This window comes from Arthrobacter sp. Leaf141, from assembly GCF_001424565.1.
GTDB lineage: Bacteria > Actinomycetota > Actinomycetes > Actinomycetales > Micrococcaceae > Arthrobacter.
Genome location: NZ_LMOL01000005.1, coordinates 331,819 through 444,882, shown reverse-complemented (window position 1 = coordinate 444,882; position 113,064 = coordinate 331,819). Strand labels below are relative to the sequence as shown.

At 66.9% G+C, this 113,064-nt stretch carries 108 protein-coding genes and 4 tRNA genes (1 of these 112 only partly in view); 48 read left to right on the top strand and 64 right to left on the bottom strand.

Annotated features, from left to right (window positions below; translation table 11 throughout):
- The 5 genes in view from rplB to rpsJ are tightly spaced (at most 29 nt apart) and all read right to left on the bottom strand, a layout consistent with a single transcriptional unit that may run on beyond the window.
- Nucleotides 1-764, bottom strand: partial view of a 50S ribosomal protein L2 gene (rplB, locus tag ASF72_RS04585; RefSeq protein WP_050684394.1) — the 5' portion only. The gene continues 76 nt to the left of window position 1, outside the view; only the first 764 of its 840 coding nucleotides appear in the window; it begins with the start codon at nt 762-764; its stop codon lies beyond the left edge, outside the window.
- Nucleotides 765-793: 29 nt separating this feature from the next.
- On the bottom strand, nt 794-1,099 hold the full coding sequence (gene rplW, locus ASF72_RS04580; protein WP_018773664.1) for a 50S ribosomal protein L23: 306 nt from the start codon (nt 1,097-1,099) through the stop codon (nt 794-796).
- A complete protein-coding gene (gene rplD, locus ASF72_RS04575) occupies nt 1,096-1,719 on the bottom strand; it encodes a 50S ribosomal protein L4 (RefSeq protein ID WP_050684395.1) in 624 nt (207 codons plus the stop codon). Before rplD ends, rplW begins: the two co-directional genes overlap by 4 nt.
- A gap of 4 nt (nt 1,720-1,723) precedes the next feature.
- Nucleotides 1,724-2,374, bottom strand: a complete 651-nt coding sequence (gene rplC, locus ASF72_RS04570; RefSeq protein ID WP_050684396.1) for a 50S ribosomal protein L3 — start codon at nt 2,372-2,374, stop codon at nt 1,724-1,726.
- Between the two features lie 17 nt (nt 2,375-2,391).
- The gene (gene rpsJ, locus ASF72_RS04565) at nt 2,392-2,700 is read right to left on the bottom strand and encodes a 30S ribosomal protein S10 (protein ID WP_003803825.1); all 309 of its coding nucleotides are present in this window, start codon (nt 2,698-2,700) and stop codon (nt 2,392-2,394) included.
- A gap of 397 nt (nt 2,701-3,097) precedes the next feature.
- On the opposite strand from rpsJ, the gene ASF72_RS04560 reads away from it, so the two are divergent.
- Nucleotides 3,098-4,522, top strand: a complete 1,425-nt coding sequence (locus ASF72_RS04560) for a GH1 family beta-glucosidase (RefSeq protein WP_056596985.1) — start codon at nt 3,098-3,100, stop codon at nt 4,520-4,522.
- Between the two features lie 21 nt (nt 4,523-4,543).
- Here ASF72_RS04560 and ASF72_RS21200 read toward each other — a convergent pair whose 3' ends face one another.
- The 9 genes from ASF72_RS21200 to ASF72_RS04520 form a co-directional block, all read right to left on the bottom strand.
- On the bottom strand, nt 4,544-4,669 hold the full coding sequence (locus ASF72_RS21200; RefSeq protein WP_268760258.1) for a hypothetical protein: 126 nt from the start codon (nt 4,667-4,669) through the stop codon (nt 4,544-4,546).
- A 29-nt stretch (nt 4,670-4,698) separates the two neighbouring features.
- On the bottom strand, nt 4,699-8,814 hold the full coding sequence (locus tag ASF72_RS04555; RefSeq protein WP_056597444.1) for a hypothetical protein: 4,116 nt from the start codon (nt 8,812-8,814) through the stop codon (nt 4,699-4,701).
- A 148-nt stretch (nt 8,815-8,962) separates the two neighbouring features.
- On the bottom strand, nt 8,963-10,153 hold the full coding sequence (gene tuf / locus ASF72_RS04550) for an elongation factor Tu (RefSeq protein ID WP_050684398.1): 1,191 nt from the start codon (nt 10,151-10,153) through the stop codon (nt 8,963-8,965).
- 247 nt (nt 10,154-10,400) lie between these two features.
- Nucleotides 10,401-12,515 carry an elongation factor G gene (gene fusA, locus ASF72_RS04545; RefSeq protein WP_050684399.1) on the bottom strand — a complete coding sequence of 705 codons (2,115 nt, stop codon included), beginning with the start codon at nt 12,513-12,515 and terminating at the stop codon, nt 10,401-10,403.
- 69 nt (nt 12,516-12,584) lie between these two features.
- Nucleotides 12,585-13,055, bottom strand: a complete 471-nt coding sequence (gene rpsG / locus ASF72_RS04540) for a 30S ribosomal protein S7 (RefSeq protein ID WP_026531948.1) — start codon at nt 13,053-13,055, stop codon at nt 12,585-12,587.
- Between the two features lies 1 nt (nt 13,056).
- Complete coding sequence (rpsL, locus tag ASF72_RS04535; RefSeq protein ID WP_011692814.1) at nt 13,057-13,431, bottom strand: 30S ribosomal protein S12; 375 nt, start codon at nt 13,429-13,431, stop codon at nt 13,057-13,059.
- Nucleotides 13,432-13,770: 339 nt separating this feature from the next.
- A complete protein-coding gene (locus tag ASF72_RS04530) occupies nt 13,771-17,670 on the bottom strand; it encodes a DNA-directed RNA polymerase subunit beta' (RefSeq protein ID WP_050684400.1) in 3,900 nt (1,299 codons plus the stop codon).
- A gap of 105 nt (nt 17,671-17,775) precedes the next feature.
- The gene (rpoB, locus tag ASF72_RS04525; RefSeq protein ID WP_050684401.1) at nt 17,776-21,285 is read right to left on the bottom strand and encodes a DNA-directed RNA polymerase subunit beta; all 3,510 of its coding nucleotides are present in this window, start codon (nt 21,283-21,285) and stop codon (nt 17,776-17,778) included.
- Between the two features lie 301 nt (nt 21,286-21,586).
- Nucleotides 21,587-22,066, bottom strand: a complete 480-nt coding sequence (locus tag ASF72_RS04520) for a hypothetical protein (RefSeq protein ID WP_056597442.1) — start codon at nt 22,064-22,066, stop codon at nt 21,587-21,589.
- Nucleotides 22,067-22,285: 219 nt separating this feature from the next.
- On the opposite strand from ASF72_RS04520, the gene ASF72_RS04515 reads away from it, so the two are divergent.
- Together ASF72_RS04515 and ASF72_RS04510 are read left to right on the top strand one after the other, a co-directional pair.
- Nucleotides 22,286-23,485 carry an acetyl-CoA C-acetyltransferase gene (locus ASF72_RS04515; RefSeq protein WP_056596983.1) on the top strand — a complete coding sequence of 400 codons (1,200 nt, stop codon included), beginning with the start codon at nt 22,286-22,288 and terminating at the stop codon, nt 23,483-23,485.
- A complete protein-coding gene (locus ASF72_RS04510) occupies nt 23,485-23,967 on the top strand; it encodes an aminoacyl-tRNA deacylase (protein ID WP_056596981.1) in 483 nt (160 codons plus the stop codon). The genes ASF72_RS04515 and ASF72_RS04510 overlap by 1 nt, the downstream gene beginning before the upstream one ends.
- A gap of 113 nt (nt 23,968-24,080) precedes the next feature.
- On the opposite strand, the gene rplL is transcribed toward ASF72_RS04510, so the two are convergent.
- From rplL to ASF72_RS04465, 9 genes are all read right to left on the bottom strand, one after another.
- Entirely contained in the window at nt 24,081-24,452 is a 372-nt protein-coding gene (gene rplL, locus ASF72_RS04505; RefSeq protein ID WP_050684404.1) for a 50S ribosomal protein L7/L12, read from the bottom strand.
- 75 nt (nt 24,453-24,527) lie between these two features.
- On the bottom strand, nt 24,528-25,109 hold the full coding sequence (gene rplJ / locus ASF72_RS04500) for a 50S ribosomal protein L10 (RefSeq protein ID WP_050684405.1): 582 nt from the start codon (nt 25,107-25,109) through the stop codon (nt 24,528-24,530).
- A gap of 298 nt (nt 25,110-25,407) precedes the next feature.
- Nucleotides 25,408-26,526 carry a GNAT family N-acetyltransferase gene (locus ASF72_RS04495; protein WP_056596979.1) on the bottom strand — a complete coding sequence of 373 codons (1,119 nt, stop codon included), beginning with the start codon at nt 26,524-26,526 and terminating at the stop codon, nt 25,408-25,410.
- 7 nt (nt 26,527-26,533) lie between these two features.
- Nucleotides 26,534-27,685: a GNAT family N-acetyltransferase gene (locus ASF72_RS04490; protein WP_056596977.1), complete on the bottom strand. Its 1,152-nt coding sequence runs from the start codon at nt 27,683-27,685 to the stop codon at nt 26,534-26,536.
- A 103-nt stretch (nt 27,686-27,788) separates the two neighbouring features.
- Nucleotides 27,789-28,496 (bottom strand): 50S ribosomal protein L1, encoded by a 708-nt coding sequence (rplA, locus tag ASF72_RS04485; protein WP_050684408.1) that lies wholly within the window; start codon nt 28,494-28,496, stop codon nt 27,789-27,791.
- Between the two features lie 129 nt (nt 28,497-28,625).
- Nucleotides 28,626-29,057 (bottom strand): 50S ribosomal protein L11, encoded by a 432-nt coding sequence (gene rplK / locus ASF72_RS04480; protein ID WP_018773647.1) that lies wholly within the window; start codon nt 29,055-29,057, stop codon nt 28,626-28,628.
- Nucleotides 29,058-29,186: 129 nt separating this feature from the next.
- Nucleotides 29,187-30,038, bottom strand: coding sequence for a transcription termination/antitermination protein NusG (nusG, locus tag ASF72_RS04475; RefSeq protein WP_050684409.1), 852 nt, complete (start codon nt 30,036-30,038; stop codon nt 29,187-29,189).
- Between the two features lie 115 nt (nt 30,039-30,153).
- Nucleotides 30,154-30,438, bottom strand: a complete 285-nt coding sequence (gene secE / locus ASF72_RS04470; RefSeq protein WP_050684410.1) for a preprotein translocase subunit SecE — start codon at nt 30,436-30,438, stop codon at nt 30,154-30,156.
- 82 nt (nt 30,439-30,520) lie between these two features.
- Nucleotides 30,521-30,593 (bottom strand) — tRNA-Trp (locus tag ASF72_RS04465).
- A gap of 275 nt (nt 30,594-30,868) precedes the next feature.
- Here ASF72_RS04465 and ASF72_RS04460 point away from each other — a divergent pair.
- Nucleotides 30,869-32,086 (top strand): pyridoxal phosphate-dependent aminotransferase, encoded by a 1,218-nt coding sequence (locus ASF72_RS04460; protein ID WP_056596972.1) that lies wholly within the window; start codon nt 30,869-30,871, stop codon nt 32,084-32,086.
- A gap of 89 nt (nt 32,087-32,175) precedes the next feature.
- Here ASF72_RS04460 and ASF72_RS04455 read toward each other — a convergent pair whose 3' ends face one another.
- Both ASF72_RS04455 and ASF72_RS04450 read right to left on the bottom strand, forming a co-directional pair.
- Complete coding sequence (locus ASF72_RS04455) at nt 32,176-32,856, bottom strand: LuxR C-terminal-related transcriptional regulator (protein WP_056596970.1); 681 nt, start codon at nt 32,854-32,856, stop codon at nt 32,176-32,178.
- On the bottom strand, nt 32,853-34,289 hold the full coding sequence (locus tag ASF72_RS04450; protein WP_056596968.1) for an ATP-binding protein: 1,437 nt from the start codon (nt 34,287-34,289) through the stop codon (nt 32,853-32,855). Before ASF72_RS04450 ends, ASF72_RS04455 begins: the two co-directional genes overlap by 4 nt.
- A gap of 124 nt (nt 34,290-34,413) precedes the next feature.
- On the opposite strand from ASF72_RS04450, the gene ASF72_RS04445 reads away from it, so the two are divergent.
- The 9 genes from ASF72_RS04445 (at nt 34,414) to ASF72_RS04405 (ending at nt 42,170) form a co-directional block, all read left to right on the top strand.
- On the top strand, nt 34,414-35,946 hold the full coding sequence (locus ASF72_RS04445) for a PspC domain-containing protein (RefSeq protein WP_056596965.1): 1,533 nt from the start codon (nt 34,414-34,416) through the stop codon (nt 35,944-35,946).
- A 1-nt stretch (nt 35,947) separates the two neighbouring features.
- Complete coding sequence (locus ASF72_RS04440) at nt 35,948-36,247, top strand: hypothetical protein (protein ID WP_056596962.1); 300 nt, start codon at nt 35,948-35,950, stop codon at nt 36,245-36,247.
- Between the two features lie 3 nt (nt 36,248-36,250).
- Nucleotides 36,251-36,508: a PspC domain-containing protein gene (locus ASF72_RS04435; protein WP_050684416.1), complete on the top strand. Its 258-nt coding sequence runs from the start codon at nt 36,251-36,253 to the stop codon at nt 36,506-36,508.
- Nucleotides 36,509-36,635: 127 nt separating this feature from the next.
- A complete protein-coding gene (locus tag ASF72_RS04430; RefSeq protein WP_056596961.1) occupies nt 36,636-37,547 on the top strand; it encodes an ABC transporter ATP-binding protein in 912 nt (303 codons plus the stop codon).
- Nucleotides 37,544-38,389 (top strand): ABC transporter permease, encoded by an 846-nt coding sequence (locus ASF72_RS04425; RefSeq protein WP_050685302.1) that lies wholly within the window; start codon nt 37,544-37,546, stop codon nt 38,387-38,389. The genes ASF72_RS04430 and ASF72_RS04425 overlap by 4 nt, the downstream gene beginning before the upstream one ends.
- Nucleotides 38,390-38,405: 16 nt before the next feature.
- A complete protein-coding gene (locus tag ASF72_RS04420; RefSeq protein ID WP_056596960.1) occupies nt 38,406-39,674 on the top strand; it encodes a sensor histidine kinase in 1,269 nt (422 codons plus the stop codon).
- Nucleotides 39,671-40,303, top strand: a complete 633-nt coding sequence (locus tag ASF72_RS04415) for a response regulator (RefSeq protein ID WP_050685304.1) — start codon at nt 39,671-39,673, stop codon at nt 40,301-40,303. The genes ASF72_RS04420 and ASF72_RS04415 overlap by 4 nt, the downstream gene beginning before the upstream one ends.
- 97 nt (nt 40,304-40,400) lie before the next feature.
- Nucleotides 40,401-41,426 (top strand): ATP-dependent 6-phosphofructokinase, encoded by a 1,026-nt coding sequence (locus tag ASF72_RS04410; protein WP_050685305.1) that lies wholly within the window; start codon nt 40,401-40,403, stop codon nt 41,424-41,426.
- A 27-nt stretch (nt 41,427-41,453) separates the two neighbouring features.
- A complete protein-coding gene (locus tag ASF72_RS04405; RefSeq protein WP_056596958.1) occupies nt 41,454-42,170 on the top strand; it encodes a GNAT family N-acetyltransferase in 717 nt (238 codons plus the stop codon).
- Here the strand turns inward: ASF72_RS04405 and ASF72_RS04400 are convergent.
- The 6 genes from ASF72_RS04400 to ASF72_RS04375 all read right to left on the bottom strand — a co-directional run bounded on the left by ASF72_RS04400 (nt 42,132) and on the right by ASF72_RS04375 (nt 47,519).
- Nucleotides 42,132-43,655, bottom strand: coding sequence for a DHA2 family efflux MFS transporter permease subunit (locus tag ASF72_RS04400; RefSeq protein WP_056596957.1), 1,524 nt, complete (start codon nt 43,653-43,655; stop codon nt 42,132-42,134). The genes ASF72_RS04405 and ASF72_RS04400 overlap by 39 nt on opposite strands.
- A 47-nt stretch (nt 43,656-43,702) precedes the next feature.
- Nucleotides 43,703-44,131, bottom strand: coding sequence for an ankyrin repeat domain-containing protein (locus tag ASF72_RS04395; protein WP_050685308.1), 429 nt, complete (start codon nt 44,129-44,131; stop codon nt 43,703-43,705).
- The gene (gene ygfZ / locus ASF72_RS04390; protein ID WP_050685309.1) at nt 44,128-45,213 is read right to left on the bottom strand and encodes a CAF17-like 4Fe-4S cluster assembly/insertion protein YgfZ; all 1,086 of its coding nucleotides are present in this window, start codon (nt 45,211-45,213) and stop codon (nt 44,128-44,130) included. Before ygfZ ends, ASF72_RS04395 begins: the two co-directional genes overlap by 4 nt.
- A 22-nt stretch (nt 45,214-45,235) precedes the next feature.
- Nucleotides 45,236-45,958 (bottom strand): flavodoxin family protein, encoded by a 723-nt coding sequence (locus ASF72_RS04385; RefSeq protein WP_050685310.1) that lies wholly within the window; start codon nt 45,956-45,958, stop codon nt 45,236-45,238.
- 16 nt (nt 45,959-45,974) lie between these two features.
- Nucleotides 45,975-46,583 (bottom strand): FABP family protein, encoded by a 609-nt coding sequence (locus tag ASF72_RS04380; RefSeq protein ID WP_056596955.1) that lies wholly within the window; start codon nt 46,581-46,583, stop codon nt 45,975-45,977.
- 168 nt (nt 46,584-46,751) lie between these two features.
- The gene (locus ASF72_RS04375) at nt 46,752-47,519 is read right to left on the bottom strand and encodes a hypothetical protein (RefSeq protein ID WP_050685312.1); all 768 of its coding nucleotides are present in this window, start codon (nt 47,517-47,519) and stop codon (nt 46,752-46,754) included.
- Nucleotides 47,520-47,862: 343 nt separating this feature from the next.
- Here ASF72_RS04375 and ASF72_RS04370 point away from each other — a divergent pair, with 343 nt between their 5' ends.
- The 13 genes from ASF72_RS04370 (at nt 47,863) to asd (ending at nt 60,111) form a co-directional block, all read left to right on the top strand.
- Nucleotides 47,863-48,561, top strand: a complete 699-nt coding sequence (locus ASF72_RS04370; RefSeq protein ID WP_050685313.1) for a winged helix-turn-helix transcriptional regulator — start codon at nt 47,863-47,865, stop codon at nt 48,559-48,561.
- Nucleotides 48,562-48,594: 33 nt separating this feature from the next.
- Nucleotides 48,595-49,566: a mycothiol synthase gene (gene mshD, locus ASF72_RS04365; protein WP_056596954.1), complete on the top strand. Its 972-nt coding sequence runs from the start codon at nt 48,595-48,597 to the stop codon at nt 49,564-49,566.
- Nucleotides 49,567-49,696: 130 nt separating this feature from the next.
- Nucleotides 49,697-51,946 carry an RNA degradosome polyphosphate kinase gene (locus ASF72_RS04360; protein ID WP_050685315.1) on the top strand — a complete coding sequence of 750 codons (2,250 nt, stop codon included), beginning with the start codon at nt 49,697-49,699 and terminating at the stop codon, nt 51,944-51,946.
- An 11-nt stretch (nt 51,947-51,957) separates the two neighbouring features.
- The gene (locus ASF72_RS04355) at nt 51,958-52,926 is read left to right on the top strand and encodes an NUDIX hydrolase (protein ID WP_050685316.1); all 969 of its coding nucleotides are present in this window, start codon (nt 51,958-51,960) and stop codon (nt 52,924-52,926) included.
- Nucleotides 52,927-52,977: 51 nt separating this feature from the next.
- The gene (locus tag ASF72_RS04350; protein WP_235504650.1) at nt 52,978-54,627 is read left to right on the top strand and encodes a hypothetical protein; all 1,650 of its coding nucleotides are present in this window, start codon (nt 52,978-52,980) and stop codon (nt 54,625-54,627) included.
- The gene (locus ASF72_RS04345) at nt 54,624-55,046 is read left to right on the top strand and encodes a GntR family transcriptional regulator (RefSeq protein WP_056596953.1); all 423 of its coding nucleotides are present in this window, start codon (nt 54,624-54,626) and stop codon (nt 55,044-55,046) included. Before ASF72_RS04350 ends, ASF72_RS04345 begins: the two co-directional genes overlap by 4 nt.
- Nucleotides 55,047-55,098: 52 nt before the next feature.
- Nucleotides 55,099-55,902: a thymidylate synthase gene (locus ASF72_RS04340; protein WP_050685318.1), complete on the top strand. Its 804-nt coding sequence runs from the start codon at nt 55,099-55,101 to the stop codon at nt 55,900-55,902.
- Nucleotides 55,899-56,471: a dihydrofolate reductase gene (locus ASF72_RS04335; RefSeq protein ID WP_056596951.1), complete on the top strand. Its 573-nt coding sequence runs from the start codon at nt 55,899-55,901 to the stop codon at nt 56,469-56,471. Before ASF72_RS04340 ends, ASF72_RS04335 begins: the two co-directional genes overlap by 4 nt.
- A gap of 2 nt (nt 56,472-56,473) precedes the next feature.
- Complete coding sequence (locus ASF72_RS04330; protein ID WP_050685320.1) at nt 56,474-56,692, top strand: NF038396 family protein; 219 nt, start codon at nt 56,474-56,476, stop codon at nt 56,690-56,692.
- A 125-nt stretch (nt 56,693-56,817) separates the two neighbouring features.
- A complete protein-coding gene (locus tag ASF72_RS20265) occupies nt 56,818-57,762 on the top strand; it encodes a WXG100 family type VII secretion target (protein ID WP_056596949.1) in 945 nt (314 codons plus the stop codon).
- 18 nt (nt 57,763-57,780) lie between these two features.
- On the top strand, nt 57,781-58,443 hold the full coding sequence (locus ASF72_RS04320; RefSeq protein WP_056596944.1) for a hypothetical protein: 663 nt from the start codon (nt 57,781-57,783) through the stop codon (nt 58,441-58,443).
- 1 nt (nt 58,444) lies between these two features.
- Entirely contained in the window at nt 58,445-58,858 is a 414-nt protein-coding gene (locus tag ASF72_RS04315) for a hypothetical protein (RefSeq protein ID WP_056596942.1), read from the top strand.
- A gap of 122 nt (nt 58,859-58,980) precedes the next feature.
- The gene (asd, locus tag ASF72_RS04310) at nt 58,981-60,111 is read left to right on the top strand and encodes an aspartate-semialdehyde dehydrogenase (RefSeq protein WP_056596940.1); all 1,131 of its coding nucleotides are present in this window, start codon (nt 58,981-58,983) and stop codon (nt 60,109-60,111) included.
- A gap of 78 nt (nt 60,112-60,189) precedes the next feature.
- Here the strand turns inward: asd and ASF72_RS04305 are convergent, their stop codons facing one another.
- On the bottom strand, nt 60,190-61,338 hold the full coding sequence (locus tag ASF72_RS04305) for a winged helix DNA-binding domain-containing protein (RefSeq protein ID WP_056596937.1): 1,149 nt from the start codon (nt 61,336-61,338) through the stop codon (nt 60,190-60,192).
- Nucleotides 61,339-61,407: 69 nt separating this feature from the next.
- On the opposite strand from ASF72_RS04305, the gene ASF72_RS04300 reads away from it, so the two are divergent.
- A complete protein-coding gene (locus ASF72_RS04300; RefSeq protein WP_157370891.1) occupies nt 61,408-61,899 on the top strand; it encodes a hypothetical protein in 492 nt (163 codons plus the stop codon).
- Here the strand turns inward: ASF72_RS04300 and ASF72_RS04295 are convergent.
- The 9 genes from ASF72_RS04295 to ASF72_RS04255 all read right to left on the bottom strand — a co-directional run bounded on the left by ASF72_RS04295 (nt 61,880) and on the right by ASF72_RS04255 (nt 70,117).
- Entirely contained in the window at nt 61,880-62,947 is a 1,068-nt protein-coding gene (locus tag ASF72_RS04295; RefSeq protein ID WP_056596933.1) for a UDP-N-acetylmuramate dehydrogenase, read from the bottom strand. The two genes, ASF72_RS04300 and ASF72_RS04295, sit on opposite strands and share 20 nt — an antisense overlap.
- Before the next feature lie 22 nt (nt 62,948-62,969).
- A complete protein-coding gene (locus ASF72_RS04290; protein ID WP_056596927.1) occupies nt 62,970-64,241 on the bottom strand; it encodes an MFS transporter in 1,272 nt (423 codons plus the stop codon).
- Nucleotides 64,242-64,251: 10 nt separating this feature from the next.
- Nucleotides 64,252-64,689 carry a MaoC family dehydratase gene (locus ASF72_RS04285; RefSeq protein WP_050685329.1) on the bottom strand — a complete coding sequence of 146 codons (438 nt, stop codon included), beginning with the start codon at nt 64,687-64,689 and terminating at the stop codon, nt 64,252-64,254.
- Nucleotides 64,690-64,691: 2 nt separating this feature from the next.
- Nucleotides 64,692-65,153 (bottom strand): FAS1-like dehydratase domain-containing protein, encoded by a 462-nt coding sequence (locus ASF72_RS04280; protein ID WP_056596926.1) that lies wholly within the window; start codon nt 65,151-65,153, stop codon nt 64,692-64,694.
- A gap of 36 nt (nt 65,154-65,189) precedes the next feature.
- The gene (locus tag ASF72_RS04275; protein ID WP_056596925.1) at nt 65,190-65,414 is read right to left on the bottom strand and encodes a DUF3188 domain-containing protein; all 225 of its coding nucleotides are present in this window, start codon (nt 65,412-65,414) and stop codon (nt 65,190-65,192) included.
- A gap of 22 nt (nt 65,415-65,436) precedes the next feature.
- Complete coding sequence (locus ASF72_RS04270; protein WP_082484022.1) at nt 65,437-66,402, bottom strand: DUF2797 domain-containing protein; 966 nt, start codon at nt 66,400-66,402, stop codon at nt 65,437-65,439.
- Nucleotides 66,402-67,265 carry an HpcH/HpaI aldolase/citrate lyase family protein gene (locus ASF72_RS04265; protein WP_050685332.1) on the bottom strand — a complete coding sequence of 288 codons (864 nt, stop codon included), beginning with the start codon at nt 67,263-67,265 and terminating at the stop codon, nt 66,402-66,404. Before ASF72_RS04265 ends, ASF72_RS04270 begins: the two co-directional genes overlap by 1 nt.
- 166 nt (nt 67,266-67,431) lie before the next feature.
- Nucleotides 67,432-68,373, bottom strand: coding sequence for an aldo/keto reductase (locus ASF72_RS04260; RefSeq protein ID WP_056596924.1), 942 nt, complete (start codon nt 68,371-68,373; stop codon nt 67,432-67,434).
- Nucleotides 68,374-68,404: 31 nt separating this feature from the next.
- The gene (locus tag ASF72_RS04255; RefSeq protein WP_056596923.1) at nt 68,405-70,117 is read right to left on the bottom strand and encodes a glycoside hydrolase family 13 protein; all 1,713 of its coding nucleotides are present in this window, start codon (nt 70,115-70,117) and stop codon (nt 68,405-68,407) included.
- A 218-nt stretch (nt 70,118-70,335) separates the two neighbouring features.
- On the opposite strand from ASF72_RS04255, the gene ASF72_RS04250 reads away from it, so the two are divergent.
- Nucleotides 70,336-71,532, top strand: a complete 1,197-nt coding sequence (locus ASF72_RS04250; RefSeq protein ID WP_050685335.1) for an ROK family transcriptional regulator — start codon at nt 70,336-70,338, stop codon at nt 71,530-71,532.
- A gap of 28 nt (nt 71,533-71,560) precedes the next feature.
- On the opposite strand, the gene ASF72_RS04245 is transcribed toward ASF72_RS04250, so the two are convergent.
- The 8 genes from ASF72_RS04245 to ASF72_RS04210 all read right to left on the bottom strand — a co-directional run bounded on the left by ASF72_RS04245 (nt 71,561) and on the right by ASF72_RS04210 (nt 79,332).
- Nucleotides 71,561-73,132 carry a Na+/H+ antiporter gene (locus ASF72_RS04245; RefSeq protein ID WP_056596919.1) on the bottom strand — a complete coding sequence of 524 codons (1,572 nt, stop codon included), beginning with the start codon at nt 73,130-73,132 and terminating at the stop codon, nt 71,561-71,563.
- 90 nt (nt 73,133-73,222) lie between these two features.
- Nucleotides 73,223-73,879, bottom strand: coding sequence for an SDR family oxidoreductase (locus ASF72_RS04240; protein ID WP_056596918.1), 657 nt, complete (start codon nt 73,877-73,879; stop codon nt 73,223-73,225).
- A 15-nt stretch (nt 73,880-73,894) separates the two neighbouring features.
- Nucleotides 73,895-74,452: a dihydrofolate reductase family protein gene (locus tag ASF72_RS04235; protein ID WP_056596916.1), complete on the bottom strand. Its 558-nt coding sequence runs from the start codon at nt 74,450-74,452 to the stop codon at nt 73,895-73,897.
- Between the two features lie 18 nt (nt 74,453-74,470).
- Nucleotides 74,471-75,256 (bottom strand): membrane protein insertase YidC, encoded by a 786-nt coding sequence (yidC, locus tag ASF72_RS04230; RefSeq protein ID WP_235504649.1) that lies wholly within the window; start codon nt 75,254-75,256, stop codon nt 74,471-74,473.
- Nucleotides 75,257-75,378: 122 nt separating this feature from the next.
- Nucleotides 75,379-75,452, bottom strand: a tRNA-Met gene (locus tag ASF72_RS04225).
- A 62-nt stretch (nt 75,453-75,514) separates the two neighbouring features.
- Nucleotides 75,515-75,586, bottom strand: a tRNA-Thr gene (locus ASF72_RS04220).
- Between the two features lie 353 nt (nt 75,587-75,939).
- Nucleotides 75,940-78,174 carry a DEAD/DEAH box helicase gene (locus ASF72_RS04215; RefSeq protein WP_082484020.1) on the bottom strand — a complete coding sequence of 745 codons (2,235 nt, stop codon included), beginning with the start codon at nt 78,172-78,174 and terminating at the stop codon, nt 75,940-75,942.
- Nucleotides 78,175-78,675: 501 nt separating this feature from the next.
- Nucleotides 78,676-79,332 (bottom strand): MOSC domain-containing protein, encoded by a 657-nt coding sequence (locus tag ASF72_RS04210; protein WP_050685340.1) that lies wholly within the window; start codon nt 79,330-79,332, stop codon nt 78,676-78,678.
- Between the two features lie 146 nt (nt 79,333-79,478).
- Between ASF72_RS04210 and ASF72_RS04205 the strand changes: the two genes are divergently transcribed.
- From ASF72_RS04205 to ASF72_RS04195, 3 genes are read left to right on the top strand one after another with little or no spacing between them, the layout of a single operon-like run.
- On the top strand, nt 79,479-80,063 hold the full coding sequence (locus ASF72_RS04205) for a hypothetical protein (protein WP_056596912.1): 585 nt from the start codon (nt 79,479-79,481) through the stop codon (nt 80,061-80,063).
- A 2-nt stretch (nt 80,064-80,065) separates the two neighbouring features.
- A complete protein-coding gene (locus tag ASF72_RS04200) occupies nt 80,066-81,277 on the top strand; it encodes a glutathionylspermidine synthase family protein (RefSeq protein ID WP_056596909.1) in 1,212 nt (403 codons plus the stop codon).
- Nucleotides 81,274-82,776: an APC family permease gene (locus ASF72_RS04195; protein ID WP_056596906.1), complete on the top strand. Its 1,503-nt coding sequence runs from the start codon at nt 81,274-81,276 to the stop codon at nt 82,774-82,776. Before ASF72_RS04200 ends, ASF72_RS04195 begins: the two co-directional genes overlap by 4 nt.
- Before the next feature lie 60 nt (nt 82,777-82,836).
- On the opposite strand, the gene ASF72_RS04190 is transcribed toward ASF72_RS04195, so the two are convergent.
- On the bottom strand, nt 82,837-83,607 hold the full coding sequence (locus tag ASF72_RS04190) for an SDR family oxidoreductase (protein ID WP_056596904.1): 771 nt from the start codon (nt 83,605-83,607) through the stop codon (nt 82,837-82,839).
- Nucleotides 83,608-83,653: 46 nt separating this feature from the next.
- The gene (locus ASF72_RS04185; protein ID WP_050685345.1) at nt 83,654-84,265 is read right to left on the bottom strand and encodes a TetR/AcrR family transcriptional regulator; all 612 of its coding nucleotides are present in this window, start codon (nt 84,263-84,265) and stop codon (nt 83,654-83,656) included.
- Between the two features lie 207 nt (nt 84,266-84,472).
- On the opposite strand from ASF72_RS04185, the gene ASF72_RS04180 reads away from it, so the two are divergent.
- From ASF72_RS04180 to ASF72_RS04170, 3 genes are read left to right on the top strand one after another with little or no spacing between them, the layout of a single operon-like run.
- Nucleotides 84,473-85,756, top strand: coding sequence for an ABC transporter substrate-binding protein (locus tag ASF72_RS04180; RefSeq protein WP_235504648.1), 1,284 nt, complete (start codon nt 84,473-84,475; stop codon nt 85,754-85,756).
- Nucleotides 85,753-86,715 (top strand): carbohydrate ABC transporter permease, encoded by a 963-nt coding sequence (locus ASF72_RS04175; RefSeq protein ID WP_050685347.1) that lies wholly within the window; start codon nt 85,753-85,755, stop codon nt 86,713-86,715. Before ASF72_RS04180 ends, ASF72_RS04175 begins: the two co-directional genes overlap by 4 nt.
- Nucleotides 86,712-87,617 carry a carbohydrate ABC transporter permease gene (locus tag ASF72_RS04170; RefSeq protein WP_056596902.1) on the top strand — a complete coding sequence of 302 codons (906 nt, stop codon included), beginning with the start codon at nt 86,712-86,714 and terminating at the stop codon, nt 87,615-87,617. The genes ASF72_RS04175 and ASF72_RS04170 overlap by 4 nt, the downstream gene beginning before the upstream one ends.
- Nucleotides 87,618-87,692: 75 nt before the next feature.
- Here ASF72_RS04170 and ASF72_RS04165 read toward each other — a convergent pair whose 3' ends face one another.
- The 5 genes from ASF72_RS04165 to ASF72_RS04145 form a co-directional block, all read right to left on the bottom strand.
- Nucleotides 87,693-89,018, bottom strand: a complete 1,326-nt coding sequence (locus ASF72_RS04165) for an MFS transporter (protein ID WP_056596900.1) — start codon at nt 89,016-89,018, stop codon at nt 87,693-87,695.
- On the bottom strand, nt 89,015-89,518 hold the full coding sequence (locus tag ASF72_RS04160; RefSeq protein WP_056596897.1) for a winged helix-turn-helix transcriptional regulator: 504 nt from the start codon (nt 89,516-89,518) through the stop codon (nt 89,015-89,017). Before ASF72_RS04160 ends, ASF72_RS04165 begins: the two co-directional genes overlap by 4 nt.
- A gap of 71 nt (nt 89,519-89,589) precedes the next feature.
- Nucleotides 89,590-90,753, bottom strand: a complete 1,164-nt coding sequence (locus ASF72_RS04155; protein WP_056596896.1) for a cystathionine gamma-synthase — start codon at nt 90,751-90,753, stop codon at nt 89,590-89,592.
- A 22-nt stretch (nt 90,754-90,775) separates the two neighbouring features.
- Nucleotides 90,776-92,161, bottom strand: coding sequence for a cystathionine beta-synthase (locus tag ASF72_RS04150; protein WP_056596894.1), 1,386 nt, complete (start codon nt 92,159-92,161; stop codon nt 90,776-90,778).
- Between the two features lie 29 nt (nt 92,162-92,190).
- Nucleotides 92,191-92,598 (bottom strand): VOC family protein, encoded by a 408-nt coding sequence (locus ASF72_RS04145; protein WP_050685353.1) that lies wholly within the window; start codon nt 92,596-92,598, stop codon nt 92,191-92,193.
- Between the two features lie 112 nt (nt 92,599-92,710).
- Between ASF72_RS04145 and ASF72_RS04140 the strand changes: the two genes are divergently transcribed.
- Nucleotides 92,711-93,352, top strand: coding sequence for a CG0192-related protein (locus ASF72_RS04140; protein WP_050685354.1), 642 nt, complete (start codon nt 92,711-92,713; stop codon nt 93,350-93,352).
- A gap of 80 nt (nt 93,353-93,432) precedes the next feature.
- On the opposite strand, the gene ASF72_RS04135 is transcribed toward ASF72_RS04140, so the two are convergent.
- Nucleotides 93,433-94,083 (bottom strand): hypothetical protein, encoded by a 651-nt coding sequence (locus ASF72_RS04135; RefSeq protein WP_157370890.1) that lies wholly within the window; start codon nt 94,081-94,083, stop codon nt 93,433-93,435.
- Nucleotides 94,084-94,258: 175 nt separating this feature from the next.
- Here ASF72_RS04135 and ASF72_RS04130 point away from each other — a divergent pair, with 175 nt between their 5' ends.
- Together ASF72_RS04130 and ASF72_RS04125 are read left to right on the top strand one after the other, a co-directional pair.
- A complete protein-coding gene (locus ASF72_RS04130) occupies nt 94,259-95,041 on the top strand; it encodes a helix-turn-helix transcriptional regulator (protein WP_056596892.1) in 783 nt (260 codons plus the stop codon).
- A gap of 128 nt (nt 95,042-95,169) precedes the next feature.
- Nucleotides 95,170-96,153: a DNA-3-methyladenine glycosylase family protein gene (locus ASF72_RS04125; protein ID WP_056596891.1), complete on the top strand. Its 984-nt coding sequence runs from the start codon at nt 95,170-95,172 to the stop codon at nt 96,151-96,153.
- Between the two features lie 30 nt (nt 96,154-96,183).
- Here ASF72_RS04125 and ASF72_RS04120 read toward each other — a convergent pair whose 3' ends face one another.
- Complete coding sequence (locus ASF72_RS04120; RefSeq protein WP_056596890.1) at nt 96,184-97,860, bottom strand: AMP-binding protein; 1,677 nt, start codon at nt 97,858-97,860, stop codon at nt 96,184-96,186.
- 112 nt (nt 97,861-97,972) lie between these two features.
- On the opposite strand from ASF72_RS04120, the gene ASF72_RS04115 reads away from it, so the two are divergent.
- On the top strand, nt 97,973-98,251 hold the full coding sequence (locus ASF72_RS04115; protein ID WP_050685367.1) for a putative quinol monooxygenase: 279 nt from the start codon (nt 97,973-97,975) through the stop codon (nt 98,249-98,251).
- A 79-nt stretch (nt 98,252-98,330) separates the two neighbouring features.
- On the opposite strand, the gene ASF72_RS04110 is transcribed toward ASF72_RS04115, so the two are convergent.
- Nucleotides 98,331-98,765 (bottom strand): thioredoxin family protein, encoded by a 435-nt coding sequence (locus ASF72_RS04110; RefSeq protein WP_056596887.1) that lies wholly within the window; start codon nt 98,763-98,765, stop codon nt 98,331-98,333.
- 159 nt (nt 98,766-98,924) lie between these two features.
- Here ASF72_RS04110 and ASF72_RS04105 point away from each other — a divergent pair, with 159 nt between their 5' ends.
- The gene (locus ASF72_RS04105; RefSeq protein WP_056596886.1) at nt 98,925-99,857 is read left to right on the top strand and encodes an ABC transporter ATP-binding protein; all 933 of its coding nucleotides are present in this window, start codon (nt 98,925-98,927) and stop codon (nt 99,855-99,857) included.
- Nucleotides 99,854-100,651: an ABC transporter permease subunit gene (locus ASF72_RS04100; protein ID WP_056596883.1), complete on the top strand. Its 798-nt coding sequence runs from the start codon at nt 99,854-99,856 to the stop codon at nt 100,649-100,651. Before ASF72_RS04105 ends, ASF72_RS04100 begins: the two co-directional genes overlap by 4 nt.
- Here ASF72_RS04100 and ASF72_RS04095 read toward each other — a convergent pair.
- The gene (locus ASF72_RS04095) at nt 100,648-101,202 is read right to left on the bottom strand and encodes a thioesterase family protein (protein ID WP_056596880.1); all 555 of its coding nucleotides are present in this window, start codon (nt 101,200-101,202) and stop codon (nt 100,648-100,650) included. The two genes, ASF72_RS04100 and ASF72_RS04095, sit on opposite strands and share 4 nt — an antisense overlap.
- 68 nt (nt 101,203-101,270) lie before the next feature.
- Between ASF72_RS04095 and ASF72_RS04090 the strand changes: the two genes are divergently transcribed.
- Both ASF72_RS04090 and ASF72_RS04085 read left to right on the top strand, forming a co-directional pair.
- On the top strand, nt 101,271-102,005 hold the full coding sequence (locus ASF72_RS04090) for a potassium channel family protein (RefSeq protein WP_056596878.1): 735 nt from the start codon (nt 101,271-101,273) through the stop codon (nt 102,003-102,005).
- A gap of 342 nt (nt 102,006-102,347) precedes the next feature.
- Nucleotides 102,348-103,349: a LysM peptidoglycan-binding domain-containing protein gene (locus tag ASF72_RS04085; RefSeq protein ID WP_056596875.1), complete on the top strand. Its 1,002-nt coding sequence runs from the start codon at nt 102,348-102,350 to the stop codon at nt 103,347-103,349.
- 169 nt (nt 103,350-103,518) lie between these two features.
- Here ASF72_RS04085 and ASF72_RS04080 read toward each other — a convergent pair.
- Nucleotides 103,519-103,600 (bottom strand) — tRNA-Tyr (locus ASF72_RS04080).
- Nucleotides 103,601-103,797: 197 nt separating this feature from the next.
- Nucleotides 103,798-104,043, bottom strand: a complete 246-nt coding sequence (locus ASF72_RS04075; protein ID WP_050683645.1) for a hypothetical protein — start codon at nt 104,041-104,043, stop codon at nt 103,798-103,800.
- A 184-nt stretch (nt 104,044-104,227) separates the two neighbouring features.
- Here ASF72_RS04075 and ASF72_RS04070 point away from each other — a divergent pair, with 184 nt between their 5' ends.
- The 4 genes from ASF72_RS04070 (at nt 104,228) to efeB (ending at nt 108,287) form a co-directional block, all read left to right on the top strand.
- Entirely contained in the window at nt 104,228-104,719 is a 492-nt protein-coding gene (locus tag ASF72_RS04070) for a YajQ family cyclic di-GMP-binding protein (RefSeq protein WP_050683646.1), read from the top strand.
- 148 nt (nt 104,720-104,867) lie between these two features.
- Nucleotides 104,868-105,731: an iron uptake transporter permease EfeU gene (gene efeU, locus ASF72_RS04065; protein ID WP_056596873.1), complete on the top strand. Its 864-nt coding sequence runs from the start codon at nt 104,868-104,870 to the stop codon at nt 105,729-105,731.
- A gap of 31 nt (nt 105,732-105,762) precedes the next feature.
- Complete coding sequence (gene efeO / locus ASF72_RS04060; protein WP_056596870.1) at nt 105,763-106,950, top strand: iron uptake system protein EfeO; 1,188 nt, start codon at nt 105,763-105,765, stop codon at nt 106,948-106,950.
- Complete coding sequence (gene efeB, locus ASF72_RS04055; protein WP_082484018.1) at nt 106,947-108,287, top strand: iron uptake transporter deferrochelatase/peroxidase subunit; 1,341 nt, start codon at nt 106,947-106,949, stop codon at nt 108,285-108,287. Before efeO ends, efeB begins: the two co-directional genes overlap by 4 nt.
- 27 nt (nt 108,288-108,314) lie before the next feature.
- On the opposite strand, the gene htpX is transcribed toward efeB, so the two are convergent.
- Together htpX and ASF72_RS04045 are read right to left on the bottom strand one after the other, a co-directional pair.
- On the bottom strand, nt 108,315-109,181 hold the full coding sequence (htpX, locus tag ASF72_RS04050; protein WP_050683650.1) for a zinc metalloprotease HtpX: 867 nt from the start codon (nt 109,179-109,181) through the stop codon (nt 108,315-108,317).
- Between the two features lie 19 nt (nt 109,182-109,200).
- A complete protein-coding gene (locus tag ASF72_RS04045) occupies nt 109,201-110,472 on the bottom strand; it encodes an MFS transporter (protein WP_056596868.1) in 1,272 nt (423 codons plus the stop codon).
- A 101-nt stretch (nt 110,473-110,573) separates the two neighbouring features.
- On the opposite strand from ASF72_RS04045, the gene ASF72_RS04040 reads away from it, so the two are divergent.
- Nucleotides 110,574-111,059, top strand: a complete 486-nt coding sequence (locus ASF72_RS04040; protein WP_050683652.1) for a Fur family transcriptional regulator — start codon at nt 110,574-110,576, stop codon at nt 111,057-111,059.
- A gap of 7 nt (nt 111,060-111,066) precedes the next feature.
- On the top strand, nt 111,067-112,548 hold the full coding sequence (locus ASF72_RS04035) for a catalase (RefSeq protein ID WP_050683653.1): 1,482 nt from the start codon (nt 111,067-111,069) through the stop codon (nt 112,546-112,548).
- Nucleotides 112,549-113,064: the final 516 nt, after the last annotated feature.

The following is a 113,064-nucleotide window of genomic DNA, read 5'->3' as shown; positions in this document are numbered from 1 at the left end:
CCTTCACGCTTACCGTTCGGGTTGACGGGGTTACGTCCACCGGACGTCTTGCCCTCGCCACCACCGTGCGGGTGGTCAACCGGGTTCATGGCGACACCACGGACGGTCGGGCGGACGCCCTTCCAGCGCATGCGGCCGGCCTTGCCCCAGTTGATGTTCGACTGCTCGGCGTTGCCGACCTCGCCGACGGTTGCGCGGCAGCGCACGTCAACGTTGCGGATTTCGCCGGAAGGCAGACGCAGCTGGGCGAAACGGCCTTCCTTTGCAACAAGCTGGATCGATGCGCCGGCGGAGCGGCCCATCTTGGCGCCGCCACCCGGACGCAGTTCAACTGCGTGGATTACGGTACCCACCGGGATGTTGAGGAGGGGCAGGTTGTTACCGGGCTTGATGTCAGCACCGGCACCTGCCTCAACAACGTCACCCTGGGAGAGCTTGTTGGGGGCGATGATGTAACGCTTGGTGCCATCAACGTAGTGCAGGAGGGCGATGCGAGCCGTGCGGTTCGGATCGTACTCGATTTCGGCAACGCGGGCGTTGACGCCGTCCTTGTCGTGGCGACGGAAGTCGATCAGACGGTACTGGCGCTTGTGGCCACCACCCTTGTGACGGGTGGTGATCTTACCGGTGTTGTTACGGCCGCCCTTTTTCGGGAGGGGACGTACCAACGACTTTTCCGGCGTTGACCGCGTGATTTCGGTGAAGTCCGCTACGCTCGAGCCACGACGGCCCGGGGTAGTCGGCTTGTATTTACGGATTCCCATAATTTATTTCCTCGTTAAAGTGGTCTCCGCTACGAAAGCGGACCGCCGAAGATGTCGATAGTGCCTTCTTTGAGGCTCACAATTGCACGCTTGGTGTTCTTGCGGGTACCCCATCCGAATTTGGTGCGCTTGCGCTTACCGGCACGGTTGATGGTGTTGATCGATTCGACCTTGACGGAGAAGATTTTCTCCACGGCCAGCTTGATCTCGGTCTTGTTCGAGCGGGGGTCCACCAGGAAGGTGTACTTTCCCTCATCGATCAGGCCGTAGCTCTTTTCCGACACGACGGGTGCAAGCACTACGTCGCGGGGATCCTTGATGGTGGCTGCACTCACTTGGCATCCTCCTCGTTCTTTGCCACTGCCTTGTCGGCAACGAATGCGTCGTAAGCAGCCTTGGTGAAGACAACGTCATCGGAGACGAGAACGTCGTAGGTGTTCAGCTGGTCTGCGTACAGAACGTGAACACCTTCGAGGTTGCGCACGGAAAGTGCAGCAACGTCGTTGGCGCGCTCGATGACAACCAGCAGGTTTTTGCGCTCGGAAACGCCGCGCAGTGCTGCCAAAGCGGACTTGGCGGAAGGCTTGGTGCCTTCAACCAGTTCAGCGACAACGTGGATACGGCTGTTGCGTGCCCGGTCGGAGAGTGCGCCGCGCAGTGCAGCAGCAATCATCTTCTTGGGGGTGCGCTGGCTGTAGTCACGCGGTGTGGGACCGTGGACAACGCCACCGCCGGTCATGTGCGGAGCACGGATTGAACCCTGACGGGCGCGGCCGGTGCCCTTCTGCTTGAACGGCTTGCGTCCTGCACCGGAAACTTCAGCGCGGGTCTTGGTCTTGTGGGTACCCTGGCGAGCAGCAGCGAGCTGTGCGACGACGACCTGGTGCAGCAGCGGCACGTTGGTCTGTACGTCGAAGATCTCTGCAGGCAGGTCAACCTGGACAGTGTTAGCCATTGAACTAGGCTCCCTTCACGGCGGTGCGTACGAAGACGACCTGGCCGCGGGCGCCGGGAACGGCGCCCTTGATCAGGAGCAGCGACTTCTCGGCGTCAACACCGTGAACCGTGAGGTTCAGAGTGGTGTGACGCACGGCGCCCATGCGGCCGGCCATTTTCATGCCCTTGAAGACGCGGCTCGGGGTGGATGCGCCACCGATTGAACCGGGCTTACGGTGGTTCTTGTGGGCACCGTGGGAAGCTCCAACGCCGTGGAAGCCGTGACGCTTCATAACACCGGCGAAGCCCTTACCCTTGGTGGTGCCGATGACGTCGATCTTCTGTCCGGCTTCGAAGACCTCTACTGAGAGCTCCTGGCCAAGCGCGTACTCAGCAGCATCTGCGGTACGGAGTTCGACGACGTGGCGGCGAGGCGTGACGCCTGCCTTTTCAAAGTGACCAGCCAGCGGCTTGGTGACCTTGCGGGGATCGATCTGGCCGTAGCCGATCTGAACGGCGACGTAGCCATCAACTTCTGCGTTGCGCAGCTGGGTGATGACGTTTGAGTCTGCCTGGACCACAGTGACGGGGATGAGCTTGTTGTTCTCGTCCCAGACCTGGGTCATGCCGAGCTTCGTGCCCAGCAGGCCCTTTACGTTACGGGTTGCGGTCATAGTCTCTCAGCACCTCCCTACAGCTTGATTTCGATGTTCACGTCGGCCGGCAGGTCGAGGCGCATAAGCGAGTCGACAGCCTTGGGCGTGGGATCGATGATGTCGATAAGACGCTTGTGCGTGCGCATTTCAAAGTGCTCGCGGCTGTCTTTGTACTTGTGCGGAGAGCGGATAACGCAGTACACGTTCTTCTCCGTCGGAAGCGGCACGGGGCCAACAACCGTTGCGCCTGCGCGCGTGACCGTCTCAACGATCTTCCGTGCTGAAACGTCAATGACCTCGTGGTCGTATGACTTCAGCCGGATGCGGATTTTTTGTCCCGCCATGTCGCCTGACTCTCTTTCAGTCTGTGCTTCCCCTGATTGGGGCTGCTCTGTTCACTTACCCGTTGTGTGGCTGCCGAAGCATTCAAAGTCGTAACCACCACCCGCCGCACAAACTGAATCCGGACGAATCCGGGTTCCTCACCTTGCCGGCGTAACCGACCCCCGCGGTCGGGCGTGTCGCGCTTTGGACGCATACAAATCCGCAATTCCATGGGGGTGGGTTATGTTTGGGCTTCCACCTGGACCCTGGCACCCGGCATTATCCGGATCGGGACACGAAGAAGCGCTTGAACAACTCATCTAGTATGCCGGAAACGGGCGCCAGATGCGAATCGGGCCTTACCGGCCCCCTGCGCGGCCCATTGCCCTGCACTGGGTCCGTGTGGATGATTGGTCCATGACGCTCGAAAGCACGGAATCGGCGACGGAGCTCGCAGGCCGCATCCCGCCGTCGTTCACGTTGGGAGTGGCGGCGGCGGCGTTCCAGATCGAGGGCTCCCTGAGTGCTGACGGCCGTGGCCCGTCCGGCTGGGATGCGTTCGCGGAGAAGCCCGGCGCCATCGTTGCGGGCGATTCCCCGGCAGTGGCCTGCGACCACTACAACCGCCTTCCCCAGGACGTTGCCCTGCTCCAGGACCTCGGCGTGGACTCGTACCGGTTTTCGCTGTCCTGGCCCCGGATCCAGCCTGATGGCCGCGGCGGCTTCAACGCTGAAGGCCTGGATTTCTACGACCGCCTGATCGACAGCCTCCTCGCGGCAGGTATCTCGCCCATGGCCACCCTCTACCACTGGGACACTCCCCTGCCGCTTGAGCACAGCGGCGGCTGGCTCAACCGAGACACCGCCGGCCGTTTCGCCGATTATGCCGCGGCGGCCGCCGCCCGGTTCGGCGACCGCGTGGCGCAATGGGTCACCCTGAACGAACCGTTGTCAGTGACGCTTAACGGATACGCCCTGGGCGTCCATGCTCCGGGCCGCGCACTCCTCTTTGATGCGCTGCCCGCCATCCACCATCAACTCCTGGCCCACGGGCTGGGGGTGCAGGCCCTCCGCGCCGCCGGCGTCGCAGGCGATGTGGGGATCACCAACCTCCACGCTCCCGTGCGGCCCGCCAGCGGCAAGCCCGGCGACCGGTTGGTGGCCCACATGTATGACCTGCTGATGAACAGGATGTACGCCGATCCGGTGCTGTTGGGCCGCTATCCCCGCCTGCCGTTCTACGCCAGGCCGTGGCTGCGGTCCCTCGGCAGGGTCTCCGACGCCGACCTGCGCACCATCCATCAGCCCTTGGACTTCTACGGCCTGAACTACTATTTCCCGGTCAGGGTGGCCCTGGGGCGGGGGCCCGCCGGGCCGCCGGACCTGCCGGAAGCGGTGGCCAGGATGCCCTTCCACGATGTGGGCTACCCCGAATACAAGAGCACCGGCTTTGGCTGGCCGGTGGCGCCGCAGCACCTGGGCATCCTGCTGCGGGACTTCCGTGACCGCTACGGCGCCTCGCTCCCCCCGGTGTTCATCACGGAGGGCGGTGCCAGCTTCCCGGAGCCCGCCAACGTGACCGGCACACTGCAGGATACCGAGCGGATCAGTTATTTGGCCGATCACCTGGGCGCGGCGCTGGCGGCCGTGGCCCCGGGCGGATCCGCGGAGGGTGTGGACCTCCGCGGCTACTACGTCTGGACGCTGATGGACAACTTCGAATGGGCTGCCGGTTATTCGCAGCGTTTCGGCCTGGTCCACGTGGACTTCGACACCCAGGAACGGACGCCCAAACAGTCGTTCTATTGGTACCAGGCCCTGGCGCGGGCCCGGCAGGCCTGAACCGGCCTTCCAGCGGGGCAGTTACTGGTTTTTGTTGGCCCGGTTGATCCGCTTTGCCCGGTCGATTTCCTGGCGGAAATGCTTTTTGGCCCAAAACACGCCTGCCACTACGGCAACGGCGACAATGAGGAAAATAAGCCATCCCATGATGAACTCCCTTCGATGCTGCAACAGTATCAGGGGGCGTTGCCCGACGCTCCGTCCCCTGCTTCAGGCCCGGTACCGGTGCTGCGGTTCAGGCGCCATACAGCGAAGGCAATGAGTCCGACCGCGATCAGCGCCAGCAGCGCGAACGTGTACTGGCGCATGGCCCACAGGACGCACGCGGCAACCCCGGCGGCACCCCACCACACGAACAGCCGTTCACCAAAAGCCAGCCCGGCCAGCAGCAGCCCCGCCAGGAGCACCAGCACCCAAAGCTGCTGGCCGCCGTTGCCGCCGAAGACTATGCCCAGCCCGCTCAATGTCAGCAGCCCGGCCGCCACTGACAAAACAGTCCGGCCCACGGCGGCCTGCCCCGCCAGGTACCGCAGCACCGCCACCGCGGCGCCCAGCAGCACGTACCACTGCACCACCCAGAAAAGGTCGGGCAGCCCGGCGAAGCTGCGGGTGTCAAGGCTGAAGATCGAGGCCCGCTGGATGCCTGCCAGCACTGCCACCGCGCCCAGCTCCGCCGTGGCCCGCCGCCATCTGGCCGGCACCTCCACCACAGTGATGCCGACGCCTGCCGCCAGGACAGCTGCGCCGGTCCAGGATGTCGCGTCGGCACGCAGCCCCTGGGCCGCAACGCCGGCGAGGCCCACCAGGGCGCCGCCCACGAGGGACCAACGGCGGACCGGGTCCAGCGCCGAAAGCACACCCGGGAGCCAGCGGGCCCCGTAAAGGCCCACAGCAGCCAGGCCCGTTCCGGCAAGCCACGGCCAGTAGCTTCCCCACACGCCAACCGGGGGCGGGAAAACGGCCAGCGACAGCAGGCCGGCTCCGGCCAGCACCGCTGCCGCAGCCACCGGATACAGGACTGGGATCCGCTCCACGTGGGAGACAGTGAAACAGGTTGCCGCGACCACCAGCACAGCGGCGCCGGGCGCCCAGTCCATGGCCAGGGGCGACACGGACAGGGCCGTCACCGCGAAGGCGCCGGCAGCTGCAACCCAAAGCCAGCGATCGGCCGCGGACTCCTGCGGGCGCCCGCGCCGCCACACCCCTGCGGCGCACGCCGCAACCGCCAGGCCCATCAGGACCAGCAGCGTGCCCGTATACGTCAGGAACGGCGGCGGCGTCAGGCGGACAACCGGTCCCAGCGAAAGGGCCAGGGCCAGCAGCGCGAAGACTCCGAAGTAGAGTGCGCCGCGGGCCGCGAACAGCCGGCTGGCCACCACCGCGGAAACCAGCAGCAGTGCCAGTTCCAGGAGCACAACCCACCGTCCGGCGTCGGCCGCCCCGGGACCGGAAACGTTCCGCAGCGAGAAAACCACGGGCAGGATGGCCTGCCCGGCCAGGGTGATCCACACCGCGGCCTGCTGGAACGGAACGGCCGCCAGGCGGTGCCGCATCGCCCAGCGCACCCCGTGCTGGGCTGCCAGGACCCCCGCGAACGTGAGGGAGACTGCGGTGGGCGAGGCGCCGGCGTCGTAACTGAACACCACGGCCAGCGCCGCAGCAGACACCCTGGCGGCAACAAAGTACCAGCCCTTGCGGACAGGCTGGGGCGCTGCCACCACCATGGCCGCAGCGAACACGCCAAAGACGGCGAGGAGGATTTCCGCGTAGGCGGGATTCCCGGCGGAAAGCACGGCAAGGGCCACAACCGCGGCAGGGGCAATAACGACGGCGGCCCGGCGTTCGCGGAGCACGTACCCGGCGGCGGCAGCAGACAGCGCAGTGGCGGCAAGGACCGCCGTGTTGTGCCAGGTTCCAGTGGACAGCGCCGGCGCCAGCATGGCACTGGCTGCCAACTGCAGGAACACCACCGCTCCAGTGTCTGCAAGGACGCCACGGGGCGCCCGGCCGAGGATGGCGGCACCCAGCGGGAACACCAGCTGCGCCGCCAGGACGAGGACCAGGACAACGGCCGGCTGGACCGCGCCGGGCGCGTACTGGGCCAGGCCCGTCAGGACCAGGACGGTACCGGCGGCACGCGCCAGCCACCAATAGGTCCAGCGGTGCCCACGTCCCGGCAGCCGGCGTGCGGCGACCAGGAAGTAGGCGGTCAGCAGGAGCAACGCAGCGTTGGCCACGGCGTCGGGGAGCTCACTGAAGGCGGTCAGAACCAGCACGGCGGCTGCCGCCGGGGGCAGCACCTCCCCCACGCTTGCGCTCCACCGGCCGGCCGATGGGTTCCGCGGCAGCAGGAACAGGCCCACGGCCACCGCAGCCGCCAGCTGCAGGAACAGGCCCGCGGTGGCCAGCGGCGCCGGCTCCGTCCAGGCCAGCACAACACTGCAGGCAACTCCGGCGAGTACAAAGCCCATCAACGTTGCCTCCGGCGCCAGCGCGGGCCGGCTCCGGACCATCACCCATACCGACAGCAGCTGCTGGAGGACCACGGCAACGAGGAGTGCCGCCAGGATGGCAGGCCGTTGCGCGCTGCCATCCGTGACGGCGGCTGCAACAGCGGGTGCGGCGGCGGTGAGTGCCAACCTGGCGTTGAACAGCAGCAACGGGACAGTTGCCGGCGTCGCGATTCCCGGGCGCATTCTGGCCAGCCAGCCGGCGCCGGCCAGGAGCAGCATCAAGGCCAGCGGCCACGCCCCCATAACGGGCGCGGCCAGTCCTGCCAGCAGCAGGGCGGCATAGGGGGCATATTCGGCCCTGCCGCCCAGCCTGGCAGCGATTACCATGCTGGTGGCGAGGAGGATAAGCACCGGGACCCAAAGCGGGACGCCGCCCTGGCCCTGCCGGGAAAACTCCACGGCCACGGCAAAGATGCCTGTGGCCAGTACCTGGACGGCAAAGGTTCCCAGTGCATCAAAGCGCCACCTGCCCCGGACCCGGGGCGGAACCTGCGGTTGGGCCTGGATCTGTGGCTGGACCTGTCGCTCTTCGTCCGTCACAGGGGCGGAGGGGAACCACTTCGCGAGGACCGGCATGCCGTACGCCACCGCGATGGACTGGGCCGCCAGAAGGACAACCGCCGCCAGCAGACCGTCACGGCCGTGCCCGGTCAGCTCCGCGACGCCCACGGACAACCCCGCTGTCAGGGCTGCCCGAGCGGCGAAGTAGTGCAGGACCCGTTGCGTGCTGCTGCGGACGGCTGCAATGCCGACGAAGTACACACCGCACAGTCCGATGACCCCCGCGTATTCGGACGCGGAGATCAGGCCCGGGATGCAGGTGACAACCAGTGCCACGGCCGGAACCAGCACCGGATGCAGGACGGCCAGGGGCTGCACATACAGCGGCGGGAGCCAGCCGGGCCTGCCCAGGGAGAGCACGGTAAAGCCAATGGACACCGCGATGAGGACCACAAAGTACCAGACCAGGGCTGCGCCGAGCACAGCGGTGCCGGACCAGGCCGTCGAGATCAGGAACGTCAGCGAAAGGTAGGCCAGAACCCTGCTCTCCAGCCGCACCGACGCCGCAACGTAGGCGGCCGTTCCCACCAGGGAGGTGACGAGCCAGGCCGCCGGGCCGTCGCTCCAGACGAAGTTGTACATCGCCAGCCCGGTCACCGGCACCAGCGCCAGCCCCGTGCCGGTAAAGGCGACCGCCGCAGGTTTGAGCCGTGCCACTTTGGCATGCAGGACAAATCCCGCGACGTAGAAGGCTGCGGCCACGGCGCAGACTCCGGCGAACCGGAGCATGGGCGGCAGGCCGGTACCAATAAAGAGGGCAGCCGCAGCCACCAGGAGCAGGCTGGCCACGTAAAGCGTGATGTTGATGTTCTGCCGGTCGCGGCGGGCCCGCCGCGCCTGGCGCTCGGCTTCGGTTTCTACGGGCACGGCAGTTCCATGCATAGGGACCGACGGCGGAACGGCAAGCGGCTGCGCGGGTGTGGCGTGGGCGGGTTCGGCCAGCTGCTGCCGGGCCGGCTGCAACAGTGCCGGTTGCAGCAGGGGCTGCCGGGTGGGCGCCCACGGTTTCTGCGCCGCCCCAAACACTTCCTGCACAGGTGCCAGCGGCGGAGTAGGGACGGCAGGCGGTCCCAGTGGCTCAGCACGCGGGGCCACCGGCGTCGGCCTGGCTGTTGACGATGCTGGCGCCGGTGGTTCCGCGGCCACCCTGGCCATGGCATCGAGCCAGCCCTGCAGGTGTCCGGCCCGGTATCCGGCCTCGTAGGATTCGTCCGTCATGTCCATGGCCTTTCCGGGCAGCGTTGTGGCGCTACTATTTATCCAATGACTGGATAAATAGTAGCAAAGGAAAACCCCGCTGCACAGCAGCGGGGTTTCCCAGCGGTCATCCGGGCCATAAGCCCTTCCGGCCAGTAATCAGCAAAGACTACTTGTTGATCTTGGTAACGCGTCCTGAACCAACGGTGCGGCCGCCTTCGCGGATAGCGAAGCCGAGGCCCTCTTCCATGGCGATGGGCTGGATGAGCGCAACGGTCATCTCAGTGTTATCGCCGGGCATAACCATTTCCGTGCCCTCGGGCAGGGTGATAACGCCGGTTACGTCCGTGGTGCGGAAGTAGAACTGCGGGCGGTAGTTGGAGTAGAACGGGTTGTGACGCCCGCCTTCGTCCTTGGAGAGGATGTAGACGTTGGCTTCGAAGTCGGTGTGCGGGGTGATGGAACCCGGCTTGACGACAACCTGGCCACGCTCGACATCGTCGCGCTTCAGACCGCGGAGCAGGAGGCCACAGTTCTCGCCGGCCCATGCTTCGTCGAGCTGCTTGTGGAACATCTCGATACCGGTAACCGTGGTCTTCTGGACCGGACGGATGCCGACGATCTCGACCTCGGAGTTGATGGCGAGGGTGCCACGCTCGGCGCGGCCCGTAACAACGGTGCCACGGCCGGTGATGGTGAAGACGTCCTCGATAGGCATGAGGAACGGCTTGTCACGGTCACGTACGGGGTCCGGAACGGACTCGTCAACGGCTTCCATGAGGTCCTCGACGGACTTGACCCAAACGGGGTCGCCTTCGAGTGCCTTCAGGCCGGAAACGCGAACAACGGGAGCGTCGTCGCCATCGAAGCCCTGAGCGGAAAGCAGCTCACGAACTTCCATTTCAACGAGGTCCAGCAGTTCTTCGTCGTCAACCATGTCCGACTTGTTCAGAGCAACCAGCAGGTAGGGAACGCCAACCTGGCGGGCGAGCAGGACGTGCTCGCGGGTCTGAGCCATCGGGCCGTCAGTGGCGGCAACCACGAGGATTGCACCGTCCATCTGTGCAGCACCGGTGATCATGTTCTTGATGTAGTCAGCGTGACCCGGAGCGTCTACGTGTGCGTAGTGGCGCTTTTCGGTCTGGTATTCAACGTGGGAGATGTTGATGGTAATGCCGCGCTGACGCTCTTCGGGAGCAGAGTCAATCGACGCGAAGTCGCGCTGCTCGTTGAGAGTCGGGTACTTGTCGTACAGCACCTTGGAAATGGCGGCCGTCAACGTCGTCTTACCGTGGTCAACGTGACCAATGGTGCCGATGTTAACGTGCGGCTTAGTCCGCTCGAACTTTGCCTTTGCCACAGGTTCCTCCTAGAACGTTTTCAAATGACTTACCCTTCAACCGCGCTGATCGCGGCAGAAACTCAGGTAAGTCTACTTGGGGGGCTTTGGATTGGTGAAATTGCAGATTCAGGAACTAATACTAGTCCCTAGAGCCTGTTCGTGCAGATGGCCGGAGCGGCCGGGACCTTCCGGCCACCTGCACCGGCTGTACTTTCCGCTGGCGGAAGCACATCCGAGTTTGTTTGCTGCGTCTTGTCCCGGAGGACTATTCGCCGCGGTTCTTCTGGATGATCTCGTCGGCGAATGCCTTCGGGACCTCGGCGTAGCTGTGGAACGTCATGGAGTACACAGCGCGGCCCTGGGTCTTTGAACGCAGGTCACCGATGTAGCCGAACATGCCGGACAGCGGGACGTGCGCACGGATGACCTTGACACCCTGTGCATCTTCCATGGACTGCATCTGGCCACGGCGGGAGTTGAGGTCACCGATAACTTCACCCATGTATTCCTCAGGGGTGCGGACCTCGACATCCATCAGCGGTTCGAGCAGGACAGGGTTCGCCTTGCGGGCGGCTTCCTTGAAAGCCATCCGGCCGGCGATCTTGAACGCCATTTCCGAGGAGTCAACATCGTGGTAAGCGCCGTCAATCAGCGTTGCCTTGATGCCAACAACCGGGTAACCGGCCAGGACGCCGTCGTTCAGCGCATCCTGGATGCCGGCGTCGACGGACGGAATGTATTCGCGAGGAATACGTCCACCGGTCACCTTGTTCTCGAACTCGTACAGCTCGCCTTCGGAAGTATCCAGGGGCCCGATGGCGATCTGGATCTTTGCGAACTGGCCCGAACCACCGGTCTGCTTCTTGTGCGTGTAGTCGTGACGCGCAACAACATTCTTGATGGTTTCGCGGTAGGCAACCTGCGGCTTGCCAACGTTTGCCTCGACCTTGAATTCGCGGCGCATGCGGTCCACCAGGATGTCCAGGTGGAGCTCGCCCATGCCGGCGATGATGGTCTGGCCCGTGTCTTCGTTGAGGGACACCTGGAAGGTGGGGTCCTCGGCGGAGAGCTTCTGGATGGCCGTGGAGAGCTTCTCCTGGTCACCCTTGGTGTTGGGCTCGATGGCAACCGAGATCACGGGCTCCGGGAAGCTCATGGACTCGAGGACGATCTGGTTGGCGGAATCACACAGGGTGTCACCCGTGGTGGTGTCCTTCAAGCCGATCGCTGCGTAGATGTGGCCGGCGGTAGCGCCATCAACGGGCATTTCCTTGTTGGCGTGCATCTGGAACAGCTTGCCGATGCGCTCCTTCTTGCCCTTGGTGGAGTTGACCACCTGGGCGCCTGCTTCCACGTGACCGGAGTACACGCGGACGAAGGTGAGCTGGCCGAAGAACGGGTGCGCGGCAATCTTGAACGCCAGGGCCGAGAACGGCTCTTCGGAAGACGGCTTGCGGGTCAGTTCCTTCTCTTCGTCGCGGGGATCGTGACCGATCATCGGCGGGACGTCGAGCGGGTTCGGCAGGTAGTCGATGACAGCATCGAGCATCGGCTGGACGCCACGGTTCTTGAAGGCGGAGCCACAGAACACGGGGTACAGCTCGGAGTTGATGGTCATCTTGCGGATGCCGGCCTTGAGCTCGTCAATCGAGATCTCTTCGCCTTCGAGGTACTTCTCCATGAGTTCTTCGGAGGACTCGGCAACAGCTTCAACGAGTGCTGCGCGGTACTCTTCAGCCTTCGCCTGGAGGTCAGCCGGGATCTCCTGGATCTCGTACTTGGCACCCATGGTGACGTCACCCTTGGAGTCGCCGGGCCATACGAGGGCACGCATGTAGAGCAGGTCAACAACGCCGATGAAGTCGTTCTCCGCACCGATGGGCAGCTGCATAACCAGCGGCTTGGCGCCGAGGCGGTTAACAATCGTGTCCACGGTGAAGTAGAAGTCAGCGCCCAGCTTGTCCATCTTGTTGACGAAGCAGATACGCGGGACGTTGTACTTGTCGGCCTGGCGCCAAACAGTCTCGGACTGCGGCTCCACGCCTTCCTTGCCATCGAAGACGGCAACGGCGCCGTCGAGGACGCGCAGGGAGCGCTCAACCTCAACGGTGAAGTCAACGTGGCCGGGGGTGTCGATGATGTTGATCTGGTTGTTTTCCCAGAAGCAGGTCACGGCGGCAGACGTGATGGTGATGCCGCGTTCCTTTTCCTGTTCCATCCAGTCAGTCGTCGAAGCGCCGTCGTGCGTTTCGCCGATCTTGTGGTTCACACCCGTGTAAAACAGGATGCGCTCGGTGGTGGTGGTCTTGCCGGCATCAATGTGGGCCATGATGCCGATGTTGCGGACCTTACTAAGGTCGGTAAGCACGTCCTGTGCCACGGTGTCTCCCTTTCGGATGGACTGCACGTTCGCCGCCGGCTCGGTTGAGCCGGCGGCGATCGGGAAGTATTACCAGCGGTAGTGGGCGAAGGCCTTGTTGGACTCGGCCATCTTGTGGGTATCTTCGCGGCGCTTCACAGCGGCACCGAGACCGTTCGAGGCATCCAGGATTTCGTTCTGGAGGCGCTCGGTCATCGTCTTTTCGCGGCGGGCCTTGGAGTAGCCAACCAGCCAACGCAGGGCGAGTGCGGTGGAGCGGCCCGGCTTGACCTCAACCGGAACCTGGTACGTTGCGCCACCGACGCGGCGTGAGCGGACCTCGAGTGAAGGCTTGACGTTGTCCATGGCCTTCTTGAGGGCTGCTACGGGGTCGCCACCGGACTTGGCGCGTGCGCCTTCGAGTGCACCGTAGACGATGCGCTCTGCCGTGGACTTCTTGCCGTCAACGAGCACCTTGTTGATGAGCTGGGTAACCAGCGGGGAGCCGTAAACGGGATCTAGTACGAGCGGCCGCTTGGGGGCCGGACCCTTGCGAGGCATATTACTTCTTCTCCATCTTTGCGCCGTAACGGCTGCGTGCCTGCTTACGGTTCTTCACACCCTGGGTATCGAGGGCGCCACGGACGATCTTGTAGCGGACACCGGGGAGGTCCTTAACGCGACCACCGCGAACGAGCACAATGGAGTGCTCCTGCAGGTTGTGGCCAACACCGGGGATGTAGGCGGTTACTTCCACGCCACCGTTGAGGCGCACACGTGCAACCTTACGGAGAGCCGAGTTCGGCTTCTTCGGGGTGGTGGTGTAAACGCGGGTGCAGACACCGCGGCGCATCGGGCTGCCGTTCAGCGCGGGGGCCTTGGTCTTTTTGACCTTCGGCGTGCGGCCCTTGCGGACCAGCTGGTTAATCGTAGGCACTCTCGTGTTCTCCGTTGGTTTGATCTCTACCCCGGGACCAGGCGCCAGCCTGGAAGTCGGGGTTTTGGCGTTGTTCCTGCAGCTGCGCCCATGAAAACTTGCGTAGGCGTGCAAAAGCGTGGCATTCGTTGCGCACCTAGCCCGCAACCCGGAAACAAGCTCCACCCAGCATCATGAGAACAAAACCAAAATGATGCTGCGGCGGCCTTCATCCACTGCCACACAGAACAATTACGAAAAGTCTAACACGTATGGACCTGGGGCCTTAATCCGGTGTATACGGGGAAGACCCCGCCCCCACGGTGTGGGGACGGGGTCTTTCTACTCAGGGACCAGTGGTCAGCGGAAGTCGCTGCCCAGGTCGTAGTCATCCAGCGGGATGGCGTGGAACTCAGGAGCTCCGTCGCCGCCCAGGGTGTCGTACGAGAAGTCACTGAATGCGCTGGGGCCGGTGAACAGGTTGGCCTTTGCTTCTTCAGTGGGCTCCACGGTGACCTCGGTGTAGCGCGGGAGACCCGTGCCGGCCGGGATCAGCTTACCGATGATGACGTTCTCCTTGAGGCCGAGCAGCGGGTCGCTCTTGCCTTCCATGGCCGCCTGCGTCAGGACGCGGGTGGTTTCCTGGAAGGAAGCTGCGGACAGCCAGGACTCGGTGGCCAGGGAGGCCTTGGTGATGCCCATGAGCTCAGGACGGCCGGAAGCCGGTGTCTTGCCCTCGGACACAACACGGCGGTTGGCGTCTTCGAAGCGGCTGCGCTCGGCGAGCTCGCCGGGCAGCAGATCCGATTCGCCGGACTCGATGACCGTGACGCGCCGCAGCATCTGCCGGACAATGACTTCCACGTGCTTGTCGTGGATGCCAATGCCCTGGCTGAGGTAAACGCCCTGCACTTCGTCCACAAGGAACTTCTGCGCGGCACGCGGACCCATGATGCGCAGGACCTGCTTGGGGTCAACCGGTCCGTTGATCAGCTTCTGGCCAACCGTGACGTGGTCGCCGTCTTCGATCAGGAGCCGTGAACGGCGAAGCACCGGGTAAGCGATGTCTTCGGTTCCGTCGTCGGGCGTGATGACCAGGCGCATCTGGCGCTCGGACTCTTCGATGGTGATGCGGCCGGCTGCTTCTGCAATCGGTGCGACACCCTTCGGAGTGCGGGCTTCGAACAGCTCCTGGATACGGGGCAGGCCCTGGGTGATGTCGTCGCCACCACCGGCGGAGACAGCACCACCGGTGTGGAACGTACGCATGGTCAGCTGCGTGCCGGGCTCACCGATGGACTGTGCGGCGATGATGCCCACGGCTTCGCCGATGTCCACGGTCTTGCCCGTGGCCAGCGAGCGGCCGTAGCACAGGGCGCAGGTGCCGACGCTGGACTCACAGGTGAGTACGGAGCGGACCTTGACCTCGGTGATGCCGGCTGCGAAGAGCTCGGCAATAACAACGTCGCCGCAGTCGGTGCCGGCAGCTGCCAGGACGGTGCCCTTGTCATCGACGACGTCGACGGCCAGGGTCCGGGCGTAGGCGCTGTTCTCAACGTTCTCGTCGAGGACCAGTTCACCGTTGGCGTCGGCGACGGCGATTGCCGTGACCAGGCCGCGCTCGGTGCCGCAGTCCTCTTCGCGGACGATGACGTCCTGCGAGACGTCCACCAGACGCCGGGTCAGGTAACCCGAGTTGGCGGTACGCAGCGCGGTGTCAGCCAGGCCCTTACGTGCACCGTGGGTGGCGATGAAGTATTCCAGCACCGACAGGCCCTCACGGTAGGAGGACTTGATGGGACGCGGGATGATCTCACCCTTAGGGTTGGCCACCAGGCCACGGATACCCGCGATCTGACGGACCTGCATCCAGTTACCACGTGCACCGGAGGACACCATGCGGTTGATCGTGTTCATCGGGGACAGGCTGTCACGCATCGCCTGGGCGATTTCGTTGGTGGCCTTGTTCCAGATTTCGATCAGTTCCTGGCGGCGCTCGTCGTCGTCGATCAGGCCCTTGTCATACTGGCCCTGGATCTTGGCGGCGCGCTCCTCGTAGCCGGCAAGGATCTTCGGCTTGTCCTTGGGCACCTCAATGTCGGAGATGGCCACGGTGACGCCCGAGCGGGTTGCCCAGTAGAAACCGGCATCCTTCAGGTTGTCCAGCGTTGCTGCGGTGACGACCTTGGGGTAACGCTCGGCGAGGTCGTTGACGATCCGGGACAGTTCGCCCTTGTCCGCAACATCCTCAACCCACGGGTAGTCCTCGGGCAGGGTCTCGTTGAAGATGACCTGTCCCAGTGAGGTTTCCACCAGTGCGGTCTGACCCGGCTCCCAGCCTTCGGGAGCTTCCCAGCCTGCGTAGGGCACAAAGCCTTCGAGGCGGATCTTGACCTTGGAGTTCAGGTGCAGGTCACGCAGGTCGTAAGCCATGATGGCTTCCGCCACGGAACCGAAGATCCGGCCTTCGCCGGCTGAACCGACACGCTTGGTGGTCAGGTGGTACAGACCGATGATCATGTCCTGCGAAGGCAGGGTCACGGGACGGCCGTCGGAGGGCTTGAGGATGTTGTTGGAGGACAGCATCAGGATGCGGGCCTCAGCCTGCGCCTCGGGGCTCAGCGGCAGGTGCACTGCCATCTGGTCGCCGTCGAAGTCGGCGTTGAAGGCGCCACAAACCAGCGGGTGCAGCTGGATTGCCTTACCTTCAACAAGCTGGGGCTCGAACGCCTGGATGCCGAGGCGGTGCAGGGTGGGTGCACGGTTGAGCAGCACCGGGTGTTCGGTGATGATCTCTTCCAGGACGTCCCAGACCTGCGGGCGGTAACGCTCCACCATCCGCTTGGCCGACTTGATGTTCTGGGCGTGGTTGAGGTCAACCAGGCGCTTCATCACGAACGGCTTGAAGAGCTCCAGTGCCATCTGCTTGGGCAGGCCACACTGGTGCAGCTTCAGCTGCGGGCCCACCACGATGACCGAACGGCCGGAGTAGTCAACACGCTTGCCGAGGAGGTTCTGGCGGAACCGGCCCTGCTTGCCCTTGAGCATGTCGCTCAGGGACTTCAGCGGACGGTTGCCCGGACCCGTGACGGGACGGCCGCGGCGGCCGTTGTCGAAGAGGCTGTCAACAGCTTCCTGAAGCATGCGCTTCTCGTTGTTGACGATGATCTCCGGAGCACCCAGGTCGAGCAGGCGCTTGAGGCGGTTGTTGCGGTTGATCACACGCCGGTAGAGGTCGTTGAGGTCGGAGGTCGCAAAGCGGCCACCGTCCAGCTGGACCATGGGGCGCAGTTCCGGCGGGATCACCGGGACGGCGTCCAGGACCATGCCAAGCGGGCTGTTGTTGGTGGTCAGGAACGCGTTGACCACCTTCAGGCGCTTGAGGGCACGGGTCTTGCGCTGGCCCTTGCCGTTGGCAATGATGTCGCGCAGCAGGTCCGACTCGGCCTGCATGTCGAAGTTCTCAAGGCGCTTCTTGATGGCTTCGGCACCCATGGAGCCTTCGAAGTACATGCCGTAGCGGTCGCGCAGCTCGCGGTACAGGCCTTCGTCACCTTCGAGGTCAGCGACCTTGAGGTTCTTGAACCGGTCCCAGACCTGCTCGAGGCGTTCGATGTCGGCGTCGGCACGCTTACGCACGTTCGCCATCTGGCGGTCGGCGGAGTCACGGGCCTTCTTCTTGTCGGCAGCCTTGGCGCCTTCGCCCTCAAGGCGGGCGATTTCGCCTTCGAGGTCGCGGGCGATCGCCGCGATGTCGGAGTCGCGGTTGTCGATGAGCTGCTTCTTCTCGATGTCGTGCTCAACCTGCAGGTTGGGCAGTTCCTCGTGGCGGGCAGCCTCGTCGACGCTGGTGATCATGTAGGCGGCGAAGTAGATGACCTTTTCGAGGTCCTTCGGTGCCAGGTCAAGGAGGTAGCCAAGGCGTGACGGAACACCCTTGAAGTACCAGATGTGCGTGACGGGCGCGGCGAGCTCAATGTGGCCCATACGCTCGCGGCGGACCTTCGCGCGGGTGACTTCAACGCCACACCGCTCGCAGATGATGCCCTTGAAGCGGACGCGCTTGTACTTGCCGCAGTAGCACTCCCAGTCCCGGGACGGGCCGAAGATCTTCTCGCAGAAGAGTCCGTCCTTCTCAGGCTTGAGCGTGCGGTAGTTGATGGTTTCCGGCTTCTTAACCTCGCCGTATGACCAACCACGGATGTCTTCCGCGGTGGCGAGGCCGATCTGCATGAGGCCGAAGGAGGATTCGCTGGACATATGGTCCCTGTTCTCTCTTGTTCTCTGAATTCTGAAGTCTTGGGCTACGCGAAGAGGGAGGAGGGGCACGACGGCGGGTTCGCACCCGCCGTCGTACCTCCCCTGCTAAACCTCTTCTACGGAACTGGGCTCTGCACGGGACAGGTCGATGCCCAGTTCTTCCGCAGCCGTGAAGACTGCGTCATCAGAATCACGCATTTCAATCGTGGTTCCGTCGGTGGAAAGAACTTCCACGTTCAGGCACAGCGACTGCATTTCCTTGATCAGGACCTTGAAGGATTCGGGAACGCCCGGCTCCGGGATGTTCTCGCCCTTGACGATGGCTTCGTAGACCTTCACGCGGCCATGGATGTCATCGGACTTGATGGTCAGGAGTTCCTGAAGCGTGTAAGCGGCGCCGTAGGCCTCGAGGGCCCAGACTTCCATCTCACCGAAGCGCTGGCCACCGAACTGTGCCTTACCACCCAGCGGCTGCTGCGTGATCATGGAGTACGGGCCGGTGGAGCGGGCGTGGATCTTGTCGTCCACCAGGTGGTGGAGCTTCAGGATGTACATGTAGCCCACGGAGATCGGGTCCGGGAACGGTTCGCCGGAGCGGCCGTCGAAGAGCCGGGTCTTGCCGGAGGAGTCAATCAGGCGCTCACCGTCGCGGGTCACGTTGGTGGAGTCGAGCAGGCCGGTGATTTCTTCTTCACGGGCGCCGTCGAACACCGGCGTGGCGACAGTGGTGGAACCACTTTCGCGGGGCAGGTTGGGCAGCTGCTTGACCCACTCGGGCTCGCCTTCGATCTTCCAACCGGTCTTGGCAACCCAACCGAGGTGGGTTTCCAGGACCTGGCCCACGTTCATGCGGCCCGGAACACCCAGCGGGTTCAGGACGATATCAACGGGGGTGCCGTCGGCCAGGAAGGGCATGTCCTCGATCGGGAGGATCTTGGAGATAACGCCCTTGTTGCCGTGGCGGCCGGCGAGCTTGTCGCCGTCGGTGATCTTGCGCTTGGCAGCGACGTATACGCGGACCAGCTGGTTGACGCCCGGGGGCAGCTCATCGTCGTTGTCGCGGTCGAAGACGCGGACACCGATGACGGTGCCGGACTCGCCGTGGGGAACCTTCAGGGAGGTGTCGCGCACTTCGCGGGACTTCTCACCGAAGATGGCACGGAGCAGGCGCTCTTCCGGGGTCAGCTCGGTCTCGCCCTTGGGGGTGACCTTGCCTACCAGGATGTCGCCGGCTTCAACCTCGGCACCGATGTGGATGATGCCGCGCTCGTCCAGGCCTGCCAGGACTTCCTCGGACACGTTGGGGATGTCACGGGTGATTTCCTCGGCACCAAGCTTGGTGTCGCGGGCATCGATCTCGTGCTCCTCGATGTGGATGGAGGAAAGGACGTCCTCGGCAACGATGCGCTGCGAGAGGATGATGGCGTCCTCGAAGTTGTGGCCTTCCCAGGACATGAATGCCACGAGCAGGTTCTTGCCCAGTGCCAGTTCGCCCTGGTCCGTTGCCGGACCGTCGGCGATGATGCCGCCGACTTCGAGGCGCTGGCCTTCGCTTACCAGGACGCGGTTGTTGTAGCAGTTGCCCTGGTTGGAGCGTGCGAACTTGTTGATGCGGTAGTTGGTTTCGGTGCCGTCGTCGTTAAGCATGATGACGAGCTCGGCGGAAACCTCGGTGACCACACCGGCCTTCTTGGCGATGGTGACGTCACCGGCGTCGACTGCGGCGGCGCGCTCCATGCCGGTACCCACAAACGGGGCCTCGGAACGGACCAGCGGCACAGCCTGGCGCTGCATGTTGGCACCCATGAGTGCACGGTTGGCATCGTCATGCTCGAGGAACGGAATCAGGGCCGTTGCCACGGACACCATCTGGCGCGGGGAAACGTCCATGAACTCGACCTCGCCGGCGGGAACGAGGACAGGCTCGCCTCCGCCACCACGGGCGCGGACCAGGACAGTGTCCTCGGAGAACTTCTTGTTTGCATCGAGCGGGGCGTTGGCCTGTGCGATCAGGACCTCTGCCTCGTCGTCAGCCGTCAGGTACTGGACGTCGTCGGAAACAACGCCATCCTTGACCAGGCGGTACGGGGTCTCGATGAAACCGAACGGGTTGATCCGGCCGTAGGAAGCCAGCGAACCGATCAGGCCAATGTTCGGGCCTTCAGGGGTTTCGATGGGGCACATGCGGCCGTAGTGGGACGGGTGCACGTCACGGACTTCCATGCCGGCACGGTCACGGGACAGACCGCCGGGGCCCAGCGCCGACAGGCGGCGCTTGTGGGTCAGGCCGGAGAGCGGGTTGTTCTGGTCCATGAACTGCGACAGCTGGGACGTTCCGAAGAACTCCTTGATGGCTGCAACAACCGGGCGGATGTTGATCAGCGTCTGCGGCGTGATGGCTTCGACGTCCTGCGTGGTCATACGCTCGCGGACAACGCGCTCCATGCGGGACAGGCCGGTGCGGACCTGGTTCTCGATGAGCTCGCCGACGGCGCGGATGCGGCGGTTGCCGAAGTGGTCGATGTCATCGATCTCGACGCGGAGGTCGTGGTCCTGGCCATCGCGCTTGCCCGTGAGGGTTTTCTCGCCGGCATGCAGCGCAACGAGGAACTTGATCATGGCGACGATGTCTTCAACGTGCAGGACCGAAGCTTCCTTGTCACCAAGGGAGCGGTCGATCCCAAGCTTGCGGTTGATCTTGTAGCGGCCAACCTTGGCCAGATCGTAGCGCTTGGAGTTGAAGTACAGGTTGTCCAGCAGGGACTGGGCAGCCTCGACTGTGGGCGGCTCGCCCGGTCGCAGCTTCCGGTAGATGTCCAGCAACGCGTCTTCGCGGGTTTCGGTGGCGTCCTTCTCCAGGGTTGCCCGCATGGAGTCGTACTGCCCGAATTCCTCAAGGATCTGGCCTTCAGTCCAGCCGAGGGCCTTCAGCAGCACCGTGACGGACTGCTTGCGCTTCCGGTCGAGGCGGACGCCGACCTGGTCGCGCTTGTCGATCTCCAGCTCGAACCATGCACCGCGGGACGGGATGATCTTGGCGGTGAAGATGTCCTTGTCGCTGGTCTTGTCAGCGGCACGCTCGAAGTAGGCGCCCGGGGAACGGACCAGCTGGGAGACCACAACACGCTCGGTGCCGTTGACCACGAAGGTGCCCTTCTCGGTCATCAGCGGGAAGTCGCCCATGAACACGGTCTGCTGCTTGATTTCGCCCGTGTTGTTGTTCATGAACTCGGCCTTGACGTACAGCGGAGCCGAGTACGTGGCGTCCCGGTCCTTGCATTCGGCCATCGTGTACTTGGGATCAGCGAACTCCGGATCGGAGAAGCTCAGGGACATGGTGCCCTGGAAGTCCTCGATCGGGGAGATTTCTTCGAAGATGTCCGACAGGCCGGACGTGGTGGCGACGCTGAGGTCGTTTTCTTCGACAGCCTTTGCCACGCGTGCCTGCCAGCGCTCGTTGCCGACCAGCCAGTCAAAGCTGTCCGTCTGCAGGGCAAGCAGATTCGGAACATCAAGGGGTTCGTGAATCTTTGCGAATGAGAGCCGGCGAGTGGCACCATCAGTGCTGTCGGCGGTGTTAGCGGTTTCGTTATTAGAGGTGCTCGAGGCGACCAAGAGGGATCCTTCCACAGACCTTCAGGCGTTTTCAGATCTCCCCCGCTGTGCATCTGCAGATAGAATCCACAGTGCTACCATCCGGTTCCGCTATATGACCCGGGGCCGGGGCTGGGCATTTCGTGACGTTGTCGACGGCACGTTGAATGTCAGCTGCCAGGCAAAGCCCACCGCTATATGAAGGCTGAAGGTAAACAGGGAAGACGCAAATATCTACGATACGGCAAAACAGCCTACCTGTCTACCCCACATCCGGCCGGATTGCAAGCACCGGATTTTGACCGGCACCGCTCCCCTGTCTTCACAGCCGGAGCGTCACGCCTTCCGCCGTGCAGGTGCCGGAATTGGCGAATACCGCGTCGCGGACGGCGTCCTTGGATTCCTGGTCCGCCTGGCCGCCGGTCTCCGCCTTGCCTGAACGGTCGATGGAGAGCAGGGCAAGCGCTGCGAAGAGCCCTTCGAGGTCGCCGGCGGCACCGGCCTGGGCGTCCTGGGCTTTCAGGTAGATCTCCTCGAAGCCGTTGGCGTCGTCCGCCGGGACCGCGGCGTACTCCGCGTAGAGCGAGTTGAACAGCCCGCAGGCCTCCTTGGCCCCGCCGGCGGCCGGCGCTGCCGGCGCCGATGACGCGGGTCCCGGTGCGGTGTTGCCGGGGGTGCTGCCGGCGGAGTCCTGGCCCTGCGCGGATCCGGAGGCCGCCGGCGCGGGCTCGGGCGCCTGCACGGAGCACGCGGTAAGGCCTGCCAGCGCGGCGATGGCCGACAGGGAGAGGATCTTTTTCACGTCTGCACCTTTGTTCCGAATGGTGCGGGCTTTGGTGACCCGCCGCAAGTTTCCGCGTTCAACCCTACGCAAGCTCCCGGCGTCGTGCACGTCCCAGGCATGGGGACCTCTCCCCTGCCGTTCCGGACGGTGCCTTGCGTGCGGGTGTTTGAATAGCAGCGTGACAGGGGTCACGATAGCCTTGGTGGCTTACACCGGATCCGATCGGAAGAGATAACCATGGGCGATTCCCAGGACAACACTGACGTTGTCATCCTCGCAGCAGTGCGGACCCCACAGGGCCGGATCAACGGCCAGCTGGCGGGCTTCACCGCCGTGGACCTGGGCGCCCGTGCCATCAGGGCCGCGCTGGACGCCGGTGGCGTGGACGCGGCAGACGTGGACGCCGTCATCATGGGCCAGGTGCTGCAGGCCGGGGCCGGCCAGAATCCGGCCCGGCAAAGCAGTGTTGGCGCAGGCATCGGCTGGAATGTTCCGGCCGTCACTATCAACAAGGTGTGCCTGTCCGGCCTGACGGCGGTCATCGATGCCGCCCGGCTGATCCGGGCCGGCGATGCCACCGTGGTGGTTGCCGGCGGCCAGGAGTCCATGACCCGGGCGCCGCACCTGCTCCCCGGGTCCCGGCAGGGCTGGACCTACGGCAACATCGCGGCCCTGGACGCGGCAGCGCATGACGGGCTGACCGACGCCTTTGACGGCCAGTCGATGGGCCTGTCCACGGAAACGCGGAACCTGGCCCTGGGCATTGACCGGCAGTCCCAGGACAACGTGGCGGCGCAATCGCATCAGCGGGCCGCGCTTGCCGCAAAGAACGGCATTTTCGACGACGAACTGGTGCCGTTGAGCGTCAAGCAGCGAAAAGGCGACCCGTTGCAGGTCGACGCCGATGAGGGCATCCGGCCCGCCACCACGGTGGAGTCCCTGGCGGGACTGCGGGCTGCGTTCGCCACCGACGGCACCATCACGGCCGGAAACTCCTCGCCGCTGTCCGATGGGGCGGCAGCGCTGGTCCTGTCCAGCAGGGGGTACGCGGAAGCCCACGGCCTGGCCTACCTGGCAGTGGTGGGCAAGCCAGGGCAGGTGGCCGGGCCGGACAACTCGCTGCATTCCCAACCGTCAAACGCCATCCTCGATGCGCTGCAGCGGGCCGGTTGGACCACCGCTGACCTTGACTTCATCGAGATCAACGAGGCCTTCGGGTCCGTGGCGGTCCAGTCCCTGAAGGACCTGGACTATCCGCTGGACCGGTGCAACATCCACGGCGGAGCGATTGCCTTGGGACACCCGATCGGGGCCTCCGGGGCCCGGCTTGCCGTTCACGCTGCCCACGAACTCCAGCGGCGGGGTACTGGCAAGGCAGCCGTATCACTGTGCGGCGGCGGCGGGCAGGGCGAAGCGCTCCTGCTGTACCGCGACTGATGGGGACCGAACCGGCGCCGGGCCGGGAAAGGTTCCTGGCCGGCGCGGCGGAAGTGGGCCTCCAAGTGGACGTGGTGGCCCGGGCCGCCGCCGGCAGCCTGGCCGAGGCGGCGTCACTGCTGGGCATCAGCCCGGCGGATATCGTTAAATCGCTGGTGGTCAAGCACAAGGACGGCACATTCCTGTTCGCCCTGATCCCCGGCGACCGGCAGATCTCCTGGCCCAAGCTCAGGGCACTGGTGGGCGTCAACAAGTTGTCCCTGCCACCGGCAGAGGTGGCCCTGGACGCCACCGGCTACGAGCGCGGCACCATCACTCCGCTGGGCAGCACGCATCCGTGGCCTGTGTACGCCGACGCCGCCATCACGGGAAAACGGATCTCCATGGGCGCAGGGGCACACGGCTACAGCGCATTCGTGGACGCCGACGCGCTCACGGCAGCCCTGCGAGCGGTGGTGGCGGACATCTCCGATCCCAACTAGGTCGCAGTTGTTGTCGTTTTGGAGCCCCATAACGACAACAACTGCCAGTCAGTTGGGTTAAACAGAAAACCCCGCCCACAACAGTGGACGGGGTTTTCCGGGAAAAGACGCTGTTACTTGAGGGTAACGGTTGCGCCGGCAGCCTCGAGCTGCTCCTTTGCCTTCTCGGCAGCTTCCTTGGTGGCGCCTTCGAGGACGGCCTTGGGAGCGCTGTCGACCAGGTCCTTGGCTTCCTTCAGACCCAGGGAAGTGATGGCACGTACTTCCTTGATCACTGCGATCTTCTTTTCGCCAGCGGATTCGAGGACGACATCGAAGTCGGTCTTCTCTTCGGCTTCTTCAGCAGCAGCAGCGGGGCCGGCAACGGCAACAGCGGCAGCGGTTACTTCGAAAGTCTCTTCGAAGAGCTTGACGAACTCGGAGAGCTCGATGATGGTCAGTTCCTTGAAAGCTTCAATGAGCTCTTCGTTGGTGAGCTTCGCCATGGGAGGCGTCCTTCCTGTTGTGGTGGTTACCGGGCGCTGGGCCCGAACCACCGGAGTCTGGTGGGGTGAAGAGAATCAGTTCTCTTCGGCTGCGGGAGCTTCAGCCGGGGCTTCAGCTTCAGCGGCGGGGGCTTCTTCAGCGGCAGGGGCCTCGGCAGCTGCCGGTGCACCGTTCTCTTCTTCAAGCTTGAGGCGCAGCGCATCGATGATGCGGGCAGCAGCAGCGGCAGGAGCCTTGAGGATGCCTGCAACCTTTGCGAGCTGCAGCTCACGGGATTCGAGGGCAGCCAGTGCGGCGACCTCGGTGGCGTTCAGTGCCTTGCCCTCGAAGTAACCCGTCTTGATAACGAGCTGCTTGTTGGTCTTGGCAAAATCCGTCAGGCTCTTGGCAGCGGCAACTGCGTCACCCTTGATGAACGCGATTGCAGTGGGGCCGGCGAGCTGGCCGTCGAATGCTGCGACGCCTGCTTCCTTGGCTGCAATGGCGGTCAGGGTGTTCTTGACGACCGCGAACTTGGTGTCCTGGCCGAGAGAAACACGCAGCTGCTTGAGCTGTGCAACGGTGAGCCCACGGTATTCGGTCAGGACAGCGGCGTTCGATTCCTTGAAATCGTTAGTGATCTCAGCTACTGCTGAAACCTTTGTAGGCGTTGCCATAACCCTCCTTCCGGGGATAGTGCCGGTATTCGACGGTCCCCTCAGGATCGCTGAAACAAAAAAACGCCCCGCGCAGATGCACGGGGCTTGGCTCAACGCGGATCAATCCGCGGAACTTTTGCTTCGTTCACCTGCGCCGGCCGCCCTGCGTGAGGGGCCTTCGTCCGGAAACCTACTTGGATCCCCCGCACACAACTGCAGAAGTGAGCGATGCCCGGGAGAGTGGATTTCCAACAACCGACGGTCTTTGGTCCTCCCAGCTTACGGGACGCTTGACCCGTCCACCAAATCGGCCGGATCAGCTGGTGCTGGTATGCGTCTTCGGGAGTTCCTTCTGCCAGATCCCGGTGACCCCCGCGGTGCGGAAGCCCAGCTGCTGGTTCACCGTCAGGAGGTAGCGGTTCTCCGGGGCGTTCCAGGTGTAAATGACCCTGGCGTCGGGAAACTGTTCCGTGAGGCGCTCCATGTTGGCCACCTTGATCAGCAGGCCGAGTTTGTTGCCACGGTGTTCCTGCAGCACCAGGGTGTCGTCCTGGAACACCACGTCAGCCCGGTGGGCCAGTACCGTGATGGTGGTCAGGCCCACCAGGGCCCCGGTGGCGAGGTCCTCGACGGCGGTGACCACCGTCCGCCGGCCCTGCGCGATGGCGACCCCTTCGGCTTCACGGAGGATGCCGCCGTCGAACACCATGTCCTGCTCGACAGGCGCTTCCAGGGCAGGGTCGACGTCGGCGCCCGCCTGGTTTTCGAGGGTGGCCACGGCCTCCAACCAGCGGTCAGGGCAACGGTCCGTCCAGTGGTGCAGCCGGTACCGGCCGTTGTTGGCGGCGTCCGCCTCGGCCTGCAGGTCCGCGACGAGTTTTGTGTCCAGCGGCAGCGCGCAGGAACTGAACTGCTCGATGTGCTGGAGGGTGTAGCCGGTCTTCTGGGCGAATTCGACCTCGCGGCTGTCCAGCGGCACAAACCCCTGGCCCGAGCCGGGAACCAGCTGGGCCTGCTCAAACTCGTGCAGCGAGGCGCCGGGATGGTTTGTGTCCACCAGGATCATGCTGCGGCCCTCACCGCGTGCCAGTTGCTCCGCGGCCAACAGCAGCCGCCGGCCCACCCCCTGGCGCTGGAATTCCGGCAGGATGTCCAGCGTGAACTCCGCCAGGTCAAGGTTGTCCGTGAGCGGCAGGGCGATGTCCACGGTCCCGACGATTTTGCCGTCCACCTTGGCCACCAGAATCAGCTGCCGCTCATACGGGTCCTCGAACTCCAGCAGCTTCTCCAGCGGCCCGTAGGCGAGGTCGTCGCTGCCCCACGTCTGCATCCGCACCTTGCGGCCCACCTCAACGGCAGCAAGGAAGTCGGCCGCGTCAGGTGCGTCCAGTGAATCGGGAATCCACAGCTGTTCGATCTTCACGTCGTGTGCCATTGGCGCATCACCCCAGCCGTTTCTGCCACTCGCCTTCATAGCCTGCAGGCTTGAATCCAAGCGCGCCATTTATCGCCAGCATATGCTGGTTTTCGCTGGCGTTCCATGTCAGGACCGAGCGCGCCGCGGGCCAACGCTCCTGCGCCCGCCGCACGTTGGCCAGCTTCAGCAGCAGCCCCAGGTTGTGGCCACGGTGCGCGGCCACCACCAGGGTGTCGTTCTGCAGGATGGACGCCGGAACGCCGGGACGCCATTCAAGGACGGTGTAGCCCACCAAATCACCCGTGCCGCGGTGCTGGGCCGCCACCACCACCGCCTCCGTACCCGACCGGGCCAGCTGCTCTTCACCGGACCGCACCCGGGCGGCGTCCCAGTCCTCCAGGCCCCAGTCCAGCCCTGCGGTGGGGACGTCCACACTCATGTGCGCCTTCAGTTCTGCGAATTTGTCCACCAGGTCCGCCGGGCAGGAGCTGTCCCACCACACCAGGGTGTAGTCCCCGGACGTACCTGTGGCCCGCGCCGCCAGCTGGTCCAGGACGTCGCCGGGGACAGGGAGTGCCAGGCTGCTGCTGCGCTCCACCTGTTCCAGGTCGTAGCCCGAGGCCAGCGCGAACGCCGTGCCGGGCTCGGCCAACGGCAGCGCGCCGGCTCCGGACTTGGCCGGGACCGTGGCACCGGTGGCGACGTGCCCGATGGGCACCTCAAAGTAGCCGTCCAGGGACGTCCGGCCCCGGCTGCGGGCCAGGTCCTCCACATGCCGGAGCAGGACCCTGCCAAGTCCCCGCCTGCGGTATGCGGGCGCCACCAGCACGTCCACTCCCGCCGTTGCGGTGTTCTCGCGCAGGGGCAGCGTGACCGAACACAGCCCTGCCGTTTCGTGGCCCAGCCGTGCCAGAAAAAGAAAACGATCCTCGTAGGCGTTGCCGCGCCAGAACTCCGCCGCCTCGGCAAGCGTGGGGCAACGGTCCAGGTTTCCCCAGAGCGCCAGTTCCTGCTTTTCCCGCAAGGCATGGCAGGTCCGGAAATCATCGTCAGGTCCGGTTGCGGAACCTCCGACAGCGGCGTGCCCGGCAAGGCTGCCCGGCGGCGGAACCCGGACGGCGGTGATGGCCAAGCCGGCTGGGACGGGTGGGCTGTTGTGGTGCTCCGGCGCGGCCATTCCCCCAGCTTAGGCAGGAGGCGCTGACAAGTTAAGCAAAAAACCGCCCGGCGAAGGCGCCGGGCGGTTCATTGGTGCCGGACGGATCCGGCAGCCGAGGGAATTAGGCCTCGGTCAGTACCTTGGTCACGTTGGGGTCCACGGCGATGCCGGGGCCGAACGTGGTGGCAACAGTTGCCTTCTGGATGTAGCGGCCCTTGGAAGCGGACGGCTTCAGGCGAAGCACCTCTTCCAGTGCGGCTGCGTAGTTCTCGGCCAGCTTGAGGGCGTCGAAGGACACCTTGCCGATGATGAAGTGCAGGTTCGAGTGCTTGTCGACGCGGAAGTCGATCTTGCCGCCCTTGATGTCGTTGACAGCCTTGGTGACGTCGGCCGTAACGGTGCCGGTCTTCGGGTTCGGCATCAGGTTACGGGGACCCAGGACCTTACCCAGACGGCCAACCTTGCCCATGAGGTCAGGGGTGGCAACGGCTGCATCGAAGTCGGTCCAGCCGGCTGCGATCTTTTCGATCAGGTCATCGGAACCAACGAAGTCGGCGCCGGCAGCGATTGCTGCCTCAGCCTTGTCGCCCGTTGCGAAGACGAGGACGCGGGAGACCTTGCCGGTGCCGTGGGGCAGGTTGACCGTGCCGCGGACCATCTGGTCAGCCTTGCGCGGGTCAACGCCGAGGCGGAAAGCAACCTCAACGGTGGCGTCGAACTTGGAGGGGTTGGTGTCCTTGGCAATCGTTACTGCCTCGAACGGCGCGTAGAACTTCTCCGCGTCGATCTTGGCGGCTGCTGCCTCATATGCTTTGCTGCGCTTTGCCATGCTGCTTATTCTCCTTGTGCAGTTGTGGTCTGCGGACCGCGCTGGGCCCTGCCACAGTTGGGAATCCGGCATGGAATCCCAACATTCTTGATGTTTCAGTGGTGCCGGTTACCCGGCGGGTGAAGGCTGTTAGCCTTCGACGGTGATACCCATGGAGCGGGCGGTGCCGGCGATGATCTTCGCTGCGCCTTCGAGGCTGGTGGCGTTGAGGTCTTCCATCTTGGTGGTGGCGATCTCGTTGACCTGCGCCTGGGTCAGCTTGGCAACCTTGACGGTGTGCGGGGTAGCTGAACCCTTAGCGACGCCTGCAGCCTTTTTGATGAGCTCTGCAGCCGGCGGGGTCTTGGTGATGAACGTGAAGGAGCGGTCCTCGTAGACCGTGATTTCCACGGGGATGACGTTTCCGCGCTGGGCTTCCGTCGCAGCGTTGTACGCCTTGCAGAATTCCATGATGTTGACACCGTGCTGGCCAAGCGCAGGACCGATCGGCGGGGCCGGGTTAGCGGCACCTGCCTGGATCTGCAGCTTGATGAGGCCGGTGACCTTCTTCTTGGGAGCCAATGTAGGGTCCTTCTCTCAATAACTTCCTGTGACACAGGAGCGTGCCTCAGGTCTGTGGCCGCCATGGCGAGGCGGCCGGCCGTTCCCGTCCTGCTAAGCCGGCAGGGTGGGAACGAAATTTGTGGGTGGTCAGATCTTGGTGACCTGGTTGAACGCCAGGGTGACCGGCGTTTCGCGTTCGAAGATGGAAACCAGCACCACGAGGGTCTGCGATTCGATCTTGATTTCGGAGATCGTGGCGGGGAGGGTCTCGAAGGGACCTTCCTTGACGATGACGGACTCGCCAACTTCGAAGTCGATGTCCACGGGAGCCTGGTGCTGCTTGTTGACCGGCTTGCCCTTCTCTGCCTGCTCTTCTTCGAAGACCGGGGCGAGCATGGAGAAGACTTCGTCCAAACGCAGCGGGACCGGGTTGTGGGCGTTGCCCACGAAGCCGGTGACGCCGGGGGTGTGGCGGACGGCGCCCCAGGAGGCATCCGTCAGGTCCATGCGGACCAGCACATAGCCGGGGATGCGGACGCGGTTGATGACCTTACGCTGGGCGTTCTTGATCTCGACCACTTCTTCCATCGGCACCTGGATTTCGAAGATGTACTCTTCCATGTCCAGGGTCTGGATGCGGGTCTCAAGGTTGGCCTTGACGCGGTTTTCGTAGCCGGCGTAGGAGTGGATGACGTACCAGTCACCCTCCTGGCGGCGCAGCTTCGACTTGAACTCATCCGCCGGATCGACCTCGGGAACGGCAACAGCGACGGCCTCTTCGGACTCGTCGCCGGCTTCTGTCCCGTGGTCTGCTGCGCTGAACTCTACGTCGGCATTTGCCTCGGAGTCGTCGTCGGCCTCTGCAGCGTCGAAGTCGGCGTCAGCGTCAGCGGATTCGGGCGCGGAGGATTCAACCTCAGACTCTTCACCGGCTCCTGCCGTGACGTCCGCGGACTCTTCGCGTTCAGTCTCGGTTACCTCGAGCTCCTGCTCAGACACTTGGTCTCCTGCTTCCTCATTGCCTAACATGCCTATTTAAATGGCTCAATTCCGCATGCCGCTGTTTTCCCTCCGGTCACCCGGAGCGATCAGCCTGCCTGCGGAGCGTGCAGCGTTAGCTGTCCCCGGAGCCGGTACCGCCGAAGACCCAGCCGACAGCGGAACCAAATCCGATGTCCAGCAGGCTGACGATGACCATCATGATGGCCACGAATACCAGCACCACGAGCGTGTAGTTGATCAGTTCCTTGCGGGTTGGTGCCACGACCTTCTTCAGTTCGCCAATCATCTGGCGGACGAACAATGCAATGCGGGCGAAGATGCTTGCCTTGGCAGCCTTCTTAGCCGGGCGTCCCTTGGAGCTGCTGGCAGCTGTTTCGGTCACCTGGTCCTCGCTCATCTTTGCAATGGTGGATTACCCGGCCCTGATCAGAACCATGGTTGCTGCGCTTGCCCCGGATGTTGGTCCGGGGCAGCTTGCGCAGGGCAGACAGGACTCGAACCTGCAACCTGCGGTTTTGGAGACCGCTGCGCTACCAATTGCGCCACTACCCTATGGGTGATAATCCGCGACTGATAACGATTCCCCAGTTTTTCACTGGGCGCACGTCATCATCCGTGTTTCAACACCGGTGAACCAGTCTACGCAACAACTTCGCGTACGTCGAACCAGCCCCTTCCGGGCCCTCGCGCTGCATGAACTTGTCCCGGACTGGAGACCAGTCACAATTCAAATCCGGCAACCCGGAGGGTCCGGTGAACAGCATAGAGTAGAAACGTCGAATTCCCCCATTCCAGCCTTTTGGCTGCCTGCGAAGAACGGACCTGCCATGTCTGCCGCCCGCGTTTCCAAGCGCATATCCGCAATTGCCGAATCCGCCACCCTTGCCGTTGATGCCAAGGCGAAGGCGCTTAAGGCGGCTGGCCGGCCGGTTATTGGCTTTGGTGCGGGCGAACCGGATTTCCCCACCCCGGAATACATTGTGCAGGCCGCCATTGAGGCGGCCGGACAGCCCAAGTACCACCGCTACTCCCCCGCCGGCGGACTGCCGGAGCTCAAGAAGGCGATCGCGGAGAAAACCCTGCGGGATTCCGGCTATGCAGTGGACGCCGCCCAGGTCCTGGTCACCAACGGCGGCAAGCAGGCCGTCTACAACACCTTCGCCACCCTGCTGGATCCGGGCGACGAAGTCATTGTGCCCACCCCGTTCTGGACCACGTACCCGGAGGCCATCCGCTTGGCCGGCGGTGTCCCCGTTGAGGTCTTCGCCGGCCCCGAGCAGGACTACCTGGTGACCGTGGAACAGCTGGAGGCTGCTGTCACGGACCGCACCAAGGTCCTGCTGTTTGTCTCCCCGTCCAACCCCACCGGTTCGGTCTACTCGCCGGAACAGGTGGCGGAGATCGGCAAGTGGGCTGCGGCCAAGGGCCTCTGGGTAGTTACGGACGAAATCTACGAGCACCTGACCTACGACGGCGTGCCCTTCACCTCGATCGCCACCGCTGCCCCCGAACTGGGCGACAAGGTGGTTATCCTCAACGGCGTGGCCAAAACCTACGCCATGACCGGCTGGCGCGTGGGCTGGATGATCGGCCCGGCGGATGTCATCAAGGCCGCCACCAACCTGCAGTCGCACGCCACCTCCAACGTTTCAAACATCATGCAGATCGCCGCCCTCGCCGCCGTTTCCGGTCCGCTGACCGCAGTCGATGAGATGAAGGTGGCCTTCGACCGGCGCCGGAAGGCCATCGTGGCCGGCCTGAACGCCATCGAGGGCGTGGAATGCCCGACGCCGAAGGGTGCCTTCTACGTGTACGCGGACGTCCGCGGCCTGCTGGGCAAGTCGTTCCCGACGGCGGCGGGTACCTCGACGCCGTCGACCTCCGCCGAGCTGGCGGCGTTGATCCTGGATGAGGTGGAGGTTGCGGTGGTTCCCGGTGAGGCGTTTGGCCCGTCCGGCTATCTGCGCCTCTCCTACGCCCTGGGCGACGAGGACCTGGCCACCGGCGTGCAGCGGCTGCAGGACTTCCTCGGCAAAGCCCAGTAAGGTCCAAAACACCCCGTTGCGCTATCACTTATGGTCCCTAAAACACCGTTTTGGGGACCATAAGTGATAGCGCAACGGGGTGGGAGGGGTTAGAGGAGGCGGCGCTCCGCTGCCCACTTGGTCAGCTCGTGCCGGCTGGAGAGCTGGAGTTTCCGCAGCACCGCTGAGACGTGCGTTTCCACGGTCTTGATGCTGATGAAGAGCTCCTTGGCCACCTCCTTATAGCTGTACCCGCGGGCGATCAGCCGCATGACCTCCAGCTCACGGACGGAGAGCTTGTCGAGCTCGTCGTCGGCGATGTCTGCAGGGGCCGTGCCAAAGGCGTCGAGGACAAAGCCGGCCAGCCGGGGCGAGAACACGGCGTCGCCGCCGGCCACCCGGTACACGGCGTCCGTGATTTCGGCGCCCGAGATGGTTTTGGTGATGTAGCCGCGGGCGCCCGCCCTGATCACGGCCACCACGTCCTCCGCCGCGTCCGAGACACTTAGCGCCAGGAATTTGGTGCCTGCCAGCAGCGGCACGGAGCCGGCAATCACTTCCCGCCCACCGCCGCCCAGTCCGCCGGGCAGGTGCACGTCAAGGAGCACCACGTCCGGACGCTCGGTGGCGATGACGGCGATGGCCTGCTCCACGGTGGCGGCTTCCCCCACCACCTGGATGCTGGCGTCCAGGTCCGCCTTCAGGCCTGACCGGAAGATGGTGTGGTCATCGACGATGACCACACGGACCGACCGGGACGGCGGTCCGGCGGCTTCTGGGAGCGTGTTCATGCTGTTCCTTCCGTGGTGTCCGGGCCGGTGGAGGGCAGCCGGAGCCGGACCTCTGTTCCCTCGCCGGAGCTGAGAATTTCTGCTGTGCCGCCGTGCCGGCGCATCCGGCCGATAATGGATTCCCGCACGCCCATCCGGTCCTCCGGCACGTCCGGCAGGTCGAAGCCCGGCCCGCGGTCCTTCACAAAGATATCCGCGTGGCCGTCGGTGACTTCCAGGTAAACGGACACGGCACCGCCACCGTGGCGGGAGGCGTTGAGCATGGCCTCGCGCGCGGCTTGGACCAGCGCTTCGCGGGCCTCGGTCATGGCGGCATCGCCCACGCTGACGACTTCCACGGCATTGCCCAGTAAGTCCTCCACCTCAGCGGCCACCGCTTTGACCCGGTCCGAGAGCTGGCCGGTGCCGCGGCCCGGGTCCTGGAAGAGCCAGCCCCGGAGCTCGCGTTCCTGCGCCCGGGCAAGGCGGAGGACGTCGTGCTCGTTGCCGGCCCTGCGCTGGATGAGGGCGAGGGTCTGCAGGACGGAGTCATGCAGGTGGGCGGCGATTTCGGCCCGCTCCGTTTCCCGGATCCGGCCGGCGCGCTCCGTTTCGAGGTCGCGCCAGAACTTCAGCGCCCACGGCAGCAGGACCAGCACCACCCCGCCCAGGACGGCCACGGAGGCCAGCAGCGCCAGCCAGGTCTGCTCCCAGGAGCCGGACCCGGACACCATCACCAGCACTCCGGCCACCACCAGCGCCAGCCCTGCCGCCAGGCGGGCCCAGCCGCCGGCCTGGTCCGCCTTGGTTTTGTCCACCAGGCCTGCACGCCTGGTCTCATCGAGCTGCATCCAGGCGATGGCGGCGCCACCCAGGACAGCGGCTGCGGGGATCAGCGTGCCCAGGGGCACGTTCACACCCAGCAGCCGGGCGATCATGATGCCGGCCACCAGAAGCAGCCCGCTGCCCAGCAGGATCTCCTTGCCGTAGCGCATGCTGCGGACCCGGAACCAGGGCTGCCCGGCAGGCATACCCGCCGCGGCAGGTGCGGCCCCGGGAGGAATGTTGCCGGCGGCCGGCCCGGTCGCCGGGCCGGCTGTCCAAGTGCCGGGGGCCCAGGTGCCGGGGCCCCCGAACCCGCGGGGAGCCTGGCGTGGCGGACCGGCGTCGGCGCGGCTTCCGCTCCCCGCCGCGGTGGGGAGACTGACGGCGGGAGCAATTGGCGACGCCGGCCGGCGGGCATTGCGGCGTGCCGCTTCATCGGCGGTGGGAACCATGATCCACAGCCACGCATAGAAGGCCAAGCCGGCACCACCGGCAAGGGTGGAGAGCGCCATGGCAATCCTGACGTTCCGTACCGGCCAGCCCAGGTGGACGGCCAGGCCCGAGCACACGCCGGCGATGACGCGGTCGCTGTTGCGGGCCAGGGGCGGCCGGACCGGGATGGTTGTCATGGGTCAATCCAAGCACGGATCAGGGTTCCCCGGCCCGGAACCGGGCGCGAACCGGGGGTCACTCAGGGGCCGTTCAGGGTATCCCCCAGTAGAGCGCCGGAGGCCCGAACGGAAGGATTGAAGCATGAACTCGCAGACCCCCACCCCAGACGACCCGCAACGCCCTGACGGCAGCCAGCCCACCGAGCCGCTCCCCCAGCCAGGCAGCCACCGGCCCACCGAGCCGCTGCCGGCCTACACACCCGCCGCCGACGCGCCGCCCCTGTCCGGGCCCGCAGGGGCAGCAGCCGGCCCCACCCCAACGGGTGCGGCCCCGGATTTCTTCGACTGGATCCGCGGCCACGGGATCCAGCGCGGCAGCAACCGCTGGGTTGGCGGCGTCTGCGACGGCATCGCCCAGCGACTGGGCATCGACCCGCTGATCATCCGCGGCGTTTTTATCGTCCTCACCCTCTTTGCCGGCATCGGGGTCCTGGCCTACGGGCTGGCCTGGGCGTTCCTGCCCGAACCCGACGGCCGCATCCACGTCCAGGAAGCCGGAGCCGGCCACTGGTCCAGCGGTATGACCGGTTCGCTGATCGCCACCATCCTTGGCTTGACCGGGCTGGGCGGCGGCTTCTGGGGCTGGAGCCACAACGGCTTCGGCGGCTTCCTGTGGACCGTGTTCTGGGTGGGCGGCGCCATCTACCTGGTCTACTACCTGGCCCAGCGCAACAAGGGCTCCCGGCCAGCCCGCGTGCAGGCCGGCCCCACGGCCAGCCCGTACGCAAGCGGCTACCAGTCGTCCGCCTACGCGGCACCCTACGCAGCAACGGGTACCGCCGGCAGCGGCCCGGTGCCCGGCGCCCCCGGCGCCCCGGCGTCGGCAGCCTTCCCCGCCTACGGGACGGCCGGCAGCGGAACCACTTCCGGTTACGGCACCGCAGGCGGCAGCAGCGGCAGCACCGCTGGCAACGGCAACGGCGGCTACGGCAACTACGGCGGCACCGGCCGCCCGCCCCAGGGCCCAGCCCGGCCGCAGAAACCCCGGCCTGCCGGCCCCGGTGCCCCCGCCATCGCCATCACGGCCGGCACGGCACTGCTGGTGGGTGGCGGCCTGAAAGCCCTGGACGCCGGCAACATCATCGACCTGGGCAGCGCCGCCAACGCCATCGTGTGGGCCAGCGCGGCAGCTGTCCTGGGCCTGGGCATCCTGGTCTGCGGCGCCCGCGGCAGGACCGCAGGGATCCTCAGCCTCTTCGCCGTGGTGGCCCTGATCGCCGGCGGCGTGTCCAACGTGGTGGGCAACGGCGACCGCGTCCGTTTCTCGGAAGTGTCCTGGAGCCCCACCACCCTGCAGGACGCCCGCAACGGCTTCGACGTCACTGCCGGCCGCGGCACTGTTGACCTTACGGACCTGGCCGTCAGCGCCCCCCTTGGTTCCGACGTCGTGATCCCCCTGGACATCACCGCCTCCAACGTGACCGTGGTGATCCCGGAGAACGTCCCGGTCCGGATTGAAGCGGACATGACCATGGGCAACCTCAGCGATTCCACCGGCGAGCGCAGCGGCTCCACCACGCGGGAAACCAGCTACAACACCGACAAGCCGGGCAGCAGCCTGGTGGTAGAGATCGACGGCACGTTCAGCAACGTCACCATCGAGGAAGGCAACTGACATGAGCACCAGCAACCAGGCACCGGACCCCCAGGGCCGGACCACAGCAGCAGCAGGCAACACCACGACGGCGGACCAGGGCCCCGTGGGCCCGGCACCGGCAAGGGTGGGAACCGTGGTCTGGGGACTGATCGTCCTGGCCCTCGCAGCCTTGATCGCGGTGGCCCAGCTGGGCTGGGTGAACCTGAACGGCACCTATGTCCTGATCGGGCTGATGATCGGCGCCGGGGTGGCGCTGGTGGTGGGCGGCGTCCTGTCTGCCAGGAAACGTGACAACCGGCCCGCAACAGGGAAGTCTTGAGCCATGGAAAAGTTCTTCAGCATCGTCAAAAGCACAGGCCTTCGGCGCGGACCACAACGCTGGCTCGGCGGGGTCCTGGGCGGCATCGCAGCGAAACTGAACGTGGACGTGGCCTACGTCCGCATCGGATTCCTCATCTTCTGCCTCCTCCCCGGCCCCGCCGTGGTCCTTTACCTGTTGGCGTGGGCCGTCCTGCCGGACCAGAACAACTCCATCGCCCTGCAGGGCTTTCTGATCCGCAGGGCCGGAAACCGGTACTGAGTTCCCGCATTTTTTCTGCAGCATCCGATGGACCTCCGCCGTTCGGCGGGGGTCCATCGACCGGTTGACGGGAAGTTCAACCGGCCGGACGTGGTGGTGGGCCCCCGTCCGGTGCCACGCTGGAAGCATGAGAACACCAGCACCCGGATCCGCCGCTGACGCCATCACCGTCCGGGACCTCCGAAAAACCTACCGGCTCCCCAAGGGCGGCACGCTGGCGGCCGTTGATGGCCTGGACCTCGCCATCGGCGCCGGCGAAACCTACGCCCTGCTGGGCCCCAACGGCGCCGGGAAGTCCACCACCATCGAGATCCTCGAAGGCCACCGCCGCGCCGACAGCGGCGACATCCGCGTCCTGGGCACCCCGCCCTGGAAGGCGGCGCCGGCCTTCCGGGCCCGGATCGGGATTGTCCTGCAGGAAGCCACCGATTCCGGTGAGCTCCGGGTCTCCGAAGCGCTGGGCTCGCTGGCCCGGTGCTTTCCCGCGCCACGGCCGGTGGCTGAGGTGATAGCAGCAGTAGGGCTCGACGGCAAGGAATCCGTTCGCATCTCCACCCTTTCAGGTGGCCAGCGCCGCCGCCTGGATGTGGCCCTGGGCATCATCGGGAACCCTGAAGTACTGTTCCTCGACGAGCCCACCACCGGATTCGACCCGGCCGCCCGGCGCCAGTTCTGGGAGCTCATCCGGTCCCTGGGCGAGGGCGGCACCACCATTGTGCTCACCACGCACTACCTGGACGAGGCCGAGCAACTCGCCGACCGCATCGGGGTCATCAACCAGGGCAGGCTCATCGCCGAGGGCACCCCCGCCGATATCGGCGGTCCGGAGCTCCGGATCCCCCGCGTCCGCTGGCGTGACGCCGCGGGACACCACGAGGAAACGACAGCAAGTCCTGCGGCGCTGATCCGGGACATTTCCGACGGCGGCCGGCGGGAACCGCTGGACCTCGCTGTGGTGCGCCCCAGCCTCGAGGACATCTACCTGCAGCTCATCGATTCCAACCGGCAGGAGCCGGCACTGACAGGAGCACGGCCATGACTGCCCTCAGTTCCCCCGCCACACCATGGAAACCCTCGGTCCTCCGGCTGGGGCTCCACCGCGCCGCACTGGAGATCAAGCTATTTAACCGGGATGTGCTCTCACTGGTCCTGGTGCTCTTTTTCCCCATCCTGATGCTGTCGCTGTTCGGCACGGTTTTTGGTGATGAGCCGGTGTTCGGCGCCGACCCCTCCGGGCAGGGCGGCATCACCCCCGCCCACTACTACCTGCCCGGCATGCTGGCCCTGAGCACCATCCTCAGCGGCTTCCAGAACCTGAGCAGCTACGTGGCCACGGAACGCTTCAACGGCACCGTCAAACGCCTGGCCGGCACCCCGCTTCCCGCCGCGTCCTACTTCCTGGGCAAGACCGGGCAGACGCTGTACCTCATCGTGGCCCAGACAGCGCTGCTGCTGCTGGCAGCCCGCTTCCTCTTCAACGTCCCCATGCCGGACGAACCCGGACAGTGGGCCCTGGTGGCCGGGCTGATGGTGCTGTCCACCGCTGCGTGGGCCACGGTGGCCATCGCCTTTACCGCCCTGCCCAAGTCGGCGCAGAGCGCCTCCACCCTGGCTGTCCTGCCGGTACTGCTGCTCTCCTTCACCTCCGGGGTCTACTTCCCGTTCTCCCAACTGCCGGACTGGCTCCAGTCGGTGACGAACTTCTTCCCGCTGCGGTGGACCGCCGGCGCCTTCCGGTCCGTTTTCCTTCCCCCGCAGTTCGCGGCGGCGGAACCGGGCGGCAGCTACGGTGTGGGCACAGCCTTTGTGGTCCTGGCTGTGTGGGTGGTGGCCGGAGCCGTCCTGGCCCGGCTCGCCTTCAAGTGGCCGCCACAGAAATGACCGGTAGGGTGCATCAATGAACAACTACGGCGGCCGGACCGAGCGGCTGCTGCCTGCCCGCTCCGTGTGGAGCACCTCGATGCTCTGGTGGCATCTCGGGTTCTATGCGGCGCTGGCAAGCCTGATGTACCTGGCCGTCTTCGGCCAGCCCGTCACCCCCGGCACGCCGTGGATGGTGGGGGCCATGGTGGTGCTGGCCGCGGCGTACCCGTTCCTGACCAGGCCGGTTGACCTTCGCACCGGCAGGTCCGGCATCTACGTGGTGGTCTTGGTGCTGGTGGTGGTGTTCCTGTCGTTTGTGCACAACGGAGCAGGCGCCCTGCTGTTTGTGGCCTTCCCCCAGGTGTGGATGTTCACCGCCTCCCAGCGCCAGGGCATCGCGGCCACGGTGGTCCTGTGCGTGGGGGTTGCCGCGGGCCAGTTCAGCAGGTGGGGCGTCGGCGGCACGGTGGTTTATGAAATTTCCGCGCAGCTGGTGCTCTCGCTGGTGGCAAGCTGCATGATCGGGCTGTGGATCTCCCGCGTGATCGAACAAAGTGAGCAGCGGGCCGAACTCCTGGCCGAGCTCGAGGCCACTAGGAGCGACCTCAACGCCGCCCAGCAGGCCCAGGGCGCCCTGGCCGAACGCGAACGGATGGCCCGGGAAATCCACGACACCCTGGCCCAGGGCTTCACCTCGATTGCCATGCTGTCCGAAGCCGGCCAGGCGCAGCTTCGCCGGCAGGACCAGGCAGGCGCCCCCGCGCTGGCGGGAACACTGGCGGCCATCGCCCGGACGGCCCGGGAAAACCTCGCCGAGGCCCGGTCCCTGGTGGCGTCCGGGGTGCCCACGGATGTCACGGGCGGGGACCTGCTGGCTGCTTTGGCCCGGCTTCCCCACACCCTCCACCTGGACGGGATCCGGCTGGAGGTGGACATTCCCGCCGTGCTGCCGCCGCTGACCTCCTCGGAGCAGGTAGCGCTGCTGCGGACGGCGCAAGAGGCATTGAACAACGTCAGGCGCCACTCCGGCGCGTCGCAGGCGCGCCTGGCCGTCCGCGTGACCGGCCCGGCCGGCGGCGCCGGGCTGCGGCTGGTGGTCAGCGACGACGGTCATGGTTTCGACCCGCAGGGCCCCCACACGGGGTTCGGCCTGACCTCCATGGCCGCCCGGCTGGCCGAGATCAACGGCCGGCTGGAGCTGGCCTCCGACGCCGGCGGAACCATCCTGACAGCGGTGGTGCCCGTCGCCGCGCCTGCAGTGGATACCATCGCAGTGGATGCCGGCAAGGAGGCATCACTATGAGTCCAACGGCAACCGTCCGCGTGGTCCTGGCGGACGACCACCCGGTGGTCCGAGGCGGCCTCGCGGCACTCCTGGGGACCGCAGCGGGCATCGAGGTGCTGGCCGAGGCCGCCGACGGGCAGGAAGCGGTGGCAGCCGTGGCCACCCACGCCCCGGACGTGGTGCTGATGGACCTGCGGATGCCCGTCCTGGACGGGGCCGGGGCCACGGCACTGATCCGCGACCGGCATCCGCTGACCAAGGTCCTGATCCTGACCACGTACGACGGCGACGCGGACATAGTGCGTGCCGTGGAGTCCGGGGCGGTGGGCTACCTCCTGAAGGACTCCCCCGGCGGCGTCATCATCGACGCGGTGTTTGCCGCAGCCCGCGGAGAGACGGTCCTCGCCCCGCCGGTGGCGGCACGCCTGGTGTCCCGCCTGCGGGAACCCGGGAGGCCGCAACTGACCGCCCGCGAGGTGGAAGTGCTCCGCTGCGTCTCGCAGGGACTGAGCAACCCGGACGTCGCCGCCCGGCTCCATATCGCGGAAGCGACCGTCAAAACGCACCTCCTGCGCGTCTTCAACAAGCTCGATGTGGACGACCGGACCCGTGCCGTGGTGGTCGCCCTGGAGCGGGGCCTATTGTGACCGGTTTGTGTCGTACCCCACACAGCCCACTACAATCTATGTGAGCTCAGCGTGGCGCTCTGCCTGTAAACCCTCTCTCCAGGATTTGAGCCGAAACATGAAAATAGGAATCCTCACCAGCGGTGGCGACTGCCCCGGGCTGAATGCTGTCATCCGCGGCGCCGTCCTTAAGGGCATCGCCATCCACGGCCACGAATTCGTCGGATTCCTCGACGGCTGGCGCGGTGTGGTGGAGGGTGACATCATCGACATCCCCCGCACCATGGTCCGTGGCATCGCCAAGCAGGGCGGCACCATCCTGGGCACCTCCCGCACCAACCCGTTCGAAAACGGCGGCGGCCCCGAGGTCATCAAAGCCCACATGGACCGGCTGGGCATCGACGCCATCATCGCGATCGGCGGTGAGGGCACCCTCGCGGCAGCCAAGCGCCTGACGGACGCCGGGCTCAAGATCGTCGGCGTCCCCAAGACCGTGGACAACGACCTCGACGCCACCGACTACACCTTCGGGTTCGACACCGCCGTGCAGATCGCCACCGAAGCCATCGACAGGCTCCGCACCACCGGCGAATCCCACCACCGTTGCATGATCGCCGAAGTCATGGGCCGGCACGTGGGCTGGATCGCGCTGCACGCCGGCATGGCCGCCGGCGCGCACGCCATCCTCATCCCGGAGCAGAAAACCAGCATCGAGCAGATCACCGAATGGGTCCAGGAGGCCCACGCCCGTGGCCGCGCACCCTTGGTGGTGGTGGCTGAAGGCTTCGTGCCGGACCACATGGAGTCCCCGCACTCGGAGCGCGGCCTGGACACCTTCGGCCGGCCCCGCCTTGGCGGCATCGCCGACCAGCTGGCCCCCGAGCTGGAGGCCCGGACCGGCATCGAGACCCGCGCCACCATCCTGGGCCACATCCAGCGCGGCGGCGTACCGTCCGCGTTCGACCGGGTCCTCGCCACCCGGCTGGGTATGGCCGCGATCGACTCCGTGGTGGAGGGCTACTGGGGCACCATGGTGGCACTCAAGGGCACGGACATCGAGCACGTGGGCTTCGAAGAGGCGCTGGGGCAGCTCAAGACCGTCCCGCAGAAGCGCTACGACGAGGCAGCGGTCCTGTTCGGCTGAGCCCGCGCGCCGCCCTAGGCTGGGACCATGACTCTCGACGCCGGTTCCGCCGCCATCATCCAGCTCGCCTGGGCCCGCCGGCTGGGCCTTGACGACCACGCCTTCGGCGACGCCCTGGCAACCGGGGACCGTGTGGTCCGGGCCGACGAATCGGCCCGGACCGTGGAGTTCGTCCGGCTGTTCGGCAGTTCCGCCCTGGTGGGTCCGCAGTGGCTGATCGACGCCGCCGCCGCCGTCCCGGACGCCGACCTGGCCCAGCATGTGACACTGTTGACCCTGACCCGGTCCCACGGCGGGCACGGGCTCGGGGCCGCCGCGCTGTTCTTCGCCGACGACCTGCCGCTGAAGCAGGTGGCCGGGGAAATGACCGTCTCGCACGGCAGCCCCGAGGCGATCGAGCTGGAAAGCAGGTGCCCGCCGGACGACGTCAACGAGGTGGGCCTGTCAGATCTTGAAAACCGCTACACGATCATCCACGAGGTGGCTGGCCGGCGGCTGCCGCTGGCCTGCGGTGCCTACACGGAGCGGGAAGGCCTGCTGGCGCAGCTGGGCGTCCTGGTGGACCCGGAGTGGCGGCGGCGCGGCCTGGGTACCGTGGCGGCCTCCATCGCGGCGCACGAGGCACTGGCTGCGGGACTGACCATCCAGTGGCGGGCGGACGTCAGCAACACAGGAGCGCTGGCGCTGGCCCGTCATCTGGGACTGTCAGCCGGCGGAATCCAGACCAGCGTCCACCTTGGCTGAGCCGGGTGCCGCGTCGGCGCCGCCCCACCCCTGAACCGGCTGGGGCTTGGCAAAGAACAAGGCCACGACTGCCCCCACCACGATGACGGCGGCCGGCAGCAGCATCGACTGGCCCATCGCCGTCGAGAATCCGCCCTGCAGGGCATCCGGAAGGGTCCCGGTCATGCCCAGCCCGCCGCCGGCTGCCGCACCGGAACCGCCGCCGGGCAGTTCGGCAGCGAGGCGGGACTGGATGAGCACGGCGATGGCCGCGCTGCCCAGGACCGCACCGATCTGGCGGGTGGTGTTGTAGACCCCTGAACCGGCTCCGGCCTGACGGGGCGGCAGGTTGCGGGTGGCGGTGGTGCTCAGCGGCGCCCAGATGCCGGCGTTGGCGAAGCCCAGGACGGCACTGGGCAGCAGGAACATCAGGATGGGTGTGTCCGGCTGCATCAGGGCGGAGTTCCACAGCAGCGCCACGGCCATCAGGGCCAGGCCGGTGGCCGTGATGTACTTGGGGTTAACGCGGTCCACGAGCTTGCCCACCACCGGGGCCAGGCCGCCGGAAATCAGGGCCATGGGCACCATCATGAGCGCCGACTGGGTGGGCGTCAGGCCCCGGACCAGCTGGTAGTAGAAGATCAGCGGCAGGCTGAACGCCGTGACGGTGAAGCCCACGGTGGTGATGCCGATGTTGGCCAGCGAGAAGTTCCGGTCCCGGAACAGCTCCAGCGGCAGCAGCGGCTCGCCCTTGTTGAAGCGCTGCCAGACCACAAAGGCCACCAGCACCAGGATGCCGGCAATGATCAGCCCCCAGACGCTGATGGGCCCGGTGATCGTTCCCCAGTTGTAGGTCTCGCCCTCCTGGATGCCAAAAACGAGCAGGAAGAGGCCGACGGCGCTGAGCACCACGCCGGGGATATCGAACCGGTGCGGGTGGGTCTTGAGCGACGGGACATTCCGCAGGGCCAGGATGAAGCCCACGATCCCGACGGGGACGTTGATGAAGAAGATCCATTCCCAGCCCAGGCCGTCCACCAGGACACCGCCCAGGATGGGGCCCACCAGGGTGGCGATGCCCGCGGTGGCACCCCACACGGCCATGGCAGGGCCGCGGCCGCCCGGCGGGAAGATGCGGGTGATGACCGCCATGGTCTGCGGCGTCATCAGCGCGGCGCCCAGGCCCTGCAGGATGCGGGCCATGATGAGTGTTTCGACGTTGCCGGAGAGCCCGCACCACAGCGAGGCGAGGGTAAACACCACCAGGCCAGTGAGGTAGAGCTTCTTGGGCCCGAACCGGTCACCCAGCCGGCCCGTGATCAGCAGGGGAACCGCATAAGCCAGGAGATAGGCGCTGGTCACCCAAATCACGGAGTTGATATCGGCGTTCAGGCCCTCCATGATCCGCGGGTTGGCTACGGAAACAATGGTGGTGTCGATGAGGATCATAAAGAACCCGATCACCAGGGACCACAATGCCGGCCACGGCTTGGCTACGATTTCCACTCGGTCATCCTTAAGAGATTGCAGATTGCCCGGCGGATCCGGGAGACCTAGCCCAGGAGATCCAGGATCTCCGTGCGGGCAAACATTTGCGCGGCGGCCCGGGCGGAGGGCTGGCCGGCGTCAGGGTCCGCGCCTGCTTCAAGCAGCGCGCGGGCCACGTCGGTGTAGCCCTTGAAGGCAGCTCCGGCCAGCGGCGTCTGGCCGCGGTCGTTGGCTGCGTCGGCGGAGGCGCCATGCTCAAGGATGAGCCGGACCGCGTCCACCTGTCCATGGTACGCCGCCAGCATCAGCAGCGAGTCACCGGCGGCATTGGTCAGGGCTACCGGGGCACCGGCGGACAGGAACGCGCGGAGCAGTTCCGTGTTGCCTTCCCGGGCGGCCTGGAACAGGGTGTGCGCGAGCTCCACGGCGTCCTGGTCGGGAGCCTGGGCCTGGCCTGCAGCAGGCTCGGGTGTGGTGCTGGAAGGATCGGTCATGGTCGGGGCCCCCTGAGGAATCCGGTCTGGCGCCCCACAACCTGGCCGGCATCCGGGGCAACGATGGCTTCCTGGACGGCAGGGTACGGCTCATCGCCATCCAGGACCGTCAGTATTTCATCCGGTGCCACGGAACGCTTTATGACCGCCAGGGCCACGGGGCCCATCTCGTAATGCTGGGCCACTGTAGTGACGGCGCCCACCTTCCGTTCGCCCAGCAGCACGGGGCTGCCGGCAGCCGGCATGGTGTGCTGGGAACCGTCCAGCTGGAGGAACACCAGGCGGCGCGGGGGGTGCCCCAGGTTGTGGACCCGCGCAACGGTTTCCTGGCCTTTGTAGCAGCCTTTGGCCAGGTGCACGGCGGTGCGGAGAAGGTCCAGTTCGTGGGGAATGGTTTTGTCGTCGGTTTCCGCGCCGATCCGGGGTCGCCAGGCGGCCACACGCAGGGCCTCCGCGGCAAGGACGCCTGCCAGGGGGCGGTCCGCCACGATAGCTTCCAGCCGGGTTGCAGGCACCAGGTACTCGAACCAGGGCCGGTCCAGGCCGGGGTGCCCCTCGGCGGGGACCACAGCGTACGAGTAGCCGCCGGCGCCGACGTGGGGCCAGGGATCCTGCCAGGCCAGCAGGTCCGCCCAGCCGGGTACCGCCTTGACGGTGCCCACCACGGCCCAGTCGGCGGAGGCGTCCAACACCTCAACGCGGAGCATGAACTTCATCCTGTTCAGGAACTCCGCCAGCGGTGCAGCCTCCGCCGCCTCGACAATCAGCCAGGTGGTCCCGCCGTCGTCAATGACCCTGGCGTCGAATTCGATCCGGCCCTGGACGCTGAGCAGCAGCAGTTCGGTGGACTCCCCCGGCGCGAGGGCGGTGACCTGCTGGGAGGAAAGGGTGTTCAGCCAGCTCAGCCGGTCCGGCCCGCTGACGGTGACCACGCCGCGGTGCGAAAGGTCCACAACGGCGGTGCCGGCGGCCAGTGCCCGTTGTTCCCGCAGCGGCTCGCCGTAGTGGGATGCGACGCCGGCGTCCGGACCGGTCGCTTCGACGGCGCCGGGGCGCGACAGCAGAGGGCTGGGTGTAGTCATATGAAGTAGAAGTCCTTGGAGGCTAGCGGTATTCCGGATTTTCGAAATCGAACCGGGTGCCGGCCTGCCATTCCTCCGGGAGGTTGCCGTAGGCGGGATACCCGCCGGCGTCCTTGAGGAGCTTGGCCAGGTGCAGCAGGTTCCAGGTCATGAAGGTGGCGTTGCGGTTGGTGAAGTCGGTCTCCGGTCCCCCCGAGCCCGGATCGAGGTAGCTGGGGCCGGGGCCCACGGCGCCGATCCAGCCGGCGTCGGCCTGCGGCGGAATGCTGAAGCCGACGTGCTGCAGGCTGTACAGGACGTTCATGGCGCAGTGTTTGATGCCGTCTTCGTTGCCGGTGATCAGGCAGCCGCCCACTTTGGGGTAGAACGCCCACTGGCCCTTGCTGTTGAGTTGGCCGGAATGCGCGTACAGCCGCTCGATGAGCTTGCGGGTCTCGGAGGAGTTGTCGCCCAGCCAGATGGGCCCTGCCACCACCACGATGTCCGCGTCCTGGACCAGCGGGTACAGGTCCGGCCATTCGTCGGTGGCCCAGCCGTGCTCGGTCATGTCGGGGTACACGCCGCTGGCGATGTTGTGGTCAACCGTCCTGATCACGGTGGTGCCCACACCCTGCTTTTCCATGATCCGGCGGCTGATCTCAATCAGTCCGTCAGTGTTGCTGGTCTGGGGTGACTTCTTCAGCGTGCCGTTGAAGAACACTGCCTTCAGCCCGTTAAAGCCGCCCGCACTGCCGGTCTGTTCCACTGTGCTGCTCCTTGCGTCAGGATACTTTCGTCAGGAACGCCGACGCGTGGGCTTCGAGTCCTTTGCCGGCAACTCCTCCGGATGCGACGTCCCAGCGCCACAGGAGGTTGCCGTCCACCAGGCCGAAGATGCGGGTGGCAGCACTGTAGTCCTTCGAATGGCTGCCGCGCATCACCATGTCGGTGCTGAGCTGGATCTGCGGACCCTTGATCTGGCCGTAGTACAGCTCGGAGATGCCGCCGGGGTGCGAAATCGACACCGAAATGTCGAATCCGCCCTCACTGTTGCGGAGGGCTTCGACTTCGTCGGCGCTCTTCAGGGCCGGGACGATGTCAGCGGGAATCAGCCCCGGGCCGCCGTCGGCGTCCAGCTGCTTGCGCTCCAGGGCCCAGAAACCGGTCTCAACGGTGAGCGGCCGAAGCTGCGTGCCTTCGTCGTCAGTCAACCAGCTTTCGGCGCGGTACTGCAGGTAGGGCAACCCGTTGTGGGTGAACGAAACCCGCTGCAGGAAATGCTCGGATTCCTCGTCGCCGTTGCCCAACCGGCCGCGGCCTTCCCACTCACCGATGAGCCAGGAGAGGGGAACGAGTTCGGGGGTCAGGTCTGTGGGAATTTCAATAGGCACAGCAAATACCTCGGGAGACAGCTGGTTCGGGACGGGTCTACTTCTGGCCTTTGAAGAGGCGGTAGACCACAAAACCGGCGAACCAGGCCATGGACAGGCTCGCGATGCCGAGCAGGACAAGGAAGAAGATTTCAAAGGCAAGAATGGACATGGTGCAATCCTAACGCGTCAGTAGATGAGGAGTTTGTCTATGAAGTAGGCGAGGGAGCCGACGGCGGAGACCGGCGCGAGGCCCATCCCCAGGGCGGCGGCAAAGTTCAATGGAGCGCCGCGAAGTGTCACCAGGCGCCGGAAACTGGCCAGGACGGCACCCACCACCACGCCGAAGATGGCGGCCGGCAGGACGGCGATGTCCGAGATGACCAGCCCTGCCAGCGGACCCGCCAGTCCGGCCAGCACCACACCCAGGGGCGCAACGATGCTGTCCGGCCAGCGGATCAGGCCCGTGAGGAGGGCGACGGCGGCGCTGGCCGCGGCGACCAGCAGCATCTCCCGGACACCGTTGAACCTGGCGCCGGCAATCCAGCCCGCGCCGAGGCAGGACAACAGGACACCGACGCAGCAGCCAAGGGTGGATTCGAGGCGTTGCGCCTGCCCCGTCCCCCGGATCAGCTGGACCAGGAACACGGCCATCATCCCCACCGCGATGAACGCCGGGGTCCAGTCCAGGAACCCAGGGGCCGGCGTCGCGGCGGCGGCGAGGGCGGCCCCGGCGCCGGACAGCCCGATCACGGCGGCAAGTGTCTTTTTGGCCGGGATCCGGAGGAAATGCGGCCAGCCGATGCCGACGGCGGCCGCAATGAGGACGGCGACCACCACCAGTGCCTCGCGGGAGGAATAGACGCCGGCGATGATGGCCGCGAGCCCGGCGAGGCCCACCACGCCGATGCTCCAGGAGCCCAGGGAACGCACGGGGGCCTGCAGGTCCGCCGTCATGGGGACCCGGGCCTGTGCTTGGTTTCTGCACTCACTGCGCTGCAATCCCATCCTGGCGTCGGCTGCACGGGGCGGTGCGCCCCGTCGTGGCAGGACGGAGTCCGCCCTCCAGCCAATCCTGCCTTATATGAACTGGTTATGTCGCAAAAGGGGACCCCCACGGCTCCGGATCCGTAGCTGCGGAGGTCCTGCCGGGTATACTCAAGAATCAGCTAAGCTCCCCGCTGAGGTGGCCGGCCGGCCCGTACTTGACCGGCCCGAATCCGCTGCGGGAAGCCAGTACCGGCCGGTGAAAACCCGGCTCAGTCGCCCAACGATGCGCGGACGGCCCCTTGGAGGAACAATGTCGCACATCCTGTTATTGACGAACAGCACCGGTTCTTCGGTGGACATCCTGCCTGCCCTGGAGCTGCTGAACCACCGGGTCCACATCCTGCCCGCCGAGCCCACGGCCCTGCTGGAAACGGACCCGTGCGACATTGTGCTGCTGGATGCCCGCAAGGACCTGGTGGGCGCCCGCTCCCTGACCCAGCTCCTGAAGGCCACCGGGCTCAGCGCGCCCCTGGTCCTGATCCTGACCGAGGGCGGCATGGCTGCCGTTTCCTCCGCCTGGGCCGTGGACGACATTGTGCTTGAATCCGCCGGCCCGGCCGAAGTGGAAGCACGCATCCGGCTTTCCGTGGCCCGGGCGGTCCCGGAGAAGGACGACGCGCCCAGCGAGATCCGCGCCGCCGGCGTGGTGATCGACGAGGCCAGCTACACCGCCCGCGTCAACGGCGCCCCGCTGAACCTGACGTTCAAGGAATTTGAGCTCCTCAAATACCTGGCCCAGCACCCTGGCCGGGTTTTCACCCGCCAGCAGCTGCTCACCGAAGTCTGGGGCTACGACTACTACGGCGGCACCCGGACTGTGGACGTCCACGTCCGGCGGCTCCGCGCCAAGCTCGGCGCGGACCATGAGAACCTCATCAGCACTGTCCGCAACGTGGGGTACCGGCTCACCCTGGTGCGGCAGCAGGAAGACGAGCTCACCGAAGCCTGAGCCTTGGCCGGGTTCGGCGTATAGCCTTGCATCATGACTCCTGCGCACCCCGAGAAATGGCCGGTCCACCTTGTCCGAGGCGGGGTTGACCGGCAACTCCTTGACGATTGCCGCAGCCTCCTGGCCGCGGCGGAGGAATCCGACGGCAACCCGTCCATCTCCGAACAGACGTGGGTGTTCCTGCGGGCCGGGGATTCGGCCGCGCACTCCCTGCTGACCCTGGCCCTGTACGCCCCGGACGAGGACTCCGATCCTGCCACCGGCCAGGACCTGGCCGGATTCGCCGTGGTGGTGGCCGAAACGGACGGCGAATCGGTCCTGGAGATCGCTGTACACCCCGCCTACCGCAACCAGGGCGTGGCGGACCGGCTGGTGGGCGCACTGCAGGAAAACCGCGGACTGGACCGGTTGAAGGCCTGGTCCCACGGAAACCATGAGGCCGCCGCCGAACTCGCGGCCCGCTACGGCTTCGGCCCGGTGCGTGAACTGTGGAAGATGCGTCTGGCCACGGCGGACGCCGACCTGCCCGGTACTGCATTGCCGGAAGGTGTGGCCATCCGCGCCTTCGAACCGGGCCGGGACGAGGACGCCTGGCTGGCCGCCAACAAAGCCGCGTTTGCCCACCACCCGGAGCAGGGCAACCTGACGCGGGCCGATCTCGACGCCCGGATGGCTGAGGCATGGTTCGACCCGGCCGGTTTCCTGCTGGCCGAGGATGCGGACGGCCTGCTTCTGGGCTACCACTGGACCAAGGTGCACCCCCGGCATGGGCAGCACCCCGCCATCGGTGAGGTGTATGTGGTGGGCGTGACCCCGGCAGCGCAGGGCATGGGCCTGGGCAAGGCCCTGACGGTGGCCGGCATCCGGCACCTGCAGGAGCGTGGACTGCACGCCGTGATGCTTTACACCGACGCGGGAAACGCCCCGGCGGTGTCGCTGTACCGTTCCCTGGGGTTCACCCGTTGGGATATGGACGTGATGTACGGTCCGTTGGCCAAAAGTTAATCCAAACGTCTGACACATGCCCCGGCAGGGGCGAAATCCGGGCCGGTCCGGGAAGTGAATGCTTGTAAGGTTGATGGAGAACTGCGCAGGCCGCAAGGCAGCTTTTTTGCGCCAGGTAGAAGGAGAAACCATGACCCCGGAACCGTCCGGAACAGCGACGTCGAAAAACGTTGCAGTCCCTGTCCGCGCACGCTTCGGCTCGTCCGAGGTTCCGGCGTCCCGGGCCACACAGGACCGGATCGACATTCCCGAGTTTGCGCCGAACCCGCAGCCTGAAGGTGACATCCGGCCGGACCGTTTCCTGGACCGCGAGCTGAGCTGGCTCAGCTTCAATTCACGGGTCCTGGAACTCGCCGAGGATCCCACCCTGCACCTGCTGGAACGCGTCAGCTTCCTGTCCATCTTCGCCTCCAACCTGGACGAGTTCTTTATGGTCCGCGTGGCCGGCCTGAAACGCCGCATCGCCGCCGGCCTGGCACTGCCCTCCCCCGCCGGGCTGAGCCCCATGGACGTCCTGGAGCGCATCAGCGAGGAGGCGCACCGGCTGCAGCAGCGCCACGCGCAGGTTTTCGCCGAGCAGATCCGCCCGGCCCTGGCCTATGAGCACATCCACCTGATGCACTGGGAGGAACTCGACGACGCCGCCCAGCACCAGCTGAGCATCATGTTCGCCGAAAAGGTGTTCCCCATCCTCACGCCGCTCGCGGTGGACCCGGCGCACCCGTTCCCCTACATTTCGGGCCTCTCGCTGAACCTTGCCGTGGTGGTCCGGAACCCGGTCAGCGATAAGGAACTTTTCGCCCGCCTCAAGGTGCCGGACCAGCTGCCGCGCCTGATCTCCATCGACGGCCCCCGGGCCGGTGCAGTGGCGGGCCGGGTGGCCCGCTTCATCGCCCTCGAGGAAGTCATCGCCGTCCACCTGGACAAGCTGTTCCCCGGCATGGAGGTCCTGGAGCACCACACGTTCCGGGTCACCCGCAACGAGGACCTGGAGGTGGAGGAGGACGACGCCGAAAACCTCCTCCAGGCGCTGGAAAAGGAACTGCTGCGGCGCCGGTTCGGCCCGCCCGTCCGCCTCGAAGTGGCCAACGACATCAACCCCAACATCCGGGCGCTGCTGATCCGAGAGCTGGGCGTGGAGGAGTCCGAGGTGTACTCGGTCCCCGCTCCCCTGGACCTGCGCGGCCTGTCCGTGATGGCCGGGATCGACCGGGCGGACCTGCATTACCCCAAGCACGTCCCGCACACCTCGCGCTACCTCAACGAGTCCGAGACGTCCAAGGCAGCCAACGTCTTTGCCGCCATGCGCCGCCGCGACATCCTGCTGCACCACCCGTACGATTCGTTCTCCACGTCGGTCCAGGCATTCCTGGAGCAGGCCGCCGCCGACCCCAAGGTCCAGGCCATCAAGCAGACGCTGTACCGCACCTCGGGTGACTCCCCGATTGTCGATGCCCTGATCGACGCTGCGGAGGCCGGCAAGCAGGTCCTGGCGCTTGTGGAGATCAAGGCCCGGTTCGATGAGCAGGCCAACATCTCCTGGGCCCGCAAGCTGGAGCAGGCCGGCGTGCACGTGGTGTACGGCATCGTGGGCCTGAAGACCCACTGCAAACTGTCCCTGGTGGTCCGCCAGGAAGTGGACGGCCTGCGCCGGTACTGCCACATCGGCACCGGCAACTACCACCCCCGCACCGCCCGGTACTACGAGGACCTGGGCCTGCTCACCGCCAATGAGCAGGTGGGTGAGGACTTGTCCAAGCTCTTCAACCAGCTCTCCGGCTACGCCCCGAAGTCCACGTTCAAGCGCCTGCTGGTGGCGCCGCGCTCGGTCCGCTCAGGACTGATCGACCGGATCGAAACCGAAATCCGCAATGCCCGGGCCGGCGTGCCGGCCCGCGTGCAGATCAAGGTCAACTCGATGGTGGACGAAGCCATCATCGACTCGCTGTACCGCGCCTCACAGGCCGGGGTGAAGGTGGATGTGGTGGTCCGCGGCATCTGTTCGCTGCGCCCCGGCGTCGAAGGCCTCAGCGAGAACATCACCGTCCGCTCCATCCTGGGCCGGTTCCTGGAGCACTCCCGCGTGTTTGCCTTCGCCAACGGCGGGGACCCCGTGGTGTACATCGGCTCGGCCGACATGATGCACCGCAACCTGGACCGCCGGGTCGAAGCCCTGGTCCAGCTGGCCAGTCCCGACGACGTGGCCTACGTCCTGGACCTGCTGCGGCGCTACATGGCACCGGAGACCGCGAGCTGGCACCTGGACAACCAGGGCGTGTGGACCCGCCACCACCTGGACCCGGACGACAAGCCGCTGGAGGACGTCCAGTCCTGGCTGCTGGCCTCCCGGCCCCGGCAGCGCACCCTGAGCCGGCGGTAAGGGCCCCTGAGTTGCCAAGCGATGCACTCACAGCCGACCAGACGGACCATCCGGGGGAACCGATCGCCGTCACGGCGGCCGGCGCCCTGCCGTGGCGTATCACGCGCGATCAGCTGGAAGTCCTCCTGATCCACCGGCCCCGCTACGACGACTGGTCATGGCCCAAGGGAAAGCTGGACGACGGCGAAACCGTCCCCGAATGCGCCGTCCGCGAGGTTCAGGAGGAAATCGGGCTGTCCGCGCCGTTGGGCATCCCGTTGCCGCCGATCCACTACCACGTGGCCTCCGGCCTGAAGGTGGTGTACTACTGGGCGGTCAAGGTCAACGGCGCCAAACTCGTGCCGGACGGCAAGGAAGTCGACAGCGTGATGTGGTGCACCCCCGAAAAGGCGGCCGCCCTGCTGACCAACCCATCCGACGTCGTGCCCCTCGACTACCTCCGCGAGGCGCACAGCCGCGGCCAACTGAACACCTGGCCGCTGGTGGTGGTCCGCCACGCCAAAGCCAAACCGCGGTCCTCCTGGACCCGGGCCGAGGGTGACCGTCCGCTGGCCGCGACCGGGGTCCGGCAGGCGCAGGCGGTGGGCCGGCTGCTGCAGGCCTGGCAGCCCAACCGCGTGGTGACCAGCCCGTGGCTGCGGTGCGTGGCCACCGTGGCGCCGTACGCCAAGGCCAGCGGGGCCAAGGTCAAGATCGCCGAAGCCCTCACCGAGCACCGGCACCACCGCAGCCCGCGAAAGACGGCCGCCGTCATTGACGGCCTTCTGGGCAAGAACCGCGCGGTGGCGGTCTGCACCCACCGGCCGGCGCTGCCCACGGTTTTCGCGCAACTGGCCCGGCATATGTCCGCGCCGCTGGGCAGGCTGCTGCCGGATGCCGAGCCGTTCCTGACACCCGGCGAGGTGGTGGTGTGCCACGTGGCGCCCGGCGGCAGGAACCGCATCGTTGCAGTGGAGCAGTTCAAGCCCTTCGACGACTGATCGGGCCCGGCCGGTTGACCAACCCAAGTTGTGTATCAAATACTTAGTACATTGATTCACGACGTTGGGGGCGAAGTGCCGGTGGATGAACAGCTGATTTTTTCAGTGGACAACGTGCCGCCCGGAATTTTCCTGGGGCCGGTCCTGCTGGCCGCGGGCATCTACCTGGTGCTGCGCTGGGTGGTCAGGCTTCCGGGTGGCGGCACGTCACCTGTTTCAGTGACGCAGCATGCCTTATGGGTGGGTGTCATTGGCTGGCTGGCCAGCTCCCTGCAGCCTGCCGGTCAGGCGGGCATCGTGCCCCGCGGCGGCGAAGCCGCGCTGTCCAACCCCGGAGCCATCCTTCCCTTGCTGGCCTGGCCCGTGCTGGGGGTCCTGGCCGTCCATGCCCTGGGCCAGTACAGTTACCCGGGTCCCAGGCTGCCGCGGCGGCAGGCCACCCTGGGCGTGCGCCAGGTCCGCGATTTTCTTCCCCGTCCGCTGGCATGGACGGCCCTGGCCATCGTTGCTGTGTCCGCCATCCAGATCGGCTGGCTCGCCACCCTGCAGGGCTACGCTCCCCTGCAATACGAGGTCCGGCCGGACGGAGCTGGCGGCTTTGTGAACGCTGGCGGGGACGGCAGGATTCCCGGTATCGAGCTGGCGGCCATGCTGGGGTCGGCGCTGGCGCTGCTGGTGGCCGGGACCTGGCTGGTCCTGGTGCTGATCAGCAGGCGCCGGCAGGTGGAAGCCCTGTCCCCGGCGGACAACAACACGCTCCGGACGATTGCCATGAACCGGCTCCTGAGGACGGCGGCGACTGTTGCGTCCGGGCTGGCCGCCATCGCGGGCAACCATGCCGCCCGGCCGGACCCGGCGCTGGGCATCGGGTCGTGGACCAACGTTGCCGGCCTGCTTAACCTTGTGGTGCTGCTGGCCATGTGGTGGTGGGCGCCGCCAAAGCTTTCGGCCGTGCTACGGCCGGCCGGGCGGGGGCAGGGAGCCACACCGGATACCTCCCAGCCGGCCACCCGGCTGGTGGTGTCCCTGGGACCCGCCATGGCACTGGCAGCCTTGGCCCCCCTGGTTTTTGCGGTGCTGGTTCCCCGCGCAGGGACGCAGCCGGCGGTCTTTGTGGCCGTGGCGGCCGGAGCCATCCTCGCGGTGGTGGCCGGCGGCGAAACGCTGCTGGCCCGGAACCACAGCGCCGCAGGGCTGCCTGCCCAGTGGCCGCCGCAGCCGGCATCGCCCGCCATCCTGTCCACCGCCGCCACCGCAGCCGCGGCCCTGGTGGCGGTCATCGCCGTGGTGGCCGGCAGGCAGTCCCAGCTGGGGGTATCGGCGTCCTGGCCGGCAGCCGCCGTCGCCAGCGCCTGCGTCCTGGCGTTCTCCGCGCTGCCGCTGGTGCTGGTACGGCGGCGCCGCGGCATCCCGGGTCCAGTCGAGGGCCTGGACGCCGCGCTCCGCGCCATCACCGTGCACCGGGTGCTCCGTACGCTCGCGGCGTTCTTGGCCGTGCAGGCCGGCACGCTGCTCTCCTTCGCAGCGCCTTCGCTCCTGCCGGCGTGGCCGCTGGACCCCGGTCCTTGGGCAGGTGCCTGGCGGGCCGCACCCCTGGCAGGGGTGCTGCTGGCAACGGCAGGAGTGGTCATCGCTGTGGTCCCTGTCCGCGCCCTGGCCGGCCACAAGGCGGGCCGGCGCAGCCCTGCCCCGGTGGCATGAGCGCCGGGATCACGGTGGACCTGGGCTCCGCCACGCCGCCCTACGAACAGATCCGCTCCCAGATCAGCTCGCTGGTGGCCATGGGCGAGCTGGCAGCCGGCAGCAGGCTCCCCACTGTGCGCAGCCTGGCCGCCGACCTGGGGATCGCCGCCGGCACGGTGGCACGGGCGTACAAGGAACTCGACGCCGCCGGCATCGTGGAATCGCGCCGGCGCGGCGGCACCGTAGTCACCGGAAGGGCGCAGCTGCCAACACACGGTGCGGCCGACCCCGCCCTGGCTCCCGCAACGCCGGCGGGTGGCCGGGCGCCCGCGGAGGTGCTGGCCGCCGTCGACCGTTACATCGAACTGGGCCGGAGCGCGGGGCTGGCCGATGAGGTGCTGCTGGACCTGCTCCGTGGCCGGCTCCGGAAGGCCTGAGGCACGCGTCGGCTCTCCGGTGCGGCCGGGATTGCCCAGTAGACTTGATGGCGTGAGCATTCCTACCCCATATGAAGACCTCCTGCGCGATGTGATGGCCTCCGGCACGCACAAATCGGACCGGACCGGGACCGGAACCACCAGTGTTTTCGGCCGCCAGCTGCGGTTTGACCTCTCCACCAGCTTCCCGCTGATCACCACCAAGCGGGTCCACTTCAAGTCCGTGGCGGTGGAGCTCCTGTGGTTCCTCCGCGGCGAAACCAACGTGCAGTGGATGCAGGACCAGGGCGTCACCATCTGGAATGAATGGGCGGATGCGGACGGCGACCTGGGCCCCGTCTACGGTGTGCAGTGGCGCAGCTGGCCCACTCCGGACGGCGGCCACATCGACCAGATCGCCGAGCTCGTGGACAACCTGAAGGCCAACCCGGACTCGCGCCGGCACATCGTCTCTGCCTGGAACGTGGCCGAGCTCAGCGACATGGCACTGCCGCCGTGCCACGCGTTTTTCCAGTTCTACGTGGCGGACGGGAAGCTCTCCTGCCAGCTGTACCAGCGCTCGGCCGACATGTTCCTGGGCGTCCCCTTCAACATCGCCTCCTACGCCCTGCTCACCTGCATGGTGGCGCAGCAGGTTGGCCTGGAACCCGGCGAGTTCGTCTGGACCGGCGGTGATGTGCACATCTACGAGAACCATATGGACCAGGTCCTCAAGCAGCTGGAGCGGGAGCCGTACGAGTACCCGCAGCTGCGGATCACCCGGAAGCCCGCCTCGATCTTCGACTACACCCTGGCTGACTTCGAGGTGGTGGGCTACCGGCACCACCCCACCATCAAGGCCCCGATCGCCGTATGAGCGCCGATCCGCAGGACTTTACGGCCCAGCTGGCCGGCTCCGTCACGGGCGTGGGCCTGGTCTGGGCGCAGACGCCGGACGGAGTGATCGGTAAGGACGGGGACATGCCCTGGCACCTGCCCGAGGACCTCAAGCACTTCAACCGCCTCACCGTGGGGCACCCCGTGATCATGGGCCGCAAAACCTGGCTCTCCTTCCCGGACAAGTACCGGCCCCTGCCCGGCCGGACCAACATCGTGATCACCCGGCAGCCGGCCTGGGCCGATACGCCCGAGGCGGCCGGCGCCGTGGTGGTCCCCTCGCTCGATGATGCGCTGCTGGAGTCGCAGTTCGTCGACGGCGGTGCAACGGTCTGGATCCTGGGCGGCGGCGAGATTTTCCGGCAGGCCACTGCCCTGGCCAACGTCGCGGTGGTCACCACCATCGATGTAACCACCGACGGCGATACTTTCGCTCCCGAGCTTGGCACCAGTTGGGAGGCGGCCGCCTCAGTCCCTCCGGACGGCTGGCTGACCGCCGTCAACGGCACCCGGTACCGCTTCACCAAGTGGTCAAGAACTGAAGGCTGAACATGCTGAAAAAACCCGAAACCCTCTTTGTCCTGGGCTACATGCTGCTCCCCCTGCTGGCGCTTTTGTCCGCCATTGTGGGCCTGACCATGATCCTGGGCGGCAACAAGATCGCGGGAGCCATCATCCTGGTGGTGGTGACCCAGGTGTTTGCGTTTGGCGCTTTCTACACCATCCGGGCGCGCAAGGCTGCGGTGCTGGCGGAATCGGACCGCGGCTAGCCACAGCTTGTTGGATGGGGAGTCCGCCCCATCGCGTCCGCAGGCCTGCTCCGCCTAGGCTGGGCCGGAACCGTCCGGGGCGGTTGCAGTGAAACGAAAATGGGGGTTGGCCGGTGGCAGGAAACATGTGGGGAGCGGATGTGGCGCAGCTGCGGACGCTCGCGAAGCAGTTCAGCACGTCCGCCGACATGTTGCTGCAGCAGTCCACCCAGCTGACCAGCCAGATCAACAACAATCCCGCGTGGAAGGGCCAGGACGCTGCCCGGTTCCGCTCCGAATGGAACGGCGGCCACAAGAACCTCCTGCAGAAGACCGCCCTGCAGCTGCAGCGGGTGTCCAAGGTGCTGCTGTCCAATGCCGACCAGCAGGAACGGGCCAGTTCGGTGGGCGGACCCGGGGGCGGACCCGGCGGCAATGGACCTGGCGGAAACGGACCTGGGGGCTCCGATCCCGGCAACCCCGGAAACCCGTCCGGGCCGGACTGGCTGGCCGATCCGGATTCGCCCTTCCGCAACGGCTGGGACATCTACAACCTGGCGAAGGCCTTCCCCAACCTGCGTGCCGGAGTGTTCGACATGGCCGCCATGCTGCACAAGTCCCGGGTCGGCGACTACCTGGACCCGGCCGCTTGGCGCGCCTTCCAGAACTCGAACGAGTTCAGCAAATTCTTCAACATGTCCAACAGCCTTTTCGAAGGGAAGTTCCAGGACGTCCTGGGCCTGGCCGAGGACACCAAAGCGTTCAAGTACCTGGACGGGTTCAGCAAGGGACTCGGCGTAGTGGGTGTGGGCCTCGATGGCCTCGACGCGTTCAATTCCTTCCAGGACGGTGAGTACGGCGACGCCGCGTACTCCACCACGAAGGCCCTGCTGGGTGCCGGTTCCTTCCTTCCGCCGCCCGCCGGCACAGCGTGTATGGTGGCCAGCGGTGCCCTGGCGCTCTATGACAACGTCCCCGTCATCCACGACTCCGTGAACTACGTGGGCGGCAAGATCGCCGACGGTGCGGAAGCTGTGGGCGATGCCGTCAGCGACGGCGTCGGCGCCGTCGGCGACTTTTTTGGTTTCTAGGCCTGAGGAGAAACACCAGTGACTGAATCGACAACCACCGTCCCGCCCACCGCGGACCAGGTGTTCCCGGACGCAGCGGGCTTTGGGTTCGCCGAGCTGCTTGTGCTGTTGAACCTCCGCCGCGGCCCGGCCGCTACGGACTCGGCCCGCGCCCTCCGGCTCGAAGCAGAGCTGGCGGACAGCTCGCTGCTCTCCGCCGGGGCTTCATCCCTGGTGGCCCGCGGCGCTGCCAGGGTGGAGGCCGGCGGCGGGCTTTCCGTGGAAGGCCCGGTGGCTGCCCTGGCCGCTGTGCTGACGGCAGCCACCAAAAGGGTGCAGGTCAATCTCCTGACCGCCGATGCCGTGGACAACGTCCTGGCCATCGAGTCCGCCGACTACCGGATGTTGCTGCAGCCCAGGGCCTACCTCAGCTGGTTCGCCATGGCCCAGCGGCCGGACATCACCCCGGCCGAGGCCACCTTCTTTATCATCCGCAAACACCTTGAGGACAACCCCTCGGGCGGGGCCACGGTGCGGCTGCTCGAGGATCCCGCCCCCAACCAGTTGCTGATCAAGCGCACCGGGACCGGCTGGACAGTGGGCTACGGCGTGCTGGACGGCCCGGCGGAAGCCATCCGCGAAGAGCCCGGACTCACAGACACCCAGGTCCTTGACCGCATCCGTTCGATCCGGCAGGACTGAGATGGACAACAGCAACAGCCCGACCGCCGCCGACCAGCAGGTCCGGGCGGACCATGAGCAGGCAGTGGCACACGGCGAAAACCGGGTCCTGATGCGCACCACCGGAGGCCGGCTGCACAGCTATGCCCGGGACGAGCTCGGCGTGGTGACCGCCAGTTCCCACCCCACAGTGCGCTCAGCCGGTGGCCTGCTGGTGATGACCGTCTTCTTCGCTGCGGTGGCAGCCTTTTCCATCCTGTTGGTGACCGGTCCCGCCACCCGCGGCGGCGACCCGATGTGGGGCGCCCTGGTTCTCACCGCGGCAGGCCTGGGTGGTGTGGCCTACGCGGGCCGGCTGGCCGGGATTGCGGCCAAAGCGAAGCGCCTCCGCACCGAACGCGGGGTCCCCGAGCCGAGTGCCAGGCAGTTCGACTGAACCGCGCCGCTGCCAGGTCCCGGGCGCACCCCGCCGGGTGCCGCCGTCGTCCGCGTTTCACGAAACCCCGGCAGTGACGTAACCGACTGCCGACTCCCGGCCGTGAAGTCTAAACTGGACGAATGACTACAGCAGCTACCCCTTCTGTCGGCCTGGTCGGATGGCGCGGCATGGTGGGCTCCGTCCTCATGCAGCGCATGCAGGACGAGGGCGACTTCGCCAACATCAACCCGGTGTTTTTCTCCACGTCGAACGCAGGCGGTGCCGCCCCGTCCTTTGCGGATGGTGCCGGCAAGCTTGAGGACGCGTTCGACGTCGACACGCTGGCCAAGCTGCCCATTATCGTGACCGCCCAGGGCGGGGACTACACCAAGCGGGTCCACAGCGAGCTGCGCGGCCGCGGCTGGGGCGGCCTCTGGATCGATGCCGCCTCCACGCTCCGGATGAACGATGATTCGATCATCGTCCTGGACCCAATCAACCGCGATGTGATCGACAAGGGCCTGGTCAACGGCACCCGCGACTTCATCGGCGGCAACTGCACCGTGTCCTGCATGCTGATGGGCCTGGGCGGGCTGTTCAAAAACGGTCTGGTGGAATGGGGCACGTCCATGACCTACCAGGCGGCGTCCGGCGGCGGTGCGCGGCACATGCGCGAACTGCTCAGCCAGTTCGGCACGCTCAACGCCGAGGTCAGCACCGAACTGGACGATCCGGCATCGGCGATCCTCGAGATCGACCGCAAGGTCCTGGCGCACCAGCGCACCGACATCGACGCCACCCAGTTCGGCGTGCCGCTGGCGGGCTCCCTGATCCCCTGGATCGACGCCGATCTGGGTAACGGGCAGTCCAAGGAAGAGTGGAAGGCCGGGGTGGAGACCAACAAGATCCTGGGTACCGCCGAGGAAAACCGGATCATCATGGACGGCCTCTGCATCCGGATCGGCGCCATGCGTTCCCACTCCCAGGCGCTGACCCTGAAGCTCCGCGAGGACCTGTCAGTAGCTGAGATCGAGTCGCTCCTGGCCGCCGACAACGAGTGGGCCAAGGTGGTGCCCAACACCAAGGAGGCGTCCATGGCGGACCTGACTCCGGTGGCCGCGTCCGGCACCCTGGACATCCCGGTGGGCCGGATCCGCAAGATGGAGATGGGGCCGCAGTACATCAGCGCCTTCACCGTGGGCGACCAGCTCCTCTGGGGCGCCGCCGAGCCGCTGCGCCGCATGCTCAACATCGCCACCGGCAACCTGTAGCCCCGGTTTCTGCGGCCCTGTCCCGTGTGGACGGCCTTGGGCGGGGCCGCTCAAACGGGTTTGAGCCGCCGGTAGTGGTCAGCCTGCCAGGAACGCCTCGTAACGCCCCGCCGCCTTGTTGAAGGCAGCAGTGGCGGCGGGGCCCAGGGGTTTGGTCCGGTCAAAGGGCTCGGGCACGACGCCGGCACCCGGGTTTTTGCCCGGCCCCGTGGCTGCGCGCGCCCACGTACCGATCACCTCTCCCCCGGCCACCACTGTCTTTTTGAACACCCCGTTGCCGCCGGGCACGATCCGGTCCGCGTACTCCGGGGGGAGGACCAGGCTGCGGTCCTGGTACCCCAGCAGGAACTCGTCAAAACCCGGCAGCAGCAGCAGGGAACGCCCGCCCGGGATGCCGCTGTCCAACAGTGACGCAGTTTCCGGCGACAGCCAATACTCCGTCCCGCCGAACTCCAGCGGAACCAGTTGGCTCCGGATTCCTGCCAGCGCTGCCCGGACTTCCGTCAGCGGGATCTGCGTCCACCAGGCAAAGTCGCGGACCGTTGCAGGCCCGTGGCTGCGCAGGTACCGGAGCAGGAACTCCGCCACGGCCTCCGGCCGGGAGAGCCGGCGCGAGACCGGGATCCAGTCGTCAAAGGCCACCAGCAGCTGCTGGTTTCCGGCCAGCGGGCCCTGGACCAGCCAGCCGTGCCGGCACAGCGTCCCCAGGAGGTGGATCCCCCGCTGGCCCTGCGTGGGCTGCCCTGCGGCCTCGAACTCCTTGAACAGGTCCGTGCGGCTGACCGGCCCACCCGCGCTGATCCGTGCCAGGGCAGCGTCGCGGGACTTTTCAATATCCCGCCAGGTGATATCCAGCTCCCGGAACCGGGCTGCGATGCTGCGCGTCAGTTTGTCGGCGGTGAGCTCCAGCACCCAGCCCAGGTCCTCGGGCGGCACCAGGTGCAGGGTGCCGCGCATGGGCCAGGACCGGACCACGGTGCCGGCGTTCAGCGCTGCCCGCACATCATTCAGCCCTGCGCCGGGTACCCGGACCCCCACGGCCCACATGGCCGCCGGCAGGTCCTGCGCCTGCATGGCCGTCATCCAGCGGACCGCGTCCGGGACCGAGGCAAAACCGGTCCCGCCCGCGCCGGGCGCCGGGCCGGGAGCCCCGGCCAGGCCCTGGGCGGCGAGCCGCAGCCTGCCCATTTTCCTGCCGTCCAGCCGGTACCCCGCCGCTGCTGCCATGGCCCCATCCTAGGCATGCGCCTGACCACGCGGCGAGGGGCACCTGACTTGGACAGTTAGGCTGGACGTATGACTTTGGGGAGTTTGTGGCTTTTGCTTGCGCGCCGGACCCGGCTGTGGATGGCGGGCGGGACGCTGGCCGTCCTGGCGGGGACGGCGCTGGGGCTGCTTTCGCTGACCGCATTTGTGGACAGCGGCACGTCCGAACCGCTGGCGCTGCTCCCCTCCATGGCCCTGAGCCTTGGCGGCGGCTACGCGGTGCTTTTCCCCGGCATCAGCGCCAGCCGCTGCAACGTCCGGATCCACCGCAACTGGCGGGGGCATCCGCGGACGGGCAGGTTCCTGTGGATCCTCTCGCTGGCCGTTGCCGTGGCCGGCCTGGGCACCTGCATCGCTGCCGGGACAGTGAATCCCCTGGCCCCCGGCGTCCTGGTGTGGATGTTTATGGGCGTCTACCTGGCCCTGGCCGGCTGGGCCACGGCCATCATCGGCGCCTCGGCCGCCGCCCGGCAGGACCAGCCGGAACCACTGCGTGCCGGAGCTAGAGTTCCAGGCCGATAAGCAGCGGCTCGGGGTGCAGGGCAATACCAAAACGGCGTTCGACGCCGGCCCGCACCTCGCGTGCCACGGCCACCATGTCCGCGGCGCTGGCTGCGCCGCGGTTGGTGATGGCCAGCGTGTGCTTGGTGGACAGCGACGCCCGCCCGCCGGAGACACCTGAAGGGTCCAGGCCGAAGCCCTTGCCGAAGCCTGCCTGGTCGATCAGCCAGGCAGCGGAGAGCTTGACCAGCCCGCCCTCGCCCGCAGTGTACCGGGGAGCATCGGCCGGCAGTGCCGCTGCGAGGTCCGCAGACACGATGGGGTTGGTGAAGAAGGAACCTGTGGAGGAGGTGTCGGGGTCGGCCGGGTCCAGGACCATGCCCTTGGACGCGCGCAGCCGCAGGACCTCACGGCGGACGTCGTTGGCGTAGGCGCGCTTGCCCGGTTCCACGCCCAGCGCACGGGCCAGTTCCGCGTACCGGATGGGGGCGCTCATCCGGCCCAGGGGCAGCTGGAACTCCACTGTCAGCACCACGTAGCGGGGCGAGCCGTTAACGGTGGTCTGCTTGAGGATGGAGTCCCGGTAACCGAACTTGAGTTCGGAGCTGGTGAAGGTCTGCACGGCGTTGCGCTGCCGGTCCCAGGTGCGCACGGCGGCGATGGTCTGGGACACGTCCGAGCCGTAGGCACCCACGTTCTGGACCGGCGTCGCGCCCGTTGAGCCTGGAATCCCGGCCAGCGCCTCGATCCCGGACCAGGCGTGCAGCACCGCGTGCCGGACCAGGGCGTCCCAGTTGTGGCCCGCCTGCACCACCACTGCCACGCCGCCGCAGGAGTCCTCGGCGTTGACGGTAAACCCCTCCGAGGCGATCCGGAGGACGGTTCCGGGGAACCCGTCGTCGGACACGAGGAGGTTGGAGCCGCCGCTGATGATCAGCAGCGGGACGCCGGCGGCATCTGCGGTGCGGACGGCGTCGATGATCTCCGCCTCGGTGCGGGCTTCAATGAAGGTGCCGGCCGGGCCGCCGACAGCGGCCGTGGTGAGCTGGGAAAGCAGGGTGGGAGTCACCCATCCACAATACTAGGGAAAGTCAGGCGGCCTTCCGGGCCACGGGTGAGAGCACAAAGCTGACCACCAGCATCACCATCACGGCGAGCAGGGAATGCAGGATGCCCACATGTTCGGCCAGCAGGCCAAGCAGCGGCGGGCCGCACAGGAAAGCCCCGTAACCGATCGTGGACACCACGGAGACCCTGGCGGCGGCCTTGGCGGGGTCGTCGGCAGCGGCGGACATTCCCACCGGGAAGCCCAGCGACGCACCGAGGCCCCAGATGGCCAAGGCCACGTACGCCACCCACGGGACCGGGGCGAAAACGAACAGGCCCAGGCCGAGAACCGCCATCGCGGCGCACCAGCGCATCACCGGCACCCGGCCGTACCGGTCAAGGACCAGCGTCCCGGCGAACCGGCCAATGGTCATGAAGGTGACGAACAGGCCGTACCCGGCTGCACCGGCCGCGTCTGACTGGTGGTGGCCGTCCGCGAGGGCCAGGGCCACCCAGTCGCCGGCGGCACCTTCGGCCAGCGCCAGCCCCAGCACCATCACGCCGAGCAGCAGGGTCCGCCGGTCCCGCCAGGCCTGGGCGATCTGCCGTTTGCTGTCCAGCGGTGCGTCCACCGGCTCCGGCTGGCCGGCCGGGGCGAGCACCGGGATGGGCCCTGTGGCGGGATCGCCGAAGCTGTCCGCCGAATAGGTCCGCTCCCCCGCTACGGGGGTAATGTCGGCACGGAACCAGGACGCCGCCGTCGCCACCGAAACGGCCACCACCGCGCCGGCTGCGGCCAGGTGCCAGAACACGGGAACGGAGATTGCGGCCGCCCACGCGCCCAACCCGGCGCCCGCCACGGTGCCCAGGCTGAACGCACCGTGCAGCCGGGGCATGATGTGCCGTCCGAGGGCACGTTCGACGGCGGCCCCCTCCACGTTCGAGGCGGTGTTCCAGCTGGCTGTTCCCAACCCGATCACTGCCAGGCCGGCGGCTGTAGCCACGGGGCTGGCCAGCACGGAGGTCCCGAAGCCGGCCAGCAGCAGGCCGCAGCCCACCATGATGCTGCCTGTCCGGATGGTGCGTTTGGATCCCAGCCTCAGCACAATCAGTCCCGATGCAGAGACTGACACAAACGAGCCCAGGGTCATGCAGAGCAGGAGCAGGCCGATGTTGCCGGGTGTCAGGTCCAGGCCGTCGCGGATGGCAGGGAGCCGGGACACCCAGGACGCGAAGGCCAGGCCGCTGGCGCCGTACGCCACAACAACGGCGTTGCGCCAGGAGCTGACCTGGGTGGTGGTGGCTGCGGTGGTCAAAGCCGTCGGCTCAGGAAACCCGGACGACGGCCTGGGCCTTCATCAGGACTTTCTGTCCGGCGGCGGTGACGGTGAGGTCCACGCGCGCGGTGCGGGCCTCGGCGTCGAGCTTTCCGATGGTGCCGGTGACCTCGATGGTGGCGCCGGCGTCGGCCGTGCCGGTGGTGTCGGTGACCACCACGGGCTTGGTGAAGCGGGTCTGGAAGTCCATCACGGCGGCGGGGTCGCCGGCCCAGTCGGTGACCAGCTGCACCACGGCGCCCATGGTGAACATGCCGTGCGCGATCACGCCGGGCAGTTCCACGCCGGTGGCGAAGGCTTCGTTCCAGTGGATGGGGTTGAAGTCGCCGGACGCGCCCGCGTATTTGACCAGGTCGGTGCGGCTGACCTCAAGGGTGCGGCTGCCGATTTCCTGGCCGGCGCTGAGTTCGCTGAAGGTGGGGCTCATGGTTACTGTCCCTCTCCGCGGACCAGGATGGAGGATGTGGTGGTGGTGACCTGTTCGCGGCCGCCTGCTGCGTCCAGGGCGAAAATCTCGGAGCGGGTGGTCAGCATCGCGCCGCCGCCCATGGCCCGGACGCCGTCCACGTGCAGTTCCGCGACGAGCCGGTCACCCGCGAAGATGGGCCGGTGATGCGTGAAGCGCTGGTCGGCGTGGACCACGCGGGTAAAGTCGATGCCGGCCTCCGGGTCCTCGATGAGCTGGGCGTCGGCGCGCTGGGCGATGATGATGGCGAACGTGGGCGGCGCCACCAGGTCCGGGTGGCCCAGGGCGGTGGCGGCGTCAACGTCAAAGTGGGCGGGGTGGGTGGCCTTGACGGCGCGGGCGAACTCGCGGATCTTCTCGCGGCCAACGTCGTACACCTCGGCGGCAGGGTAGCTGCGGCCCTGCAGGTCCGGATTGATAGTCATGGACTCCAGCCTATCGCCAGCCCGGCGGCAGGCCCGTCAGCGCCGCAGGTTCCGGCGGATCGACTGGCCGCGGACCACCATGGCCACGATGTGCAGGACCAGGCCCAGGCCGATCACCGGCAGGGACGCGGTGGCGAGGCCCTGGTTGCCGCTGGTGTTGCCCACCAGGTTCAGGACGATGCCGATGGCGATGAGTCCCATCGCGCTGAAGACCATGACTTTGTAGGAGGTGGGCGCCGTGGCCCAGAATTCGTTCAGCACCGTCCCAGTTTACCGGGCCTTGTCAGAACAGCTGTTCCTGGATGGCCGGGACCTCGGAGGCAAAGCTGCCCAGGACCACGGTCCGGGCCGCGAGCCTGCCAAGGTTCACCACAAAAGCGGCGTCCGAACCCGCCAGGTGCGCCAGGGCGTTGGTCCCGCTCAGCCCGGCCAACCGGAAGCCGTGCCCGCCGCCGTCCAGGGGGTGCGGATAGGCGTGCCGGGGCGTCGCGGCGTAGAGGGGCGCGGCCTGCGCCGGCCGGATCCACCGCTCCGCCACAGGGGTGTAGGGCTCGACGGCGGCGCGCGCCAGCAGGGTCCGCACCTCACCGGCGCGGCGGGCGTTGATGGCGTCGATCTCCGGCGCGGCCAGCGGCTGGAGCAGCGCTTCGGTTTTGGCTGCGGACCGGATCTGCTGGGTGAGGGCCAGGTCCGCGGTGACCTGGTCCTCCAGGACGCGGACGGCCCGGCCATCGGCCGTGTGGGCTACGTAGCGGGCTGCGACGGCGCCCTGCTCCGCCAACCGGTTCCACTTCCGCGGGCCGGAGGCGGTGCCCACTTTGGTGGCGCCGCCGGCGAAGGTGGCCACGTACAGCCAGTGCTCCTGCATGAGGTAGCTCCGCAGCCCGGGCGGGACCCGGCCGCCGCGGTGGAAGTCGTGGATCAGCCGTGAGTCGTCCAGCATAAAGCACCGCGCGCACTGTTTGCCCTTGGTGGCCGGGCTGGCCTTGGCGCAACGGACGTGCATGCGTGATCCGGCGGAGTGGACCACCTGGTGGCCCAGGCAGAACCGGCCCGGAGCCGCGACCCGGAAACCGAGCCTGCTCCCCGGAGCCAGCCCCACGTTGCGGAAGTCCCCCTCCGGTGACTGCAGGCGCAGGACCGGGGTGCCGCCGTCGGCCGCTGTTCCGGTTGCCGGCGGCCCATCCCAAAAGACCCCATGGACCAGGTACGGGGCCACGGGGTCTTGGGAGGGTGCGGTGGAGGGCATTACAGCGCCGGCTGCACCCCGAAGGCCACGGCGAGCTTCATGATCTTTTCGGCGCGGCCCAGGCGGGGCAGGTCGGAGCCGTCACGGATGACGCGGCCGTTGGCCTCGAAGTCGTTCATGAAGTCGGTGGCCCAGGCGACGTCCGACGGGGTGGGGCTGATGACTTCGTTGATGACGGGGGTCTGGTCGATGGCCAGGCAGAGCTTGCCGGTCATGCCCATCATCACGGTGATCCCGGTCTGCTCGCGCAGGATGGGGTGGTTGGTGCCCACGGTGGGACCGTCGATGGGGCCCGGCAGGTTGCCCACGCGGCTGGCCACAACGAGCTTGGCGCGGGGGTAGGCCATGGCTTCGGCAGTGGCTGCCATGCCGGTGTCGCGGCGGAAGTCGCCGGAGCCGAAGGCCAGGCGGAAGGCGCCCTGGGCCTTGGCGATGTTGTTGGCTTCCTCGATGCCGATGGCGGATTCCACCAGCGGGATGACGGGGGTCTTGCCGTCCATGCGGTGGAAGCTTTCGGTGACCTGGTCCGCAGATTCGGTCTTGGCGAGCATAACGCCCAGCAGTCCGGGGGTGCCGCGGAGGCCGGCGAGGTCATCGGCCCAGAACGGGCTGGTGGCATCGTTGATGCGGACCCAGGCTTTGCCGCCGCCGGTGAGCCAGTCGATCACGTGGCCGCGCGCCTGGTCCTTCTGCGAAGGGTCAACGGCATCTTCAATATCCAGGATGATCGAGTCGGCCCGCGACACCGCGGACTGGTCGAAGAGCTCGGTCTTCATGGCGTTGACAAGCAGCCAGGAGCGGGCGATTTCAGCGGGGATATTCCGTTCGGACCTTACGGTTTCGGTGGAAATGGTAGACGTCATGCCTCTACCGTATCTGGCGGGGGGCGCCCTGCGCGAAGCATTATGGGCCCGCGGACCGACCAATACGAACAAAACCGAATGTGACCGGCGCGCCACCCAACTGACTCGCAGTTGTTGTCGTTATGGGCGGTCAAAACGACAACAAGTGCGAGTCAGTTGGGGAGGGTCAGGGGATGTTGCTGCCCCGCGCAGTGACCCACAGGCCGTACCACTGCGCCCGGGTCATGGCAGCCGCCACCCGGGCCGCGTCGGCGCAGGCCTGGATCCGGGCCGGGTTCACCGTGCCGATCACGGGTGCGATCCCGGCCGGGTGCTTCATCAGCCAGCCCAGCAGGACGGACTCCCCCGTGGTGTCCAGTTCCGCGGCAAGGTCCGCCACGAGTGCTGCCGTGGCCAGGTCCGCCGGGCTGGCATCCGCGGGTGCGGCACCCGTGTACAGCCCACGCGCCAAGGCACCGTAGGCCTGCAGGGTCACGCCGTGGGCGGCACAGTATTCCAGCGTGCCGCGCGGGAAGCTGTAGGCCAGGTCCTCCGGATGGTTGACCAGCACCTGGCTTTCCAGCCAACCCCGCGCCAGCAGGCTCAGCTCCAGCTGGTTGGCCACCACCGGGGTGTCCAGCCGGTCCTGCAGCGCACCGATCTGCGCCCCGGACATGTTGGACACCCCCAGGTGCCGGACTTTCCCTTCTGCCATCAACTGCCCGACGGCGGCCGCCACCTCCGCGGGGTCCGCCAGCGGATCCGGGCGGTGCAGCAGCAGGACGTCGACGTAGTCCGTCTGCAGCCGGGCCAGGCTGCCGTTGACCCGTTCCAGGATGGCGTCCCGGCTCAGGTCGTAGTGCGTTTCCAGGCCGCGTTCGTTCAGCCTGATGCCGCACTTGGTCTGCAGCCGGATCCGGTCCCGCAGGCCCGGCGTGGCGGCCAGGACCTCGCCGAACACCTGCTCGGACTTGCCGTTGCGGTAAATGTCGGCATGGTCGAACAGCGTGATGCCAGCAGCCAGCGCGGCCTGGACGGCAGCGGAGGCCTCCGCTACCTGCTCCGGGCCGTACGGGTCATCGGACCAGCTGCCGCCCAGGCCCATGCAGCCGTAGATCAGTTCCTGCATCAGGCTCCCCGCCGCCGGCGCACAGCAGGCATCAGCGCAGCCAGGCGGTGGTGTTGGCGGGCAGCTTGCCGTCCTCGAGCGGTCCGCTGGCCACCAGCACGGTACCGGCGGGAAGGTTGACGGCGGTATCCCCGAAGTTGGTGACCGACTGCCAGCCGCCGGGACGGCTGAAGTGCAGCACCTCCTGGTTGCCCGTTTTGTGCCAGGTGAGTTCCTCGGCACCCTGGAGTTCGCGGCGGAGCTTCAGGGCGGTCCGGTAGAGCTCCAGCGTGGAGCCGGGGGTGCCGTCCTGGGCCTCCACGGCGTAGGAGCTGAACCAGTCCGGCTGCGGCAGGTGGGCGCCGCCGTCACCGAAGCCGAAGGAGGTCCCCTCCACCTTCCACGGCAGCGGGACGCGGCAGCCGTCGCGACCAATCTCCACACCCTTGTTGCGGAAGAACGTAGGGTCCTGGCGCTCGGCGTCCGGAATGCCTGCCACTTCCTGCAGCCCGAGTTCCTCCCCCTGGTACAGGTAGGCGGAACCGGGAAGCGCGAGCATCAGCAGGGTCGCGGCACGGGCCCGGCGCTCACCGAGGGCCATGTCCAGGTCTGCTTCCGGTCCGCCGGCCAGGAGCCAGCCCTTGCCGTCCTGGCCCTTGGCGTGGTCTTTGCCCTTGGAGACCTGCGGCAGGCCGTAGCGGGTGGCGTGGCGGACCACGTCGTGGTTGGAGAAGACCCAGGTGGAGGATGCGCCGGTGGCCTCGGCCTCGGCCAGGTTCCGCGTGATGATCGCCTGGTATTCGTCGGCGTCGAAGTCGGCCTGCAGGAGGTCGAAGTTGAACGCCTGACCCAGTCCTTCCGGGCTGGCGTAGCGGGCCCTGCGGGTGGCGTGCACCCAGGCCTCGGCCACAGCGGTGCGCGGCGGGTTGTACTCGTTGAACACCGCACGCCATTCGGCGTAGATCTCATGGACTTCGTCGCGGTCCCAGAACGGGTGCGAGCCATCCGGGAACCCGTCCGTGCCCGAGTTTGCCTCGGAGAGGTCCGCCTTGGCGATCAACGGTTCGGTCAGGTCCTTGGTGAGGGCATGCGCCACGTCCACGCGGAAGCCGTCCACGCCGCGGTCAGACCAGAACCGGAGGGTCTTCAGGAAGTCGTCCCGGATTTCGCGGTTGGACCAGTTCAGGTCGGGCTGCTCCTTGGCGAAGATGTGCATGTACCACTGGCCCGGGGTGCCGTCCGGTTCCGTGATGCGTTCCCAGGCGGGGCCACCGAAGACGGAGTCCCAGTCCGACGGCGGGAGGTCGCCGTTTTCGCCCAACCCGTCGCGGAAGATGTAGCGGTCGCGGGCGGCTGAACCCTTGGGAGCGGCAAGCGCCTCCTGGAACCATACGTGCCGGTTGGACGAGTGGTTGGGGACGATGTCTGCGATCAGCTTGATGCCGGCGCCGTGGAGCGCAGCGGACATTTCGGCGAAGTCCGCCAGGGTGCCCAGCTTCGGATCCACATCGCGGTAATCGTCCACATCGTAGCCGCCGTCAGCGAGGGCGGAGGGATAGAACGGGCTCAGCCAGACGGCGTCGATGCCCAGTTCCTTCAGGTAGGGAACCTTCGCCGTGATGCCTTTGATGTCGCCCAGTCCGTCACCGTTCGAATCCGAAAAGCTGCGCGGATAGATCTGGTAGACGGACGCCTGGCGCCACCAGTTCGCGTCAGTCAGGCGATCGGAGTCGGTCAGGGTTGCCAGCGTGGCGGTGGTGGGCAAGGGAGGTTCCTTTTCTTAAGTGGGGGTTTTGTGGTGGCTTTGCCGTCTCTTCGGACAGTACCTATCCGCGGGCGGGCTGTAAACCATCGGGAAACGGCTTAAGGACGCGGGCCGGGCCCTGGCCAGAGTCAGCACCATCCCGCGGCCAACGATTTATTTTGATTCTAAATTTAGTTGTTCAAGTATTATGGCGGGCAGGCAATCGGAAGGTCAAGACGATGATGGACAGCACAGCGGCGACGCCCCAGCTGCTGCGGCGCGTCAGCTCCGGAGCAGTCCTCGGTTATATGCGCGCCTCGGCCGCCGTGACCGTCACCGAGATCATGGCCGCCACCGGCCTGACCCGGGCCACGGCCATCTCCGTGTGCGACGAGCTGGTCCAGCGCGGCTGGCTCCGGGAACTCGAGAACCAGCGCGCCCACGGGGACTACCGCAAAGGCCGGCCTGCCCGCCGCTTCGAGCTGGATGAACAAGCCGGCTGCGTGCTGGGGATGGACGTAGGTATCTCCAAAGCCACCGTGGTGGTGGCCGATCTCCGCGGTAAGGTCCTGGGCCGTGCCACCTCAGCCTTTGCCGGGGCGGAAATCTCCGCCGGGGAACGCATCACCGTCATTGACAGCACCGCCCTGCGGGTTCTCGAGTCCGTGGGCGCCACCCCGGACTCGGTCTTGGCCGTGTGCGCCGGCATCGCCGCCCCCGTGGACCGGCACGGTGAGGTGTTGCTCAGCCAGCGGTTCTGGGGATTGTTCGACGTCGGGCTCCGCGACGCCCTGCGCGACCGGCACGGCTGGAAGGTCCTGCTGGAAAATGACGCCAACCTCGCGGCGCTCGGCGACCGGTGGCGCGGGGCAGCCATGGGCGTGGAGGACGTGGTGGTCATCCTGGGCAGCGAGCGGCTGGGCGCCGGCATTGTGGACGGCGGGCGGCTGTTGCACGGCCTGTCCGGCGGCGCCGGCGAGCTGGCGTTCCTGGACATGGTGGAAGGCGTGGGCGACACGTTCGGCATCGCCGCCCTCGCCAGGGACTGGGCAGCGGCGGAATTGGCCGCCGGCGCCAGCACCAGCCTGCGCCGGCAAGCCGGCGCGGAGCAGGTTTTCGCCGCCGCTGCGGCTGGAGACGCCGTGGCGGTACGGATCCTGGACCGGATCGCAGACCGGATGGCCCGGGTGGTAGGCGCCGTGGGCACATTCCTGAACCCCGAGCTGGTGGTCATCGGCGGTGCCGTGGCCGGCTCGGCCGGTGTACTCCTGGCCCCCATCACGGAGCGGCTGGCGGAATTCACCGCCACTCCCCCACGGGTGGCCGTCTCGCCGCTGGGCGACGCGATCGTCACCGTGGGTGCTGTGCGCTGCGCCCTGGACTACGTGGAGCGCCACTCCCTGGACCTGGAGCTGGCAGCAAACATCGGGGCCTGAGCCCGCCCGGGCCTCATTCGATCAAGTCCTATTCGGGCATGATCATGGTGCGCAGGTCCAGCTGCCGCAGCACCCTGTCCGCCACTTCCGGATCCATGTCCGGCTCGTTCCGGGCCAGCACCACTTCCTGCCGGGCCGCGTCCAAAGCGATGGTCTGCACGGCGATGGCCAGCTCCCGCCCACGTTCGCGTTTGTCCGCCAGCGGCTCGTTGCGCAAACTGCCGTCCAGCAGTTCGGCGTGCAGCCGCTTCATCCGTTCCCGGACCAGTGCCACCTTCTCCGGCGGCAGGTCCTTCATCAGGTCGTGCTGTTTCAGGGCAGCGACGGCGGCCGTCTGGGCCCGCTTGGCCAGCACCCGGGCGGCGTCCCGCTCCTCGGATCCGTCCTGGGAGGCGTTCAGCACCCGCATCAGCCACGGCAGCGTCAGCCCGGGCAGGACCAGGGTGGCCAGCAGCACGGCGCAGGCAATCACCAGCAGGTGGTCCCGGGCCGGGAACGGCGTCCCGTCCGCCAGGGTCAGCGGCAGGGCCAGGGCGAGTGCCAGGGTGGCCAGGCCACGCATGCCGCACCAGGTGAGGATCAGGACTTCCTTGGCCGAAGTGGGCTGCAGCAGGTTCTGCCGTTTCCGGGCCCCCATGGCCAGGATGGCCAGCCACAGGAAACGGGCAGCAAACACCAGGACGCAGACCACGGCGGCCACCCCCAGCATCCCGTAGATGGCGGACCCCTCGGCGTGGATGACCTGCCGGATCTCCAGCCCCACCAGCCCGAACGCCAAACCCGTCACCAGCAGTTCCACCACGTCCCAGAACGCGGTCCGGGTGACCCGCTCAGCGGCGTCCTGCGGCCGGGAATGCCGCTGCATCTCCAGGGCCGTGACCACCACGGCGATCACACCCGAGGCGTGCACCTCCTCCGCGAGGATGTAGGCGGCAAACGGCACCACCAGGGTGACGGCGGTGCGGGCCACCATGGAGGTCACCAGCCTGGTGACCAGGGCAATCAGCCAGCCCATGGCGACGCCCACCACCACCGCAAGTGCCGCACCGATCACAAACTGCAGGACGACGTCGGGCGATATCCGGGTGCCGCCCACGGCAGCAGCCACGGCGGCCTGGAAGATGACGATGGCGGCGGCATCGTTGAAGAGGCCTTCGCTCTGCAGGACGGTGATGAGCCGGCGTGGCATGTGGACCCGGCCGGCCACGGATTCAACGGCGACCGGGTCGGGCGGGGCCACCATGGCGCCCAGGGCGATCGCGGCGGGGATGCCGATGCCCGGGATCATCAGCCACGCGGCGCCGGCCACCACGGCGGTGCTGATGACCACCAGGGCCACCGCCATCATGATGAGTGTCCGCCAGCGGACCCGGAAAACGGCCCACGAACTTCGCTGGGCGGTGGCGAACAGCAGGGGCGGCAAAAAGATCGGCAGGATCAGTTCCGGCGCGATGTCCAGGTCCGGGAACCCCGGGATGAACGTCAGCCCCACGGCGAGCAGGAGCATCAGGACCGGGTAGGGAAGTCGCAGCCTGTCGCCCAGTCCCACGGCGAGCACCGTGGCCAGCAGAAGTCCGATGATAAGTGCCAGCTGGCCCATGTGCCCACTTCCTGCAGCCGGGGCTGCCTGCAGGCGGTGGAACCTCCGGCCGCCCCGTCCACCCTATCCGCCGGGCCGGGGCGCCGGTGGTTAGTCCACCGACTCCAGCGCCGAGGACACGGGCAGTGAGCCGTCACGGAAGCTGATGGTCCGCTTGGCCGTTGCGGGCAGGTCCAGTACGGCGGCCGCGACGATGGCCACGTTGGTGCGGGACGTGTCGCCGCCGCCCTCGGGATCCGGATCCACCTCGATCCGGCCGGTGCCGGGGCCTTCAGTCAGGGTGCCGGGGCCCAGGATGGTCCAGGCCAGCTCCGTGCCGCGCAGGTATTCGTCGGCGTCCGCCTTGGCCTCGGCGTAAGCGAAGAAGCTGTTGCTTTCGGGGACGCCGTGGTCCTTGCCGGCGCCCAGGTAGGACACCATGACGTAGCGGTCGACGCCGGCCTCCGCCGCCGCTTCCATGGACCGGATGGCGGCATCACGGTCCACCGCATAGGTCCGTTCCGGGCTGCCCCCGCCGGCCCCGGCGGACCAGACCACGGCGTCAAGGCCCTGGAACGCGGCGGCGAGGTCCGCCGTCGTCGAGTTTTCAACGTCAAGGACCGACGGCGTTGCGCCCGTCGCCTCGACGTCGGCGCCATGGTCGGGGTTGCGGATGAACGAGGTGACGGTGTGGCCTTCGGCCGCCAGGAGGGTGGACAGGTGGAGGGCCACTTTGCCGTGGCCGCCGATGATTGCGATTCGGGTCATTGACCCATTCTGCCCTCAGGGACGGACAGCGTAGCGCAGATAAAGTACGCCGCTGGCGAACCGCCGCTGTTCCAGCAGCTCAAACGAGGCCGCCAGGCCTGCGGGCAGGAACGGCAGCCCGCCGCCCACGGCCACGGGGACGATGAAGAACCGGCATTCGTCCACCAGCCCGGCTGAGAGCGCCGCACCGGCAATGGTGGGCCCGCCGATGCCGATGGTCCCCTCCGTGGCGTCCTTGAGCCTGCGGATGTCGTCCGGGCGGAACTCCCGCTCCAGGTGGGTCCGGGCGGTGGTCACGGCGTCCAGCGTGGCCGAGTACACGGTTTTGTCCGCCGCCTGCCAGATCCGGGCGTAGTCCTGGATCTGGGGTGCATCCGCCGGGCCGCCCATGTCCTCCCAGACCGACATGACCGCGTACATGCGGCGGCCAAAGAGGTAGGTCCCCACCTCCCGCTCAAGGTCGTTGATGAAGGAGTGAACCTCGGCGTCCGGGGCGCCCCAGTCGAACTTGCCCTGCCGGTCCGCGGTGTAGCCGTCCAGGGAGGCGATGGTGGAGTAGATCAGCTGGCCCATGCGCCCATTGTGCCCGCCTCAGGCCCTGCGGGCCATCACCAGCTGCTGGGCCACGGTACAGGCGTTCGAAGCCGTCCAGTACACCAGCACTCCGAGAGGGAAGTACACCCCGCCCACGGCGAACACCAGAGGCAGGACAAACAGCAGGCGCCGTTGCAGCCGCCCGGCCGGATCCAGGGCACTGCCAGGCAGTGCCCTGGAGAGGACAGCACGCTGCGCCAACACCTGGCAGGCGGCCATCACCACGATCATGCCCACAGCAAGCAGGGCAACGGCGCCTGCCTCACCGCCACCATGAAGGAGGGACGCGGACAGCGGAGCACCGAAAATGGCGGCGGCATCGAACTGGACCACTTGCGCGGCGTCCAGCGCTGCGAGTCCTGCCCCGCTGCGTGCTGCTACGGGGATCCCGGACAGCACCTGGAATACTGCCAGGAAGAAGGGCGCCTGGAGCAGCAACGGCAGGCACGCCCCAAACGGATTGGTGCCGTGCTCCTTGTAGAGCGCCATCTGCTCCTTTGCCAGCGACTGCCGGGAAGCCGGATCCGTGCGGCCGGCATAGCCCTCCTGCAGGGCCTTCAGGCGGGGCTGCAGCTCTCGCATCCCCTCCTGCGCCCGGACCTGGGCCAGGAACAAGGGAAGCAGAACCGCCCGGAGCGCCAGCACCACACCGATGATGGCCAGGGTCCACGTCCAGCCGCTTTCTGCCGGCAGCCCCACGGCGGCCAGGCCGTCGTGAAAAAGCAGCAACGCGCCGGATACAAGCCACCTGAACGGCGCCAGCACCGCATCAGCAAAGTCCACCCAGTCCCCCAGCCGCCGGTTCCTGCCAAGCTACTGCGGATCCGGGCGCTTGTCACTGCTGCGGCTCCGGCCGGACAGCAAAAACCCCCGGCATCCTTGACGGATCCGGGGGTCTTGTCCTGTAGCGGTGGGGAGGCTCGATCTCCCGACCTCACGATTATGAGTCGTGCGCTCTAACCAACTGAGCTACACCGCCACGAATGAGAAAAACCTGCGCCAAGCCGGTCAAAAACCGCCTTGACGCAGGCCCTCATTCAGAGCCCCCCACCGGAATCGATCCGGTGACCTCGTTCTTACCAAGAACGCGCTCTACCACTGAGCTAGGGGGGCAACGAAGAAATACTCTACCGGAAGTTCCAGCTCCCAACAAATCGGCGCCGGGACCCGTCCCCCGGGTCCGCTACAGCCGTGCCGGCGGCCTGTCTTGGGCCCGCTTTCCGCGCCAATACAGGCATCCGGGACCGCTGGCGGCGCCCCGCACCGACGTGCCGCGCCGTCAAAAGACGTCCGACGGCGGCGATCCAGCCGCGGGATGTGGCGAGCCACACACCGAGCCGCGGGGTGCCGGTGCCCCGGCACCCGCGCGGCAGGGCGCCGTCGGCCGCTTGAAGACCTGGTTTAACGCAAAAGGATGGGCCGGCTCGAAAGCCGGCCCATCCTGGAAGCGTCAGACTAGCTGGCGTTTACCACTTGCCCTTGCGGTTGAAGTCGCGCTGGCCGCCCTCGCCGCGCGGCTTGCGGGAGCCGTCGCCGTGGCCGCCGAAGCGGGAGTCGCTGGCCTGGCCGCGGCTGGCGCCGGACTCGGAACCGAAGGAGCTCTGCGAACGCTCGCTGTACGTGCGGCCGCCACGGTCAGCGGAGGAGCGCTCGCCGTCGTTCTTGCGGAAGTCCTTTTTGAACCCGCCGTTGCCCTTGAAGTTTCCGCCGCCGCTGCCGCCGCCGGAGTAACCGCCGCGGTCGCCGCCGCGGTTGCCCTGGTACGCGCCACGCTCGCCGCCGCCGGACGGCTTACGTCCGTTGTCCAGTTCGAGGTGGATCAGCTCGCCGCCGATCCGGGTGCGGGACAGTGCCTTCAGCTGGTCGGCGCTGAGGTCCGCGGGGAGCTCCACCAGGGAGTGGTCCGAGCGGATGTCGATGCCGCCGATCTGTGCGGAGGAGATGCCGCCTTCGTTGGCAATGGCGCCAACGATCGAACCGGGCATAACGCGCTGGCGGCGTCCCACGGCGATCCGGTAGGTGGCGTTGCCCTCGGTGAGGGTGCGGGTGGGGCCGCGGGAGCCGAAGCCGTCCTTGGCGCGTTCGCGCTTCTGGAACTCGGGAGCTGCGGGCAGTTCCTTGACCAGGAGCGGCTGGCCGCCCTGTGCCATGACGGCCAGTGCAGCGGCGATCTCCGCTGCCGGCACGTTGTGCTCTTCCTCGTAGGAGGAGATCAGGTCGCGGAAGGCCGAGACGTCCTGCGACGCCAGGGTTTCGGTGATCTTTTCGGCGAACTTGCCCAGGCGCAGGGTGTTGACCGTCTCGGCGGTGGGCAGGTGCATCTGCTCCACCGGCTGGCGGGTGGCCTTTTCAATGGACCGCAGCAGGTACTTCTCGCGCGGGGTCATGAACAGGATGGCGTCGCCGGAGCGGCCTGCACGGCCCGTGCGGCCGATGCGGTGCACGTAGGACTCGGTGTCGTGCGGGATGTCGTAGTTGACCACGTGGCTGATGCGCTCCACGTCGAGGCCACGGGCCGCGACGTCGGTGGCCACGAGGATGTCGATGCGGCCTTCCTTGAGTGCGTCAACGGTGCGCTCGCGCTGCTGCTGCGGGATGTCACCGTTGATGGCGGCGGCCTGGAAGCCCCGCGCCTTCAGCTTGTCGGCGAGGTCCTCGGTGGCCATCTTGGTGCGGACGAAGGCGATGACGCCGTCGAACTCTTCAACCTCGAGGATGCGGGTCAGGGCATCGAGCTTGTGCGGGCCCATGACCTGCAGGTACCGCTGGCGGGTGTTGGCGCCGGTGGTGGTCTTGGACTTCACCGAGATCTCGGCCGGGTTGTTCAGGTACTGCTTGGACATCCGGCGGATCTGGCTCGGCATGGTGGCGGAGAACAGTGCCACCTGGCGGTCCGAGGGGGTCTGCTGGAAGATCTGCTCAACGTCCTCGGCGAAGCCCATGCGGAGCATTTCGTCGGCTTCATCCAGCACCAGGTACTGGAGCTCGGACAGGTCCAGGGAACCCTTGGAGATGTGGTCGATCACGCGGCCGGGGGTACCCACAACAACCTGGGCGCCGCGGCGGAGGCCGGCAAGCTGCGGGCCGTAGGCCGAGCCGCCGTACACGGGCAGGACGGTGAAGTCGTCGATGTGCTTGGCGTAGGAGGTGAAGGCCTCGGCAACCTGAAGCGCGAGCTCGCGGGTGGGTGCCAGGACCAGGGCCTGGGTCTTGCGGGACGGGCCGTTCAGGTCGTGCAGTTCAGCAAGGCGGGACAGGGCCGGCACTGCGAAGGCTGCAGTCTTGCCGGTACCGGTCTGCGCCAGGCCCACAACGTCGCGGCCCTCGAGCAGCAGCGGGATGGTGGCGGCCTGGATGGGTGAGGGCTTCTCGTAGCCAACATCCTGCAGGGCGGCCAGGACGCGGCCGTCGATGCCGAGGTCGGCGAACTTGATGCCGTCCTCGTCGTCGCCGGCTTCCGGGGCGGCGGCGGGGGCCTCTTCGGCGGCGGGAGCCTGAGCGGCCGGCGCTTCTTCAGCAGCCGGCGCTTCTTCGACGGGCGCCTGTGCAGCCGGCGCTTCTTCGGCGGCGGGTGCCTCTTCGGCGGCCGGTGCTTCAGCAGCGGGTGCTTCTTCGGCGGCGGGGGTGTTCAACGCGGGGGCGTCGCCGGCTTCGATGAAGGTGGCAGCGGCGTCGACGTGTTCGTTGTGATTTTCGGGCATAGGGAAGTGTTCCTCATCCATAGGGGGCCAGGCGGCACAACCCGAGGTGAGCGGAGCCGCAGTGCGTGTGACACGATGCGGCCGGGCAAACGTTGACCGGCCGGTCACTGGAAGTCCGGCGCTTTCGCAATCCCGTGGCAGGACTTCCCGCTGCATCTCTTGGCTGCTATCCCAGCAGTCTGTACAGCGTTTTCTTTAGCCGGCTCTCCCTATGAAAATGCCCGCATCGCTTGCGCGGGCCCCAACACTTGCCAGTCCTGCCTCAAAAATTGGGCAAGAATAAGGGATTTCCGGAGTGGGGGATATTTCAAGTGTACGGGACGGACCCGCAGGTATGGTAATCAGCGGGCACGACGGCGCCGGTGAGCTTGGCCACACGGCTGCGGCAGGGTCCCGGCGCAGTCCGCCGCCCCGCCTCACGCCCGCGAGATGGCACTTCGCGGCAATGTCCGGCGCGGACATTGCCGCTAAGTGCCATCTCGCGCAGTGGAGGGGGCGGAGTCAGGACGAAAGCTGCCGCTGCAGCGCCTCGAACTTCTTCCTGAACTCGGGCTGCTGGAGCCGGATCTCGCCGTCGGCGTCTGCATCCTTCAAGGCCTCCATGGCCTCGGCGTCCGGCGCGCTGAACCACTGGCCCACCGTGATGCCGTGGGTGGGGATGAAAGTGCGGTGGATGTGGTCCCCCGCCTGGATGGTGCCGGTGCGAAGCACCCGGAGGTACGCGCCCACCCGGCCCGCCTCGGTGAACCGCTTGACGAGCCGGGCCTCGCCCAGGCGCCGCTGGAACGTGGCGCAGGGCGTGCGGGGGGAGGTAACCTCCACCTCAACATCCAGGCCGATCTTCCAGCGTTCGCCGATCACGGCTCCGGTGGCGTCCAGGCCCGCCACCCGCAGGTTCTCGCCGAAAACTCCGGGCGGCATGTCCCGCTGCAGCTCGTCTGCCCAGAAGTCAGCGTCCGCCTGGGAGTAGGCGTAAAGGGCCTGGTCCGGGCCGCCGTGGTGGACCCGGTTGGCCTGGATGTCGCCCTGCAGGCCCAGCCGGTGGACCTTGACCGGGCCGTCCGCCGCCCGCTTGTCGATGGCAGTCACGCCCACACTTGAAGCGTCGGGCAGGAGCTGATGGACTCGGCACACGGCAAGGAGGGACGGGGTTTCCATGGCTCCAGTGTAGGTCCCGGCAACTATGGGCAGTTCTCCCCTGTTTCCTGCTCGCCGCCTGAACCCCCAGGGACTACGCTGATTTCAGGATTGCTATTGGGGGTGCAGCGCTGTGCCCGTTTCGCGTGGACTACAGAGGGGGACCATTGGACCCGAACAAAGATCCGGAACCCGGCCAGGCTGGTGGCGGCGACGCCCGGGCCGGCAAGGGCAGCTCCCCCAAGCCACCGCCGTGGCAGGTCCCCAAGCCTGAGCTTCGCCCCGACCTGCTGAACGAACCCGTGGCCACGGTGGACCCGTTTGCGCAGGACCGGGAGAAGGAAGCCAAGGAGGGCGCCGCCCGCAAGAAGCGGTCCCAGCGGCGCACCGTGGTGGTGGGCCTGGGCGTGACCGCGCTGCTGGCCGGCACCATCACCGCCGTGGTGGCCAGCAACCAGGACGATCCCGAATACGCGCAGGTCTGCTTCAACGACGAAACCGGCGAGCGCGTGGAGGACAGGAGCTGCGACAGCTCCGCCGGCCGCAGCGGCGGGATCTACGCCTGGTACTTCTACTCCCGGGGGGCCACCGTCCCGTCGGTGGGCCAGAACCGGTCCACCGCCCCCAACTACACGCGCACCGTTCCCAGCGGCGCCAAGGCCGCCACGGGCTACAAGTCCAGCGGCGGGACCGTTGACCGGGGCGGATTCGGCACCTCCGCCAAAAGCGGCGGCACCAAAGTGGGCGGCTGAACGTGCGGCGGATTGCCTCCGTGCCCCGACCCGGCTGGAAAGAGAAGATCGAGGAGCAGGGCCTGGTTTTCTCCACCACCACCATGGACGACGGGCGGAAGATCGAGTACTGGAACGAGTCCGCGTATTACGAGTTCACCGCGGGCGAGGTGGAAACCCTCGAAAACACTGCCGAAGAAATGCACCGGATGTGCCTGGAAGCCGCCAAGTACCTGGCCACTGGTGCCATGGGCGGGATCGGCATCGGCCAGCAGGCCCTTGAGCTTGCCGGCGAATCGCTGCTGGCCGCGGACGTGGACGTCTACGGCCGTTTCGACTTCATCTATGACGGCCGCGGCGGACCGGCCAAGATGCTCGAGTACAACGCCGACACTCCCACGGGCCTGATCGAGGCATCCGTGGCGCAGTGGTTCTGGCTGCAGGACGTGTTCCCTGCCAAGGACCAGTGGAACGGCATCCACGAGGCCCTCATCCGGCAGTGGAAAAAGGTGCAGTACCGCACGGGCATGAGCACCCTGCACATTGCCCATTCCGAGGTCGAGGAATCCGGTGAGGACTGGATGACCGCCGCGTACATGCGGGACGTGGCCAGCCAGGCCGGGTGGACCACCATCGGCATCAACATGTCGGACATCGGCTGGGACCCCAACCTGAACCGGTTCGTGGACATGGACAACTTCATGATCAGCACCATGTTCAAGCTGTACCCCTGGGAGCTCATGATGAAGGAGCCGTTCGGGCACCGTCTGCTGGAACGCTCGCACAACCCGCGCTGGGTGGAACCCGCGTGGAAGATGCTGCTCTCCAACAAGGCCCTGCTGGCCGCCCTCTGGCATCTCTACCCGGACCACCCCAACCTGCTCCCGGCCTACCTGGACGGGCCCGGCCCGCTGAAGGAGTGGGTGGCCAAGCCGCTGCACGGCCGCGAAGGGGACAACATCCGGATCCAGGCCAACGGCATCAGCCTGGACCAGCCCGGCGATTACGGCCGTGAGGGCTGGTGCTACCAGCAGTACCACCAGCTCCCGGATTTTGACGGCAACCACCCGGTCCTTGGCCTGTGGGTGGTGGACGGCGAATCGGTGGGCTGCGGCATCCGCGAATCGGACGGCCCCATCACCGACTACTTCTGCCGCTTTGTGCCCAACACCATCGACGCGCCCGCGCCGCTTTCGGCCCAGGCCAACACCAGCAAGGCAGGGATCGCACTATGAGCACGGAAACCACAACGGCGGGAGGCCCGGGCGGTGCGCCCGGCGCCGGCGTCCCCGCCAAGGGCCTCCGGGCAGGCATCCTGGACCTGGGCGACTCCGTCATGCTGGGGCTGGCGTCCACGGCCCCGGTCTACTCCCTGGCCGCAACCCTGGGCCTCATCGTGGCCATCAACGGCAACTACACGCCGCTGATCCTGCTGCTGGGGTTCATCCCCGTCCTGTTCATCGCCTTCGCGTTCCGGGAACTGAACAGCGCAATGCCGGACTGCGGCACCACCTTCACCTGGTCCCGGCGTGCCTTCGGGCCGTGGGCAGGCTGGCTGGGCGGCTGGGGTGTGGCGCTCGCCGGGATTGTGGTCCTGGCCAACCTGGCCCAGGTGGCCGGGCAGTACCTGTGGCTGCTGATCGGCGACGGCTCCCTGGCGGGCAACAAAGTGGTGGTCACGGGCACCGGCCTGCTGTTCATCGTCCTGATGACCCTGGTGAATTACCGCGGCATCCGGCTGGGCGAACACGTCCAGCGGGTCCTGACCTACGTCCAGTACATCGCGCTGGGCATCTTCGCCCTGGCCATCGTCATCCGCATCACGGCCGGCCCGCCGGAGGGCCAGGCGTTCGACTTCGAGTGGTTCAACCCGGCCGGCGCCTTTGCCGATCCAGGGGCCGTGGTGCATGGCGCCCTGCTGGCCCTGTTCATCTACTGGGGGTGGGATACCTGCCTGGCCGTGAACGAGGAAACGGAGAACCCCGCCACCACACCGGGCCGCGGCGCGGTGATTTCCGCCGTCGTACTGGTGGCCATTTACGTCTCCGTGGCGCTGCTGGTGATGATGTACGCCACGGTGGGCCCGGACGGCATCGGGCTGGGCAACGAAGCCAACCAGGCGGATGTTTTCCTGGCCATGAAGGACGTGGTGCTGGGGCCGTGGGGCTGGCTGATGGTGGTGGCCGTGCTGGCGTCGGTGCTGTCCTCCACGCAGACCACCATCCTGCCCACTGCCCGCGGCACCCTGTCCATGGGGGTGCACGGGGCGCTGCCGGCGAAATTCGGCGAGGTTCATTCGAAGAACCAGACGCCCGGGTTCTCCACCCAGGTGATGGGCGGCGCGGCGGCGGTGTACTACGTGGCCATGAGCTTCCTGAGCGAGAACCTGCTGGCCGATTCCATCAGCGCCATCAGCCTGTTCATCGCCTTCTACTACGCGCTCACCGGCTTCGCCTGCTTCTGGTACTTCCGCGGCACCCTGCGCGATTCGGCCCGGAACCTGTGGTTCCGCGGCATCCTGCCGCTGCTGGGCGCACTGGTCCTGACCGCCGCGTTCTTCATCTCGGCGGTGCAGATGTGGGACCCCGCGTATGGCGACACCAGCATCTTCGGCGTCGGCGGCGCCTTCATCAGCGGCGTGGTGCTGCTGGCCCTGGGCGTCGTGCTGGCCGCGGTGTGCCGGTTCCTGCCGTCGACGCGGGGGTACTTCACGGGGTCCGCCCACCCCAAGTAACTCGCAGTTGTTGTCGTTTTGGGGGCTCAAAACGACAACAACTGCGAGCCAGTTGGGTGGCTACGCCGAGAAGCCGCCGTCGGACTTGATCAGCTGGCCCGACACCCACCGGCCCGCCGGCGACAGCAGGAACGCCACGGTCCCGGCGACGTCCGCCGGGGTGCCCAGCCTGCCGGTGGGCTGGTGACGCACGACGGCGTCCCGCACCGTGTCGTCCATCCAGCCGGTATCCACGGGGCCGGGATTGAGGACATTCGCTGAGATGCCCTGCGCACCGAGTTCGCGGGCGGCGGCGATGACGATCCGGTCCAGGGCGCCCTTGGATGCCCCGTAGGGGAGGTTGAACGCTGTGTGGTCGCTGGTCAGGGCAACGATGGCGCCGCCGTCGTCCGGTGCCTGCCGGGCGAACGCCGCGATGAGCTGCCAGCTGGCGCGGGTGTTGACGGCGAAATGCCGGTCGAAGGACTCGACAGTGGTGTCCAGGATTCCGGAGTCCACCGATTCGGTGTGGCTGAGCACCATCCCCTGCAGCGGCCCGGCAGCCTGCACGGCCGCTGCCATCAGCTGTCCCGGACCGGCCGGATCCTCCAGGTCCACGGGCAGCAGGTGGACCTGCGCTCCGATGGCCTCCAGCTCCGCCGTCAGCCGGACCACATCCTCCGGTTCGCTGCCCCACGGCATCCGGGCGTCGTAGGCCTGCCAGTAGGACAGCACCAGGTCCCAGCCGTCAGCCGCGAGCTGCCGGGCGATGCCGGCGCCGATGCCTGCCAGCCTTCCCGCGCCGGTGACCAGGGCAGTCTTGCGGAGGGCGCCTTCTGCGGGAGAGTCCATGGTTCCAGCCTAGTAGGACCGCGCGTGGCCGTTCGGTGCCCGGCCGTCAGTCCGGCAGCATCACCAGCCGGAGGTACCCGCTGAGGCACTCGGACATATCTACGCTGCCCGGGGCCAGCAGCCATTGGGTCTGGATTCCGTCCCACAGGGCAATCAGGGACGCTGCCGCAACCTCCGGGTCCACCCCCGGACGGAGGCGCCCGTCCGCGGCGAGTCCGTTGAACTGGCGGGCATAGCTGCTGCGGAGCCGCTCGAACCGGTCCACAAAAAACTGCCGGCCCGGGTTGGCGTCCGTCAGTGACTCCGCGCACAGGACCGTGTAGAGCTCCAGGACGCCGGGCACTCCTTCGTTGAACCGGACCTGCCGGAGCACCGCATCCACGATGGTCTCCTCGAGGCCGGCTACCGGCGTCCCGTCCCCGCTGATGAAGTCACGCCAGGTGAGCACCGCCATCAGCAGGCTGCTCTTTGACGGAAAGTAGTGCAGCAGGCTGGTCTGGCTCATCCCTGCCCGGTCCGCGACGTCCTGCAGGGTCCCACCGCGGTAGCCCCGGGCAGCGAACACCGAGTGGGCGGCGGCGAGGATGGCCTCCCGCCGTTGGGTGGATTTCGCGTAAGGGCCGCGCCGGGCAGGGTCGCTGCCCGTCTTTGTGCTCATAAAAAGCGAGTGTACAGGCGCGCAGCAAAAGGTGCCCCGCGAAATTCGAGCGGCTACTCGAATTTGTGCTAGCGTGTCTTCCACTTGCCACCGGGGGTGCTGCACTTCACACTCGAGGGCCCTTTTTCGGACACAACGAGGTGAAGGCAGATGGCGCAACAACTATCGCGACGACAACTCCTGGGAGCTGGCCTGGGGACCGCCACCATGGCGTTCCTCACTGGCTGCGCAACACCGGGTACCGCATCCGTGAACACCCAGCCGGTGATTCCCGCCGCTGCCGGGGAAACCATCACCCTGACCTACTGGGCCTGGTTGAAGGACATCCAGAACGTTGTGGACATCTGGAATGCCGCCAACCCCCGCGTCCAGGTCAAGGTGGAATGGATCCCCGGCGGCAACGTGGGCGGCTACCAGAAGCTGTACTCAGCGCTCGCAGCCGGCGGCGGACCGGACCTGGGGCAGGTTGAGCTGCGCTCCCTGCCGGAATTTATGCTGGTCAACGGCTTGGTGGACATCTCCCGGTACGGCGCTCAGGAATTCGCTCCCCGCTACGACCCCACCCTCTGGGGCCAGGTCAGCTACGCGGGCGGCGTTTTCGGCATCCCGCAGGACTCCGGTCCGATGGCCACGTTTTACCAGCCGGCCGTCCTGGAAACCGTGGGTGCCACGCCGCCCACCACCTGGGACGAGTGGGCCGCCGTCGCGCGTGAACTGCGCAGCCGCGGCGCCTACCTGGAAACCTTCCCGCTGGGCGACGCGTCAGTGTTCACCGCGTTCGCCACCCAGGCCGGCGCGAGGTGGCTCCGGGCGGAGGAGGACGGCTGGGTCATCAACATGACGGACGACGCCACCCTCAACACTGCCCGCTTCTTCGACAAAGCCATCACGGATGACCTCGTGGAAACCGGATTCGGCGCCTTCACTCCCGGCTGGTTCGCTGCGGCGTCCAAAGGCACCATCGCTGCGGCCACCTCCGGCAGTTGGGGTGATGCCCTGGTCCAGGGCGTCAGCGGCGGCGAAGGCAAATGGCGGGTGGCGCCCATGCCCACGTGGGGCACCACAGGGTTCGGCTCCACCTTCCTGGGTGGCTCCACCGCGGCGGTCTTCGCCAACAGCAAGCACCCCCGGGAGGCACTGGAATTCGCCGTCTGGATGACCTCCTCCAAGGAAGGCATCGACGCCGAGATCAAGAACAGCGGCATCGGCTGGTCCCCCTCCCCCGGCTTCATCGGCAGCCCGCGGCTTGAACCGTCGCCGTTCTTCAGCGGCCAGCGCTACAACGAGGAAGTCTTCCTCCCCGCCGCTACCCGGCAAAACCAGGACTGGTCCTGGTGGCCGGTCACCGAACAGTCCTTCAACATCCTCAGCGACGGGTTCCGCAGGAAACCCTCAGGCATCAGCCTGGTGGATTCCGTGGTGAGCGCTGAACAGCAGATCATGACCGTTTTCCGGAACAAGGGCCTCAGCATCCGAAAGGAGGCGTCATGACCGCGACGCCGCAGACCGAGAAGCGCCGGGCATCCCCGGCAGCCACCCCCTCGCCCGTGCCCAGCCGCGGCCGCCGGAATGGCGCAGCAGCGCGGGCACCCTGGCTCCTCCTGGCACCGTTCCTCGCCCTGTTCATCCTTACCTTCCTGCTGCCCATCGTTGTGGCAATAGGGTCCAGCTTCACCAAGGTGACCCGCGGCGGACTCTTCGGCGAGGCCGGTGTGACCACCAGCTTCGCCGGGTTCGGCAACTACGCCCAGGCCCTGGCCGATGGAAGCTTCGTCGCCTCGATCGGGCGCATGCTGCTCTTCGGCGTGGTGCAGGTCCCGGTGATGATTGTCCTCTGCACCGTGCTGGCACTCATGCTGGAATCCGCTTCCGCCAAATGGCCCGGATTCTTCCGGGCGGCCTACTTCCTCCCGTACGGCGTCCCAGGCGTGATCGCCACCATCCTGTGGTCCTTCCTCTACGTGCCGGGCCTGAGCCCGCTGGTGGACCTTGCCGGAACCTTTGGGCTCACACCGGATTTCCTGGGCCCTGACACCGTACTGTGGTCCATCGCCAACATCGTGATCTGGAGCTACACGGGCTACAACATGCTGATCATCGTGGCCCAGCTCAAGTCCATCCCCGTGGAACTCTACGAAGCCGCCAAAGTGGACGGAGCCTCCACGCTCCGGGTGGCGCTGAGCATCCAGCTGCCCCTGATCCGGCCGGCCCTGGTCCTGACCACCGTGTTTTCCATCATCGGCACCCTGCAGCTCTTCGCCGAAGCCCAGGTGCTCAAGACCGTGGCACCGGCCATTGACAGCCAGTACACGCCCAACCTGAGCGCCTACACCACTGCCTTCGCTTACAACGACTACAACGTCGCCGCAGCCCAGGCCGTCCTGATTGCCATTGCCGCCTTTACGCTCTCCTTCGCCTTCCTCAAATTCTCGAACAGGAAGTCATCATGACCACCACCGCCACCCGCCCGCGCAAGCTGACCGCGCCAGCCAGTTCACCGGACCGTTCCGCCGGCAAGCGGCGATCCTCCACCATCATCGTCACCTCCCTGCTGGTGGTGGTGGCCCTCTACTTCCTGGTCCCGGTGTACTGGGTGGTGGTTGCCGCCACCAAATCCACCGAGGATCTGTTCGGCACCAACGGCTTCTGGTTCGCCCCCACGTTCTCCCTGTGGGAAAACATCTCCCGCGTCCTGGCCTACGACAACGGCATCTTCCTCCAGTGGTTCCTGAACTCGGTACTGTATGCCGGCGTCGGCGCCCTGGCAGCCACCTACTTCGCTGCCGCCGGCGGGTACGCCCTGGCCAAGTACGAATTCCGCGGCCGGAACCTGGTGTTCGGCACCATCCTGGGCGGCGTCCTCGTCCCGGGAACGGCCACCGCACTGCCGTTGTTCCTGCTGTTCAGCCAGATGGGGATCGCCAATACCTACTGGAGCGTGCTGCTGCCCTCCCTGGTCTCGCCATTCGGGCTGTTCCTGTGCCGGATCTACTCCCAAGCCACTGTGGACACGTCCCTCATCGAAGCCGCCCGGCTGGACGGGGCCAGTGAGCTGCGGATCTTCCACACCATCGGCCTGCGGGTGCTGACCCCGGCGCTGGTCACCGTGTTCCTGTTCCAGCTGGTGGGCATCTGGAACAACTACTTCCTGCCCCTGGTGATGCTCTCCGATTCCGGCCTCTATCCCATCACCCTGGGACTGAACAACTGGCTCAGCCAGGTTGACAGGCTGCCCGAGTTCTACGAACTCACCACCGGCGGCGTCCTGCTGTCCATCATCCCGCTGGGCATCGCCATGGTGGTCCTGCAGCGGTTCTGGCGCGGCGGGCTGACGGAAGGCTCGGTCAAGTAACCCCCCTCCCCTCCCGTTGCGCTATCACTTATGGTCCCTAAACCCCCGGTTTAGGGACCATAAGTGATAGCGCAACTAGGGGGTGGGGGCGGGCTCGGGCTCCCGGCTGGGCGCAGGCTTCCTGATGGTGGCGCTGATGACCGCAGCCACCGTGCACATCGCTGCCGCCCCCAGCCACGCGTAGGTGTACTGCCCGGTGGCTTCGCGGATGGCCCCGGCACCGAGCGCCGCAGCCGCGGCACCCAGCTGGTGCGCCGCGAAGACCCAGCCAAACACCACACTGCCGTCCGCGCCGAACGTCTCGCGGCAGATGGCGGCCGTGGGCGGCACGGTGGCCACCCAGTCCAGCCCGTAGATCACCACAAACACGATCATGCTGGGCTGGATTTCCGCGTTCAGGAGCAGCGGCAGCACCAGCAGGCCAATTCCGCGGAACTGGTAATAGACGGCCAGCAGGACCCGCGGGTTGAACCGGTCGGTCAGCCAGCCGGACGCGATGGTCCCCACAATGTCAAAGATGCCGACGACGGCGAGCAGGCCCGCCGCGGTGGTTTCCGGCATGCCGTGGTCATGGGCTGAGGGGATGAAGTGGGTGCCGATCAGGCCGTTGGTGGTGGCACCGCAAATGGCGAAGCCAGCCACCAGCGCCCAGAATGTCCGGACCCTGCTGGCCCGGCGCAGTGCCTGCAGTGCCCGGACTGCGGCGTTGACCCGTGGCCCGTCCTGCGGCGCCGGCTCCTGTACGGCGGCCGGGTCCTGGCCGTAAGGCAGCACCCCCGCGTCCGCCGGGGAGTTCTTCAGGAACTTCAGCACCAGGGGCACCACGGCCAGGGCTCCGGCGGCAATCAGCAGGGAGGCCTGCCGCCAGCCGGGATCCTGCGCCAGCATGGCAATGAACGGCAGGAACACCAGCTGGCCCGCGGCGCTGCCGGCCGTGAGGATGCCAATCACCAGGCCCCGGCTTTTGACGAACCACGTGTTGGCGATGGTGGCCGCAAACACCAGCGCCATGGAGCCGGTCCCCAACCCGATCAGGACGCCCCAGGTCAGCAGGATCTGCCAGGACTGGTTGACGAACACTGTCAGGGCACTGCCGAGGCCGATCAGCACCAGGGCCGTAGCCGTGACGCCCCGGATGCCAAAGCGTTCCATCAGCGCAGCGGCAAAAGGGGCCGTGAGCCCGAACAGGACGAGGTTGATGCTGACCGCTGCGGACAGGACGGTCAGGGACCAGCCGAACTCCTGCTGCAGGGGAACCATCAGCGCGCCGGGCGCGGCGCGGAACCCTGCGGCCCCCACCAGCGCCAGGAACGCGACGGCGGCCACAATCCAGGCCGGATGGAGCTGTCGCCTGCCCACGGCGGCGCCGGGTTGGGACCTGTCTTTCGGCGGCGTGCTCACGCGGGTGCACCGGAGGCCGCAGTGGCCAGCCCGGTGGGCTGAGCGGACCGGGACAGGCTGTGCCAGCTGGTGGTGGCGGCCGTGAGCGGTTCCCCGCACGCGGTGCAGGTGTCTGCCGATACGGTGCGCTGCCCGCAACCGGAATGGACCACGTACATGTGCGCGTCGGCAGCCGGCGCCGGAAGGTGCTTCTCCGACCAGATCGCGACGGCGTTCAGCACCGGGAGGGCGTCCTCGCCCATGGGCGTGAGGACGTACTCTGTCCTGGTGCGGCCGCCGTCGGAATACTCCTGCCTGGCCAGCAGCCCGGCAGCCACGAGGCCTGTCAGACGCCGGGTGAGCACCGAGTCTGCCACCTGGACCTTGGCCTTGATGGCGCCGAAGCGGCCGTTGCCAAAAAACACCTCACGCAGGACCAAAACGCTCCAGGGATCACCCAGGATGTCCAGGCCCCGGGCCATGCTGCAGGCCCGCCCGGAAAGGTCGGATCGAAGTACCATGACGGCACCGTAGCTGACTTTCTTGAAGAAAGCCAGAGTCGATCACAAGCCGGTCCGGGCGGGCCCCGTTGTCAGCGCAGGGTGGCGAAGGCCCGTTCCAGGTCCGCGATCAGGTCCTCGGCGTCCTCGATGCCGCAGGAAAGCCGCAGGAGGTTGACCGGGACGGCAAGTTCGGTCCCCTTCACGGAGGCGTGCGTCATTTCGGACGGGTAGTTCATCAGCGACTCGATGCCACCCAGGGACTCGGCGAGGGTGAAGACGGACGTGGACTCGGCCACTTTCCGCGCCGCCGCCTCGCCGCCCTTGAACTGCACCGAGACCATGCCGCCGAACTTCCGCATCTGTTTCCGGGCCAGCTCGTGCCCTGGGTGGTCCGGCAGGCCCGGGTACAGGACCGCCTCCACCTCGGGCCGGCCCAACAGCCACTCGGCCACGGCCTGGCCGTTGTCGCTGTGCCGGTCCATCCTGACGCCCAGGGTTTTGAGCCCGCGCGTGGTGAGGAAGGCATCCATGGGTCCGGACACCGCGCCCACGGCAAACTGCACAAAACCGATCTTTTCCGCCAGCTCCGCATCCTTCACCACCAGCGCACCGCCCACCACGTCCGAGTGGCCGCCGATGTACTTGGTGGTGGAGTGGACCACCACGTCAGCCCCCAGGTCCAGCGGGGTCTGCAGGTAGGGGGACGCGAACGTGTTGTCCACCACCAGCAGGATCCCCGCGCCGTGGGCGATCTCTGCGAGCGCGGCGATGTCCGTGATCTTCATCATGGGGTTCGACGGCGTCTCCACCCAGAGGAGCCGGGTGTTGTTGGCTTCGACGGCCTGCCGGACGGCGTCCAGGTTGGCCATGTCCACCGGGGTGTTTCCGATTCCCCAGTCGCCCAGGACCCGGCTGATGAGCCGGTAGGTGCCCCCGTAGGCGTCGTTTCCGAGCACAATATGGTCGCCGGGGCGGGTGAGGGCACGGATCAGGGAGTCCTCAGCGGCGAGCCCTGAGCTGAAGCTGTACGCGTGCGTGCCGCGTTCCAGGGCAGCGAGCTGTTCCTGGAGGGCGTCGCGGGTGGGGTTGCCGCCGCGGCCGTATTCGTAGCCGGCGCGGAGGCCGCCGATGCCGTCCTGCGCATAGGTCGAGCTGAAGTGCAGGGGCGGGACCACGGCGCCGGTGCGCGGCTCGAAAGCCTGGCCGGCGTGCACGGCGCGGGTGTTGAAGCCTTGGTTTTCCGGGAGGGACATGTTGCTCCTTTTCGGGTGCAGGTCAGTTGCTGAGATAGGCCAGGAGGTCGTGCCGGGTGAGGATGCCCACCGGCGCGCCCACAAACGTGACCATGACCGTATCCACGTCGGAGAGCATCTCCCTGGCCGCGGAGATGGTTTCCAGGGACCCGATCACCGGCAGTTTGGGGCCCATGTGCTGGGAGATCTTGTCCGCGAGCTTCGCCTCGCCGCGGAACAGCTTGGCGGTAAGGGTCCGTTCGTCCACGGCACCGAGGACCTCGCCCATCACCACCGGCGGTTCCTGCGACAGGACGGGGATGTGGCTGACGCCGAACTCGTTCATGATGTTGATGACATCGCGGACGGATTCGTTGGGATGGATGTGCACCAGGTCAGGCAGTTCGCCGTTTTTGGTTTTGATGACCTCGCCCACGGAGGTTTCCTCGCCGCCGGAGAGGAAGCCGTAGGAGCGCATCCACTGGTCGTTGAAGATTTTCGCCAGGTAGCCGCGGCCGGAGTCGGGCAGGATCACGACGACGACGGCAGACTCGGGCAGGTCCTTCGCGGCTTTCAGCGCGGCCACCACAGCCATGCCCGAGGAGCCGCCCACCAGCAGGCCTTCCTCCCGGGCCAGCCGGCGGGTCATGTCGAACGAGTCGGCATCGCTGACGGCGATCACCTGGTCCGGGATGGACTTGTCATAGTTTCCGGGCCACATGTCCTCCCCCACGCCTTCGACGAAATACGGCCGTCCGGTACCGCCCGAGTAGACCGAACCTTCCGGGTCCGCGCCGATTATCCTGACCCGGCCGCCGTCGGCCGCTGCCCGGTCCGCCGAGACTTCCTTGAGGTACCGGCCGGTGCCCGTGATGGTACCGCCGGTGCCGGCGCCGATCACGCAGTGGGTGACGCGGCCGTCCGTATCGTTCCAGATTTCGGGCCCGGTGGTGCGGTAGTGGCTCTCCGGGGCTGCGGGGTTGGAGAACTGGTCCGGCTTGTAGGCGCCGGGGGTCTCGCGCACGATCCGGTCCGAGACGCCGTAGTAGCTTTGCGGGCTGTCGGGCGGCACGGCGGTGGGCGTGACCACCACCTCGGCCCCGTAGGCGCGCAGCACGGCGCGCTTGTCCTCGCCCACCTTGTCCGGGACTACAAAAACGCACTTGTAGCCCTTTTGCTGGGCTACCAGCGCCAGTCCCACCCCGGTGTTGCCGGACGTGGGTTCCACGATGGTGGCCCCCGGCTGGAGTTTGCCGTCCCGCTCGGCGTCCTCGATCATCTGGGCGGCGATGCGGTCCTTGATGGAGCCGCCGGGGTTCAGGTACTCGAGTTTGACCAGGACGGTGGCCTTGGTGTCACCCGTGACGTGGTTGAGTTTGATAAGCGGCGTGTTGCCGATGAGGTCCAGGATGGACTGGGCATACTTCATAACCACCAAACTACCGCTTTGTGACGGCCCTATCCGTCCGCGGGCCCTGACTCTTCCGCCGGCAGGTTCTCCCAGAGGCCCATGACGTTACCCTCCGTGTCGCGGAAGTACGCGAAGCTACCCATTCCGGGGATGGTTTCCTTGACCCGCACCACGGAGCCGCCCGCGGCTTCCACGCTGTGGAGGGTGGCGTCGATGTCCGGGACGTCCACGGTGATGACGGGGTGCTGGAGGTCCTGGGCCCGGGTCATCATGCCGCCGTTGATGGCACCGGGGACGGTGGGCTGGCCCGTTTTTTCGTCCATGGGCGTGGTGACCATTGCGCTGTAGTCCATCCCGGGAACCGGATCGATCCTCCAGCCGAGCGTCTGCTCGTAGAACGCCCTGGCGCGCTCGCCGTCGTCCGCCGGAATTTCGAAATGCACCACTGCGCCCATCGCCTGACCTGGCCCTCCGTGTGTCCAGCGCGGCGGTTCCGCGCCACAGCAAGGAGTCTAGTCCCGGCACGGCGCCAGGATAAGGGGCAGGCGGCGCCTTTAGGCTTGGCCCATGTCAATCATTTACGAAGCGACCATTACCCCGTCCAAGCTGGACATGATGGCGGCGTGGCTGCCGCAGCAGGACTGGTTCACCGGCACGGAGCCGCTGGCACTGGAGCGGGTGGCATCCTTCCGCTTTGACGATCCTGCCGGGCAGGTGGGGATGGAGACGCTGCTGATCCGCTCCGGTGCGCACACGTACCAGGTGCCGCTGGCGTACCGGAACGAACCGCTGGCAGGTGCGGAAGATTTCCTGCTGGGCACCACTCTGCACTCGGTGCTGGGTACGCGCTGGGTGTACGACGCCACCGGGGATCCCCTCTATGCGGCAGCCCTTGCCGGCGCCGTGCTGGCCGGGGACCCGCAGGCCAACCAGGTGGAGCACCGCGGCGAAGAACGGATCCCGCTGCCGGCCACCATCACGCTCACCAGCACCGGAACCCCGGGGACAGCCGTCCCGGCCGTCCAGTCCGTCACCGCGCATACCGTTGGCGGGGTGACCACCATCCGCTCGGGTGGCCTCAGCATCGCCGTGGTCCGGTCCCTGGCGGACGACGACGGCACGCATCTCGGCGCAGCCCTCACCGGCGCCTGGGCCGGCGGTCCCGCTGCCGCGTTGCTGGCCACCGCGTCACTTACCGGCCACAGCTGACGTTTTGCACCGGCCAGGCCCCGTACAAAAGCCCCTGCCGGCGGACCGTCCTGGTCCGCCGGCAGGGGCTTTTTGTACGCTCAGCGGCCGTTGAGCAGGGTTTCGCTGCAGTCCTTGTTGTCCTGGCCCCTTTCGGTGTAACCGGTGGGGGTGCTGATGGTGACGTCGTTGATGTACCAGATGTAGTGCCCGGCCAGCTGGGATGAGTAGTTGACCCGGATCCGGCCCTTCTTCTCGTGGATCTCGGCACCAGCGGTCAGCGTGGCCTTGCGGCCCGGCTCGATGTGGATGGTGGAGGCGTTTGATTCGGTGACGGTATGGCTCCAGTTGTATTCGCCGGACAGCCCGCCGGTGAAGAAGCTCTTGACCGCGCTGGCGGTGCCGCCGATCGAACCGCCTGATGACCACGATTCGCTGCCTGTGAGAGCCTGGTCAATCACTCCGCGGTCCGAGGTGCAGTTGGTGACGGTCTCGCCCACCGCTTTCCAGTCAAGGAAGGTGTTGCTGCTTTCCTCTTCGAAGGTGCAGGCGTCCAGGGCCATGGTGTTGCCCGTGGTGTGGCCGTCCGGGAGGTAGGCAGTTCCGTCGCAGTCGCCCTGGAGCTCCTCGATGGTGGGCGGCCGGTCCTCGGCCTGGGCCGGCGACACTGGTCCAAGGAAACCAACGCCCAGCAGCGCCGCTGCGGTGACGATGCCGGTTCGTGAGCCGATCTTCTTCATACGATTGGACATGCTCTTCAACTCCCCATTAGTCATTCCTGCGTACCCTCTGGCACTGCCACCACTCTTCCCCGCCGGGGTTGGTCCGGCAACGGATGCGGGGAAGGGTTAGCCGGATGGCTAACATCCCCGCCCCGACCTAGACTCGTGCCGGGGGACGGACTAACAGAAGGCAGGGAACGCGGCGATGGGCTTTCTGGTCGAACACTGCAGCGAACTGGAATCCTCGCTCCTGCACCCGCAGAATTTTGAGCACTCCCCCAGCGGGCAGTGGCTGGCGGAACGGTACCGGGAGATCGTCCCCGTGATTCTGCCCGACGTCCTCCACTGCCTGGACACCGGGGAACCGCTCGCCCCACGCAGCGTGGCGGCCGTGCGGACCTCAGCGGAGGGCATCCTGGCCGGCCGGGTGCCCTTGCACACGGTCCTTCATGGCGGAATTCCTGCCCTGCGCGTGTTTGCCGCGTTCCTGCAACCGCATCATTCGCGGCTCACCAGCGCCGAGCTCGCGTCGATCCTGGGGCGGGCGTCAGTCGTGGCCACCGAACTGGGCGCCTGCTGGGCCCACGCCTGGTCCAGCGCACCGTCCACCGCCGCGTCCACCGCCGCGTCCACCGCCGCGTCCACCGCAGGATCGTCGGAGCCGGCAGCCGGCGTTCCTGCCGGTGCGGACACTGAAGTGCACGTCCCGGACCTCGTCGCGGTGCCGGGACATCTGGACGACGCCGACCTCGACATGGTGCTGCTGGCTGCGCAGGGCCGCTCGAACGAGGAAATCGCCCAGGCCACCGCGTACAGCCCGCACGCGGTCAAGTGGCATCTGGGCCGCGCGATGCGCACCTGGAACGTCCGCAACCGGGCCAGCCTCATCACGACGGCCCTCCTCCGGGGTGCCTTGCGGCCCCGCACGCGGCTCATGCCGCCGGCGGCCATCCAACCCCCAGTGCCGCAGGACCCGCAGAAGCACTGACCCGCCGCCCCTCCCGGCCCAACTAGGTCGCAGTTGTTGTCGTTATGAGCCCTCAAAACGACAACAACTGCGACCTAGTTGGGAGGGGGCGCAGGGCGGTGTCGGCGGGGCGTGGGACCATGGAAGGCATGACCATCGCAGAGGCTTCCCCCCGGCTCGCCGCCGCGGCGGACGCAGCCCTGCGCTGGTATCCGGGCGGCCCGTACAGCCTTGCCCGGACGCTCGGACCGCTGCTCAGGGGTGCCAGCGACCCCTCCTTCAGCAGCCAGGGCAACGACATCTGGAACGCCTTCACCACCACGGAAGGCCCTGCGACGCTCCGGTTCAGCCCGGCCGGTGGCACCGCGACGGAACCCCTGGTGGACGTCCAGGCGTGGGGTCCGGGGGCGGCAGCTGCCCTGGCCACGGTTCCGCGGCTGCTGGGCGTGGACGACGACTGGTCCGGTTTTGACGAGCCCGGCTTTTCCGCGACGCTGCCGGACATGGTCCGGGAGGCGCGGCGCCGCAACCTGTCCCTCCGGCTGCCTGCCAGCGGGCGGATGGTGGACCAACTGGTGCCCATCATCCTGGAGCAGAAAGTCACTGTCATTGAGGCCCGGCGCGCCTACCGCTACCTGATGCACCGCTTCGGCTCACCCGCCCCGCAGGCCGGCGCAGCCACGCCCCCGGGACTGACCGTGGCACCCACCGCCGCGCAGTGGCTGCAGGTCCCCAGCTGGGAATGGCACCGGGCGGGAGTGGGCCCGCAGCGGTCCGCCACCGTGATGCGGGCGCTGCGGTCCGCCGCCGCGCTGGAGCGCCTCGCCGCGCTGCCCGCAGCGGAGGCCGGCCTGAAGATGCAGACCATCCCCGGGATCGGGGTGTGGACCGCCGCGGAAGTGGTGCAGCGGACACACGGCTGCCCTGACTCCATCGCGGTGGGCGACTATCACCTGGCCGCCTACGTGGGTGCGGCCCTCACCGGCCGCCGGACGGACGACGACGGCATGATCCGGCTGCTCGAACCGTGGCGGGGGCACCGGCAACGGGTGGTCCGGATGATCAAGAGTACCGGTTACAGGAAGCCCACGTTCGGTCCGCGGATGACCATCCAGGACCACCGGGGGCACTGACACCTGTCCAACAGCCGGAACCTGGCGTAGCTACAGGCCCAGCCGGGAGGCCGCTTCCTCCCGCATCTGGACCTTGCGGACCTTCCCGGAGACTGTCATGGGGAAACTGTCCCGGACATCGACGTACCGAGGGATCTTGTAGTGGGCCAGGTGGCCGCGGCAAAACTCGGCCACCCCGGCTTCGTCGAGGGGCGCGGCGCCGGGCTTGAGGATGATGCACGCCATCAGCTCTTCGCCGTAGCGCGGGTCCGGGACGCCGATCACCTGGACGTCCTGCACCGAGGGATGGGTGAAAAGGAAATCCTCGATTTCGCGGGGATACACGTTCTCGCCGCCCCGGATCACCATGTCCTTGATCCGGCCCTCGATGGCTACGTACCCCTCGGCATCCATCCGGGCCAGGTCGCCGGTGTGCATCCAGCCGTCGGCGTCGATGGCTTCGGCGGTTTCCCCGGGCAGGCCCCAGTACCCGGACATCACGGAGTAGCCCCGCGTGCACAGCTCGCCGATCCCGCCGCGGTCCAGGTCTTCCCCGGTGACGGGGTCGGTGATGCGGTTCTCCAGGTGCGGCATGGTCCGGCCCACGGTTTCCGTGCGGTGCTGCAGCGTGTCGCCGTGCCGCGTCATGGTGGACACCGGCGACGTTTCAGTCATGCCGTAGCAAATGGCCACGTCCACCATGTTCATGTCGGTGATCACCCGGTTCATCACCTCGATGGGGCACACTGACCCTGCCATGACCCCGGTGCGCAGGGTGGACAGGTCGTAGGAGGCGAAGTCGGGCAGGGCCAGTTCGGCGATGAACATGGTGGGGACCCCGTACAGGGACGTCCCGCCGAAGTCCTGCACTGCCTCGAGCGCCGCCGCCGGTGAGAATCCGCGGCCGGGAATGATCGTGGCAGCACCGTGGCTGAGCGCGTTCAAGTTGCCTATCACCATGCCGAAGCAGTGGTAGAACGGCACCGGGATCACCACCCTGTCGTGCTCGGTGTAGCCCAGCAACTCCCCGATGGCGTAGCCGTTGTTGAGGATGTTGTGGTGCGTGAGCGTGGCCCCTTTGGGGAAGCCCGTGGTACCTGAGGTGTACTGCAGGTTGATGGGATCGTGCGGGTCCAGCTCCGCCATTCTGGCTTTCAAGGCGGAATGCCCGACGGCGTCCGCGCGCTTGAGCAGTTCGGCGTAGGTCAGTTCCGCGTCGCTGAGCGGGGCCACCGAATCAGGTCCGTCGCCGCCGGGGGCGGGCAGGAAAACCAGCTGCTCAAGGTCCGGGCAGCCGGCCAGCGCCCGCCGGGCCATGGCCACAAAGTCGCTGGTCCGGTCCGAGGGTGCGGTCACCAACAGCCGCATCCCATTCTGCCGGACCACAAACTCCAGTTCGTGGCTGCGGTACGCGGGGTTGACGTTCACCAGGATGGCCCCGGCTTTGGCGGTGGCATACTGCAGCAGCGTCCACTCGGCACAGTTGGGGCTCCAGATCCCCACCCGGTCCCCTCTGGCGATGCCCAGGGCGAGGAGCGCACGCGCCAGCCGGTCGACGTCGTCATTCATTTTGGCGTAGCTCCAGCGGCGGGCGTCCGAGCCCGGCACCGGCGCGGCCTCAATCAGCGCGTCGTGATAGGGGAACCTGGCCACCACGCCCTCGAACTGCTGGCCGATGGTTTCCTCAAGCAGCGGAACGTCAGTGTCCCCGGCTGTATAAGCGCGCATGATGGCACGCTACCAACAGGCCTGCGGCTTTGAAAGCATCCGGCCCGTTTCGCAAGGCGCTACGCGGCGCAACAGAACACGGCCAGCTGCCGCGGCCGGTAATGTGGGCAGCATGAGTGCACCGATCGACCTGCAGGCAACGTTCATCCCCAACGAGGGCGAGTTCTTCCGCGTGAAGCTGGCCCTGGAAATCGCCATTGACGAGGTGGTGACCGAACCGGGCTGCATCCGGTACGAACTCACCGAAGCCACGGAGGAGAAGCTGGTCCTGACAGAGCAGTGGGCTTCCGAGGAGGACCTGGCGAAGCACTCCAAGGGCATTGCGGTCCAGGACCTCAATGAGTCCCTCAGCGCATTGCTGGCCGAACCCGCCAAGGTGGAACGCATCTAGCCAGCCCACAGTCAGCAAAAAAAGCCTCCCCCACCCACCGGATTCCGGTGGAGGGGGAGGCTTTGTCAATGCTGGCGGCTTAGGCGCCCGGGATCTGCGATCCGTCCTGGGGGCCCGACTGGGTGGTGCCGGCCTGGTTGCCGGCCTCGGCCTCGGCCTGCGAGCGCGCCACGTGGGCGTGCACCTCGTCCATGTCCAGGGCCTTCACCGCGTCCACCACCTGTTCCAGCTGCTGGGCGTTCAGGGCACCGGGCTGGGAGAAGACCAGCACCTTTTCGCGGAACGCCATCAGGGTGGGGATGGAGGAGATGCCGGCCTCGGCGGCGAGCTGCTGCTCAGCCTCGGTGTCCACCTTGGTGAAGAGGACATCCGGGTGCTTCTCCGAGACGGACGAGTACGTGGGGCCGAACTGCTTGCACGGGCCGCACCATTCGGCCCAGAAATCGACCAGGACAATGTCGTTGGCCTCAATGGTGGATGCGAACTGTTCTCCGGTGATGTCAAGGGTAGCCATGGAACTACGGTACGCGCGATGGGCGTGCGCGTCGCGGCGGGCCCCCTGTTGTTCGCTCCCCGCGTGATCGGGAATAACGTGCCCACCACCGTATACACAAGCACTTCCGGCGCCTACCCTTGGGGTCAGCAGCGCAGTTGAGCGCACCCAGGAGGGCCCATGTCCGTGGCAGTTTCGGCGCAGTCCCTGACCAAGAGTTTCGGCCGCCGGGAGGTCCTGCACGGTGTGGACTTCTCGGTGGCTGCCGGGTCAGTTTTCGGCGTGATCGGGCCCAACGGCGCGGGCAAAACCACCACCATGCGCTGCCTGCTCGATATCATCCGGCCCAGCAGCGGCCAGGTCCGGGTACTGGGGGTGGACCCGAGGACGGGCGGTCCGGGGCTCCGGCGCCGCATCGGCTACCTGCCCGGTGAACTGTTCCTGGAGGGCCGGGTCACGGGCCGGAAACTGCTGGCGCATTACCAGGCCATCAGCGGGCCGGTCCCGCCGGGCCGGATCGATGCGCTCGCGGAACGCCTGGGCCTTGACCTTGACCGACACACCCGCAAGCTCTCCAAGGGCAACAAGCAGAAGCTCGGCCTGGTGCAGGCTTTTATGCACCAGCCGGAGCTGCTGATCCTCGACGAGCCCACCAGCGGCCTGGACCCGCTGGTGCAGCAGGAGTTCCACGGCATGGTCCGGGAGGCCCGCCACCGCGGCCAGACCATCTTCCTCAGCTCCCATGTGCTCAGCGAAATCCAGCAGACGGTGGACACCGTGGGCATCCTGCGGGACGGGCGCATCATCGCGGTGGAACCCGTGGGCGGCCTCCAGGCGGGGGCAATCCGACGGATCCGGCTCACCGCCAGCAAGGCGTCGGGCCTTACAGCGGACGACGCCGTGGCGCTGCTGGCGGGAGTGCCCGGCGTCGGGCAGGTGCAGGTGCTGGAGTCGGACGGCGGGGTGACGCTCGCCGCCGTCCTGGAGGGGGCCATCCAGCCGCTGGTCCGGACGCTGGGGCAGCTTCCGCTGACGGACCTGGTGATCGGGGAACCGGACCTGGAGGAAGCCGTGCTGAGACTCTACGAAGGCGGACAGGAGGAGCCCCGGTGACAACGCTCCCCCTGTTCCGCCGCGCCTTCTTCGATTCATGGCGTTCCACCCTGGCCTGGGCGGCGGGCCTGACGGGGGCAGCCCTGCTGTACCTGCCGCTGTACCCCTCCATCGGCGGCAGCGCCCAGATGCAGGACATGATCAACGCGCTTCCCGCCGAAATGACAAAGGCCCTCAACTACGACCAGATTGCCACCGGTCCCGGGTATACGCAGGCCACCTTGTTCGGCCTGCTCGGTTTCCTCCTGATGACCATCGCGTCGGTGGGCTGGGGCGCTGCGGCCGTGGGCGGGGATGAGGAGTCCGGCCAGCTGGAACTCACCCTGGCCCACGGCGTCCGGCGGATCCAGGTGGTCCTGGAACGGGCCCTGGCGCTGCTGCTGCGCGTGGTGCTGCTGACCGTCCTGGTCCTGCTGCTGGTGCTGGGACTGAACGGGCCGGCGCAGCTGGGGATCGACGCCGGCAACGTGGCCGGGGCGGCGGTCCTGTTCGCCGGGCTGGCGTTGCTGAGCGGGACGGCAGCCCTGTGCGCGGGCGCCGTGTCGGGGCGCCGGACCTACGGCCTGGCCGCAGGTGCCGCCGTGGGGGTGCTGGGCTATGTCTTTAATGCCGTGGGCCGTCAGTCACCGGACGTGGAGTGGCTGCTGACCCTGAGCCCGTACCACTGGGCCTACGGGAACTCGCCGGTCACCAACGGCGCGGACTGGGGTGCTGCCGGCCTGCTGTGGGGGCTTTCCGCTGCCCTGGTGGCGCTGGCCGCCGTCGCGCTGGACCGCCGCGACGTGGGCGCTTAGTCCCGGCCTGCCCAGGCGTGCGGGGCCGGGGTGCGGGCCCCTGGCAGTGCGCTGGCGGCCCGCCATGCGGGAATCCATTCGGGGAGGACCAGGTCTACGGGAGGTTCGCCGAATTCCTTCAGGATCTCTTCCTGGCTGACGGGGCCGCCCCTGGTGACCAGCCGGGTGGCGATGTAGGCACTGGCGTAAATTTCGCCGTCGGCCACCATCCGCTGTTCAAAGTAAATGGCCTTGGCGTCCAGTCCGATGATGCGGGTTTCGATGCTGTACCGCTGCCACAGCTGCAGGGAGCGGCGGAAGGTGATGGTTTCGCTTGCCACCACCGGGCCCCAGCCGCGGCGGCGCATCCGCTTCCACACCCGGCTGCGGACCATCAGGTCGAACCGGCCCAGGTCCATCAGCGACAGGTACATGCCGTTGTTGACGTGCAGCGCAATGTCGATGTCCGTGGGCAGGACCCGGAGGTTCAGCGAGGCGGCGTCCCACACGGTGAGCGGCGGCCGTCGGGTGGAACGGAGCAGCAGGAGCAGGGTCCTCAGAAGCAGGTGCATGCCACAATGCTACCCGCCGGTAACATCGCGTGCCCGTTGTTGCGCGCAGCGCCGCGTAGGATTCCTGCATGACGCAACAACGCTACCGGGACCTGGCGGAGTGGCCGCTGATGGCGACGGCCCTGGTGTTCCTGGCAGCGTACGCATGGCAGGTGATCGGGCGCGTCGAAGGCAGTGGCGCCGCCTGGCTCGAGGCCCTTATGTGGGCCACCTGGGTCGTCTTCGCCCTGGACTACGCCGCCAACCTCCGGCTCGCGCCGGACCGCCGCCGCTGGTTCTTCCGCAACCTGCACGAGCTGATCATTGTGGCGCTGCCGTTCTTCCGCCCCCTGCGCCTGCTCCGCCTGGTGACGCTGTTGTCCGTCCTGCACCGGACCGTGGGTGAAACCCTCCGCGGCCGGGTGGTCACGTATGTGGCAGGCTCCGCCGCCCTGCTGGTTTTTGTGGGCTCGCTCGCCGTGCTGGACGTTGAGCAGTCCGCGCCGGACGCCAAGATCGTGACGTTTGGCGACGCGCTGTGGTGGGCCATCACCACCATCACCACGGTGGGCTACGGCGACCTGTACCCGGTCACCCCCATCGGCAGGATGGTGGCCGCCGCGCTGATGATGAGCGGCATCGCCGTGCTGGGCGTGGTCACCGCATCGATCGCGTCCTGGCTGGTGCAGCGTGTGGAGGACACCGCGGAAACCGCCGCCAACGCCGTTGAGGAGCCGCTGCGGGCCGAGGTTGCCGACCTGACGGCCCAGATCGCCCTGCTCCGCCGCGAAATTGCCGGCCTGCGGGATGACCCCACGCCGTAGCAAAGTCCGCAGGTCAGGTAGTGGAACGCCGCCGCCTGAGTAGCCAACACCAGTAGTCCCCGCCGAAAGTCGGGTAATTCCTACTGGTGCTGGCCCCCGCGCCCGGTTCCTAGACTCGGGATTCCTAGGACCGATTGACGCGCTGGCGGGTCCCCCGGGTTGGCTCAACGCGGCCCCGCCTCCCTGCAGGGCCTCCGTATTTTTCTGGGTTGCGGATGCTCCATCCCGCACCATCTGGTATCCGGCGTGCGCCGGCGCCCGGCGGCGCATCACATGATTCTCCGTTTTGGCTGCCCCGCGTCCGCGGTGCCGTGCAGGACTGGACCCGGATGGACACACCACATGAACCAGCCAAACCCCGCCGTCCCCGACGCCGAAAGCCGGAGCTTCGTCACCGACGAACCCCGGACCGACCTGATTTCCCGTAAACCTGCCGGTCACCGGAAATTATGGGCCGGCGTCGCCACCGCCGCCGTGGTGGCGGTGGTGGGCGTTGGGGCCCTCAACGCCCCCACGTGGTTCCCGGAACGCACGACGGCGGCGGCTCCCGTTTCCGACGTGCCGGCCGCTGATGCGGCGGCCGGTACCGGGACGAACGACACCGGCCCGGGTCCGGGGGACCCGGCGGGACCCGCAGTCGACGTTCCCACGCCGGTCACACCGGTTGAAGCTGCGCCGGTTGAACCAGTGGCTGCGGAACCGGCACCAGCGGAGGCGGCACCCGCTCCTGCGGGCGACCCCAACCTGTACACCGTCCGGCCCGGCGACACGGTCGGTGCGATTGCCGCCGGCCACGGCGTGGACATGAATGCCATGCTCGCGGCCAACGGCCTTGCCGCCTACAGCCTCATCGTTCCAGGCCAGACACTGCTCCTCACCGGCCCCGCCTTGCCGGTCCCGGAGGCTCCGGTGATTATCCAGGCCCCGGGCGCTCCCCCAGCGGCGCAATTCACCGCCGCCGCTTCCGCCCCTGCACCCGCGGCCGCCCCGGCCCCGGCTCCGGCACCCACTCCCGCTGTGCGGACCATCTACGTGGCCGGCGCCGGCGGGCAGTCAATGGTGGATGCCTGCATCGGCCCCATCCACTTCACCCCGAATGACGGCTACTCGCTGTTCATCACCGAACATGACTTCTGCGGCGGCTGGGGCCGGTTCTCCGGCATCGGCGTAGGAGAAACCGTGAGCATTCCCGGCTACGGCACGTACACGGTGACCGGGCGCGGGCAGGTACCGAATCCAGGCACCACCAACGATGTGGTCAACGTCTTCGGCGGCTTCCCCCGGGCCATCCTGCAGACCTGCATCCCGGGAACCAGCCAGATGCTGCTGATTGCGCTGAACTGAAGCATCCCCAGCTTGTCCGCGGATCCGGACCCGGCCTGGGTGGGATCTGCGGACAAGGCCAGGACCTGTCCCGTCCGGTCCTTGGCCATATCTGCAGGAAAAAGCCCATGGTAATCAGGGCAAAGAAAAACACCCCGGTCCGAAGACCAGGGTGTTTTTCTTCAAAATGTGGCAGATGAGGGATTCGAACCCCCGTAGGCGTTGCCAGCTGATTTACAGTCAGCCCCCTTTGGCCGCTCGGGTAATCTGCCGAACTTCAAAAGAAGATCACCCCCGACTGCAGCTTGTGGACCGGTGTGAACCGTTCCGCTCCCAGTAACCGCGGGCAAGACAACTTTACAGAACTTCCGCCGAAGAATCGAATCGGGCGCGGCGCGGGCAGAAAACCCGCGGAACGGCGGGAAAAACGGCAAGCGATCCACCGCCCGGCGACCCAGGGCGGGGCGGGTCAGGCTCCGCCCAGGATCCGGCCGGCGAGCCGGGCCTCGAACTTGACGGCCTGTTCCTCGGTGATCTGGTTCAACTGGACGGCCCGCAGCAGGTCATCGCTCACACCGCTCATGCGGGCGGAGGCATCCGCTACCGGGGTGAAAATGACGGACGCGGCGATAGCGGCGGCAGCCACTGAGGTTGCGGCTGCGCCTACGGCAGCCGAAGTGGTGCGGGTGACATAGGCGACGGCCTTGCGGTGCATGGTGTTCCCTTCGAGCAAACTTCCCAATGAGTCCAACTCTGTCCGCGCCGGCTTCGTTCCCGCCCTGCGTCCGCTGTGAGGGAACTGTGAAAAGCCCACCCCCCTCGGCAGGACCATCCGTACTAGGCTTGCTGGCAGAGTTCCGTGCCCTGTGCGCAGGGTGATAACCATCAAAAGGAGAGTCATGGCAGGCGAGTCAACGTTCGACGTCGTAAGCAAAGTGGACAAGCAGGAAGTGGCCAACGCGCTGAACCAGGCGCAGAAGGAACTGGTGCAGCGCTACGACTTCAAGGGCGTCGGCGCGGAGGTGGATTTCAGCGGTGAGAAGATCCTGATGAAGGCCAACTCCGAGGAACGCGTCCTGGCAGTCCTGGATGTCCTGCAGTCCAAGCTCATCCGCCGCGGCATCTCACTGAAGTCCCTGGACACCGGAGAGCCTTTCCCCTCCGGAAAGGAATTCCGTCTGGAAGCCTCCATCAAGGAAGGCATCGAGCAGGACCTGGCCAAAAAAATCAACAAAAAGATCCGCGACGAAGGCCCCAAGGGCGTCAAGTCCCAGATCCAGGGCGACGAGCTCCGCGTTTCCTCCAAATCCCGCGACGACCTCCAGGCCGTTATGGCGTTGCTGAAGGACTTCGACGAGGCCGACCTGCAGTTTGTGAACTTCCGCAGCTGATTCTGCGCCCATGACGGCCCCGGGACCCCCGGGCCGTCATGGCGTAACCTGCACGCATTAGCGCATATTTGGTTTGCGTAATTGCCTGCCCGCGGTACCCTCTTCCTTAGGCCTGCCTAACATACAGCGCCCTAAGCGAAAGAAATCCATGACAGCCAACTATCTGATCGGCCTGCGCGAGGGCCTCGAAGCCACCCTGGTGGTGGTCCTCCTGATGGCGTACCTGGTCAAAACTGACCGCCGGCACCTCATCCCCCGCCTCTGGGCCGGCGTCGCCGCGGCAGTGGCCGTCTCCATCGGGTTTGGCGCCCTCCTGACGTTTGGCCCGCGCGGGCTGACCTTTGAGGCGCAGGAGGCGATCGGCGGTTCCTTGTCGATTGTCGCCGTCGGCCTGGTGACCTGGATGATTTTCTGGATGGCGCGCACTGCCCGCACCCTGGGCACCGACCTGAAGTCCAAAGTCGACAAATTCAGCGGGGGTGCAGGCTGGGGTTTGGTGGTTGTGGCCGCGGTGGCAGTGGGCCGGGAAGGCCTCGAAACCGCGCTGTTCCTCTGGGCCGCAGCACAGGCCACCGGCCAAACCACGCAGCCCCTTGTTGGCGCGCTGCTGGGCCTGGCCACCGCAGCGGTCCTGGGCTACCTCCTCCACCGCGGGGTCCTCAAAGTCAATCTCGCCAGGTTCTTCACCTGGACCGGCGCCACCCTGGTCGTTATCGCCGGCGGAGTCCTGGCCTACGGCATCCACGACCTCCAGGAGGCCGGGATCCTGCCGGGGCTGAACTCGCTGGCTTTCGACGTCAGCGGCGCCATCCCGCCGTCGTCCTGGTACGGCACCCTCCTGAAGGGCACCCTGAACTTTTCCCCTGCCACCACCTGGCTGGAAGCTGCCGCCTGGCTGCTCTACGTGGTGCCGGTGCTGGTCCTCTACCTGAAGGTCAACCGCAGACCGGCAGCGCCCGCGGCGCCCGCGGCGCCCCGCACCATCCCCACCCCAGCCACCACGGCTTTCTGAACCCCCCTGCCCTTTCACGAACAGGAACACCATGTCCGGCTTCCCCCTGCCTAAATCCGCACGCCGCTCCACTCCCCTGGGCCTGCTGGCCGCAGCCGTAACCGTCCCGCTGCTGCTGGCCGGCTGCACCGATAACACCAAAGCCGCGGACGACGCCTCCGGCGTGATCCAGGTGGTCAGCTCCAGCACAGAGTGCAGGGTCTCGGTTGGCAGCGTGCCCAGCGGAAACCTGAACTTCGCCGTAAAGAACGACGGCGACCAGGTCACCGAGTTCTACCTGCTGGCGTCCGACGGGCTCCGCATCCTGGGCGAAGTGGAAAACATCGGTCCGGGCCTGACCCGCAACCTGGTGGTCACCGCACCGGCAGGGTCCTACACCACCGCCTGCAAGCCGGGCATGCAGGGCGACGGGATCCGGGCAGGCCTGGAAGTGACTCAGTCCGGCAACGAACCCACAGCGGATGCGGACTTCCAGCAGCTCCTGGACACCGCCACGGCGCAGTACTCCGCGTACGTCAAGGACCAGACCGAGCAGCTCCTGGCCGGCACGGAGGAATTCGCGGCTGCCTTCGCCGCCGGGGACGCGGACAAGGCCCGCTCGCTGTACGCCGCCACGCGGCTGCACTGGGAACGCATCGAACCCGTCGCAGAATCCTTCGGCGACCTGGACCCACAGCTGGACGCCCGCGAGGCGGACCTTGAGCCCGGCCAGGAGTGGACCGGCTGGCACCGCGCGGAGAAGGACCTGTACCCGCCGGCGGAGTACACCGCCTTGACCGCCGCCGAGCGGACCACCATCGCCGACCGCATGGTGGCTGACACCAAGGACCTGCTGGAACGCACCCGGACCCTGGAGTTCACTGCCGACAAACTGGGCAACGGCGCCAAGGAACTGCTGGACGAGGTGGCCACCGGCAAGGTCACCGGCGAAGAGGAAATCTGGTCCCACACCGACCTCTGGGACTTCCAGGCCAACGTGGACGGCGCCCGGATCGCCTTCGAGAACCTCAAGCCCGCGTTGCTCCAAAAGGACGCTGCCCTCGCCGGAAGCCTCGACGAACAGTTCGCCGCGCTCCAGGCCGAGCTGGCCACGCACGCCCAGGGCGACGGCTTCACCTACTACGACCAGCTCAGCGAAGACCAGATCCAGCGCCTCGCCGGGCTGGTGGATGCCCTGGGCGAGCCGCTGTCCAAACTCACCGCGGCCGTGGTCCTGTGAGCGGCTGCCCCATGGGCGGGCACCCGCCCGCCGAGCCTGACTCAGCCCCTGCTGAACTGCCCGCCTCGCGCCTGAGCCGGCGGAACCTCCTGAGCCTGGCAGGCGTGGGCGGCGCAGCAGCAGGTTTGGCCGCCGGCTTCTTCGGGCACGACACCGTGGCAGCCATGGCCGCTGACACCACCCCCGCGCCCGCGGACGATTCAGTGGTGCCGTTCCACGGCGATCACCAGGCCGGCATCACCACCGCGGCCCAGGACCGGCTGCACATGGCGGCCTTCGACGTGACCACCACCAAGCGCGAAGACCTCATCGCGCTGCTGAAGGACTGGACCGAAGCGGCTGAGGCCCTCACCAAGGGCCTGCCGGCCGGCGCCACCGGCGCCGTCGACGGACCCTACGGCGCCCCGCCCGAGGACACCGGCGAGGCGCTGGACCTCAACGCGGGCCGGCTGACCCTGACCTTCGGGTTCGGCGCCAGCCTCTTCGAAAAGGACGGCGTGGCCCGCTTTGGCCTGGACGGCCGGCGGCCGGAGGCCCTGATCGACCTGCCCCATTTCCCCGGCGACGACCTGGACCCGGCCCGCAGCGGCGGTGACCTGGTGGTCCAGGCCTGCGCGGACGACCCCCAGGTGGCGGTCCATGCCATCCGCAACCTGGCCCGGATCGGGTTCGGCAGGGCCCGTGTCCGCTGGTCGCAGCTGGGCTTCGGCCGGACATCCTCCACGTCGCGGGCCCAGCAAACGCCCCGGAACCTGTTTGGTTTCAAGGACGGCACCAACAACCTCAAGGTCGAGGACGCCCAGCTGCTGGACGAGCACGTGTGGGCGGACTCCACCCGGCCGCAGGATGCGTGGCTGGCCGGCGGCAGCTACCTGGTGGCCCGGCGGATCCGGATGCACATCGAAATCTGGGACCGGACGTCCCTGGGCGAGCAGGAAGGCCTGATCGGCCGCACCAAGGGCACCGGGGCGCCGCTGTCCGGTGGCGGGGAGTTCACCGACCCGGACTTTGCCCTGACGGGGCGTGCGGACAAGCCGCTGATTCCTTTGGACGCCCATGTGCGCATTGCCCATCCGTCACAAAACGGCGGGGTCAGGATGCTGCGCCGGGGCTACAACTACACGGACGGTTCCGACGGGCTGGGCCACCTGGACGCCGGGCTGTTCTTCATCGCCTTTGTCAACGACCCCCGCACCCACTACGTCCCCATGCAGATGGCCATGGCCAAAACAGACACCCTGGCCGTGGAGTACCTGGAGCACACCGGCTCGGGCCTGTTCGCTGTTCCCGGCGGGGTCCAGCCGGGCGGCTACCTGGGCTCCGGCCTGTTCAGCTAACCACCCGGCTGCACCCGCCCGGAAGGGTTACTGCAGGGGCCGGCCGGCCATCCGTTCCAGCCGGGCAATCCGGTCGCGCATGGGCGGATGCGTGGCGAACAGCTTGTTCATGGCCCCGCCGCGGAACGGGTTGGCGATCATCAGGTGCGAGGCGTTGACCAGGTTCTGGTCCGGCGGCAGCGGAACCATGGTGACGCCCTGCTCGATCTTGCGCAGGGCTGAGGCTAGGGCCAGCGGATCTCCCGTCAGCTCCGAACCGTCCTCGTCGGCGTCATACTCCCTGGTCCGGGAGATGGCCATCTGGATCAGGGAGGCCGCAAACGGGGCCAGCAGGGCCATGGCGATCATGGCCAGCGGGTTGGAGTTGCGCCGGTCGCCGCCGAAAAACAGCAGCATCTGGCCCACGGAGGTGATTACACCGGCCACGGCAGCTGCCACGGAGGAGGTCAGGATGTCCCGGTTGTAGACGTGCATCAGTTCGTGGCCCAGCACACCGCGGAGCTCGCGGGCATCCAGCAGCTGCAGGATCCCCTCGGTGCAGCACACGGCGGCGTTTTTCGGGTTGCGGCCGGTGGCGAAGGCATTGGGATTCATGGTGGGCGAGACGTAGATGCGCGGCATGGGCTGGTTGGCGCGGGTGGACAGCTCCCGGACAATCTGGTGCAGTTGTGGCGCCTGGGACTCCGTGACCGGGAAAGCCTGCATGGAGCGGATGGCGATCTTGTCCGAGTTCCAGTAACCGTAGGCGGTGGTGGCCACCCCGACCAGCGCCATGATCCAGATGGGCGCCGTGCTGCGGGTTCCTGCGCCGATCAGCGCGCCGAGCACCAGGAGTACGGCCCAGAGCACACCAAAAAGAGCCGCCGTTTTCATCCCGTTATGGTGTTTGTGCATGGTCGCTTCCCTTCGTGGCCTACGGGACCGGGTGGTGGGAGTCGTACTTCCGGAACCCCGGCTGCAGTGCGGACGCCAGCCAGGCTCCCGCGATGCACAGCACGCCGCCCAGCAGCAGGACCCAGCCCTCACTCAAAAGCTTAGTGCCGCCACCGGCCAGGAGGTCGCCCACCCTGGGTCCGCCCGCCACCACCACGATGAACACGCCCTGCAGCCGGCCGCGCAGGTGGTCCGGGGTGGCGGCCTGGAGGATGGTGTTGCGGAAAACGCTGCTGACGGAGTCGGTGATGCCTGCCAGGATGCAGCACAGCACAGCGGGCACCAGCCACAATGTCACGCCGCCGTCCGGGGAGGGGCCGGCCAGCAGCACCACCAGCCCGAACGCGGCGATGGAGGCGCCCCAGCCCATGATCGAAAAGACCACGGCGCTGCCCTGCCTGCGGACGCCACCCAGCGGGCCGGAGAACAGCCCGGCCAGGAACGCTCCGACGGCGGTGGCCGCCAGCAGGATGCCCACGGTGGATTCGCCGCCGCCGATCATGATGGCGCCGATTGCCGGCAGAAGGGCCCGGGGCTGGGCCAGGATCATGGCAACCAGGTCGATCACAAAGGTCATGCGCAGGTTGGGGCGGGTGCTCAGGAACCTGAAGCCCTCAACGACGGACCGGAGGCCCGCTTTCCCACTGCCACCGGCGGGGCGCATGGGCGGGAGCCGGTACACGGCCCACACCACAAACGCGAAGGACGCAAAGTCGATGGTGTACGTCCAGCCAAACCCCACCCAGGCCACCAGCACGCCCGCCAGCAGCGGCCCGGCGGTCATGGCCAGGCCGAACGACATCATGCTCAGGGCGTTGGCGGCGGGGAGGAGTTCCTTGCGGATCAGCATGGGAATAATGGCGCTGCGGGCGGGCTGGTTGATGGCCTGGGCGCCGCTCTGCAACGCCACCAGCAGGTAGAGGACCCACACGTTGCCCAGCTGGAACCAGGACTGCAGGGCGATCAGTCCCGTGGTCAGCCACAGGACGGAGCTGGCCAGCAGGGCAACCCTGCGGCGGTCGTGGGAGTCAGCGATGGAACCGCCCAGCAGCCCGCCCACCACCAGGGGCACGAGGGCAAAAATCCCCAGCAGGCCGACGTAGAAGCTGTCCTGGGTCAGCCGGTAGACCTCCAGGCTGACGGCGACGAGTGTGAGCTGGCTGCCGACAGCGGACACGGTTGACCCCAGCCACAGCCGACGGAAGGCAGGGCTTTCCCGCAACGGAGTGATGTCTGCCAGTATTTTCCCCACCTTGCAACCCTAATGGGGCTTCCCGCCCCCTCAACCCGGCGGGGTGCAAGGTAAGTGGAGCCTTATTGTGAGATGTTCATAATAAGTGGTTCAATGGAGCCATGACGGAGCACCTGGATGGCCACAACGCATGGGCAGCGTCCCTGCGCGCGCATGGCCGCCGCGTGACCAAACAGCGCCTTGCGGTGCTGTCAGCCGTGGAGAACCATCCCCACTCGCCGGCCGAAAGCATCCTCGCGGCTGCGCGTGCCGAGCTGCCTGAACTGACGGCACAGTCCGTTTATGTGGTGCTGGGCGACTTGACGGACCTGCACATGCTCCGTCGGTTCGAGCCGCCCCACTCCCCGGCGCTGTACGAAACCCGCGTTGGCGACAACCACCACCATGCCATCTGCATCAGCTGCGGCCGCGTGGAGGACGTCGATTGCGCCGTCGGACATGCCCCCTGCCTCACCCCGCACTGGAACGACGGCGCCAAGCCGATGACCATCCAGATCGCCGATGTGATGTACCAGGGCATCTGCCAGGACTGCCAGCAGTCCCAACAACTTCCTTCTGAACGTCCCTCACCAGAAATAAAGAAATAGGAGAACAATGACTGCCATTTCGACCACCCAGTCAGGTGCACCGGTTACGTCCGACGCGCATTCCCAGTCAGTTGGTGCCGATGGTGCCATCATCCTGACCGATCACTACCTGATCGAGAAGCTGGCCCAGTTCAACCGTGAGCGCGTGCCGGAGCGTGTAGTGCATGCCAAGGGCGGCGGCGCGTTCGGTACGTTCAAGACCACCTCGGATATCTCCAAGTACACCAAGGCCGCGTTCCTGCAGCCCGGTGTTGAGACCGAGATGCTGATCCGGTTCTCCTCGGTCGCCGGCGAGAGCGGCTCCCCGGACACCTGGCGGGACCCGCGCGGGTTCGCCGTGAAGTTCTACACCTCCGAGGGCAACTACGACCTCGTGGGCAACAACACCCCGGTCTTCTTCATCCGCGACGGGATCAAGTTCCCCGACTTCATCCACTCCCAGAAGCGCCTGCCGGGCACGCACCTGCGTGACGCGGACATGCAGTGGGACTTCTGGACCCTGTCCCCCGAGTCCGCCCACCAAGTCACCTGGCTCATGGGCGACCGCGGCCTGCCCGCCTCCTGGCGCGAAATGCAGGGCTACGGCTCACACACCTACCAGTGGATCAACGCCGAAGGCGAACGGTTCTGGGTCAAGTACCACTTCAAGTCCAACCAGGGCGTGCAGTCCATGTCCGGGGACCAGGCCGAACAGCTCGCCGGTTCCGACGCGGACTTCTACATCCGCGACCTGCAGGAAAACATCGGCGCCGGGAACTTCCCGTCCTGGGAACTGCACGTCCAGGTCATGCCCTACGAGGACGCCAAAACCTACCGGTTCAACCCGTTCGACCTCACCAAGGTCTGGCCGCACGGCGATTACCCGCTGATCCACGTCGGCACCATGGAGCTGAACAAAAACCCGGAGAACTACTTCGCGCAGATCGAACAGGCCACCTTCGCGCCCTCGAACTTCGTGCCCGGCATCGCCGCGTCCCCGGACAAGATGCTCCAGGCCCGCATCTTCTCCTACGCCGACGCGCACCGCTACCGGGTAGGCACCAACCACGCCCAGATCCCGGTGAACCTGCCCAAAAACCAGGTCAACAACTACAGCCAGGACGGGGCAGGCCGGTACCACTTCAACGCCCCGACCGTCCCGGTCTACGCCCCCAACTCCGTGGGTGGCCCGGCAGCAGTTGAGCCCGCCTCCCCCGCAGGTGGCTGGGAGAACGACGGCGAACTGACCCTCGCCGCGCACACCCTCCACACCGAGGACAGCGACTTCGTCCAGGCCGGCGCGCTCTACCGCGAGGTCTACGACGACGGCGCCAAGGCACGCCTCCTCGAAACCATCACCGGAGCAGTCAGCGGCGTGAAAAACCCCGGCATCAAGGAACGCGCCATCCAGTACTGGACCAACGTCGACACCGAACTCGGCGCCAAACTCCGCGCCAACCTCGGCGCCGGCCAGGTCGAATCCGACGCCGAAGCAGCCAACAAGGTCTAACCCACCACCACCAGGTGCGTTGGACCGGCACCTGCCCGCTGAATTTACTTCAGCACGGCAGTGATCCGGTTCTTCACAGCGAACCCCGTCCCTTCAGGGACGGGGTTCGCTGCGTTTAATGCCTGGCGGGAGGGTGAGATCCCAAAGGAATTCCTCGACTGATTCCGGCTGGTCCGTTCCCGCTCGATATTGCGGGCGAATATTCATGACGGACTTTGTTTTGACGTGACTACCCACGTCATTAAGACAAAGCATTCATGACAGTTTGGGAACTTCGTTTTCCTGCGGGGAAGCGCTCCATATACTTTGGCGACTGCATATGGTGTACACACAATTCCAGGGGATAAATTGGCATCAAATAGGGGCATCGCTTTGGACCGCGTTTTCAGTCCGGCCCGCATAGCGTTCACAGCACTCATTGTGGTGCTTTTCTCACTTCTTGTGCCTGCACCGGCTTTGGCTGCGACGACGGAGACTGAGCCCAACAGCAGCATGTCGACTGCCACGGTGGTTCCC

Coding starts and splice junctions, on each gene's coding strand:
- rplD (WP_050684395.1), bottom strand. CDS start 1,719: ATGGCTAACACTGTCCAGGTTGACCTGCCTGCAGAGATCTTCGACGTA.
- rplC (WP_050684396.1), bottom strand. CDS start 2,374: ATGACCGCAACCCGTAACGTAAAGGGCCTGCTGGGCACGAAGCTCGGC.
- rpsJ (WP_003803825.1), bottom strand. CDS start 2,700: ATGGCGGGACAAAAAATCCGCATCCGGCTGAAGTCATACGACCACGAG.
- ASF72_RS04560 (WP_056596985.1), top strand. CDS start 3,098: ATGACGCTCGAAAGCACGGAATCGGCGACGGAGCTCGCAGGCCGCATC.
- ASF72_RS21200 (WP_268760258.1), bottom strand. CDS start 4,669: ATGGGATGGCTTATTTTCCTCATTGTCGCCGTTGCCGTAGTGGCAGGC.
- ASF72_RS04555 (WP_056597444.1), bottom strand. CDS start 8,814: ATGACGGACGAATCCTACGAGGCCGGATACCGGGCCGGACACCTGCAG.
- rpsG (WP_026531948.1), bottom strand. CDS start 13,055: ATGCCTCGCAAGGGTCCGGCCCCCAAGCGGCCGCTCGTACTAGATCCC.
- ASF72_RS04530 (WP_050684400.1), bottom strand. CDS start 17,670: ATGTCCAGCGAATCCTCCTTCGGCCTCATGCAGATCGGCCTCGCCACC.
- ASF72_RS04515 (WP_056596983.1), top strand. CDS start 22,286: ATGGGCGATTCCCAGGACAACACTGACGTTGTCATCCTCGCAGCAGTG.
- ASF72_RS04510 (WP_056596981.1), top strand. CDS start 23,485: ATGGGGACCGAACCGGCGCCGGGCCGGGAAAGGTTCCTGGCCGGCGCG.
- rplL (WP_050684404.1), bottom strand. CDS start 24,452: ATGGCGAAGCTCACCAACGAAGAGCTCATTGAAGCTTTCAAGGAACTG.
- rplJ (WP_050684405.1), bottom strand. CDS start 25,109: ATGGCAACGCCTACAAAGGTTTCAGCAGTAGCTGAGATCACTAACGAT.
- ASF72_RS04495 (WP_056596979.1), bottom strand. CDS start 26,526: ATGGCACACGACGTGAAGATCGAACAGCTGTGGATTCCCGATTCACTG.
- ASF72_RS04490 (WP_056596977.1), bottom strand. CDS start 27,685: ATGGCCGCGCCGGAGCACCACAACAGCCCACCCGTCCCAGCCGGCTTG.
- rplA (WP_050684408.1), bottom strand. CDS start 28,496: ATGGCAAAGCGCAGCAAAGCATATGAGGCAGCAGCCGCCAAGATCGAC.
- secE (WP_050684410.1), bottom strand. CDS start 30,438: ATGAGCGAGGACCAGGTGACCGAAACAGCTGCCAGCAGCTCCAAGGGA.
- ASF72_RS04460 (WP_056596972.1), top strand. CDS start 30,869: ATGTCTGCCGCCCGCGTTTCCAAGCGCATATCCGCAATTGCCGAATCC.
- ASF72_RS04455 (WP_056596970.1), bottom strand. CDS start 32,856: ATGAACACGCTCCCAGAAGCCGCCGGACCGCCGTCCCGGTCGGTCCGT.
- ASF72_RS04450 (WP_056596968.1), bottom strand. CDS start 34,289: ATGACAACCATCCCGGTCCGGCCGCCCCTGGCCCGCAACAGCGACCGC.
- ASF72_RS04445 (WP_056596965.1), top strand. CDS start 34,414: ATGAACTCGCAGACCCCCACCCCAGACGACCCGCAACGCCCTGACGGC.
- ASF72_RS04440 (WP_056596962.1), top strand. CDS start 35,948: ATGAGCACCAGCAACCAGGCACCGGACCCCCAGGGCCGGACCACAGCA.
- ASF72_RS04435 (WP_050684416.1), top strand. CDS start 36,251: ATGGAAAAGTTCTTCAGCATCGTCAAAAGCACAGGCCTTCGGCGCGGA.
- ASF72_RS04430 (WP_056596961.1), top strand. CDS start 36,636: ATGAGAACACCAGCACCCGGATCCGCCGCTGACGCCATCACCGTCCGG.
- ASF72_RS04425 (WP_050685302.1), top strand. CDS start 37,544: ATGACTGCCCTCAGTTCCCCCGCCACACCATGGAAACCCTCGGTCCTC.
- ASF72_RS04420 (WP_056596960.1), top strand. CDS start 38,406: ATGAACAACTACGGCGGCCGGACCGAGCGGCTGCTGCCTGCCCGCTCC.
- ASF72_RS04415 (WP_050685304.1), top strand. CDS start 39,671: ATGAGTCCAACGGCAACCGTCCGCGTGGTCCTGGCGGACGACCACCCG.
- ASF72_RS04410 (WP_050685305.1), top strand. CDS start 40,401: ATGAAAATAGGAATCCTCACCAGCGGTGGCGACTGCCCCGGGCTGAAT.
- ASF72_RS04405 (WP_056596958.1), top strand. CDS start 41,454: ATGACTCTCGACGCCGGTTCCGCCGCCATCATCCAGCTCGCCTGGGCC.
- ASF72_RS04395 (WP_050685308.1), bottom strand. CDS start 44,131: ATGACCGATCCTTCCAGCACCACACCCGAGCCTGCTGCAGGCCAGGCC.
- ygfZ (WP_050685309.1), bottom strand. CDS start 45,213: ATGACTACACCCAGCCCTCTGCTGTCGCGCCCCGGCGCCGTCGAAGCG.
- ASF72_RS04375 (WP_050685312.1), bottom strand. CDS start 47,519: ATGACGGCGGACCTGCAGGCCCCCGTGCGTTCCCTGGGCTCCTGGAGC.
- ASF72_RS04370 (WP_050685313.1), top strand. CDS start 47,863: ATGTCGCACATCCTGTTATTGACGAACAGCACCGGTTCTTCGGTGGAC.
- mshD (WP_056596954.1), top strand. CDS start 48,595: ATGACTCCTGCGCACCCCGAGAAATGGCCGGTCCACCTTGTCCGAGGC.
- ASF72_RS04360 (WP_050685315.1), top strand. CDS start 49,697: ATGACCCCGGAACCGTCCGGAACAGCGACGTCGAAAAACGTTGCAGTC.
- ASF72_RS04345 (WP_056596953.1), top strand. CDS start 54,624: ATGAGCGCCGGGATCACGGTGGACCTGGGCTCCGCCACGCCGCCCTAC.
- ASF72_RS04335 (WP_056596951.1), top strand. CDS start 55,899: ATGAGCGCCGATCCGCAGGACTTTACGGCCCAGCTGGCCGGCTCCGTC.
- ASF72_RS04330 (WP_050685320.1), top strand. CDS start 56,474: ATGCTGAAAAAACCCGAAACCCTCTTTGTCCTGGGCTACATGCTGCTC.
- ASF72_RS20265 (WP_056596949.1), top strand. CDS start 56,818: ATGTGGGGAGCGGATGTGGCGCAGCTGCGGACGCTCGCGAAGCAGTTC.
- ASF72_RS04315 (WP_056596942.1), top strand. CDS start 58,445: ATGGACAACAGCAACAGCCCGACCGCCGCCGACCAGCAGGTCCGGGCG.
- asd (WP_056596940.1), top strand. CDS start 58,981: ATGACTACAGCAGCTACCCCTTCTGTCGGCCTGGTCGGATGGCGCGGC.
- ASF72_RS04305 (WP_056596937.1), bottom strand. CDS start 61,338: ATGGCAGCAGCGGCGGGGTACCGGCTGGACGGCAGGAAAATGGGCAGG.
- ASF72_RS04300 (WP_157370891.1), top strand. CDS start 61,408: ATGACTTTGGGGAGTTTGTGGCTTTTGCTTGCGCGCCGGACCCGGCTG.
- ASF72_RS04285 (WP_050685329.1), bottom strand. CDS start 64,689: ATGAGCCCCACCTTCAGCGAACTCAGCGCCGGCCAGGAAATCGGCAGC.
- ASF72_RS04280 (WP_056596926.1), bottom strand. CDS start 65,153: ATGACTATCAATCCGGACCTGCAGGGCCGCAGCTACCCTGCCGCCGAG.
- ASF72_RS04270 (WP_082484022.1), bottom strand. CDS start 66,402: ATGCCCTCCACCGCACCCTCCCAAGACCCCGTGGCCCCGTACCTGGTC.
- ASF72_RS04265 (WP_050685332.1), bottom strand. CDS start 67,265: ATGACGTCTACCATTTCCACCGAAACCGTAAGGTCCGAACGGAATATC.
- ASF72_RS04260 (WP_056596924.1), bottom strand. CDS start 68,373: ATGCAGGAACTGATCTACGGCTGCATGGGCCTGGGCGGCAGCTGGTCC.
- ASF72_RS04250 (WP_050685335.1), top strand. CDS start 70,336: ATGATGGACAGCACAGCGGCGACGCCCCAGCTGCTGCGGCGCGTCAGC.
- ASF72_RS04245 (WP_056596919.1), bottom strand. CDS start 73,132: ATGGGCCAGCTGGCACTTATCATCGGACTTCTGCTGGCCACGGTGCTC.
- ASF72_RS04240 (WP_056596918.1), bottom strand. CDS start 73,879: ATGACCCGAATCGCAATCATCGGCGGCCACGGCAAAGTGGCCCTCCAC.
- ASF72_RS04235 (WP_056596916.1), bottom strand. CDS start 74,452: ATGGGCCAGCTGATCTACTCCACCATCGCCTCCCTGGACGGCTACACC.
- ASF72_RS04215 (WP_082484020.1), bottom strand. CDS start 78,174: ATGCCCGAAAATCACAACGAACACGTCGACGCCGCTGCCACCTTCATC.
- ASF72_RS04210 (WP_050685340.1), bottom strand. CDS start 79,332: ATGGAAACCCCGTCCCTCCTTGCCGTGTGCCGAGTCCATCAGCTCCTG.
- ASF72_RS04195 (WP_056596906.1), top strand. CDS start 81,274: ATGAGCACGGAAACCACAACGGCGGGAGGCCCGGGCGGTGCGCCCGGC.
- ASF72_RS04190 (WP_056596904.1), bottom strand. CDS start 83,607: ATGGACTCTCCCGCAGAAGGCGCCCTCCGCAAGACTGCCCTGGTCACC.
- ASF72_RS04185 (WP_050685345.1), bottom strand. CDS start 84,265: ATGAGCACAAAGACGGGCAGCGACCCTGCCCGGCGCGGCCCTTACGCG.
- ASF72_RS04180 (WP_235504648.1), top strand. CDS start 84,473: ATGGCGTTCCTCACTGGCTGCGCAACACCGGGTACCGCATCCGTGAAC.
- ASF72_RS04175 (WP_050685347.1), top strand. CDS start 85,753: ATGACCGCGACGCCGCAGACCGAGAAGCGCCGGGCATCCCCGGCAGCC.
- ASF72_RS04170 (WP_056596902.1), top strand. CDS start 86,712: ATGACCACCACCGCCACCCGCCCGCGCAAGCTGACCGCGCCAGCCAGT.
- ASF72_RS04160 (WP_056596897.1), bottom strand. CDS start 89,518: ATGGTACTTCGATCCGACCTTTCCGGGCGGGCCTGCAGCATGGCCCGG.
- ASF72_RS04155 (WP_056596896.1), bottom strand. CDS start 90,753: ATGTCCCTCCCGGAAAACCAAGGCTTCAACACCCGCGCCGTGCACGCC.
- ASF72_RS04150 (WP_056596894.1), bottom strand. CDS start 92,161: ATGAAGTATGCCCAGTCCATCCTGGACCTCATCGGCAACACGCCGCTT.
- ASF72_RS04145 (WP_050685353.1), bottom strand. CDS start 92,598: ATGGGCGCAGTGGTGCATTTCGAAATTCCGGCGGACGACGGCGAGCGC.
- ASF72_RS04140 (WP_050685354.1), top strand. CDS start 92,711: ATGTCAATCATTTACGAAGCGACCATTACCCCGTCCAAGCTGGACATG.
- ASF72_RS04135 (WP_157370890.1), bottom strand. CDS start 94,083: ATGTCCAATCGTATGAAGAAGATCGGCTCACGAACCGGCATCGTCACC.
- ASF72_RS04130 (WP_056596892.1), top strand. CDS start 94,259: ATGGGCTTTCTGGTCGAACACTGCAGCGAACTGGAATCCTCGCTCCTG.
- ASF72_RS04125 (WP_056596891.1), top strand. CDS start 95,170: ATGACCATCGCAGAGGCTTCCCCCCGGCTCGCCGCCGCGGCGGACGCA.
- ASF72_RS04120 (WP_056596890.1), bottom strand. CDS start 97,860: ATGCGCGCTTATACAGCCGGGGACACTGACGTTCCGCTGCTTGAGGAA.
- ASF72_RS04115 (WP_050685367.1), top strand. CDS start 97,973: ATGAGTGCACCGATCGACCTGCAGGCAACGTTCATCCCCAACGAGGGC.
- ASF72_RS04110 (WP_056596887.1), bottom strand. CDS start 98,765: ATGGCTACCCTTGACATCACCGGAGAACAGTTCGCATCCACCATTGAG.
- ASF72_RS04105 (WP_056596886.1), top strand. CDS start 98,925: ATGTCCGTGGCAGTTTCGGCGCAGTCCCTGACCAAGAGTTTCGGCCGC.
- ASF72_RS04095 (WP_056596880.1), bottom strand. CDS start 101,202: ATGCACCTGCTTCTGAGGACCCTGCTCCTGCTGCTCCGTTCCACCCGA.
- ASF72_RS04090 (WP_056596878.1), top strand. CDS start 101,271: ATGACGCAACAACGCTACCGGGACCTGGCGGAGTGGCCGCTGATGGCG.
- ASF72_RS04085 (WP_056596875.1), top strand. CDS start 102,348: ATGAACCAGCCAAACCCCGCCGTCCCCGACGCCGAAAGCCGGAGCTTC.
- ASF72_RS04075 (WP_050683645.1), bottom strand. CDS start 104,043: ATGCACCGCAAGGCCGTCGCCTATGTCACCCGCACCACTTCGGCTGCC.
- ASF72_RS04070 (WP_050683646.1), top strand. CDS start 104,228: ATGGCAGGCGAGTCAACGTTCGACGTCGTAAGCAAAGTGGACAAGCAG.
- efeU (WP_056596873.1), top strand. CDS start 104,868: ATGACAGCCAACTATCTGATCGGCCTGCGCGAGGGCCTCGAAGCCACC.
- efeO (WP_056596870.1), top strand. CDS start 105,763: ATGTCCGGCTTCCCCCTGCCTAAATCCGCACGCCGCTCCACTCCCCTG.
- htpX (WP_050683650.1), bottom strand. CDS start 109,181: ATGCACAAACACCATAACGGGATGAAAACGGCGGCTCTTTTTGGTGTG.
- ASF72_RS04040 (WP_050683652.1), top strand. CDS start 110,574: ATGACGGAGCACCTGGATGGCCACAACGCATGGGCAGCGTCCCTGCGC.
- ASF72_RS04035 (WP_050683653.1), top strand. CDS start 111,067: ATGACTGCCATTTCGACCACCCAGTCAGGTGCACCGGTTACGTCCGAC.